This window comes from Prosthecobacter sp. (assembly GCF_020439865.1).
Classification (GTDB): domain Bacteria; phylum Verrucomicrobiota; class Verrucomicrobiia; order Verrucomicrobiales; family Verrucomicrobiaceae; genus Prosthecobacter.
Genome location: NZ_JAGRPF010000108.1, coordinates 1 through 109,968 on the forward strand (window position 1 = coordinate 1; position 109,968 = coordinate 109,968).

Consider the following 109,968-nt stretch of genomic DNA (forward strand, 5'->3'; position numbering starts at 1 on the left):
CAGGGCCGGGGAGGTCGGCGAAGGCGGCGTTGGCGACGGGTTCGGAGTCGAACTTCGAGAGATCGACGTCCTTCGGAATGTCCACGAACTTGTCCCACAGAACCTTCTGCTTTTCGATGTCGATGACGTTCACCAGCGTGATGCTGCTCTTGCCGGTGATCTTGCGTTTGGCGTCGTCGAAGTTCACCACGGCGCTGCGCAGGATGGCCGGCACGTAGGTGATGCGTTCGCCGTCTTCGTCCGTCGGTTGGAACAAGGCGGTGGCATTCTCCGGCAGGCGCGGGCGCACGGTGTTGCGTTCGGCGGCGGAACTGTTGGCACCGGGAGGAGCAAAGCCATCGTCTTCGGCGGCCGCTTCATTCTTCGGCGGGCGAATGGGATCCATGAGCTGCTTGATCTGCGAGCGCGAGAGTGGTCCGCCGAGGTAGGCGAGCACCCAGCGCACGTGGAAGGAGACGGGATGGTCCTCATGCACGTTGTTCATGAGGAAAATGCGATTGCCGAGGCCCGCGAGCGTGCGCTCCATCGCGGCACGGTCGAATTTACCACCGGCAGTGTTGGCTGCGCCTTCCAGACCTTCAAGCACGCGCATCTTGTCGCGTTCGGTTTGCAAACGGCCTAGCCACCAGGTGCCGATGTTCGCGAGCGCCTTGTAGTCGAGGTCGGCGGGGTTTTGCGTGGCCAAAAGCAGGCCGATGCCAAAAGCGCGTGCCTGCTTGAGCAGCAGCATGAGCGGCTTTTTCGACGGTGGCATGGCCGTGGGCGGCAGGTAGCCGAAGATTTCGTCCATGTAGAACATGGCGCGCAGTGAGGTGGTGCCCTGCTGCGAGCGCATCCAGCCGAGGAGTTGATTGAGCAGCAGCGAGACGAAGAACATGCGCTCCGTGTCGCTGAGGTGCGCGATGCAGAAGATGGTGACACGCGGCTTGCCCTCCTTCGTGTAATACATGCGCTGGATGTCGAGCGGTTCGCCTTCGAGCCAGGAACTGAAGCCGGGGCTGGCGATGAGGTTGTTGAGTTTCATCGCGAGGGCGGCGCGCTTCACTTCCGGCATGAAGCTTTCGACATCGACGACGCCGATCTTCCGGATCGGCGGGTTTTGGATCTGCCGCACGAGATTGGCGAGGCTGATGTTCTGGCCGTTCTTCCACGCGTGCGCGGCGATGTTACTGAGCAAGATGTGCTCCGGCGACTGCACGGGGTCGGCTTCGATGCCCAGCAGGCCGAGCAATGAGGAAACGGTGCTCTCGATGCGGTCGGCGAAGGCTTCGGCATCGTCGATGACGGCATCCGGCGGGCAGTCGAGCGAACTGAGAATCGAAACCTGCAGTCCGGCGCTGCTGCCGGGCGTGTAGATCGTCATGTCCACGGTCTCGCGCAATTTTTGAATGCGGCTGGCGTCCTGGCCCCATTCGCCGAGGCCTTTCTTCCACATCGCAGCCTGCGAGGCGGCGTAGTCGTCCATCGACTGATTTTTGCGGCGTGCTTCGTCCTCATTGATCCACGGACGAAACTCCTCCGGGCTCAGATTGGGGAAGGTGAGCAGCGCATTGCCGATGTCGCCCTTTGGGTCGATGGCGATGACGGGGATGCCATCGATCGCGGCCTCTTCGAGCAGCGCGAGGCACAGGCCCGTTTTGCCGCTGCCCGTCATCCCGAGGACCACACCGTGGGTGACGAGGTCCTTCGAATCGTAGAGCACGAGATCATCCTGGATCTGCTTTGCTTCGAGATCGTATTCGCGGCCGAGGTAAAAGGAGCCGAGCTTTTCGTATTGGTCTGGGGAGATCATGAGTGGAAAATGACGAATGTGGAATGACGAATGCCGAACGGGATGCTGGATGTGGATTCAAACGGGAGAATGAGAAAATGGAAAGTGCAAAGTGTCACGATCCGGCCAGCATGAGACATGCGCTCCGCTTTTTTGCTCATCATGACCGCCACCTCTCTTGCCGCCGACGTTTTGACCTATCCCCAGACCCGCAAGGAGGACGTGGTGGAGACGCTGCATGGCGTGAAGGTCGCGGATCCGTATCGCTGGCTGGAGGACGACAACTCTGAGGAGACGAAGGCCTGGGTGAAGGCGGAGAACGAGGTGACGTTTGGCTATCTGGAGAAGCTGCCACGGCGCAAGGAGATCAAAGCGCGCCTGAAGGAGTTGTGGAACTATGAGCGCGTGGGCATGCCATTCGAGCGCGGCGGGCGCTGGTTCTACTCGCACAATTCCGGACTGCAAAACCAGTCGGTGCTGATGACGGCGGAGTCGCTGGAGGGCCAGGCGGGCGTCTTGCTCGATCCAAACACGATGTCGAAGGACGGGACGACCTCGCTGACCGACTACGAGCCGAGCGAGGATGGCAAACTCATGGCCTACGGCACTTCCGAGGCCGGGAGCGATTGGAACACGATTCGTGTGCGCGACATCGCCAGCGGTCGCGATTTGGACGATGTGGTGCAGTGGGTGAAGTTCAGCGGAGTGTCGTGGCTGAAGGACGGCAGCGGCTTTTTTTACTCGCGCTACGACGAACCAAAACCCGGCGCGGCTTTGACGGCGAAAAATGAGTTTCACAAGCTCTGCTTTCACAAGCTCGGCAGGCCGCAGGGCGAGGACAAGATCGTCTATGAACGCAAAGACGAGCCGAAGTGGGGCTTCGGCGGTCATGTGACGGAAGATGGCGAGTATCTGATCATCCAGGTATGGCTGGGCACCGAGCCGAAGAACCGCGTGTTTTACAAGAAGATCGGCGGCGACGGCCCGGTGGTCGAACTGCTGAATGACAACGACGCGCGCTACTCCTTCATCGACAACGACGGTCCGGTTTTCTACTTCCGCACGGATCTGAACGCGCCGTGCTTCCAGGTGATCGCCATCGACGTGCGCAAGCCACAGCGCGGCTTCTGGCGCATCGTGGTGCCGGAGGTGCCGAAGGTGTTGCTGGAGCATGTGAGCACGGTGGGCGGTCAGATGTTCTGCCAGTATCTGCGCGATGCGAAGACGGAGGTGAAGTGGTTCGATATGAGCGGAAAACTGCTGCGCGATGTGAAACTGCCCGGCATCGGCTCCGCGGGTGGCTTTGGCGGTTATCGCACCGACACGAGCACGTTTTACAGCTTCACAAGCTTTACCGAGCCCGGTGCGATCTATCGCATGGACCTCAAGAGCGGCGAGAGCACGCTGTGGCGCAAACCGGAGGTGAAATTCGACGGCTCGGCCTTCGAGACGAAGCAGGTCTTCTTCCACAGCAAGGACGGCGCGAAGGTGCCAATGTTCATCGTGCACAAGAAGGGGCTTCAGCTCGACGGCACGAATCCCACGCTGCTTTACGGCTACGGCGGCTTCAACATCAGCCTCACACCCGGTTTCTCCGTCTCACGCGCCGTGTGGCTGGAGATGGGCGGTGTGTTTGCGATGCCGAACCTGCGCGGCGGTGGCGAATACGGACGCGAGTGGCATCAGGCGGGTATCAAGCTCGGCAAGCAGCGCGTGTTCGACGACTTCATCGCCGCTGCGGAGTGGCTGATCACGAATCAATACACAAACAGTCACAAGCTCGCGATTCAGGGCGGCAGCAACGGCGGTCTGCTCGTCGGCGCGTGCATGACGCAGCGTCCGGAGCTCTATGCGGCTGCCTTGCCCGCTGTGGGTGTGCTGGACATGCTGCGCTTCGAGAAGTTCACCATCGGCTGGGGCTGGAAGAGCGATTACGGCACGGTGGAGAACAAGGCGGAGTTCAATGCGCTGCTGAAGTACTCGCCGTATCACAATCTCAAACCCGGCACGCGTTACCCCGCCACGCTCGTGCTCACAAGCGATCACGACGACCGCGTCGTGCCTGCACACAGTTTCAAATTCGGCGCACGACTTCAGGAATGCCAGGCCAAGGACGGTCCGCCCGTGTTGATCCGCATCGAAACCAGCGCCGGACACGGTGCCGGCACGGCACTGAACAAGACCATCGAGAAGACCGCAGACGAGTGGGCTTTTTTGGTGAAGGTGCTAGGGTTGACTGAGTGACCGTCATGCCTGCAGCAGCCGCTTGTCATCATTGAGCGGGTCAATCGCAGGACAAGTTTTATGAATTACCCGCCAGACGGCGGGGCATGGAGTGTCGGCGTGCTATGAAAGCACAAACACACACATCGATAACGACGGTTCCCCGCATGCGTGAAGCTGTCTCCATGCGCTCTTTGCAGCGCTTTGTCATCACGCTGGGCCTCGGACTGGGGCTGGCGGCAACTGTGAATGGCGCAGGCACACTCACGCCAAAAGGATCACCGGATCAGCCGATCCAGATCCGTGACCATCACCTGGAGGTGACGCTGAACAACGGCTTCGCCCGCTCGGAGGTGACCCAGACCTTTTTCAATCCCAACGACAAGGATTTGGAGGCCGTTTATCGCTTCCCACTGCCGAAGAGCGCGAGTCTCTCCGAAGTGACGATGATGTTGGGAGAGCGCGAGATCCACGGGGAAGTGGTGGAGAAGGAAAAGGCGAAGACGATTTATGAGAACGAGAAGTATGCCGGCAACGACGCGGGTCTGGCGACCAAGAACGGCTATCAATCTTTCGACTTTCAGGTGCATCCGGTGCGTGCCAAGAGCGAGACTCAGCTGCGGATCGTTTACTACCAGCCTCTGGAAGTGGACACCGGCATCGGGCGCTTTGTGTATTCGCTGGAAGAAGGCGGAACAGACGAGGTTGCGGCCAGTTTCTGGAACCCGGTGAATTCGAAGGTGGAGGGGGCTTTCTCGGCGGCTTTCGAACTGAAGTCGGCGTGGCCGGTGGCGGATGTGCGGGTCCCGGGCTTTGAAAAGGAGATGGTGACGGACAAGCTGGCGGACGGTCACTACAAGGTGCGCGTGGAAAAGAAGGATCATTCACTCACAGGCGACTTGGTCTTCTACTATCGCCTTGCCGAGAATCTGCCAGGCCGGGTCGAACTGATCCCTTTCCGCAAGGGCGAATCTGGGCCGGGCACCTTCATGATGGTGGTGACACCAGGATTAGATCTGAAGCCGCTCACAGGCGGAGCAGACTATGTGTTTGTGCTGGACACATCGGGCAGCATGCAAACCAAGCTACGCGTGCTGACGGACGGTGTGAGCCGTGTGCTGGGCAAGATGCAGCCGCGGGATCGTTATCGCATTGTGACCTTTTCGAATTCGGCAGCGGATTTGACGATTGGATGGAAGCAGGCGGACGAGGCGAATGTGCAGGAGACGCTGAGGCAAATCGCGGGGTTGCAGTCCGGTGGCAGTACGAATCTCTATGATGGCCTGACGCTGGCGATGAAGGATCTGGATGATGATCGCGCGACGAGCGTGATTTTGGTGACGGACGGAGTGACGAACACGGGCGTGGTCGATCCGGTGGCCTTCCACAAGCTGACGAAGAGCCACGACATCCGCATCTTCGGCTTCCTGCTGGGAAACAGCGCGAACTGGCCGCTGATGCGCACGGTGTGCGATGCGAGCGGCGGGTTCTACGCAGGCGTGTCGAATGCCGACGACATCCTTGGCCAGATTTTGCAGGCAAAGAGCAAGGTTCTGCATGAGTGCCTGCACGATGCCGAATTGAGCATCAGCGGTGTGAAAACGTTCAATACCACCGGACTGCTGCCGGGCAAAATCTATCGCGGTCAGCAGTTGGTGATGTTTGGCCAGTATGAAGGCGCGGGCGAGGCGGAGCTGGTGCTCAAGGCGCGCATGACCGGAGAGGACAAGGTTTACCGCACAAAGTTCCGCTTTCCTGAGAAGGACGAAGCCAATCCTGAACTCGAACGGCTGTGGGCGATGGACCAGATCGAGCAGTTTGAACTTCGGGCCAACACGGGGGTGATGCCAGCCAGTGAGTCGGACTCTGCGATCGCCGATCTCGGAGTGAAATACCAATTGGTGACCGACCAGACCTCCATGCTGGTGCTCGGCGACGATGCCTTTGCCCGGCAGGGAGTCGAGCGGCGCAATCAGCAACGTGTGGCGATAGAACGCTCCGCGCAGGCAACGCGTGCGGCAGCTCCGCAGCCAGTTAGTTATCGCGTGGACACGGCGCAGCAGCCTTTCACTCCATCAGCCGCACCTTCGCATAGCAGTGGTGGTGGCGGCGGCGCAGGTGCCCTGTCGCCCTTGTCAGCGGTGGCGATCGCCCTATTTGCTGCGCTTGCATTTGGTTTGACGGGACGTTCCAAACAAAAGAACGCCTGATGCACACGCGGAAACAGCGCTTCGTGGTCACTGAGGGATGCCCGCTGCTGGCGGGCATCCTGCTGGCCGTGAGCTTGGGGCTGCTGACCGTGGCAGTGCAGTGCATCCACGGACTCCCCGAAGCGCTTCAATGGAGCCGAAGCGATGGAGTGGAGTGGACGTGGCTCACCTCCCACCTCTGCCATTGGTCATGGAATCATCTGGGCTGGGACTTGTTCGCCTTCGGGCTGCTTTCGATGCTTTGTTTGCGACTGATGCCATCCCGCTATGCTGCCTGCCTTCTCGTCTCGTCCGTACTCATTCCGCTGGAGGTGCAGGTCCATCAACCACTCATCGAGTCGTATCGAGGCTTGTCGGGATTGGACACGGCGCTGATGGGAATGTTGGTGGCTGCACTGTGGCGGTGCTCGAGTGACGGTCACTCATGGGGGCCTCCTCAATGGCTTGCGCTCGTTGGTGGCGGAAGTTTTCTGGCCAAGACGCTGTATGAGCTGACAACTGGAGATGCGGTGTTTGTCGCGGCCGCGAGCGAGCCGTTTGTGACAGTCATCTCCGCCCACCAGGTGGGGTTTATGTCTGGCTTTTGGGTGGGTATCGTCCGGATGCGCTATGAACATGGGCTCGAGTGTCCCAATCCAAAGCCGATGGTGATTCTTTGATGATTCGAGTGATCGCCGTCTGCAATTCTAGTCGCGCACAAAGAAATTCGCGAAGGTCACGGGTGTGCCGAAGTCGGCGATGCCGACGGGGCCTTTGGTTGAGCCTTCGAGGGTGGCTTCGATGACTTTAGGATTGGCGTCCTGGGTTTCGGTGAGGGTGGCGGTGGCTTGTTTACCGTCGAGTTTGAGACGGAGTCGATACCATTTGCCCAGCTTCACCTTGTCGGGTCCGAAGACGATGGGGGCTTTGCCGGTGCCGACGAGGACGGCGGGATGGGTTTCACCGCGAACACAGAATCCAGCGCAGGGCGTGTTGAGGTTGGCGGATTTGAGGAGCTGGAAGTCGGCGATGAATTCGCCGTTGGCGATTTCGGCTTCGCTCCAAAGCGGCGTGCCTTCCTGGCCGTCGGTGGCTTCGAGTTTGAGGTTCCAGTTGGAGGTTTTCCATCGCGCCTCGGCTCCGAAGGGAACCGTCCAGCCGCGGAAGTCGAGGCCGTTGTAGAGATGCTTCCAGCCTTGATCGAGCGGCGCGGAATCGGCAGCGGTGGCGCCGGTGCTGGGCAGTTCCTTGATGCGGACATTGCGGAATTCGACCGGAGCGCCTTCGGATTCGAGGGCGAGGTAGCCTTTGCGCCAGAAACATTTGTCGCCGCCGCTGACGACCTTGCCATTCACGGCGAGCGTGAGCGTGCCGTTGTTGCCGGTGATGCGGTAGTGGTTCCATTCGGGCGAGGGCTTGCTGCGTTCCTCGCTGGGAAAGCTGCGCTGGCCGTTGTGATCGCCGTGCGGCTCCATGGTGGCTCCGTGGATGGGGAAGACGTCGCCATGCGTGGTGAACCAGCGCGGCTTTTTCGGGTCGGCATGCTTCATGTAGCCGTGGTCGAGCACCTGGACCTCGATGCCGCGCAGAAACGGCACGCCGGGCGCGGAGATGGGGCTGCCCCAGATGAAGACGCCGGAGTTTCCGCCGCTGGTGAGGTGCCGCCACTCGCACTCCATGATGAAGTTCTCATACTGCTTCTCGGTGCGCATCGCGCCCGTGGGGATGCCGGTGCAACGAACGACACCGTCTTTGATGCTCCACGTTTCAGGCGCGCAGTTGGCATTCACCCAGCCGCTGAGGTCCTTGCCATTGAACATGAGCACGAAGCCCTCGTCATCAGCGGCGTGGATGGACGTGAGCGAAAAAGCGAAGGCGCAAAGCAGCGTGGTTGGTTTCATGCGCGTTGATTAACGCGATGAAGACGGCGCGGCTTGCTCGGGAGGGCAATGCTCCGGCATTCCCGAATAGGGCAACGCAGGAGCGTTGCCCACCATATAAAAGATCAGCCAAACAGAGCTGCGACCGGTTTGCCGCCGTCGGTGATCGGGACGGGGCGGGTGCCGTCCATGAGTTCCTTGCTTGGATCGATGCCCATCGCGGCGTGGATGGTGGCGTGGAAATCGACGAGCGGCACGGGATTCTCGACGGGCTTCTTGGAGAGCTCGTCGGTGACGCCATACGCGCCGCAGTGGTTCAAGCCGCCGCCGGCCAGCACCATGGAGAACGTGGTGCCCTGATGGCCGCGTCCACCACGACCGTCGAACTCCGGCGGACGGCCGAACTCGGTGCCGACGACGATGAGCGTCTTGTCGAGGAGCTTCTTGGATTCGAGGTCACGAATGAGCGCGGAGAGCGCGGTGTCGAGTTCCTGGATGAGCAGGTGCTGGTTCTTGTAGCCTTCGTTGTGAATGTCCCAGCCAGTGCCGTTCATGAAATTGAGGTTGTGAGACACCTCGATGAAACGCACGCCGGCCTGCACGAGGCGACGCGAGAGCAGGCAACGCTGGCCGAACTCGCCGCCGTATTCGTTGCGCAGCGAGGCGGGTTCTTCTTTGAGATTGAAATGACCCATGAACTTCGGTCCGGCGAGACGCAGGGCTTCCTGCTGGGCCATTTCGTAGTCGGCAGCGGAAGAACCTTTCGCCGCGCGTGCCATCAATGGTTTGAGGAGCTGGTGGCGGATCTCCGCACGCTGTTCATCGACGTAGTCAGGGCGTGTGAAGCCCGCAGGGCCGGTGTTGGTGTCGGTAAGATAGACGTAGCCGCTCTTGGCGCCGAGGAAGCCGGGACCGCGGCTAACATTCGGATAACCGATGAGAATGTAGGCGGGCACATTGGGATCCGCCGCGCCGCGCTGGTTGGCGATGATGGAGCCGATGCTTGGATACACGACGTTGCCGGAGATCATGCGGCCGGTGTGGACGATGTTCGTGGCGAAGGCGTGCTCGTCGATGACGTGATGATTCACCGTGCGCATCACCGTCATGCGATCCATGACTTTGGCCGACTTGCTCAGGTGCTCGGTGACCTGCACGCCGGGAACGGCGGTATCGATGGACTTGTAGAGCGAGCCCGCGGTCTTCTGTTTGTCGATGTTGTTGCCGAGTTTCTTCGGGTCAAAGGTGTCGATCTGGGCCATGCCGCCGCCGAGCCAGATGAAGATGCAGTGCTCCGCCTTGCCTTTGGGAACGTGGACGGGCGTGTTGTTCGCAAACAGCGGCGCAGCGCCGAGGGCGGCGGCTGAGGTGAGAAAGGAGCGGCGTTTCATGGTGGTGTGATGAGTAAACGTTCGGAGCGGGCAGATTTCACAGTTTGAGGCCCCTCACTTTCGTGGGGGCCGGGCAATCACGGGCTGAAGGCCCACTCGGGGGCGTTGAGCATGGCCCAGAGGATGTCTTCGAGGCGCTGGCGCCATTCGGCGTTGAGACGCTGTGTGGGCGGGTCACCGGCGCGGGCGGCCTTTTCCTGCTCCATGCGGACGGTGGTGGCCTCGCCGTCGAGATGGTTCGACCAGCTCACGTATTTCTCACGCTCGCGCGTGGTGGCGGGTGGCGGCTGGATTTGAGACGGAGGCGTGATGCGCGAGTCGAAGCCGGCTCCGAGGTGCTTCGTGTAGAGCTCCTTTTCCTCTTGGCTCGGATGACGGGTGAGGAGCTTGAGGAAGAGCGAATCGACGAACTGGTCCACGGTCTGGTCCTTGTTCAAGGCGAGCGCGGTGATGCCGTGGTCGTCGCTCAAGCGAGTGAGCCAGACACCGACGGTACCGTTGCTGAGGATGGCGGGTTGCAGAACGTTCGGATCGGCGTCGCGCTTGCTGGTCGGATCCTGACGGGCACCGCGCCAGCCGAAAGCGGCGAGAACGTCGGTGACAGACTGGATGCGCGGCAGAGCGAGGCTCGGACGATCGCGCTCGTTGCTGGTGCTGGTGAGCATCCAGCTGCGGCGCGGTTTGCCGAGATGGATGGCGTTCTTGAGATCGCGTGTGTTGTCGATGTCGAGACAGACCTCCTCGGTGTGGAAGGGCTTGCCGGTGGCGGCGAAAAGGCTGTCCACAATCTGCTCCGCCATGAGACGACGCGGGGCGGGGGAGGTGTAGAGCGGGCTGGTCTCCTTCAAGGAAGGATCGTTGGCGCGCTGGTAGGCCTGTGAATTGAGAATGACGCGCGCGAGCTTCTTCATGTCGTAACCACCGCGCACGAATTCGCGGCCGAGCCACTTCAGCAGTTCGGGATGCGTGGGCTTGCCCTTCTCCCAGTCATCGACGGGTTCGACAATGCCACGACCCATGAGACGCGACCAGATGCGGTTGGCGATGACCTGGGCAAAGCGCTCGTTCTGCGGCGCGGTGATCATCGTGGCGAGGCGGTCGCGTGTGTCCTTGGGATCGCTGGCGAGAGATCCGGCGGTTTCGTCACAGAACTCGGCGAAGGGCCACTTCGGCTGCACTTTCGTGCCGGGCTTGAGCGAGACGGTGATGAGCGGTTTGCGCGCCATCATCTTGAAGCGGTCCGGATTCACGCTGCTCGTCATTGGCAACTCGATTTCCCTCGAGCCGAGCATGGCGGCGAGCTGGAAGAGATCCTCCTGCATCGATTTGTTCGTGGGCGAGTCATGGCAGCGTGCGCATTTCATCTCCACGCCGAGGAAGGCGGCGCTGACGATGGTGCCCTTCGCGGCCATCGGTACATCGTTCTGCGAAGCGGTGCCAAAACCAGCCGGTCCGCCAAGACGCTCGCTGCCTTTCTGACGCAGCAGTTCGGTGACGAAGAGATCCATCGGCTTGTTGTCCTGCAGCGATTCGTAGAGCCACCAGCGGAACGGGCCAGTGTTGTTGAGCGTGGGGTTGAGGATGTTCGGATTCTCCGCCAGCACGTCCTGCCAGTAGCCCATCCAGTTGTCCGCCCAGCGCGGATCGTCGAGCAGACGGTCGATCACCGCCGCACGGTCCGGGTTCTTCTGGAAGGCGGCGATCTCTTCGAGTGAAGGCACCACGCCGATCGTGTCGAGCGTGACGCGGCGCAGGAAGGTGAGGTCGTCGGCGGGCTTGGTGAGCGTGAGGTGGTCGGCTTTGATCTCAGGCCACGATGCGCCTTCCTCGATCCACTTCGTGAGCAGGACGACCTGGTCTTTGGTCAGGCGGTCGCCTTTCGGCGGCATGACTTCATCTTCGTCATCGGAGAGGACGCGGGCGAGAAGCGCGCTGTCCTTCGGCTTGCCGGGCTGGATGGCCGCGCCATCGGATTCGCCGCCTTTGAGCGCGTCAGCGAGCGCGTCGAGTTTCAGACCGCCTTTGGCTTTCGCGCCGCGATGGCATTCGATGCACTTCGTTTCGAGCAGCGGCTGGATGTCTTTGAAATAATCAACCGAGCCTTGGTGCGCCGCCTGATCGGACACTTCCGCGATCTTTGCCGCGATGAAATGATCGATGGCGTTGCCTTCAGGGAATCCTTTCGGCAGTTCGGGCACTTTGACTTCCTTCGTCTTCGCAAGCCATTGCTTCGCGGCCTCACGGCGCTTGTTCCAGTAAGGATCAAACTGTGCGCGAAGTTCGGCGCGCTTCTTCATGTTCACTTCGTCGTAGTGTGCATCGCGTTCCTTTTCGTAGGCGTTCCAGCCGGCGTCGTTGTAGGCGACGATGCGTTTGCCCGGAGTGACCAGCTGCCAGGTTTCCGTGCCCTGCTTCGACCATGCGACGACCGTTTCGCCGAGCTCCGGTCGGCGCACGCTTTTGCCGGCGAAGCTTCCCACCACGGTCTCCAGCACGATGAACTGCGGCTTGCCGGTGGCTTCGAATTCGCACCACGATTCGCGATTGCCCGGAGGGACGAAGCGGAAGTCGGGTCCGAGGTCGAGATAGTCCTTCTGATCGGCCACGAGATGGTGACCGTCGCTGTCGCTCGGCGGGAAGGGCGTGTTGAGCACGTTTTTGCCGTCGATGTAAAGATTCGTAGCGCCACGAGCACGCAGCAGCAGGCGATGTTTTCCTTTTGGGAAGGTCACACTGGCTCCGGCGCGAAGGAGGAAGGGCACGTGACGTTCGCCGCGCACGCCGGTGTCCACATACTTCTGCGGCACGTCGAAGAAGCCGAAAACGTCCTCTGTGTAGGTCTCGTTGACCTTCGGCGGTTCGCTCGGCCACGCGTTCGCGTCGGGCATGCCTTCCTCGGCGAGTTGGACGAGCACACGACCGGCGGGGACGTCTTTCTTCGCGATCGGTGGCGGAGGCGGCACAAAGCGATAGCGCGATTTCAGCGCATCCACATCGATGGGACCGCGATAGATGGCCACGTCGTCGAGCCAGCCGTTGAAGGAATGCGCAGCGGCACGTGTGGAGCCAGAGCCGATGAGCAGGGCGTCGCCGTCGGTCACCGGCGCGCGATCCGTGGCGCCGCCGATGTCCCAGTCGCCGTCCGTTTCGCGACCGTCGATGTAGCCCTTGATGCTCTTGGGTTTGCCGTAGGTGTAGGTGACGGCGATGTGATGCCAGCCTGACGTGGGCAATGTCGCCTTCGACCACCAGCGATGCCAGTCGCCCTTCTTGTCCGGCACATCGGCGCTGCGGAAGAGGAAGCCGATCTGCGCGCCACCCTTGGCCGTCTGAAGACGCAGCGCATAGTTTTGATTGTTTGCACCGAACTCCTTCGTGCCGAGGCGTCCCTTGCCGATGATGTAGGGCGCGCCGGTGATGGCGGCGGGCTTCACCCAGGCTTCGAGCGTGATGGTTTCGTTGAGGCCGAAGCGAAGTTCCTCGCTGTCCTTCACCTCGATGGCGGATTTCTTGCCGTCACCGGTGAACTGCATGGCCGTATTCGTGGCTGAAAAGCCCGGGAACGTGGGGGCGCGCGGACCGGCCTCCTTGGCATCGTCAAAGCGCCATTGCATGACGGGTTTGGCGACGATCAGGTCGGAGACATCGTTGCCGCCGGTGTCGTTCTGGGCGAAAGCGGTGGGGACGAGTACAAGGAGTGGGAGGAATGCAGCACGGAGCATCATGCCGCTATCAACGCCTTTTGAGAGCAGGTTTCAGCAATTCGGGCACCCCACTTTCGTGAGGGGACAACCCGCCTCCCCAAGGGGGCTTTACGGACTGAAAGCCCACTCAGGGGCGTTCTGCAGGGCCCAGAGGACGTCTTCGAGGCGGGTGCGCCAGGCGGGGTCGAGCTGCTCGGTGGGCGGATCGCCGCGGCGGGCGGCTTTTTCCTGCTCCATGCGCACGAGGTTGGCCTCGTCGTTTACGTGATTGGACCAGCTCACGTATTTTTCGCGGACGCGGGTGGTGGGCCGAATGCTGGGTTCGGGCTGCTTGATTCTGGATTCAAAACCGGAGGCGAGATGCTTCGTGTAAAGCTCGCGTTCCTCCTTGCTTGGATGGCGTGTGAGGAGCGTGAGGAAGAGGCGGTCGATGAACTGGTCGAGGGACTGGTCGTTCAGCGCAAACTGCGTGATGCCGTGGTCATCGCTCAATCGGGTGAGCCAGACGCCGAGGGTGCCGTTGCTGAGGATGGCGGGCTGGAGCACGTTGGGCTCGGCGTCGCGTTTGCTGACGGGATCCTGACGTGCGCCGCGCCAGCCGAACGCGGCGAGTACATCGCTCACGGCCTGGATGCGCGGTAGGGCGAGGCTGGGGCGGTCGCGTTCGTTGCTCGTGCTGGTGAGCATCCAGCAGCGATGCGGCTTGCCCAGATGGATGGCGTTTTGGATCTCGCGCGTGTTGTCGATGTCGAGGCAGACTTCCTCGGTGTGGAAAGGTTTGCCGGTGGCAGCGAAGAGGCCGTCCACGATCTGCTCGGCCTGCAGACGTCGCGGTGCGGGGCTGGTGTAGAGCGGGCTCGTTTGTTTCAACCCGGCATCGGTGGCGCGCTGGTACGCGTGGCTGTTGAGGATGAGCCGGGCGAGGTGCTTGGTGTCGTATCCGCTGCGCACGAGTTCGCGTCCGAGCCATTTCAGCAACTCAGGATGCGTGGGGCTGCCTTTCTCCCAGTCCTCGACCGGTTCGACAATGCCGCGCCCCATGAAGCGCGACCACACGCGGTTGGCGATGACCTGGGCAAAGCGTTCGTTCTGCGGCGCGGTGATCATGGCGGCGAGCACATCGCGCGAATCCTTTGGATCCTCGGCGAGATTGGCCGCGGCTTCGTCGCAAAATTCGGCGAAGGGCCACTTCGGCTGCACTTTGGTGCCGGGCTGGAGCGTGACCTGGATGAGCGGCTTGCGACCGGCGGCGTGGATCTTGTCCATCGGCACGCTGCTGGTCTTTGGCACTTCGATCTCTTTTTTTCCGAGCATGGCGGCGACTTCGAAGAGGTCGCGCTGAAGCGATTTTCCCGTGGGTGAATCGTGGCAGCGCGCGCACTTCATTTCCACGCCGAGGAAGGCCGCGCCGATGATCGTGCCTTTGGCAGCCATGGGCACGTCATTCTGCGAAGCTGTGCCAAATCCCGCCGGTCCGCCGAGGCGTTCGCTGCCGCGCATGCGCAGCAATTCGGTGACGAAGAAGTCCATCGGCTTGTTGTCCTTCAACGACTCGTAGATCCACCAGCGGAAAGGGCCCGTGTTGTTGAGCGTGGGATTGAGAATATTCGGATTCTCAGCAAGCACGTCCAGCCAGTAGCCCATCCAGTTGTCCGCCCAGCGCGGGTCGTTCAAGAGTTTGTCGATGGCCGCTTTGCGGTCGGGGTTCTTCTGAAAGGCTTCAATTTCCGAGAGCGACGGCGGCACTCCGACAGTGTCGAAATAGACTCGGCGCAGGAAGGTGAGATCATCAGTCAAAGGCGTGAGCGTGAGATGATCGGCGCGGATGTCGGGCCAGTGCGCGCCTTCCTTGATCCATTGCGTGAGCAGCGTGATCTCGGACTTCGTCAAAGGCTTGCCCTTCGGCGGCATGATTTCGTCTTCGTCATCGGAGGTGATGCGTGCGATGAGTGAACTGTGGTCAGGCTTGCCCGGAGCGACGGCGGCACCGTCGGACTTGCCGCCTTTCACCGCATCCGCAAGTGAGTCGAGATGCAGGCCACCTTTCGCCTTCGCGCCGCGATGGCATTCGGTGCACTTGGCTTCAAGAATGGGTTGCACGTCCTTGAAGTAGTCGATGCTGCCATTGTGCGAATCCTGCGCCTTCACCCCGGCAATGCGTGCGGCGATGAAGCGGTCGATCTCATTACTCGCGGGAAAGTCTTTCGGCAGAGCCGGTACTTCAATCGGCGCAGCTTTCGCCAGCCACTGCTTGGCGGCCTCACGACGCCTCTTCCAGTAAGGATCGGACTTCGCGCGGAGCTCGTCGCGCTTCTTTGCATTCACCGCATCATAGTGGGCGGCGAGTTCCTTTTCATAGCCAGTCCAACCCGCGTCATTGTAAGCGACGAATCGCGTGCCGGGCGTGACAAGCGCCCACGTCTCAGTGCCCTGCTTTGACCATGCGACGACGGTTTCGCCGAGTTCGGGCCGACGGATGTTTTTGCCGATGTAGCTGCCCACCAGCGTCTCCAACACGAGGAACTGCGGTTTGCCCGTGCCTTCGAACTCGCACCACGACTCGCGATTGCCCGGCGGTGCGAACCGGAAATCGGGTCCGAGGTTCAGATAGTCATTCTGCTCGGCCACGAGGTGATGGCCGCTGCTGTCGGTCGGCGGGAAGGGCGTGCTGAGCACGGTTTTGCCGTCGATGTGCAGATTCGTGGCTCCGCGTGCTCGCAGCAGCAGGCGATGTTTTCCTTTGGGAAACGTGACGCTCGCTGCGGCGCGAAAAAGGAAAGGCACATGGCGGTCGCCGCGCACGCCGGTGTCCACATACTTCTGCGGCACATCGAAGAAGCCGAAGACGTCCTCGGTGTAGCTCTCGCCGACCTTCGGCGGTTCATACGGCCAGGCATTCGCATCAGGCATGCCTTCCTCCGCGAGTTGCACAAGCACGCGGCCTGCGGGCACATCTTTTTTCGCGATCGGCGGTGGCGGCTGAACGAACTGATACTTCGCCGTTAACGCGTCGATGTCGATGCGACCGCGGTAGATGGCGACTTCGTCGAGCCATCCTTTGAAGGAGTGCGGTCCTGTCCGGTTGTAGCCGCTGCCGATCACCAACGCGTCGCCATCCGTCACCGGCGCGCGATCTGTGGCGCCGCCCGCGTCCCAGACACCATCTGTGGGACGACCGTCGATGTAGCCCTTGATGCTCTCCGGTTTGCCAAACGTGTAGGTGAGCACGATGTGATGCCAGCCTTGCAACGGCATCGTGTGGTGCGACCACCAGCGGTGGCCATCACCTTTCTTGCCGGGCAGATCCGCGCTGTAGAACAGAAATCCAATCTGCGCGCCGCCTTTCACCGCCTGCAGTCGCAGCGCGTAGTTTTGATTGCGATCCCCGAACGTCTTCGTGCCGAGCCGTCCTTTGCCGATGAGATAGGGCACACCGACCGCCTCAGGTGCCATCACCCAGGCCTCCATCGTGATCGTGTCATTCAAACCGAAGCGCAGCGCCTCGCTGTCCGGAATCACGAGCGCCTTCTTGCCATCGCCATCGAAGCGGCGGGCCGTGTTGTCCTTCGAGAAGGCAGGAAACGAGGGCGCACGTGGTCCCGCGTCCTTCGCATCGTCAAAACGCCACTGCATGACAGGTTTGGCGACCGGTTTGTCCTCAGCATCATTGCCACCGCTGTCATTTTGAGCGGAGGCGAGCGTGCAAAGAAGAAATGTGGTCAGGATGAAGCGCGGCATCGCATTTCATAACGCAGCTCGTCGCCTTCTTTCAGCATCCGGGCATCCCACGATCGTGAGGGTCAGACCTGCACGAGCCCGCGCCGGATTGCCTCCGCGGTGGCCTGAGCGCGGTCGTTGACCTTCAGCTTCATGAGAATGCGGCTGACATGCTGCTTCACGGTGTCTTCGGAGATGCCGAGCGTGGCGGCGATTTCCTTGTTGGCGTTGCCTCGGGTCACGAGCGTGAGGATTTCGCGTTCTCGTGGGGTGATCTCAGGTTCGGCGAGGCGATCCTGAAGGTTCTTCTCAATCTCGGGCGGCAGGCTGCGTTCGCCTTGTGCGACCGTTCGGATGGCGGCCAGGAGGTCGTCGCGAGAGGAGGATTTTTGCAGATAGCCGAGTGCGCCAGCTTTCAACGCAGCCTGGATTTCGTCGTCGCGGGCAAAGGTGGAGAAGATCAGCACGCGTGCAGATGGATGTTCACGCAAGAGGGCTGCGGTGGCCTCGATGCCGCTGATACCCGGCAGTTGCAGGTCCATGAGCACGACATCGGGTTTCTTCTTGGCAAAGAGCTTCGGCGCATCCTCGCCGCGGTCGGCTTCACCCACGACCTTGAGATCGTCTTCGAGTTCCAGCGAGGCGACGAGGCCGCTGCGAACGACGAAATGGTCATCAATGAGGAGGAGTGTGAGCATGTTTAAAGAGGAAGAGTGACGACGACTGAGGTGCCTTTGCCGGGCTGGCTTTGCCATTCGGCCTCGGTGCCGATCTTGCGGCAGCGTTCGCGGATGCCGATACACCCGAAGTGGCCGGGTTTGCCGTGGGTTTCAGCGGTGGGATCGAAACCGCGACCGTTGTCGGTGATGCGAAGCGTGAGGAGTGTGGGGGTGCTGGAGAGATGGAGAGTGACTTCAGTCGCCTGGGCGTGCTTGAGGGCGTTGGTGACGGCTTCTTGGGCGATCATGCGCAGATGATGCGTCACGTTGGGTGGGATGGCGGGAATGGGATGGAGGTCGAGCTTGATCGCGAGGCTTTCAGGGGCGCGTGAAGCGAGGATTTGCAGTGCCTCGGCGAGCGTGGTGACGTGTTCGGTGTCGCGAAGATCGGAGACGAGGTTGCGGGCCTCGCTTTGAATGCGCGAGACGAGGCTGCGGCTGGTTTCGAGCAAGCTGCGTGCCTTGTCTTCAAGCGGACGTGTGGTGGCGGCGTCGAGACGAAGCGAGAGACCCGCGAGTTCCTGCTCGAGCGTGTCGTGGAACTCACGTGCGATGCGCTGGCGTTCATCGAGCGTGGCTTGATGGGAGATTTTGCGTTCAAGTCGCGTGATCTGGCGGCCTTGTAGCGTGATCCAGACAAGCGTGAGCAAAATCACACCGCCAAGAATGGCGATGGCGATGATGAGTCGTTTCGCCGTCCAAAATGGCGCGGTGCTGAGCACGCGAATGTCATCGAGGGATCGCAATAACAGTGAAGCGCGGTCGGGTTGCGAACGGAAGCCTTTGTCAGTGGAAGATTCCACAAGGCAGATGCCGGTGAGCAGGCAGGACGAGCCGATTTCAAGAGATGGCGGACTGCCTTGCAACAGGAAGGCGCGGATCGGAGTTCCTGAGGAGGTGAGCCGGAGTTCGTAGCCGTCGTTGGTGCGGAAGAAGTCGTTCAAGACGGCAGCAGCGGTCAATTGAACCAAGTCGGCGTCGTGCGAGCCGTCTTGAAACTGTTGGAGCGAAACGACTGAGGCGGTGGGCGATTTGCCCGGTTCGGTGGAGAGCACGAGCGCATCTGCGAGCGAAGCACTGAATCCGGCCATGATCGGAAAGCCGGTGATTTCAGCCTGAAGTCCCGGCTTGAGGTGGGCAGGAGTGCTGAGCTGAATCGCGATGGAAGGCGATTGCATCGGCTTCGCCGGCTCGTCCTTTGGCGCCTCACGTGGTGGCGGTGGCGGCGTTGAATCACGCAGGAAAACCCGGCCATCGTCGAAGGCGGCGAGCACGGTGCCGCGAATGCGTGCGCGATGATGCGGCTCGTCTGCGGCACCAAAGCGCAGCAAGGTGGCGACGGAGATGATGGGAAGCGATTCGGGTTTGCCGGGAGGCTGAATGATCGTGATGTCGTTCCAATCGGTCACGCGCAGATACGGGAACACGAGCTGGCGGCGGTCATTGATGCCACCGGCAGCAAGGGCAGTGATGCGCAGGCGTGCATCCACGACATCGGGTGCGGATTCAGGCGGTGAGTCGATGCGCACCTCGATCACACGGCTGCCCATGGCCAGACGCAGGAGGGAACGATCTTCATCGAGGGCCGTCAGCGTGCGCCCAAGTCCCTCGACGACGACGCGTTGGTAATGAAAACGTCCGGTGGCGAGGTCGTCGTAGTTGGCCGGAACGCCCGGTGGCGGTGCATTGTGTCCGAGGAACTGCAGTTCGATCACATCCACGCCGGGAAAGTAGAGTCCGGCGGTGGTGGTGCCTTTGATACGCACCTGGTCGCCCACATGGAGATCTGTGCGGCCGGGTTTGAAATGCAGATGCGTACCTGCGGTGTCGTCCTGCACGAATGCGGTGGTTGCGCTTTCGACAAAGCCCACCGTGGCAGTGAGATCGACGGGCAGTTTTTCCAAAGCCCGTTCATACGGCAGCGTGCGGATGTCGATGGCGCGATTGAGGTCGGCAGCTGCCAAGAATGACGAAACCAGAATTCCGAATGACGAAAGAATGACGAGGCACGAATGACGAAACCGGGGGCATGCGGTCGTCATTCGGACTTCATTCGTCATTCGCCATTTGGAGGTCATCTGTTCAATCGTCGGTGGCCGGAGCACCGCGCTGGAGCTTTCGAACGAGGTCCTTCACTTCGTGAGCTTGTCGCATGTCTTTGAACTGCACTTCGATGCCAGCATTCGCAGCCGTGGAGAAGTCGATGGTGCCGAGGCCGAGCAGGCCTTTGATGCCGGATTCGTAAACGTCGATGCTGCGGATGTCGCAGATGCGCGCCTCTTTCGAGCTGCGACCGATGATGCCCCAGATCAGTTCCACGCGTTCGCGCGTGACGATGTAGTCGTGCGAGTAACGTGAAATGCCGATAGCGATGAGCGTGGCGGACGAACAGAGCAGGGCGATGATGGCATACTCGAGTTGAATCACGAACAGCAGACCTCCCGCGACGGCGAGGAGCAGACTGAGAAAGAGCGCTTTGGTGTACCCCAGCCAGGAAGGATGCGCGTGACGCAGAATCACTTCACCGCTTGGGGTGTAGTCGAAATCATCGTCTTCGTCCTCTTCTGGTTCCTCTTCGACGAATTCCTCCTCCTCATAGCCATCGGAATCCGGGCTGATCTCGCGGTAGGCGGGGCGGTCGAGTCGTGACTGGCCGGAACTGGCGCTGGGCCGGCGCATGCCGCTGACGAGTTCGCCCACGGTGTGAGTGAGGCCGGTGTCCTCATCCACGCACATCTCACCGCGGGCGAGCGATCCCCGTGCCACGAGCGTGTACAGGTCCTCCTTGGTCAGCGGATCGCTGAATGCCGGATGCTGCTGGAGAGTGTAGCGGGCGGACATGGTGAATGGGCCGGAGTGCGGCCAGAGAAGCACAGGCTGGCGGCCTGTGTCACGTCCAATCACTCTGCATCAGGCACGGGCGGGAGCAAATCCTCGCGTTTCATCAAATCGGCGACCTTCAGCAGCAGCAGTTCACCTTTGGGGGTGTGAATGATTTCGCCCAGAAACGGCGTGAGGCGGTCCATCTCGGCCACGGCGGAATGCACGAGGCTGGCGATGATGCGCGCGTCGTGGCGGTTGGGCGGGAAGACATTCGTCACACGGAACATCACCTGACCGCCGTCCCACTCGAGTTCGAAATTGCCGAGGTTGAGATCCTTGTTCGTGCGCATGAGCAGCTCGCAAACCTGGAGGCGGTGCGAGGATGGGACCTGCAGCGTGGAACTGGAAACCACCGTGATGATGTGGGTCTCGCCGAAGACCTGCACGTGAAGCGGCACCTTGGTGTGGTGGGCTTCGAAGTCGGCCTCGATGACGGCGTGCTCAGGGACTTCGCGGTAGAGCCAGCCCATTTCCTTGAAGGTGTTCAGGGCGGTGGCGTAAAGGGCGGACATCGGAAGATTTGAACTTTCAAATGAGAGATCTCAGATCCGGGAGGGAAATGAGTGGTCGGGGCGGCCAGATTCGAACTGACGACTTCTTGCTCCCAAAGCAAGCGCTCTACCAGGCTGAGCTACGCCCCGAAACCCTATGCCGATTGGCGAGGGGCGGCGATAGTCGTCGCGAATTGGGCTGGTGCAAGGAGAAACCTTGGGGTTTCCAGGACAAGTAGGAAGCTGGCTTCGCGAAGGTCTCTGTCGTCCAAGTTTGCGATCGGCTGTTTGACCGTTCGCACTACGACATAAGCGCCTTTCGCGGATTCACATCCAGCACGTGAGTCAGATCGCGTTCGCTCATGTCGAGTTGCTCATAGGCGTTCGTTTTGATGCGCGGGACGGTGACGGTGCTGCCGACGAAGTGGGTGCCATCGGGAGAGCGGGCGACTAGGTCGTCGCCGATGAGGATGTCCCATCCGGCGAGCGTGTAGCGTCCGGGGCCGAGGCGGGCGGCGGAGATGGCGTCGGTGACGAAGATGGTGCGCTCGTAGCCGATGCTGGCGATCCAGTTTTTCAGCACGAAGAAGGGCACATGCACGCCGTCCGGGATGAAGCAGATCCAGAGGCGTTCATGAAGGCTCAGAGCGCGCTGGATGATGTTGTCATGGCGGTGCATCTGGATGGGACAGCCGTTGCCGAGGTGGGTGAACATGGTCAATCCGGCGTCACAGGCGGCGCGAAGCTGGTCGAGCGAGGGATCGCAGTGACCGGCCGAAACAGTGATGCCCTGAGAGGCGAGGAAAGCGGTGGTTTTGCTGCCGTCATCGTGCTCAGGGGCGAGGGTGACGAGCTTAGCCAGACCGCCGGCGGCATCGACGAGGCGCTTGGCGTCGTCGATGTTGGCCGGTTTCACGGCGTGGGGAGGGTGGGCCCCGACGTAACCTTTGATGGGATTGATGAACGGCCCCTCGATATGAATGCCGGTGATCATTTGGCGGGCGAGGTCGTCCTTCTCGCGCAGTTCGACGAGCTTGCCGATCCGGCGCTCCAGGGTGGGGATTTCGTCGGTGATGAAGGTAGCCAAGATGGCGTCGCAACCGTCCTCGACGAGCGCTTCGCAGGCATGGTGGAGGGCCTCGGCGGTGAGGTTGTCGCCATTGAAGTCGGTGCCTGCGTAGCCGTTGACTTGGAGATCGAAGGGTTTCATGGCGCTATTGGAGCGATTTGCGAGGCCGGAAGCAAGGCCGGGAGGTGATGGGTTTTGGTATGAATGTCACGTCTTTAGTTTTCGGTTCGCAGTTCGCCGCAGGAGACCGGTAGTGTAGTTCCGGCTTCAGTCGGTCCAGGAAAGGGGACTGAACCGCCTGAAGGCGGGGGCTACGGAACAGAACTGGACGACCGGGGGCTGCTCCCTTGACCTTCCCCGGGTTATCCCTTTTATTTCCAGTGTTTACAAGCCGTCTGTCTCGGCATAAAACATGCTTGGTATTCCACGTCTCCCGAACTGGCGTGTGGTGCCAGGCTTTACCCATCACTTTCTGATTTTCGGCTCATGATTGATCTTATCTCCAAAGGCGGACCGCTTGTGTGGCTCCTGATTGGATGTCTTTGCTTCGCCGGAGCAATTTTTGTTGAACGCCTCGCCTACTTCCATCGTGCGAGCATGAATGTGGGCGAGTTCCTGGCCGGGCTGGCCAGTTTGATCCGCCGCAAAAACTTCGCCGAGGCATTGCAGGAATGCGTGGCGACGCGGGTGCCGGCGGGTCGGGTGATTCATGCGGCGCTGCTGAGGCATCATGCTCCGCGTGAGCAGCTCAAAGAAATCGTGCAGGAGGCCGGTCAGCTCGAAGTGCCGCGACTGGAGCGCTTTCTGGGCATCCTGAATGCCATCGCGCATGCGGCCCCTTTGATCGGCCTGCTGGGCACCGTGATCGGCCTGCTGGACAGCTTTACCAATCTCTCCTCGGCGAACGGAGTGGCGACACAGGCGGATGTGGCACGTGGCGTGTATCAAAGTCTGATCACCTCGGCGCTTGGTCTGGTGGTGGCGATCCCCGCCTATCTTTCATTCGCCTTCCTCAGCGCCCGTGCCCGCTCGTTGATGCATGATCTGGAGCGTGCGGGCATTGAAATCGTCAATCTGATCGAAGACGCCAACAGCACAGACAACATTGTCGAGTTTCGTCAGGCGGAGGCCGCGCCTCCGATGACCAAGACTCGCACACGTGGGCTGAAGGGATGAATTTTTGGGGCATTACTCCGACAGTCCCAACCGTATTCAGACTGTCGGTTTTGAGCCCGTCGCCGCATCAACCATGAAGCTCGAGAGCCATCTGCCCAAGCAAAGCCCGTGGCTGTACACGGTGCCTCTGCTGAACACGATCCTGCTGCTGCTGGTGTATTTCCTTCTGACAAGCAACTTCGTGGTGCAGTCAGGCATCAAGGTGGAGACTCCGCAGTCGAGTTCGCGGCTCACGGGATTCGACCGCGCCCACATCATCACAGTGCCGGCCGGGACGGACAATGCGCTCTATTTTGACGGCGTGCGCACCACCACCACGGAACTGCGCGAGAAGCTCAAGGCCAGCCGCGAAGGTGAACGCCGTGCCATTATTCACGCCGCCAAACAGACGCCGCATGGCCGTGTGATCGAGATCGGAAACATCGCGCTCGAGCTGGGCTATGAGGTGGCGTATTCCACCGTGCCGCCCAAGGCGTAAACAGGCTTCTGTTCACGATGTCCGCCAAATCACATTCCCACGACAACTCGCTGATCTTTGCGTGGGGAGTGCGCGATCATTCGACATGGCATCTCGTGGTGGCCCTGCTGGTCCTGATGGGGGCGATGGCTGGCTTCTTTTTCGTCTTTCGCGTGGTGCATCCCGTGGCGCAGCGGCTTCCGGTCACGCCGCAGCATGTGATTTCCCTGGACCCCAATGATCCGGCGGCGCTGGCGCTCATTCACCGGGCGCAGGACCGCAGTTTTGCGCTGTTGAGTGATGATGAGTCCGCGGCAACCGCCGAGAGTCCGTTGCTGGCGTTTCATCCCACATTCGAGGGGTATGAAATCAAATTGCGTGAGCTGGAGCCGGAGCCTGCTGCCATCCGTCAGCCGCGTCTGTTTACTCCCGCATCAGACGTTTTGCCGCCAGTGCCTCGTCGTGCCACCGAGACAGTCGCCGCACCGCGGGCGGCGACGCTGCGTGCGATTGTGAGTTCGACACTAGCGAAGCGCGGGCCGGCGAGCACCGAACTTCATGGCATCAATCTCACGCAGCCGGCACGTGTGCAGTTTCGTGTGGCCGTTGGCTCCTCTGGTCAGATCATTGCGGCGCTGCCGCTGAGCGGTGTCGAAGACGTCGTAGTCATGCAGCAGCTCCATGACGCCGTGGCCGCGCTACGTTTCTCGCCCTCCCCGGTGCGTCGGATGGAGTGGGGAGAAATTTCATTCCGTTGGGAGGAGGTTTCTTCTCCATGATTCCGATTCCTTTGGGCGGACTGATCATTCTGTTCATGGCCTTCGGTGTCACGGCGGTTTGTTTGCTCTGGTTTTACAGCTTCTGGCGTGACCGCAAGCGCGAGGTCTATCGGCGGCGCATTGCCATCCAGTGCCGGATCTGTGGCACGGCCTACGCCTGTGAACCCAAGCGCAAGATCGCCGTTACGATCTGCCCCGTCTGCCGCACGCCGAACGAGCGAAACAAACTGCAGCAGATCTGAGCGCGTCCTTTTGTGAGGGATGATGAAAGCAGGCTTGCTTTCTCACCCGAAAATCGGCGACACTTGGAGCACAAATATCGTTCCTGTGTCCGCACGCTCATCCCATACTTCAGCCGACGCCATGCTGCCAGCCTCCACCGCCCAGCAAGCCGCACAGCAGATCGAAAGCATCATCGAGCGCGTGTCGCAGATCATTCTGGGCAAGGAGGAGGTCGTGCGTCTTGCGGTGACCTGCCTGCTTGCGCGCGGACATTTGCTCTTTGAGGATCAGCCGGGCGTCGGGAAGACCATGCTATCCCAGGCGCTTGCCCAAGCGCTGGGACTCGGCTTCCGGCGCGTGCAATTTACCAGCGATTTGCTGCCGGCGGACATCCTCGGCGCCTCGGTGTATGACCGGGACACGGCTGCATTCCATTTTCATCGTGGACCGGTCTTCACCCAGGTGCTGCTGGCGGATGAAATCAACCGCGCCACACCGAAGACCCAGTCCGCGCTGCTCGAGGCGATGGAGGAAGGCAAGGTGACTGCAGATGGAGCGACGTATCCGCTGCCAGAGCCGTTCTTCGTCATCGCGACGCAAAATCCTTCGTCGCAAATCGGGACCTTCATGTTGCCAGAGTCGCAGATGGATCGCTTTTTGATGCGGCTGGCGCTCGGAGTGCCGGACCGCGCAGCGGAACGGGTGCTGCTGGAAGGGCAGGAGAGGCGCGAGTTGTTGCGTGTGATGCAGCCTGCGATGTCCTGCTTGGAACTGCAGCAACTGCAAACTTGGACACGTGCGGTGTATGCATCACCGGCGTTGCTCGATTATTTGCAGGACTTGCTGGCTGCTAGCCGTGTGCAAGGACGCGGGCTTTCACCGCGCGCCGGGCTCGCGGTGCTGGCTGCGGCACGTGCGTGGGCTTTGCTCAGCGGTCGTGCCATGGTGCTGCCCGAGGACATTCAAGCCGTGGCCGTCGTCGTGATGGGGCATCGTCTCGAGCACGCGGCGGACGGCATGAGCGGTGTCGAACTGGCACGGCAGCTGATCGCTGAAACTCCCGTGCCTTGATGCGATGAACGTGCGCGTGCGCTGGAACCGACACACGCTGGCACTGCTGGCCATCGTGGCGGGGATGTGGTATGCGGCGGAGGCGCAGTCGAACGGTGCCGCGCATCTGATCGCCCTGCTGACGGCGACGATGGGTGCGCTGACCTGGCTGCATGCGCGGGCCAATCTGCGCGGGCTCAATGTCCGCCTCGTCGGAGCCCGGCCTGCGGCTCAGGATGAAACGAGGACCATCCCTGTCGAACTGCGCGCGACGGGTGCGGTGTCACCGTGTGGTCTCGAAGTCATCGTGGCTGGTGCGGCGGCACCGGTGTTTGTGGAGTGTGTGCCCTCTGGAAGCGCGGTGCTTGTTGAACTGCCTCCGCCTGTAAAGGATTCAGGCGGTGCGTTGAAGGTTCTGGTGCGCAGCGTTTATCCACTGGGTCTGTTTACCGCGGAGTGTGTCGTCGAAACCTCATGGGTGCGCCGCGTGCATCCGAAAGCGGCGGGAGATCTGCCGCTGCCAGCGGCCGATGCTTCGCGGCATGGCGATGCGATTTCTGTTTCGTCCAGTCGTGCGCATGGAAACAGTGGTGATGACTTTGCCGGTCTGCGTGAATGGCGGGCGGGAGATTCACCGCGACACATCGACTGGCGTTCGGCGGCGCGTGGCGGAGCCTTGATGGTCAAATCGTGGACCATGGGTGCTCAAGGCGTCCTGGTGTTCGATTGGAACACAATGACGCTCGACGACCCTGCACGTGCGTCACAGATCGCACGCTGGATGGAAACCTGTGAAAACGAAGGCCGGCCCTATGAGCTGCGCATGCCTGGAGTCGTTGTGCGCGCCGGTCACGGTCCCGCGCATCTGCGCCGCTGCCTCGACGCGCTCTCCACTCAAACGTCCTCCGAGACGGGCTCCGCTGTTTCGAGTGAGATGCAGGCGGGAAAGGTGGTGAGTGCTCTGAGTCTGGAGCAGACCACCATGCTTCCGAAAAAGCCGCTGCTCTTTTTGAGCCTGGCATTGCTGCTGGCGATATTGCCGCTGCATGGTTACATCGCAAACGCTGGTCTGGTGGTCTGCGGCCTGTGTCTGATCTGGCGCGGGGCGATGCGCATGGCGGTGCCGCATGTGCTCGTTCGCATCGGCGTCATCACCGCAGGAGTCGCGGGGGTGTATTTCGACTACGGAGAGCTGGGAGGGATGGAACCGGGCATCGCACTGCTGCTTGTGCTGGCAGGCGCGAAGATGCTGGAAAGCCGGACGCCGCGCGAGTTTCAGGTGCTGGCGATCATCGGTTGGTTTTTGGCTTTCTGCGCGATCCTGCTGGAAAACCATCTTTCCCGCTCCGTGTGGGCAGTGGTGGTGCTGCTGCTCATCGCCGCATGCATGGTTCGCTTCCGTCGTAGCGCACCCGGCGCACGCGAGCCAGCGCGAGTCACCGCCACGTTGTTTGCGCAGGCGCTGCCGCTGGCGGTGCTGCTGTTCTTTGTGTTTCCGCGCGGACTGCTCGACCTTGGTTCTGCGCTTGGGCGAAGCCGGTTCGGGGAAACGGGGATCGACAATGTTCTCGAACCCGGCAAGATCGCCAAGCTTGCCCTTAGTTCGGACGTGGCATTCCGAGTGCGGTTTCCTGATGGTGTGCTGCCGCCGAATGAAACGCGCTACTGGCGCTGCCTCACGCTCTGGCATTGCGATGGCATGCGCTGGACACGGGGGGACCATCTTGGCTATTTGCTGCGATTGCCCGGACCGAAACGCAGCCAGGACGTGACGCAGATCATCGACTTGGAAGCGCATGGCAAACGATGGCTTCCAGCGCTCGATCTGCCGCTCGGCGCCAAGGTGCGGGGTGAGGATTTGCAGCCGGAATTCGATCAGTCCCTGCTTTCCCCGATGCCGGTGCAAGCTTCGGAACGCTTTGTGGTCGTGTCACGGTTCGAACTGCCTCCCGTGCGTGAATTGCCTGAAAGCCACCGCGAGGCGGCGCTGCAGCTTCCTGAGAAGATTTCGCCCAAACTCAAACAGCTCACGGATTACTGGGAGTCAGTGACGCAAAATGACGAACAGGTAGTTCAGATCGCGCTCAATTATGTCAGCACTCAGGGATTTAGTTATACGCTGGAGCCGGGGGAATACACCGGACCTGAGGCGCTGGATGAATTTTTCCTGAGCCGTCGCGCCGGTTTCTGTGAACACTTCAGCGCAAGCTTTGCCACGCTCATGCGCATGGCAGGCGTGCCATCACGCATCGTTGTCGGTTACTTGGGCGGCGAATACTCCGATCACAACGGCGGCTATCTAATCGTCAAACAAAGCGACGTGCATGCCTGGACTGAGGTGTGGCTGGAGAGGTATGGCTGGTATCGTGTCGATCCCACCGCTGCGCTCGCACCTGACCGGGTCAACATCGACCTGCGGGCCTATCTCGCTGGAGGAGCCGAGGAAGCCGAACGCCAGCGTCGCAGCCTCTGGTGGCGTGCGGTGCAGCGGGCGCGGCTGCTGTGGGACAGTGTCAACTACGGCTGGCAGAATCAGGTCATCGACTACAATCAGGAAGCCCAGCGCGGACTGCTGGAGCGCGTCGGGCTCCGCAACGCCAAACTGGTGCTTCTCATTCCCAGCGGTGCTGTCGTGCTCGTCGGTGTCATGCTCGTTGCGTGGTGGCTGCAGCGTCCTGCACGCCACGCAGATCCATGGATGCGACTGTGGCAGCGTGTGTGCCGTCGCCTCGGCCAAGCGGGCATGCAGGCCAGGATGCCCAATGAAGGGCCGCTTGACTATGCCCGACGAGTGGCTGTTTCCCGGCCCGATCTGTCGGCTCAATTTGGTCCTCTGGCCGAAATGTATGTCTTGGGACGCTATGGCTCTACGGCTGACACGCTGGACAAATTCAAAACTGCGGTCGTGCGGTTTAAACCGAAACGACGAAAGACCAGATCACACTGATGGGGTGATGGTGCGCGCTGCAGGGTTCGAACCTGCGACCCTTGCCGTGTGAAGGCAATGCTCTACCACTGAGCTAAGCGCGCGAAAATCGTGGGGCGCAGTCTTTAGCCGGACTTGGTGGCGGCAGCAACCGGAAAATCTCGGCTCATGAACGGCGGACGAGCCGGAACTGGCGCAGGTATTTGAGCGGGGTCATGCCCATGTGCCGATGAAAGTGGTGGGTAAAGGCGCTTTGATCACAGAATCCCAGTTCCTGGGCCACCTCGGTGATCTGGGCGCCTTCCTTCTGCAGCGCCTCACAGGCCGCCTGGATGCGAAGTTTCATGATGAAAGCCTGCGGGCTGGCTCCGAAAGTTTCGACAAATTTGCGGTGCAACTGCCGGGGTGAGAGATGCACGATCTGGGCCAACTCGGTGATCGAGACACCGGTGCGGAAGTGCTCGCGGATGTAGGCAAGCGCACGATCGATCTGCAGGTAGGGCTGCAGCACCTGTTTCTTGCCTTCAAAACTTTGCACCGTGCCCATGATGCCGATGAGACGGCCTTTGGCGTCCAGCAGCGGCAGCTTGTTGGTGACGAACCAGTCTGGGATGCCCTGGTCGGTGAAAAACAGCTCGACTATGTTGAGCTTGGGTTTGCCTGTTTGCAACAACTCCTCGTCATCGCGGCGGAAGTTCTCGGCGAGGCGTGCTGGGAAGAGATCAAAGTCGTTCTTGCCGACGATGTCAGACTCGTCGCTGATGCCAAAGCGGTCCATGAAACGACGGCTGGCGCACATGAATCGAAATTCGCTGTCCTTGGCAAAGAAAGCCAGGTCGGGCAGGTGGTCGAAGAGCCTGTAGAAAGGAGTGTCCGCACTGACGCGACGGATGAACCGTTCGCGCAGTGCGGCAGAGTTCTCAGGACGTGAAGGGCGGCTGCTCACGCTGCAGCATTAGCATGGTGCGCTAAAAACGCAGGCGGAATCCCGCATAGGCGCCCGTGCGCATCGATGGGAACCCTAGCACTTCGGAATAGCGCTCGCCCAGCAGGTTCTCCACGCGGGCAAAGAGATCGCAGTTCTTACAGACCGTGTAGCTGGCCGTCAAACGCAGCCGCAGGTAGTCTTCGACATCGCGCTGCGCGGCACCAAAGCCGTCTTCACGGTCGATGACGTAGAGCGCACCAAGACCGAGGCGGAATTTTGGCACAGGCTTCACCCAAACGTCTCCCATGATCGTGTGCCGTGGTCGCCGCACGAGGCGTGTGCCGGCGGTGAGATCGTCGGCGTCGAGGTAGGTGTATTGGGTGCTGAAACCGAAGCGATCACAGGGCTGCCACTGGAACGCGGCCTCAAGGCCCTGCGTGCGCGCCTTGTTGATCTGCTGCAAGGGGCCGAACGGCGGCGTGAACACGATGAGGTTGTTGATGCTGTTGTGGAAATAGGTGAGGCTGACCGAGGCCTTGTTGTCTGCAAACGGTTGCTCAATGCCGAACTCCACGCCCTTGCTTTGTTCCGGTTTCAGAAAGGCTGGATTGCCGAACAATGCCGCCTCACGATTTTGCGGACTCGCGGGTGCAAACGCGGTGCCATAATTGGCGTGGAGGACTGTCTGGGTCCACGGCATGCGCCAGCTTGTGCCGGCACGCCAGGTGGTGGCGTCATTGAAATCGGAATACTCGTCGTGACGAATACCGGTGTTCAGATTCCACCCGGGCAGGATTTCAGCCTTCGACTGGAGGAACACCGCCCAGTTGGTTTCCGCCTGATCGACGTCGTAAGCAGAGAAGGGGAAGGCGTTGTCACTGCTGCGTGAGTAGCCGATGTCCTGCAGCCAGGCACCTGCGGTAAGGGTCCACCAGTCGGCGACCTTGAAGACACTTTGGTATTCAAAGAAATGATTCCGCGAGGTGATGCGGTTGTTCAGTCCGAACGTCGGAGTGAAGTTGGTGGCTGCCTGGCGGAAGTTGCCGAATTGGTAGGTCAGCGTCTGTGTCCATCGTTTGCTGGTTTCCCAGACGAGCCGAGGAGAGATGCTCCAGAATTCGGAGAGCACGTGATCATTCGGATCATTCGCGCCAAAGCCTGTGCTGGCTCCGGGACTGCCGACATCCGCGTTGTAATAACGCAGGTCGAGGTCGAAACGCAGACTCTCGGCGAGTTGAGCACCAAATTTCGTGGCGGCGTTGTTCAACTGCATCTGGCTGTTGATTCGGTACCCCTGGGTGTCCGTGCGGCTGAGTTCGAGGCTCCAGTCATAGATGCCTGCGGCTCCTCGGTTGCTCAACCCTTCGCGTGACCAGCCAAAACTGCCGCCTTCCCATGAAAGGGTGGTTTCCGATTTCTTCAGGCCGCGTCCGCTGCGGGTGATGATGTTGATCACACCGCCGAGGGTTTTGCCACCATAGAGGCTGGCGGCAGGACCGCGCAGCACCTCGATGCGTTCCACGTTGTCGAGCGTCATGGTCTCGATGTTGTAGAGACCGGCAAGGTTGGCAGGCACGGGTCGACCGTCGATGACGACGAGCGTCTGGTCGCTGTTCGTCCCGCGGAGGAAGATGCCGTTGGTGGAACCGGGAGTTCCTCGATCGGCAATCACAAGACCTGGAACCTGCCGCAGGGCGTCGGGAACCATCTTGAACTGCTGCTCCTCGATTTTTTTGCGATCGATCACCGTGACACTGCTGGCGGTGCGCCAGGATTCGGTCTCGGTTTTGGTTGCCGTGATGACGACTTCAGGAATGACCGTGGCCGGTTTCGTTTTCGGCTTGGACGGTTGGGGATCCGCTGCATCCGCGGAGCAGGCGGCAAGGAGTGCCACCGTGATCGCGGTCAATCGACTGCGACCAGAGGTTGTCTGGGTGAACATGTTTGTTTGGGGGAGGCATGCAGGCCCAGCCTTGGCTGGGCATGCACTTCATTGGTTCGATGAAGCACTCACGGCCCTCCACATGGAGGCGTGAGTGATGCGTTCGCAGCGAGATGTTCGGACTCCGGGTGTGTGCGACGTTTTGACCGCCGCTCCTCGCCTCCGCCTTCACCAAGGATTGCTCCCGATTGGCTTTGCTCCGCACTTTCGCACGAATGGAGGTCTGTGACCCGATACCGCAGCGCCACTGTGGCCGGTTCTCACGGCCTTCCCTGCATCTGCGAACGGTGCATGGCGTTCGCACGCCATGCTGATAAAGAAAACGGGAGGCATCCCGAAGGACGCCCGCCGCCATGCGCTCTCATAGGCGTCGGGGCTCTGGAGGGCAAATGAAAACGCGGCTTGCAGAGACCGTCATCAAGACCCATTCAAGGCGCACTCATGAAACGCATTCAAGACGCACGACTCTATGGCATCGTTGATCTCGGCTACGTGTCGGCAGAGAACGTCGAGCGCATGACTGGGTTGCTTTGTGACGGAGGCGTGGACGTCCTGCAACTGCGGGCGAAGAAGCTGGAGAAAAACGAGGTCGAGCGCCTCGCGCGGCTCATGCTTCCGGTTACGCGGGATCATGGCGTGCCGCTGGTGATCAATGACCACCTGGAAGTTGCGGCCGCCGTCGGCAGTGAAGGCGTTCATGTCGGCCAGGATGATGACGCTGTCGCCAGGGCGCGCGCTGTGGTCGGGGCAGGCTGTTTTGTGGGCAAGTCCACGCACAGTCTTGAACAGGCTGTGGCGGCGCAGGACGAAGGCGCGGATTACATCGGCTTCGGTCCGCTGTATGCCACCGGAACCAAGCCGGACTATGTGCCCATCGGACTGCAGGACATCGCGGAGGTGCATCGCCGTGTGGCGTTGCCGATTTTCTGCATCGGTGGCGTGAATGCTGGCAGGCTGGACGAAATCGTCGCCGCTGGGGCCAGACGCGTGGTGGTTGTGTCGGCGTTTTTGCTGGAGGCAGACGTGAGCGGTGAAGTGCGAGCTTTGAAGCAGCGTCTGACAGCTACTTCTTCTCCTCCATCGGAATGATGTCGGCGCTCACGGCGCGTTTTGCACCGAGGTATTCTTTGGCGAGTTCCTGCACCTCGTCCTTTTTGATGTTGGCGAAGTCACTGATGAAGCTGCGAGCCCAATTCAAACGTTCCGGATGCTCCTGACAGCAGCGCAGGACGTTCATGGACCAATAACGGTTGTCACGGCGCATCTGCTCGATCTGGGCAAGCATGGGTTTGATGGCCCGGTCAAACTCATCGTCGGTAATCGGGCCCGCGGCCAGTTTGTCACCGATCTCAATGACAAGTTTGGTGAGCGACTCAGCCAGCTCCGGCTTGCACTCGATCATGGTGGTCATGTAACCGTAACCCGTGAAGGTATCGCTGCCGACGTGGTAACAGGCCGGGCTGTAGGTGTCCCCGAGTTCCTCGCGCACTTTGATGCGCAGACGGTCGTCGAGAACGGAACCGAGCAGGGTCAGGCGGCGGGTGCGCTGAATGTCGCTCATGTCCGCCGTGGGCCAGTAGATGGTGGCGATAGCCTTGGGGATTTCAGTCTCAAACGGGAAGGTTTTGCTCGCGTCAGGTTTAGGGAAGGCGACCGCACGTTCCTTCTCATACGCAGGCTTCTTGTCAGCGCGTTTCGGCAGGGCGCCGAGTGTCTTGGCCACGGCCTTCAGGGCGGTCTCGGCGTCTACGTCGCCCAGCACGGTGACTTCAAGATAGTCCTTCGTGAGAGCCGGGGTGAGCCAGTCCTTGAGTTCGGTCAGGGTGCGTTGCTTGAGAATCTCCATCTTTGGAAAGCCCCAGCGAGGGTCGCCGGAATGCATGAAGGCAACGACGTCATTATTCATCACGCCTTCAGCGGTGTGTTGAAGCTGCGTGTAGAGGGGCTCGATGTTCTTCTCGAACTGACGTGCGGCTTCGTCGCGGTAACCGGGGGCCACGAGATAGGCCGTGAGCAGCTGAAGCTGCGCTTCGAGATCCGCCGGTGTGGTACGGCCGCTCAGCAGGAAGGCTTCGTCGCCGATGCTAAAGTCGCTGCCGACTGTGCGGCTGGCGAAAATGCGGCGGATGTCATCGACACCGTGTTTTTCGAGGCCGCTCAGTTGGAAGGTGCTCTGGGCAAACGGAATGATGCCGGGCTTGTCGGTTGGTGTGCTGAGTTTGCCGCCACCGAAGTTGATGAGCACGCGGATGGTTCCCTTTTCGAACTCGGTGTGCTTGAAGTTGAGGCGCACGTTGTTCTCAAAGACAGTCTGCGTGATTTCGAGATCCTTCGCTTCAGTGGAACTCGCCACTTTGCCTGCGGGGCCGAAATCGGTGTAGGCGAAGGCGGCGGTCTCTTCCTTTTCGGGGGCGGTGACGGGCTTCTCACGGCTGGTTTTGAAGGTGGTGATAATCTGCTCCTCTGCATTGCCTTCGAGCTTCAAGTTGCCGCCGAGGAAGATCTGGACGTCATCCCCTTTCCAGTCGTCGACCAGTGCGGCGTGGCTGTCCTGTTCCTTGAGTCCGGCCAGAACGGTCGTGATTCGGGCGAGGTCGGCGGACGGATGGGTAAAGACCTTCTTGCCCGCGAGAATACTGACGAGACCGCTGGCGAGGTCGCGTGACTTACGGCTGTCGGCCTGGTCGGCGCGGAGTTTGGCACTTTTGAGGACAGTGGCCTTGGCTTCTTCGAATTCGGCTTCGGTGAAACCATGCTCGATGGCACGGCGCAGTTCGGTTTCGAGCAGGGTGAGGGTGGCCTGCCAGTTCTTGGGATCGCACTGGGCCTGGATGCCGTTCACGCGGACGAATTCGAGATATTCGTAGCTGTAACTTTCGGCGCTGATGAAGGGTGCGCCTTCCGCTTTCGCGAGTTTTGACAACCGCTGGTTGATCATCATGTCGGCCAGATCACGAATCGTTTTCTCGCGGCGGGTTTCAGCGCTGTCAGGTTTGTTTCTGGCGGGGCGGGGGATTTCGACCGAGATCGTAAGAGCTTCGGCCTGCATCTCGGTGTGCAGCTTGGCGATGATTCCGTAGCCAGACGTAACCTTGCCAAGATCTGGATCTTTGGCGTCGCCATGGGCCGGCTTGGCGTCCGCGAACTGCTTTTCGATCTCCGCTTTGACGGCGGCAGTGTCCTTGAAATCGCCCACGGCGACGATAGTGGCGCGCTTCGGAGTGTAATACTTCTCGTAGAAGTCCACGAAGCGCGGCCGCTTCATCGTTTTGATCATCTCCTCGGTGCCGATGGGCATGCGATGTGGCAGGATGGATTCCGGCAGGGCAAACTTATAGCCGGCGATCATTGTGCGGTATTCGATCGAATCCCGGCTGAGTTTTTCACTGAGGATGATGCCGCGTTCCTTGTCGATCTCGGTTTCACCGAGGAGCATGCCATCTAGGTCGTCGCGGAAAAGCTGCAGGCCTTCGGTGATGAATTTGGGCTCCACCTTGGGCAGTTCGAGCATGTAAACGGTTTCCTTGAAGGAAGTGTGCGCATTGGTGTCAGCTCCGAAGCCCATGCCGAGACGCTGGAAGTACTCCACCATTTTACCACCTTGGAAGTGACGGGAGCCGTTGAAGGCCATGTGCTCGAGGTAGTGGGCCATGCCCTGCTGGTCGTTCTCTTCCATCAGCGAACCGACGTCCATGTAGAGCCGGATGCTGGCGCGGCCCGGGGGCTCGTCGTGTGGTAGAATCACATAGCGCAGACCATTTTCGAGCGTGCCAAACTCAGCCTTTGGATCGGCTTTGAGATCGCTGGTGTCCTGGGGCCACTGGGCGGAGGCGGCGGATGCGATGAAAAGGGCGGAGAGTAGGGCGCGAAGCATGGTGGTCGGGGGAAAATGACGAGTTCAGAAATGACGAAGGAATGTCTCAATGAACGAATGACGAAACGGCATGTGAGCGGAAATTCGTCATTCGGATTTTGGAATTCTCCATTCCTGCCGGCGGCGGGTCAATCCACCTTGCCGAGTCCCGCCTCAGGGTCGGGTTCGAGGAATCCGAGTTCGACGAACAACTCATCCATCGCCATGAGGGTGGCCTCGTACATTTCGAAGGAGAGATTGAAATTGAAGAATCCATGGCCCTGGCCTTCGAACTCGATCAAACGGCAGAGATTCTTCTTCTTGGTCGATTTGCGAGCGAACTCATACGAGCCGTCGAATGGAACCACACGGTCGGCCGTCCCGTGCATGATGAGCATGGGCGGCAGGCCGGGCTTGATGCCACGGATGAGGTCGGCTGCTTTGCAGGTGGCCTGATCCGGCCAGCGATCACGTCCGAAGGCGTGCTTCGAATAGGTGTCCATCACCGGATTGAACAGCACGATGGCGTTGGGGGCCGGACTGCAGTCGAGAGCGTCGGAAGGATCGTCGAAGCCGTTGAGAATCACCGAGGATGCAATGGCATGTCCGCCACCGGAACCGCCCACACCCACGATCTTGCCGGGGTTGATGCCGAGTTCGACGGCGTTCATGCGAATCCAGCGGATGGCAGAGCGAGCGTCGGCCATGGCCTCGACGGGGCCAGTGCCGTGACGCGTCGCCACGCGGTAGTCGAAGCAGATGGTCGTCATGCCTCGTGAGGCAAAATAAACGCAGTGCGGGGCGAACTGGGCCACCTGGCCGTTGTCCCAACCGCTGCTGAAGAAGAATGCAGCCACCGAACGTGGATATGGCGGCGCCTTGTCCATCTCGGGCTCCCAGATGTAAGCAGAGAGATTCACTCCGCCGACCGACTTGTAGGTTTCTTCGCGGGCGGTCTTCAGCAGCTCCCGATTCCGGTCGATCGGGGGTGTGCGTGGCTGGCCTTCGCTGGGTGACTCCATGTTTGGGGGGTAAGGGGAGCTGACGTTTACCAGAATCACCAAAACGGCAAATGGTTTTACGCAGGAATAAAACTATCACGGTGAAATTCCATGGATGCGAATCATAAAATGAGGATCCCCGGTTGTTTTCGTGAAAAACTTGGACTTGTTCGAGGATTCCCAGATCACGTCATGCGCCAGATTCTCCTGCTGTTCGTTGGCATAAGCCTGTTTCAAGTTGCCACTCTACTTTCCGGTCAGGGCGGTGATGACGGGCTGCGTGCTGATCTGGAGAGAGTTTATTCGAGATGGCGGAATGCCATGATCCGAAAGGATGCGCAGGCCTGGGCGGCGAGCATCACACAGTATCGCCAGGTCGTGATTCGCAACTCGGTGGTCAGCGAGCGTCAGTCGTTTCCAGACGCCGTGTTTGCGTCTGAGGTGCAGCCTCCGCCGCTGGTCGGGCTGCGACTGCTGGAGGTCGAGGCTGTTGGAGATACTGCGCATCTCATATACTTCGGGAAGGTCAACATGGGGCAGGACAAGGAACTCATTCGCGACAACATCTTAAAATTGAAGTTCTACCGGGAGGGCGGTGAATGGAAATACGACAGCAACCGGGTCGTGCGTCTGGACACTGCGCCGGAGGTTTTGAAGGAACTGCAAGAAGGGAAACGCCCTGACTTTCTCGATTCACCCGAATACACACCGCCGGGAACCATGCCGCCGACACCTCCGCTGTGTCGTGTCCCTGAGTTCAAGGCGGGCTATAAACTGCAGACTTTCGGCTACGAGACGACCATCAGCATGAACGGCATCGATTATGAGCCTGTGCGAGATGCCTTGGACCAGCAGATTCTCATCGGAGGCCTGGTTCGAGGCCACAACGAAATGGTCCTGAACATGAAGCCCGTGCCCAGGCCGGAGGGGGAGAAGGAGGCGCTGCAAATCCGTGTCTACATTCTCTCCAATGATCCTGACAGGCCAGGTGTGGAGGTGGCGCGCTGGGAGGCCCCCGAGAGCGGAGCCCCTGCGAAGGTCACGCTGCCCATCGAGGTGAGGCAATAAGCTGTTCGTGATTCAAGTGCTGCCTTTGCCATGCCCACGCTTGATCATGAAAAAAGCCTGCGTGCCTCTGGTTTTCGGATCGTCGCGGGTATCGACGAAGCGGGACGTGGGCCTCTGGCCGGGCCGGTTTGCGTGGCGGCGGTCATTCTTCCGGACGATTTCACGCATTCCGTGCTGAATGACTCCAAGCAGCTCAACGAAGCGAAACGCGAACGACTTTACGAGGAGATCATGGCCGATGATCGTATTCATTGGCACTGCGTGAGCATCGAGCCGGATGAAATTGACCGGATTAACATCCTGCGGGCGACGTGGGAGGGCATGCGTCGGGCGGCTCTTGGCCTGATCCCCAGACCCGATGCCGCGCTCATCGATGGCAAGCCGGTGAAGCAATTTCCGATGCATCAGGTCGCCTTGGTGAAGGGTGACAGCCTGAGTTACTCGATCGCAGCCGCCAGCATCATTGCGAAAGTGACGAGGGATCGCCTGATGGTCGCCATGGCGGAACAGCACCCCGAATATGGTTTTGAGATTCATAAAGGCTATCCCACGCCCGCTCATCTGGCCGCTTTGAAGCGGCACGGGCCCTGTGCACATCATCGCCGCAGCTTCGGTCCGGTGGCGCAGCTCGAACTCGATCTCGCATGAAGCGGCGCACCTTCCGTCCCGAGAGTCTGTGGCGCTGGCTGCGGCGGCGGGTGACGGGAGACGTACGGCTCCGCAGGGCGTTAATCTGGATGCGCGCCCGCCCGCTAGCGCTGTTTCATGGGCGACTGGCCGGCCGGCTCATGGAACGCCGGGAAATCGGCGACATGGGGGAACTTATCGCCGCGCGCTGGCTTTTGGCGCATGATCGCAAGGTGCTGTATCGAAACTACCGCGGAGTGAATCGCGGCGAGGTGGACATTGTCGCCCGTCATCGTGATGTGCTGACGTTTGTCGAGGTCAAGTCTCGCACCAGCACCGCGTTTGGGCGTCCGGCGGATGCCGTGGGGCCCGACAAGCAGAGGCTTATTCAGCGTGGTGCGATGGACTGGCTGAGGCTGTTGGGCAACCCGCGCATCAAGTTCCGCTTCGACATCGCCGAGGTCGTGCTCATTGAAGGAGAGCTGCCTCACGTGAATGTCATCGAAAATGCATTTCAGATGCCGGACAGTTCGATGGCCGGGCGTTGAATCGTGCTTTGACAGCTGGTGGCGCTCCGCTAAGACTGGCGTCTCGATTTCCAACCAAACGTTCTGACCATGAGCCAAGCCAATCCTGCCAAGAAGATCATCAACGACCCGCTGAAGTGTGCTGACGAATTGTTTGAGGGACTCGTCCTCGCTTACGATGGCAAGGCACGTCGCGTGGGCACGCGTTCGATCGTAATGAATGATCTTCGTCCTGATGCGCCCGCTCTCCTCGTGGGTGGTGGTGCTGGGCATGAGCCAATTTACCACGGTCTCATTGGTAAAGGCATGGCCGATGGCGCTGCGGTGGGCGAAATCTTTGCGGCGCCGCCGCCGGACATCGTGCTCGAAGCCACCCAGGCTGTGAATCGTGGCAAAGGCGTGCTTTATCTCTACGGCAACTACGCCGGTGATGTGATGAACTTCGACATCGGTGCCGAACTCGCCGAAGAGGAAGGCATCACTGTAAAGACGGTGATCATCAACGATGACGTCTGCTCGGCCCCGCCGACGGAGAAGGGCAAGCGCCGTGGTGTCGCCGGTCTGGTGCCGATCACCAAGATTGCCGGTGCCGCTGCGCAAACTGTCGATTCACTCGACGAACTGGCTCGCATCGCGCAGAAGGCGGTGGACATGACCCGCACCGTCGGAGTCTCGACCAAGCCGGGCAGCATTCCTGCCACCGGCAAACCCACCTTCGAACTCGCTGACGACGTGATCGGTCTCGGCATGGGCATTCACGGTGAGAAAGGTGTGGGCCTCATTCCGATGTGCACCGCTGACGAACTCGCCGCCAAGATCCTTGATTTGTTGTTCGGCGACGACCTCGCTCTCAACGCGGGTGACGAGATTGTGTTCTTCGTGAACAGCCTCGGCAGCACGCACATGATGGAGCTCCTCATTCTCCTTCGCGGTGCGAAGCCAATCCTCGAGCAACGCGGTATCAAGATCCACCACACCATCGTGGACAACATAGTCACATGCCAGGAAATGGCCGGTGTCAGCTTCAGTATCACGAAGCTCGACGCCGAACTCAAAAAACTCTGGGACATGCCCTGCGAGAGCGTGGGCTACACCAAGCTCTAACCGGTCGTCGCAATGAAACTGCCAAACGTATTCTCCAATCCTGCCAACATCCGTTCCTGCCCGGCAGGGACTGTCATTTTTCAAAAAGGTGACGAGGCATTGGAGATGTTCGTGGTCCAGAGCGGTGAAGTGGAAATTCTCATCAATGGCAAGGCGGTTGAAACCATCGGACCGGACGGTTTTTTCGGTGAGATGTCCCTGATCGACGACTCCGTTCGCAGTGCCGATGCCGTGGCAAAAACGGACTGCACGCTGCTGCCGGTGAACCGCCATCACTTTCTCTTCATGGTGGACGAAACGCCGCTGTTCGCGATCCACGTCATGAAGGGAATGGCGAACAGGCTGAGGCAGGCGGACCAACGTGCGGCGGGCTAGACACGGGCTTCGCATTTGACTTCGAGTCTCATGCACCCACAGTCGCCTTCCCATGTCCAAAGCCAGCCTCTCCAAAGACGACGTCAAAGCCATGCTCGTTCTCGCCTGCGAGCGCATCATCGCCGCAGAGCCGATGCTTTCTGAAGCCGACCGCAATCTTGGCGACGGCGACCACGGGCTTGGCATGCAGCGTGGCATGACTGCGGCGAAGGAAGGGCTTGAAGCAGGGCCGGTGGACAGCATCGAAAAGGCCTTCAACACGGTCGGGATGAAAATGATGAGCAGCATGGGCGGCGCGAGCGGGGCGATCTTTGGCACCTACTTCCGCAATGGCGGGAAGGCGCTGGCCGGCAATGAGACATTCGATGCCGCTGGGCTCGCCGCGTTTCTTAAAGCGGGGGTCGACGGCGTGAAACAGCGCGGTGGAGCCGCTGTGGGCGATAAAACGTGTGTGGATGCCATGGAACCTGCTGCTGTGAAAGCCGCGGAAGTGGCAGGTCAGTCGCTGCCTGAAGCCATTCAAGCAGTCGCTGCAGCCGCAGATGCAGGCAAGGAGGCCAGCAAAGCGATGGTGGCGAAGTTTGGCCGGGCGAAGACGCTCGGAGATGGCTGCATCGGCTTTCCTGATGCCGGGGCCTGCTCCGTGGTGGTGATCATCGAGGCGTTTCGCGATTTCATCGCGGCCTGATCACCGGGCGCTGCCAGTGTTTCCAAAAAGCCTCCGTTTCCAACGGGTCGGGACGAATCTCTATGACGATCGGCATTGGCAGCAGGTCTTCAAGGTCGTGAACGTCATCTGTCTGCAGGTATTCCATGCCCCAGAGCTGTGCCCAGGGTTCGAAGCTGAGTTCGTGGCGGTTTTCGATCACGCTGCGCGCGGCGTCCGGCAGTGAGCGGATGCCGGTCACCCGTGAAAAGATCTTTCCGCCTCCGTTGTTGATCACCACGATGCGCAGACGCGGATGATCCATCTGCGCGATGATCCATGGCGCGGCGAGATCATACAGGGCGCTCAAATCGCCGAGGATCAGCCAGCACTCGCCGTGATGCACCGCGCTGGTGCCGAGAAAGGTCGAAACGAGACCGTCGATACCGTTGGCGCCGCGATTGGCAAAAAACTCCACACCTTGCTGCGCAGCTTTGAGTGCGAGATTGAATTCACGGATGGGAAGGCTGTTGCCAAGAAACACTCGCGAGCCTGCGGGAATGATGCCGGCGATCTTGTGCATCCAGGCGGGCTCTGACAGGGGAAACTTGTCGAAGTCAGGCTCGAAGCGAAGAATGCCACAGGGAGGATCGATGGTGGCAAACTGGGTGCTGCGGATGTGGTCCCATGCCAGTGTCTCGACGTTTTCCTTCCGGGCAAGTCCGCTGAATCCTGTGTGCGTGATGTTGGTGACCCGAACCTTTGGCTGGGTCTCCAAATCCCGCCACCAACGCCATGAAGGCACCGCGCCAATACGCAGGACGTGGGCCGGACGTGCGTACTGCAGCGCCTGATCTCCGCCTGGCACAAGCAGAGGTTGCAGCGCTGGGTATCCGTGGAGGTTGGAGGTGGCTTCGGCGACGATCGGCGCACCGAGTTTCGCCAGAAGTACAGCCGCCTGTGCGGCATCCTTGGGATGCATGCCTCCGGCGAGCACAAGATCACACTGCAAGGAGGCCGGCGTCTGCGCTTCCTCACTCGAAAGCGGGGACGCGGTCGAAAAATCAATGCCACCCACGTTCGTTTCCAACGGCTCGTCCAGGCAGACATTGAGGTGCATCGGCCCGTCGGAACTGTGCCCTTCGTGCGATTCATCCGCCACATCCCAGTCTCCGACCATGGTTGCATGGACGCCAAACAATCCTGCCTGCTCGATCGCCTGCGGTGCGCCGCTGCCACGATAGCTTTTGGGCCGATCTGCCGTCACCAGCACGAGTGGAAGCCCCTGATAGCAGGCCTCGATCGTGGCCGGCAGCAGTTCGGCCGCCGCGGTGCCGGAAGTTGTGACGACGGCCACAGGATTGCGGTCGGCCATGATGCGTCCGAGCGCGAAGAAGCCGGCGCTGCGTTCTTCGAAGAAGTTCCAAATCTTGACCCCATGGCTCGCCAGCAGGGCGGTCACGAGCGGGGCGTTGCGCGCACCGGCTGCTACACAGACTTCACGCACACCAAGATAGGCGAGCGTTTGAAGCGTCTGCTGAATGAGTTGGGCCTGCGTCATGAGTGAAGTGCCAGCAGGCGCAGAACGGCCTCCCGCTTGAGCCGCAGTTCGCGCCACTCGTGATCGAAGGCGCTGCCGCCCACGATGCCACAGCCGGAGGGCAGGCTGATCTTGTCGCCTTCCCAACAAATGCCGCGTATGGCGACGACGATGTGCGTGGTGCCGTCCGCCTCGGTGAAACCAAAAGGAGCGCCGAAGAACCCCGGAACCTTCAGCTGCTGGCGATATTCACGCAGCTTTTCCAGGGCGTCTTCATCGCGCGGCAGGCAGCCGACGGCCGGGGTCGGATGCAGGAGGGCTACAAGTTGCGCAGGATCGGCGTTTCCGCTGAGTTTGACACTGAGTTTGGACTGGAAATGCACCAGGCCGGAAGTCTGGCACAGCGCGCGCGGATTGCGTGTGACAACACCGAGTGTCTGCAACCGCTCCATCAGGTAGCGCACCACGATCTCATGCTCCTCGATTTCCTTCACATCGGTGAGAAAGGCGTCCTGGTTGCCCGGCTTGGCGGTTCCTGCCAGAGCCATCGTGTCGAGCTGTCGGGCATGCACCTGAAACAGAAGCTCCGGTGTGGCTCCGAGAAATCCGCCGGATTCTTTGACATGAGCGTAGCCCCACATGTTCTCCGGAGCTTTCATGACGGATTCCAGCAGACGCCGAGGGTCGCCGGAAGTCAGGGTGCCAGATTCGGTGAGCACAGGCACCATTTTCTCGATACGCTTGGACAAAACCTCCCGGCGGATGCGTCGGAAGGCCATTTTGAACCATTCGGTGGCCGGCTTGGCCCAGTGAATCTGCGGTTTCTGGCCGCCGTTGAGGTGAATCGTCTCCCCGAGGCTGGCGGAGGTGATCTGATGCAGCCGCGCGGGCACTTTCCACGGTTTGGGATCCTTCAGGTCGAAGTCATTGATGTAGAAGGCTCCTCCCGCTGCCGGCGCGGCGGCCAGCGCGGTGAAGGGGCCTTCTCCCAGCCACGCCCGTCCATCGGGCAGCCTGAACAATGCGAATTCCATCATGCGAGTTTGAATGCATAGTGAAACGTACCGCGCTGCGTGCAAGATGGGAAAGTAGCACAAGTGAACATCCTTCCTGCCGTTTCAGTCGAATTCTTTGCATGAATGCTGCCGACGAGTTTCTCAAGGTCGCTACTGACTACCAGCTCGGTGCGCTCGACACCGAGTCGCAGCATCCTTTCACCACGTCCCTGTCCCAGATGGCGAACAAAGATCTCGGGGAGGCGGTCAAGCTCATGCATCAGGTGGACGTGCATGCACTGAGGCAGTTTGCCGCGAAATCCGCCCACCTCGTGGATCTCGCCCGCGCCGTGGGGACGACGCTCAACATGGGGCATCGGGTTTTTCTGTGCGGTTGTGGCGCCACGGGCCGCCTGTCACTGAGCATCGAAGTTTTCTGCCGCATGGGTGTCCTTCCAGCTCCGGATCCCGAGCGTGTGGTTGCTTTCATGGCGGGCGGTGATCTTGCCTTGATCAAGGCGATCGAGACTTTTGAGGATCATCCCGAATACGGTGCACGGCAGTTGGAAGAACTGGGGTTTGTGAATGGAGATCTGCTGATCGCTTCGACGGAAGGCGGCGAAACGCCGTTTGTCATTGGAGCCGTCGAACGTGCCGCCGAGCTGTCCTCGAATCAGCCCTGGTTCCTGTATTGCAATCCAGATGAGCAACTAATCCATGCCGCTGCTCGCTCAAAGCGGGTGATCGAGAATCCGATGATTCACAAGATGAACCTCGCCGTGGGTGCGATGGCAATTTCTGGAAGCACACGTCTGCAGGCGAGCACGGTTCTCATGGCGGCCATTGGCTTCGCGTTCATGCATCAGCATGATCCTGAAAATGCCCCCGGAGAGGTGTTGCAGCTTCTGCGTCATGCGGCGCATTGTGATGGGCAGTTTCTCGCGGCGTTTATTGAGCACGAGGCGGCCGCGTATGCGCGGGGCGCCTATGTGCTTTATGCGAGCACACGTTTTGGCATCACCGTTGTCACAGATACCACGGAACGGGCGCCGACATTCAGTCTTGTGCCTTTCGAGAAGCAGGATGATCCAGCCGCGCCAGCGTCTTGGAGTCATTTCATCATGCCCGAGCAGGCGGGCGCGCACTCGGCCTGGAATGCTCTGCTGCATCGTGAGCCGCGCACGTTGGAGTGGCCTGAGGTTCGCAAGGTGGCCGGAGCCGAGGTTCTGGCGTGCTATGACTTTTCCGCACAGCTCTCGATGCGACGTCAGATCAGGACGAACAAGTCCGAGCATTTGTTCTTCAACATCGGCGGCGGGGCGGGGGAGATGGTGTGGGAGTTTGATGGGCTGAAAGAGCGGATGGACCTCACCGGCGTGCATGAGTTCCACGCGCATCTTCTGCTCAAGATGCTCATCAACATTCAGTCCACGCTCGTGATGGGACGTCTTGGCCGCTACGTGGACAATCTCATGACCTACGTGAAGCCGAGCAACAACAAGCTGATCGACCGTGCGGTGCGCTATGTGCGTCTTCTGGCGCAAAGACGCACGGGGAAGATGCCTGCCTATGCCAAGGTGACGCGTCTGCTGTTTGAGGAGCGTGAGAAGCTCAAGCCCGGAGAGCCCATCGTCCTCAAGACCTTGGCGGCGCTGGGAGTCGGGGTGTGAGAGGCGGCTACTCCACCAGGTAAAGAATACGGCCGCAGCTCTCGCACTGAGTGAGTGATTCCGACTGCTTCAGCGACTGGATGACCCCGACGACCACCTTCATGTGGCAGCCGCCACACTGGGCGTTCTCCATCGGCACGATGGCAGCGTCTCCCTTCTTGTTGAAGATGCGCGTGTAGAGATCGAGAGCGTCCGGATCGATGGGGGCGGCAAGCGTGGCGCGTTCGGCGTTGAGATCGTCGAGGCGTTTTTTCACGCCCTCGGCGCGTTCATCGAGATTCTTGAGTTCCTCGTTCACCCTGCCTTGGGTTTGCGCGAGCTTGGCCTGCGCTTCTTTGAGCTTCGCCTTGGCGGCTTCGAGGGCTTCCATCTGCTCAAGTTCACCGTCTTCGAGCTTGGTGACCTCCTCTTGGTAGCGTTTGATCTCATGACCGAGAGCAGCGAATTCATCGTTCTTGCGTGTCTCGAACTGCTGGTCCTGCAGACGCTTGATGGTGGTCTGACGCGTCTGGATGTCGAGTTCGATGCTTTTGATCTTCACCTCAACTTCCTTCATGCCTTGGTTGGCGGTCTCCACGGCGGCCTGATCTCCGGCGAGCTGCATCTTGGCCCGGGCCTGCTGGTTGGGAATGTCCTTGAGATCTTTCTGGAGCCCGCGGATGCGCTGGTCGCGTTCCTGGAGTTGAATGAGTTTAGTGATGTCTGGAAGCATGTGGCACGATGTAAGCCGAAGCGGTGCCAGAGCACAAGTCTGTGTTCGCTGTCTCTTGACGCATCCTTGTGCCGCTTCAAAGGGTGTTTTTCTATTTTCTCACCATGAAACCCACACTTCTCATCCTCGCTGCCGGCATGGGCAGCCGTTACGGCGGTCTCAAGCAACTCGACGCGATGGGGCCGTCCGGGGAAGTGGTGCTGGATTACTCCGTGTATGATGCGATCCGCGCGGGCTTCGGCAAGGTAGTGTTCGTGATCCGACGCGACTTCGAGGAGCTATTTCGCACACAGATTGGTTCCAAATTCGAGGGCCGCATCGCGGTGGACTATGCGTTTCAGGATTTGAATGATCTGCCAGAAGGTTTTTCGGTGCCGGAAGGTCGCACGAAACCCTGGGGCACGGCGCATGCGCTGCTTTCCGCTGCGAACGTGGTGAACGAGCCTTTCCTCATGATCAATGCCGACGATTTCTACGGTCAGGACGCCTACAAGAAGATCGCCGCTGACCTCGTCCAGCCGCGTCCGAACGATGGCAAGAGCCACTGGTCGATGGTGGGCTTTTATTTGAAGAACACTCTGTCGGATCATGGCAGCGTTTCGCGCGGCGTATGCACCCGCGACGCGCACGGCATGCTCACCACCGTTTTGGAAATGACCAAGATTTTCAAACATGGCGATGGTGCGGAAAATCGCGAGGTCGAGGGCGCCTATGTGCCGCTTACGGGTGATGAGGTGGTGTCGATGAACTTTTTCGGTTTCACGCCGGACATCTTCCCGCAACTGCGTAAGGCCTTCATCGAGTTCCTCACGAAGCGTGGCACTGAACTCAAATCCGAGTGCTATGTGCCGGCCGAAGTCGATGCGCTTATCAACGTCGGCAAGGCCGAGGTGCGTGTACTCGAAACGACCGGCAAGTGGTTCGGTGTCACCTATCCCGAAGATAAAGCCGAGGTTGTTGCCAGCATTCGTGCACTGGTGGACGCAGGTGAGTATCCGCAGTCGCTGTGGGGTTAACCCAAGGAGCGGGGACTCTGTCCCCCGGACTGAAATGGGGGGCAGCGGCCCCTCGATCCTTGAATCAGCCTCTCCACGCTGCGCTGCGTCGCACCTTGGTGCACTAGCAGGGCTCGCTCTCCCGACTGGCCCATCTGCGCGGCTTTGGAAGCGTCCTGCAGCAAGGCCAGGCAGGCAGATTCTAATTCGTCAAAGTCGGCGACTTGCTGCGCCCCTTTTTTCTTGAGGAGGAGATCGACCAGCGGGGTGAAGTTCTCCATGTGCGGGCCAAAGAGAACGGGCTTCTGCGCCAGCGCAGCTTCCGCGGGGTTCTGACCGCCTTCGGCGAGGAAACTTTTGCCGACCACGACGAGGGTGGCGAGATGCTGCCACGCGGCGAGTTCACCTGTGGTGTCGATGACGAAGACGGGTGCACTCGAATCAACGCGTGTGGAAGCATCGCTGCGCAAGGCGGGCGCAATGCCGATGCTGTTAAGCGCGGCAGCGATTTCGGCGCGGCGTTCGACATGTCGTGGCACGATCAGCAAGGCTAGATCGCGGATCTTTTCGCGCAGCCGTTGGAAAACGCGGGCGAGTTCGACTTCCTCCCCGGCGTGCGTGCTGGCGGCGAGGAGAGCGGGCTGCGAGGGACTGATGCCGGTCTGCGTGAGCACCGTGCGCAGTTCGTCTATCTTCGTCGCGGGCACAACGGCCCCTTCGGGGTCGTATTTGATGCTTCCGGTGAGGTGAATGCGATCGCGATCGACGCCAAGGCCTTCCCAGCGGTCGATGTCGGCCTCCTCCTGCACGAGCACCTGTTTGAGCATGCGGAAAACGGGTTCGGCGAGCCAGCGGAACTTGCTATAGCGGCGCTCGGAACGGGGCGAGAGACGTGCGTTGACAAGGGAAACGGGAATGCCTAGGCGTTCGGCGGCGAAAGTCAGATTTGGCCACACCTCGGCCTCGACGAGCACGAGTTGCGTAGGCTGGATGCGTTCGAGCATCAGGCGGCCTACTCCGGGAAGATCGACGGGGCTGAAGATGGCGACCAGGCGGCCGGTGTGTTGTGCAGCAACTTCCGCAGCGATTGCATGACCCGTGGGCGTGGTGGTGCTGAGGACGATGCCGAGATCGGGTTGTGTTTTGAGCAGGCGTGCGATGAGTTTTTTCGCGACGTTGACCTCGCCCACGCTCACGGCATGCACCCAGAGACGTTCGCGCTGCGGCAGGGCGTTGATGGCGTTTTGCGTGGCCTTGTCGAAAAAACCGATGCGCTGCGCGAGATCACGCCAGCGGCCGTTGCGCCGGCGCATTTTCACGATCGCGCTCGGCAGCATCCAGACGAGGCCGAACGGCAGCAGCAGATTGTAGAGAGTGAGGCTAAGAGCTTTCGATGCCATGCGGAAGTTTGCGCAGCCAGACGATGCGGGTGGAACCGTAATTGCGGTCGGTCAGCACCTCCCAGCCGGGCCAGCTTTTAGTTTCGCGGTTGAAGTGGTGACTTTCGACAAGGAGGTGGCTCTCCGCATGAAGCAGTGCCGGCAGAGGCTCTTCGGTGAGCAGTTTCGCAACGAAATCCGTGTCCGCGTCGCAATGCGTGTAGGGCGGGTCGGCGAAGATGATGTCGAACTGTTTGCCGTCGCGATGCAGCAACGGCAACAGACGGAAAACATCGCTGTGACGCACGATGCCGCCGGTAAGCCGGGTTTTGGCGAGGTTGCGACGGATGACGTCGCAGGCGCCTTTGTTTTCATCCACCATCATGGCGGACGCTGCCCCGCGGCTCAGGCACTCAAGGCCGAAAGCGCCGGTGCCGGCGAACAAATCGAGCACATGCGTGCCAGGAACGAGTTCGCCGAGCATCGAGAACACAGCCTGCCTCACACGATCCTGCGTGGGTCGCGTGACGGTCTTTGGGACTTCGAGAGAAAGCCCTCCTGCGGTGCCAGAAATGATTCGCACGCGCTGTCTTTAGCGGTGCGGGCAGGGGATGCAAGGCATGAAGCCAGTCGTTGTTCACTTCCCATTCTTGAACACATACAGCACCCCGTCATCCGCGCCGACGATGACGTAGTCACCCGCGATGGCGGGGGAGGTTTTGATGGGGGCGCCGATCTCGTTGTGCCAGACGTCTTTGCCGGTCTTGAGGTCTAGGGCGTAGAGGTAGCCGTCGTCGCAGCCGAAGATGGCGACTTTGCCGGCGCAGACGACGGCGCTGCTGTCGATTCGGTCGCGCGCGCGGAATTCCCAGAGTTGCTTGCCAGTGACGCGGTCGATGGCGTGGAAGCGTTTGTCTCTGCCACCGACATAGACGCCTTTCTCCCAGATGGCAGGGGCGGCGTAGTATTCGAATTCGCGTTCACCGTATTCCCAGACCTGCATGCCGTCGGCAATGCTGTAAGCGCCGACGCGGTTGCCGTAGTGGCTGACGTAGATGACGCCGTCGGCGATGGCCACGTTGTTGCCGATGTAAGCACCGACTTCGATCTGCTTCTCTTCCTTGCCGGTCTTCACATCATGGACATGCAGGACGCTGTCGCAGCCGCCGAAGACGACCTTGCCATCACCGATGGCGGCGCCGCCGTTGATGTAATACCCGGTTTCGGCGGCCCACTCCTTTTTGCCGGTCTTCGCATCGAGACAATAGACGGAGTAGTCGTAGCTGCCGATTACGACCTTCTGCGCTTTCGTTTCTGGATCGGTCCAGACATTGGCGGCGGCGTGGATCTCGGCCTGCGTTTCAAATTTCCACGTCTCCTTGCCGGTGTTGGCGTTCCAGGCATAGACGAAGCCGTCCTGGCAACCAACGACAACGAGATCGCCTGCGAAGGCGGCGGCACCATCGAAAGCGCCCTTGGCCTCGGTCTTCCAGATTTCTTTGCCCGTGGTGAGTTCGAGGCAGAAAAAGTGGCCGTCCTTGTCGCCGACGTAGACTTTGCCCGCACGCACGACGGCGCTGGAGACGAGCATCTCGGCCTGCCCCTTGGGCTTGTCCATGAGCTTGAATTGCCAGGCGAGTTCGAGGGGGAACTTGAGCTCGACAGGCGAAGTGCCGGTCATGGCCTCATTCCCGCGCGAATCGATCCAGTCTCCGTTTTGTGCGTGCAGAACCGAGGACAGGAGGAAACACAGGAAAAGCGAGGTGCGCATGAGTTTGGACTGTGAAACTGGCATGGTGTGCGCTTTGTTGCAAACAAGCCGATGTCAGATCACGATCTCCAACAGCCGCCGCCGATCCCGCCTGAACTTCAGAGCGAGTACGAGGAGCGTCCGTTTCAGAACTGCACGCGCTGCGGAGAGTCGCTGCCTGATTTTCCCGGCGGCTTTCAAATCTCGAAGGCCTACAAGCGCGGTGAGTGCGTGATGGAATATGCGCTGTGCGATCACTGCCGCACTCAGATGATGGAGGAGTTCTCCCAGGAGTCGAAGAAGCGTCTGGCCCAGTTTCAGGACGAGCAGGTGATTTTGGATCGTGGACTGGATTCATGTGCGGTCTGCAACGCGCGGCGTGATGCTCCCGGCCTGGATGACTTTGTGATCACCGGTGTGTGCGAGGGCGTGGGGCTGCTGCACAGCGTGATGATCTGCGGAAAGTGCGGCGACGGCGTTCAGGGGATCATTTCCCAAAAGACGAAGGACACATGGCGACGCTTCGTGGACGAGAACTTTCCTGGGCCGCCGGTCGATTCGCTGCCGGAGCCGGAGGAGACGTTTAATACTCCAGTGCCGGTGATGTCGAAGGTATGAACCAAACCGTTCTCGGTTCTTCGTTCTTGGTTTGTAGTTGCGCGTTCGCTTCGCGGCAGTTCTTCCAGAACCACTGAAGGAGGGACTAGGAAACAGGTCAGTGTCCGCAGTTGGCGCCCTCGTCAGGCGGATCGGTGTCTTCGATCTTAGCGGTTGCTTTGAGCTCTTCGAGGAAGGCGTGGAACTTTTTGTCGCGGTATTCTTCGAGGAAGCGTTCGGCCACGGCCTCCTTCACTTCCTCAAACGGGCGTGCGACGGCTGGTTTCCGACCGGTGACAGTGCAGATGTGGAAGCCGAGCTGGGTGGTGAAAACAGGGCTGATCTCGCCCTCGCCCATGGAGAAGGCGATGGTTTCAAACTCCTCCATGAATTCGCCGCGTTTGAACCAGCCGAGGTCGATCTGCTGCTGTTCGTCGGCACGGTGTTCTTCCGCGAGCTTGGCGAAATCGGCTCCGGCGAGGAGCTGGGAACGGAGATCGCGCATGGTCTGATAGATTTCCTGGCGGCTCTTGGCTCCTTGGAGGCCTTTGGTGATGTGGGAGGCCTTGATCTCCTCCTCGGTCATGTAGTGCTTAAGGTTTGCCTCGTAGCAGGCACGCAGCTCGGTGTCAGTCGGCACAGGCTCGGGGGCGTAAATCTCCTGCAACGTTTTGTCGAGACGCACGCCACCCGCGACGTTGTCGCGGACAACGGACTCGTCTTTGACGGGCATGCCGAGGTTCATGTAGAACTGCGTTTCACCACCCGCCTCTTCGATCAGCTTTGTCAGGCGTGCAGTGACATCCGCTTCGGGCACCTCAGGATGACGGCGGCGGCTCTCCTGGCCGAGCAGGGCGCGTGAGGTGATGTTGTCCTTGGCCATGCCGCGGAACTCAGGGTCTCTTTCGCAGCAGGCGACCTGAAGGGTGCGTTCGAAATGTCCTTTGATGTGGCGGAACTCCGCCTCGATGATTTCGTCGTCGATGTGTTCGCCGTTGATGATAAGAGCCATGGCGGCGACCATGGAGCGCGGAGCGAGGGGCGCAAGGTTTGACAACGAAAGGGCGGTGGCCTAGATGCCCGAAGTCCCGGCCGCCTGATCGGCATGAAAACTGCGAGCCGGTGCAGCGTTGCTTCATGATGACAAGATTACTCCAGCTTTTAATGACGGGAGCGGCCGTGTGGTCTCTGGCCAGCTGTACCAATCAGGGGGGGGTGCGTGCCATTCCGGTGACGTCTTCCAACGCACAGCACCTTTACGCAGCCGCGGCGGCGCAGGGCGACGGCAGTGCCAGCATGGTGCCGGTGATGCTGCCCGAACAGCGGATGCTGGTGGCCACCACGGGGCCGTCGATTCGCGCTGCGTCCTACCTGCTGTTGGATGCCCGCACCGGCCAGCATCTTGCTGGAAGGAATTTTGAAACTGCCCGGGCGGTGGCGAGCACGCAGAAGCTGGTGACGGCTCTGGTGGTGCTGGACGCCGGAAATCTTGACAAAAATGTCCGTGTGCAATCCTCCGACGTGGCGGTGGAACCGACGCGGCTGGGCGTCAAGCCGGGCGAGGTGTATACCCGCCGTGAACTTCTCTACGCGTTCCTCGTCAAGAGCGCGAACGACGTGGCGAACATTCTGGCGCGTGACAATGCCGGCAGCATCAGCGCATTCGCAACCAAGATGAATGCCAAGGCGCGTTCGCTGGGCTGTTCGAACACGAATTTCAAAAACCCACACGGTCTGACCGTGAGCGGCCAATACTCCACCGCACGTGACATGGCCCGCGTGGCGATGGCTGCGTATCGCAATGGCGTGATTCGTGACGCCGTGAGACGGAAGTATTACACTTTTCATCGTGCGGATGGACGCACGGTGGTGTTGGAAAACACCAATGACCTGCTGGGTGCCATGCCCGAATGCAACGGCATGAAGACTGGTTACACGGTGGCCAGCGGGCGCTGCCTGATCTCCAGCGCGGTCAGTGGCAGCCGAGAGGTGATCTTGGTTCAGTTGGGTACCAAGACCAAGTATATTTGGGACGATGCACGCATCATGATGAGCTGGGGGCTGCAGCGACTGCGTTCACGGGGCGGCTTGGCGATGGTCTGGTCGGGAAATTGAACAACCCTGGGGTTGCGGCGAATCGTTCTTCCAGACAGAGTGTTTTACTCCCCCCAACGTTCCGTACGAATGCCGGCCACCACCCTCGTCTGTCCTCATTGCGAAAAAACTGTCGAAATCCAGGTTTCATCAGTGACCCGATCACGTCCATGTCCTGCTTGTGGTCAGATGGTGATGTTGCAGATGGCGGAAAAGACCACGAAGACCAAGCGTCGTGCCCTGCTGATGACGCAAAACGAGCCGCCAACAACGATTAGTCTGACCCGGCCGGAACCCTCGTCGGAACCGCAGCCGCTGCCGGGAGATGCTTTTGACCGCATGCGCATGGATCCTGAGATACAGCAGTTTCGGCGTCGTCTGATTCTTGGCGCGAGCGCGGTGGGAGTCATTGTTATCTTGATCGTGGTATTTGGGGTCATCTACTCGGTCGAAAACGCCACAAAGACGGGCGGGCTGGGCCAGACACCAGCCGATGCCCAGAGTTCGCCAAACGAGCAGGCGACCGCCACATCCATGATTCAGCCGGATGAAGTGCTGCCCCCGGTGAACAGTGGAAACTTGGTCTTCCGACCTCCTGGAGGTGATCTTAAAACCGCCCAAGCATTGTCGGCGGGGGAGCGGCCCGCCGAGAATCTGGCCAAATTGGCTGCCGCGGAGGATGTGTTGGACAAGTTTCTACAGACTGCCAATTGGAAGGAGCGGGTGCTTCTGGTTCGCAACAAACTGCGCGTGGCTCCTTTGATGAGCATTTACTACGCGAAAAACGCTGACGGTCCGATCCCGTATGATTCCATCGTGGAGGCGACTGAACTCTCCCCTCAGTTCAGCGAGCACGTGGTGGTTCTTGAAGGAGGCGGAAGGCGTTTGGCCACCGTCGAACACACCTCTGAAGGACCGCGGGTGGACTGGGAATCCTTCGTGGGGGCCGGAGAGATGGCATGGACGGATTTTCTCGAATCGAAGCCAACCTCCTCGAAGCTGTTTCGTGTGCTTGTTTCTCCGGCAGGCCATTATGAAAACGAATTTGGCGATCCCCAGACGCTCAAATGCTATAGCCTGCGCAATGTTTCCGAACCGGGGGCCAAGGTGGTGTACGGCTACGCGCCCAGTTCCGGCGCCTTGGCGAAAGAGATGGATTTTCTGCTGCAGCAAAGCGACGACGCCACCGTGCCCGTGATTCTCAGGCTCAAATTCCCAGTGAATGCCCCAGTGGACTTTCAGGTCTGGATACAGGAGTTCGTCCAGGCCGGTTGGGTCGTCAAATGAGGTCTTTTTTCGGCCGATGATCACGATTTGCGTAATTTTTCGCAAGATCTGCAAGAAGCCTCTGGGCGTCCCGTAACTCCTCACGATTCCAGCAACAACACCCCCGTTTCTCATGAAAATGCACCCCCTCTGCCAAGGTAATCACCTTGATCTACGCTCCGGAGCCAGCCGTCGCGATTTCCTCTACGTCGGCATGCTGGGCGGTCTCGGTCTGACCCTCCCCGAGATGCTTCGCCTCCAAGCCGCGCCGCTCATGCCGGAAGTGGAGACCTTCAAGCCGATCGCTGATTCGGTGATCCACATCTATCTCCCGGGCGGCATGGCTCAGCACGAGTCGTGGGATCCGAAGCCCTTTGCTTCCCCGGACTACCGCGGACCGTTCACGCCGATCAAGACTTCGATCCCCGGCGAATACGTCGGCGAGAAGTTCCAGAACATCTCTAAGATCATGAACAAGCTCACTGTCATCCGCTCGATGACGCACGGTGAAGCCGCTCATGAGCGTGGCACGCACAACATGTTCACCGGCTACCGTCCGAGCCCGGCGATCAAGTTCCCCAGCTTCGGTTCGGTGATCTCCCACGAACAGGGCAGCCGTAACAATCTTCCTCCCTATGTGGCGGTGCCGAACGTGTTCGCACCTGAGCAGGGCACCGGTTACATGAGCAGCGCCTATGGTCCGTTCGCTCTTGGCAGCGATCCTGCCGACAAGGGATTCAGCGTGCGCGACCTGCTCACGCCGAAAGACGTGGACGAGAAGCGTTTCGACCGCCGCCGCAACCTGCTTGGTGCCGTGGATGAACATTTCAAAGCCGTGGAGAAGTCGGATTCGATCAGCGCCATGGACAGCTTCTATCAGGCCGCCTACGGCCTAATAAGCAGCCAGAAAGCGCGTGAAGCCTTTGATCTCACCAAAGAGTCCGACAAACTGCGTGACGAATACGGCCGCAACACCGCCGGTCAGCGCTTCTTGCTGGCCCGCCGTCTTGTCGAAGCCGGTGTGCGCATGGTGTCCGTCAATTACGGCGGCTGGGACCACCACTCCAACATCAAGGGCGCTTTCGAAGGTCAGGCTCCGAACTTTGATCAGGCCTTTGCACGCCTTATCACCGATCTTGCTGATCGTGGCATGCTCAAGCGCACGCTCGTCATGGTCAGCTCTGAATTCGGCCGCACGCCGAAGATCAACGGCACCAATGGTCGTGACCACTGGCCGCGCGTCTTCTCCGTCGCTCTCGCTGGCGGTGGCGTCAAAGAAGGCTATGTGCACGGCGCTTCCGATGCCCTCGGCGGTGAGCCTGACCGCGACGCGGTGGGTCCGGAAGACCTTGCCAAGACCATGTACCGCCTGCTCGGCATCAATGCAGAGAAGCGCATCGTGGCTGATGGCGTCCGCCCGATCGACATCGTCAACGGCGGCCGCATCCTCACCGAAGCTCTCGCTTAAGCCGACGCGACAACACTCTAACAGAGAACCCGGACAGCGATGTCCGGGTTTTTTGTTCTCAGAAGGACAGATGTCCCAGCGCAAGCAGCCCGTAGTAGGTGTATTCGCAGTCGAGCATGTCGTCCGTCCAGTTGCCATGAAACCCGCCCGTCGCGTCCCAGAGGGAGTCCACGAAATCGAGGCAGGGCTCCTTAAGACGTGAGAAATCCGCCTGCACCGCATCGAGGGCATGCAACGCGACGGCCGTGGAAAGCAGGTCGGGCAGGGGAGCCGCAGGCAGGGCCAGAAACCCTCCTTGCGGCAGGCATTGTTTCATCAGCCATTCCACCGCTTCGGGGGGCGGTGGAATGTCCATGTGTCGGTGCAGGGCCACCATGGCGGCAGTCGCCGTGGTGGAACCGACCGGAATGCCGGGCTCGTTCGACCACGCGCCGTCCTTCGTCCGCAGCCCACCCATGCATTCGACGAGCCGCCAAGGCTCCGGCGGCAGTCCACCCAAGTCCTGATAGGCACCCCAGGCCAGCAGACATCCATACGCGCTTCCCTTGTTTCGGTTCGGAGCCTGATGATAACCGCCGTCGGCGCAGCGAAAGGCCTCGATTCGCGCCGCCAACGCCTCACGTGAACTCATCGGAAAGTCGTCCATGCCCGCGTTCGCCCAGCAGCGCGCCAGGCAGCAGAGGTGCACGAAGTCCAGACGTTCGCCGTCGCCAAAACCGTTCAGCCACGGACGCACGTCCGGGAGAGTTGCAGAATCGAGCTGCAACGCCTGCAGCCCTTCGATTCCAAACACGGTGTAGTAGAGATCTGGCTGATCATTGCGGTCCAGAAAGCCGCCCGTGGACGAGAGGCGCGAGCGCAAAAACGTTTCCACAAGAGTCGCCGACTCCCCGAGCAGTTTCGGAGCCAGACGCGCCACTTGAAGCATCTCAAGACGGAAGGACATGCCCACGCGACTAACCCGGACCCAGTCGGGCCGCCAGAAGAAACTCATTTTCCCGCTTGAGAAATCCCGCGCTTGGTCAAAACTCGCGTCCCGGTCAACCCGACTCCTTTGCTCACGTGGCGGAATTGGTAGACGCGCTAGATTCAGGTTCTAGTGAGTAACATCGTGGAGGTTCGAGTCCTCTCGTGAGCACCATCCGGCGGCATCATGCCGCGGGTTGCCGGTCATTCATTCAGTCACATGCAGGACGCAGGATTCGTGAGGCAGGCATTTGCGGGAATCGCATCTCGTTACGTTCTTGCGAACCATGTTCTCAGCCTCGGCATCGACTGTCTTTGGCGGCGTGCCACGGCGAAACGCATCGCCGCACTTGAGCCACAGCGCATTCTCGATCTGGCGACAGGCAGTGGTGACTTGGCCCAGGCGGTCCAGTCCGCCTGCCCTGAAGCCAAGGTGCTTGGCGCAGATTTTTCCGTACCCATGATGCGCGAGGCGCAGGCCCGCCACTTTCGTTCTCTGGTGGCGGCCGACGGCCTTGCGCTTCCGTTTCAAGACGGCGTGTTCGATGTGCTCACGGTGGCCTTTGGTTTGCGCAACATGGCCTCGTGGCCTGCGGCCCTTCAAGAAATGAGCCGTGTGCTGCGCCCCGGCGGACGTTTGTTCGTGCTCGACTTCTCGATCCCTCGCATCCCGGGCATCCGGCAGCTTTATCTGTTTTATCTGAAGCGGATCATGCCGCGTATTGCCGGCTGGATCACAGGCAAGCGCGAAGCCTACGTTTACCTCTGCGGCTCCATCGAGCGTTTTCCTTCGGGCAAGGACATGGAGTCCCTGATCTGCGCCAACGGCTTTCAATCCGCGAATGCAACACCGCTGACGTTTGGCATCGCCTCGCTTTACGAAGCGGTGAAGTGAACCTCGATGGGGTGGCGATCACGCAGCCGCAAAAGCTGAAGAAGAGAAATCAAAGTCTGAATGAAGGACTGCCGGAGAAGCCGTTTACTTGGCACCATGAAGCGCCGCCAGTTCCTCCAATCCTTGTCTGCTTTTGCCGCCGCACCTGCTTTGACCGCGGAGGCGCCGTGGAAGCTGAATTACATGCTCGCCTCGTCGATGTATGGAAGCCTGCCGCTGGCGGACATTCTGCCGGAGGTGAAGAAGACGGGGGCGACGGGCATTGAACTCTGGCCGAAGAAGCATGGCACGCAGCGTGAGGAGATGGATGCCATCGGACACGACAAGTTCGCGGAAATGCTGAAGGAGCAGGGCATTGGCTTTGGTGGCACGACGCGCTACGACCTCGGACCGTTCAAGCTGACGGAGGAGATTGGTGTCGTGAAGAAACTGGGTGGTTCGTTCATCGTTACCGGAGGTTCGGGCGAGTGGAAGAACGTCTCGCCGGAGCAGTTGAAGGCGAATGTGAAGGACTTCGTGGAGAAAATGAAGCCGCATGCCGCGCTGGCGGCGGAGAATGGTGTCGAGATCGGCATCGAGAACCACATCAACAACCTCATCGACACGCCGGATTCGCTGCTCTGGCTCGCGGATGACATTCGCAACATTTCCGGCATTGGTATCGCGCTCGCGCCTTATCATCTGCCGCAGGACACGAAGCTGCTGGCCGATCTCATCACGCACATCGACAAGAAGATGACCATGTTTTATGCTTGGGAGCACGGCATGGGCTGCATGAAGCCCATGCCAAAGGAAGAAGAACTCCAGCAGATGCCCGGTCGCGGCTCCTTGAACTGGCAGCCACTGCTTGTTGCTCTTATGCAGACCGGATTCACCGGCCCCACGGAAGTCTTCATGCACCCGACTCCTCGCGGCATTCCGATCATGCCGACCATCGCCGAAACGACGGCGGAAATCATTCGTGCGAAGAATCATCTCGACGGCCTTGTCGGCTGATCCCTTATTGAATCACAACTCATCCATCCAAAACACCATGCCTGAAGCCAAAGTCCTCCTCATCGTCGGTGACGCCACCGAGACCGTTGACACGCTCTACCCGTTCTACCGCCTCATCGAAGGCGGCTACAAGCCCGTCGTCGCCGCGCCGGAAAAACGGAAATACCAGATGGTGCTGCATGAAATCAAACCCGGCTGGACCATCACCAAGGAATGGGAAGGCTACAGCATCGATGCCGACATCGCTTTCAAGGACATCAAGCCCGAGGAATACGTGGGGATCTTCTTCAGCGGCGGGCGTGCACCGGAATACATCCGCGAAGACGCCGATCTGCTGCGAATCACAAAGTGGTTCTGGGAAAACAAAAAACCCTGCGCCAGCGTCTGCCACGGTGTGGAAATCCCCGCACGTGCCGACATCGTCAAAGGTCTGCGCATGGCCACCGTGGCCAAGTGCAAGTTCGACCTCGAAATCTGCGGCGGCATCTACGTGAACGAGCCCTGCGTGATCGACCAGCACATGTATTCGGGACGCACGTATCATGACTCGGGTCACTTTATCGGGCCTTGGATCAAGGCGCTCGATGCTGAACGTGCGAAGATGGGAATTTGAATAGCTGCTCCAAGACGCACATGGCGCAAAAACTGAATCTGATGAAGCTCGGGCTGTTTGCAGCGCCCTTTACGTTTTTTTGCGGCCAGTTGCAAGCACACCCGCTGCAGGCGGAGCCGATCAACCACGCGTTCGTTTACACCTTCGATCAGTTCAACATTCCCGAGGACCCGGATGAAGCTCTGGTGAATGGCGGACTGCTGCTGTTGGCGGAGTTGAACTGCACGGCCTGTCATGCGGCGCCGAAGTCGTGGGAGGAACGACTGAAGGCGAAGCCGGGGCCGGATTTGAGCGCGGTGGGTTCGCGTTTGGATGCGGACACGTTGTGGCTGATGATTCGCAGCCCGCAGAGCCGGAAGAAGGGCACGCAGATGCCGGGACTGTTCACTGCAGAGGAAGGCGATGAGGAGAAGGTCGAAGCGCTGGTCGAATACCTCAGCACGTTGAAGCAGGACCTGCCGAAGGTGCCGGAGGGCGATGTGGAGCGCGGCAAGGAGCTGTATCACAAGGTCGGTTGCGTGGCCTGCCATGAACCGGCCAAGGATGCGCGGCCGCCGAAGGCGCCGGCGGATGCTGAGGTGGAGAAGCCGGGCAATGCCTCGGTGCCCATCGCGCTCGCGGATGCGTATGACTTCACGGCACTGTCTTATTTTCTGAAGGATCCGCTCTCGATGCGTCCGGCAGGCCGCATGCCGGACATGCATTTGAGCGCGCTGGAGGCGTCGGACATCGCCGCGTATCTGCATGTTGGCCGTGTTCCAGAGAAGGCCGCGGCGCGTGCGGCGCTGAAGATTCCGAAGCAGGGCGTGGAGAAGGGGAAAGAAGTCTTTGAGAAGATGAACTGCGTCGCGTGCCATCAGAGCGGCCAGACGAATCCGACCCCTCAAACGAGTCTGGCCAAGCTCAATACCGTGAAGGGATGTCTGTCTGACAAGCAGCCCAGCGGCACGCCGCGCTTTGATCTGAACGATCTTGAAAAGCGCGCACTGAAGCTGGCGCTGGCGATGATTCAGAAGGAGGACGTGCCCAAGCTCACGGCGCAGGAGCGCGTGGACTGGCAGATGTCGCGGCTGAACTGCTACGCGTGTCATGATCGCGATGGGAAGGGCGGACCGGAGGATCCGCGGGCGCAATACTTTGCCGTGAATGATTCGACAGCAGAATCGCTCGGCCAGTTGGGCAACCTGCCGCCGATGCTCGACCGGGTGGGGCGCAAGCTTACGCACGGTTGGTTTGAAAAGCTGCTGTGGGGCGAAGGCGGCAGCGTACGGCCTTACATGGACACGCGGATGCCGAACTTCGGCCAGGCGCAGACGGAGATGCTCATCAGCGCGTTCAATGAGGCGGACAAGCTCGACAAGCCGATTGAGATCGATGTGAGCGGACTGGCGAAACATCATCGCGCGGAAGCGGGACGGCAGCTTCTCGGTGCGAAGGGGCTCGCGTGCGTCGCGTGTCATGGTTTGAAGGACCGCAAGTCGCTCGGGCCGCCGGTGATTCGTCTGACGCATACGGTGGAGCGATTGCAGCCGGCGTATTTCAAGGAACTGTTGCTCAATCCACAGGTCACGCAGCCGGGCACGGTGATGCCGCCGATGTTTGTGGGACGTAAGAAGGCGGATCAGGAGATCGAAAGCATCTGGACCTATCTGCGCGAGATCGACGGCCAGCCGCTGCCGGAGGGACTGATGTCGTCGGAGGATTTCGAATTGAAACCCGACAAGGAGAAGCGCGTGATCCTCTTTCGCAGCTTCATCGAAGGCGCGGGCTCGCATGCGATCGGTGTTGGTTTTCCCGGCGGGTTGAATGCCGCGTTTGATGCGAAACAGAGCCGTTGGGCGATCATCTGGAAGGGCCGTTTCCTCGATGCGATGAGCAACTGGCAGGATCGCGCGATGCCGCCGATCAAACCGCTGGGCACCGATGTGAAGGAGCTGCCAGCAGTGACAGGCGAGCGCGTGTTTGGAGGCTACAAGATCGGCAAGGATGGTGTGCCGACGTTCTTGTATCGTGAAGAAGGGAAGCAGATCGAAGACACGCTGCGCCCGACGAAGAACGGCTTTGAGCGCATCGTGAAGATCAACGGCAAGGAAACGAAGGAGGTGGTGTCATGGTAGCTTCAGTTCGCAGTTCGCGGTTCGCAGTTCTCAGTTTGGGACTTTTCACCCTCGGCTCTTCGCTCGTTGCTCAAGAGCAGTCCGACTACTACCGCATCGAGACGTATGAGCTGCCGAAGGGCGTGAATTTTGAGGCGAGCGGTCTGGCGGTGACGGGCGATGGCAAACTCGCGGTCGCATTGCGCAAGGGGGAGGTCTGGATTGAGGGCAAGGACGGCTTCCGGCTCTTTGCGAGCGGGATGCATGAGATCCTCGGCCTCGCGTGGCATGACGGCGCCTTGTATGCGACGCAGCGCGCGGAGGTGACGAAACTGCGCGATACCGACGGCGATGGTAAAGCAGACGAATACCTCACGGCTTCGACGGGCTGGGGCGTTTCGGGCGCGTATCACGAGTATGCCTATGGTCCGGTGTTTGATGCGCAGGGGAATCTCTACACCTCCCTGAACAGCAGCATGGGCAAGACCTGGAAAGGCGCGGGTGACGAAGGCGTGCATCCGCTTTGGCGCGGTTGGGTCGTGCGCATGACACCGCAGGGTAAGCTGGAGCCATGGTGCGCGGGATTTCGTTCACCGTGCGGTATCGGACAGGATGCGGACGGCGAAATCTTTGTCACCGATCAGCAGGGCAACTGGATGCCGACCACGCCGCTGTTTCACATCCGCAAAGGCGCCTACTTCTCGCATGCGGAGTCCATTCCCGATGCCATGCGTCCGGAATCGCCGGTGAAGATCGCCGCGAAGCAGCCGGATGGCACGCTCACGGTCGCCGAGGCGATGAAGACGGTGCAGGGCTACTGCCCGCCTGCGGTGTGGTTGCCTTATGTGAAGATGGGCCAGAGCGGCACGGGGATCGTGTGCGACAAGAGCGGCGGCAAGTTCGGCCCGTTTGAGAAGCAGCTCTTCCTCGGTGAGTTCGTGCTCAGCGGTGTGAACCGTGTCTTCCTCGAAAAAGTGGGCGGTGAATTTCAGGGCGCATGCTTTCCGTTTGTGGAGGGGCTGCAATGCGCGGCGCTGGCGCTGACCACGCTGCCCGATGGATCGCTCGTCGTTGGCGAATCAAACCGTGGCTGGAACAGCAAGGGCAACCGGCCCTTCGGCTTACAGCAGATCGTGTGGACGAAAAAGACACCGCTCGAGGTGCAGAAGATGGAGCTCATGAAGTCCGGCTTCCGCTTCACCTTCACCCTGCCGGTGGACAAGGCAAGCCTCGGCAAACTGACCGGCCAGAGCTACACCTATCCCTTCCAGAGCAAATACGGCGGCGAAGAACTCGATGCGAAGCCACTGCAAATCAGCGACGCGAAGCTTTCAGACGACGGCCTGGTTCTCGAAGTCACCGTCGCGAACCTGCGCGAGGGCTACGTGCACGAGTTCGAACTGCCGGGGTTGAAAGCGAAGGACGGCTCGCCGCTGTGGCATCGCATGGCGTATTACACGCTGAACCGGCTGAAGGAGTGACGGGCTGAAGCCCGAACTACGAACGCATTACCACGAAGCCACGACCTCATAGGCGTAGCCGCGGAGGTATTCGGTCTCGGGGATGGTGGCGAGGATGGGGTGGTCGGGGCGCTGGGTGTAGGTGGTGACGCGGCGGAGGGTTTTCTTGGCATCGACGGCGGCGTCGGTGATGCTGCTGTGGAACTCGGCGGCGCTGACGTGATGGGAGCAGGTGAAGGTGGCGAAGATGCCGCCGGGCTCGAGCATCTTCATGGCGCGGAGGTGGATCTCCTTGTAGCCACGCAGCGCATCGCGCACGGAGCTCTTGGTTTTGGTGAAGGAGGGCGGATCGAGGATGATCAGATCGTAGCGGGCGGCGGCGGCTTCGTTGCGCTTGAGGAAGTCGAAGCAGTTTTCGGCGATGCATTCGATCTTCGCTCCGGCGATGGCGGCGTTTTGTTTCGCGACCTCGGTGGCGGGCTCGCTGATGTCCACGGCGGTGACCTCGCTGGCTCCGGCGAGGGCGCAGGCCTGCGCGAAGCCGCCTTGATTGGAGAAGCAGTCGAGCACGCGGCGGCCTCTGGCGAGGGCGGAGACGAGTTGGTAGTTGTCGAGCTGATCGAGGTAGAGGCCGGTCTTCTGGCCTTCGAGGAGGTCGGCGTGGAAGGCGCTGCCCTGATAACGGACGACGAAAGGTGTGGGCGTCTCGCCACTGACGACGCCTTTGACCTGCTCCATGCCCTCGGCCTTGCGCACAGCGGCTTCATTGCGCTCGACGATGCCGCGCGGCTTCACGACGTCGTTGAGCGCCTGGATGATGAGGTCTTTGCGCAGATCCATCGCGAGGGTGAGCGTCTGCAGAACGAGGAAGTCGCCGTAGCGGTCGATGATGACGCCGGGAAGGCCGTCGGACTCGCTCCAGACGAGGCGGCATAGGTTTGGATCGACACCGGAGGCTTCGCGCACCTTGATCGCGCGCTGGATGCGACGCGTGAAGAAGTCGAGATCGAGATCCTGGCGGCGGTAGGAGAACAAGCGCGCGGAGATCTGCGACTGCGGATTGTAGATGGCGCTGCCGAGCGGTTTGCCGCGAACGTCTTGCAGATGGACGACGTCGCCGGGCTTGGGATCACCGAAGCGTTTTTGGATTTCGGTGGCATAGACCCAGAGGTGACCGTGGAAGAGGCGGGCGCGGGGCTGGACGGTGAGGGTGGGCATGAGGGGAAATGACGAATGCAGATTGATGAATGACGAATGGCCAGTGCTCGCAGGGGAATGCGAGGGTTGCAAGCGTGGTCGTGAGGTGTTGGCCCCTCACCCTAGCCCTCTCCCCGCAAGCGGGGCGAGGGAATCTGAGTTTGATCACACTGAAACGACCGCCTTGATCACACGGGACTCGGGCTTGAGCCATTCGTCCATCTGCGAGGGCAGTTCGTTGAACTCGCACCGATGGCTGATCCAAGGGCGGGTGTCGATCTGGCCGGACTGGATCATGGCGAGGATGCGGGGGAAGTCGGAGGCGACGGCGTTGCGGCTGGCGAGGAGTGTGAGCTCGCGACGATGGAACAAAGGATCGTCGATGAGGACGGGTTCCTTGGTGATGCCCACGTAAACAATGCGGCCGGTGAAGCGGGCAAAGCGGAATGCGCCGCTCATGGAGTTCGGATTACCAGTGGCGTCGAAGACGATTTGGAAGGCGGGCGCATCGGGCAATGACGCGACGACATTCACACCGGGGTAGTATTGCTCGACGAACTCGCGACGGGCGGCGTTGAGTTCGAGCATTGTGATGGCGGCATTCGCAGCGCGGGCGAATTCGAGGACGGTGAGTCCGATGGGACCGGCGCCGATGATGAGAACATCGTCGGAGGCGGTGACCTGCGCGCGGTTCACGGCATGGCAGCCGATGGCGAGCGTCTCGACGAGGGCGAGCTGCTCGAAGTCGAGCGCGTTGCAGGGATGCAGTTTGTGCGCGGGAAGGATCATGCGCTCGCGCATGCCGCCGTCGCAATGGACGCCGAGGACTTGCAGTGTCTCGCAGCAGTTGGTGCTGCCGCGCTGGCAGGAATGGCAGGTGCCGCAGTTGAGGTAGGGCTCGACGGAGCAGCGATCACCGACTTGGAGGTGCGTGACGCCTTCACCGACGGCGAGGACTTCGACGCCGAGTTCGTGGCCGAGGATGCGCGGGAACTCGATGAAGGGCATCTTGCCGAGGTAGCCGCTGAAGTCGGTGCCACAGATGCCGATGGCGCGGATGGCGACGAGGGCTTCGCCTTGTTGTGGTGCAGCGGCTTCGGGGAGCGTGGTCCACTCGAAGGTTTTGGCGGCGGTGAGGGTGAGGGAGCGCATGGAATTAAGAAACCAGAATGAGGAATGACGAATGAATGTCGAAGGACCACTGACGAATGCGTTAGTGTCCTTATCTGGCGTGATAGCGGCCGTTTTCGACAATGATCGTCGGGACGCGGCGTTCTTTGTCGAAGAGGTCGTGGACGGGGCGGAGGTTTTGCCAAAAGTCGAGGTGCGGGGAGGTTTGTTCTTTTTGCATGCGTTCGTCAGTCATGCGGAACGGGAAGATGTGGACGGGGACGGTGTCGGTGTCTTTGAGAGCGGCTTCAACGACGAGGTAGATTTCCTCGATGAGAGGATCGGTCATGGCGAAGCAGCCGATGCTGACGGTGCTGCCGTGGACCATGATGAGGCTGCCAGTGCGCTGGTGCGCGAGGTCATAGGCGTTGGGGTAACCGATGTTGAAGGAGAGATGGTAGCTGCTGGCGAGATTGAGCTGCCTGGCAGTGACGCGGTAAAAGCCTTCGGGGGCCTGCATGTCACCTTCCTTGGTTTTCGGGCCGAGCGTGCCTGAGAAGGTGGCGATGGGATAGTTGCGGAAGAGTTTCCAGCCGTTGCGGGTTTGCAGCCAGAGTTCGAGTTCGCGCGTCTCCTTGAAGATTCGGATGAAGGCGGACTGACCAAGTTTGAGTTGACGCGCGGCGAGTTCGTCGTGCAGTTTGGGCAGGAGGCGCGAGCGGACGTTGGAAAGTCGTTCCGCTGCAGTCATCGGCTTCCATTGATCTGGTTGCGGAGGCGGAGTGTAGGGCAGGGCCAGATGATCTTGCGTGAGCTGTTGCATGGCGATGTTCAGCCAGGAATAAATGACGATCGGGGAGCCTGCGCGAACGACGAGAAGGCAGGCTGCGACGAGCGCCACCACGAGCAGAAGGGAGCGCGCTCTCATACCGCGTGGCAAACTACGAACCCATCTTGCCGCGGACGATGTTCATTGCACCATTGAGCTCGCCACCGGGTTCGATGGAGACGGAGCGAGCAGTGACGTCGCCGTTGACGGAGCCGTTGCTGCCGATGAGCACCGGACCAGTGCAGAAGATCGTGCCGGTGACGCGGGCCTGGATCTCAACTTCGGTGGCATGCACGGCATTGAGGAAGGCGACGTCCGCGCCTTTCTCGACGACGAAGCGATTGCAGCGGATTTCCCCGATGATGCTGCCGGTGGTGCGGAAAGAGGCATCCCCAGAACAGCTGACGTTGGCCTCGATGATGCCATGGCATTCGAGATCGCGACAATGAACGCTGCTGGCGGAAAGGCGGCCGCGTTTGCGGACGAGGACGTTGCCGCGCGTCTTGACGGACTGTGTGGAGGTCATGTTGATCTCCACATCTTCGAGCGAGATGTAGGCACCGCAGGCAGGGCAGTTGGCTGATTTGGCGGAACGACCGGTTTTGAAGCTGTGCCCGCAGTCGAAGCACTCGGCGTCTTTGAAATACTGGTTCCGATACATGCCCTGCTCCTTCATTTTCTGGAAGGAGCTGGCGGTCTGTGGCGCAGGTGCCGGTGTTGGAGGCGGAGAGTTGGACTGCGGGCGCCGCATGCCGGTGGTGATGGGTTCACCGTCTTCGTTTACAGCGGCAGGGTTCTGTGGCGCTGACGGTGACTGGCTTTGGAGATAGGCGCCAAAGCCCTCCGAGGGCGACAGTTCAGATTCGTTCTCCTGTGAAGATTCTTCCACCGTTCCAGCAGGAGGCGGCGGTGTAGGAGCTGCCCCAGGAGTTGCGGCGGTGTCTCCGTGCGGATCAATGGTCGTCCATGCATCATGCATGCCGGCACCGGAGCGTGTCACGTTAGATGCGGTGACGTGGCGTTTGTGCACCGTGAGATGCACTCCGCATTTTTTGCAGAATGTGGAAACGACGAGGCGCGGCTCATACTGAGCCGCGCCACAAGACGGACACGCCACTTCGATCAGATGCTTCGGTGGCGTGGGAAGGATGCTGGACTTCGAGCCGAAGAGCCGCCCGAACACTCGATATAAGGCAGGTTAAGGTTGTGGTTTCGGGCCGCCCGCAAAGGCAGGCTTGGTTTCGGCCTTCTTGCCAACTTGAGACTGGCCCATGAACGTGGCGCCTTCTTCAATGGCGAGAGTGCCCGCAGCGATGTCGCCGACGAGGATCGCGTTGCTCTTGAGTTCGCAACGTTCCGCGACGGTGATGTTGCCTTCGACCTTGCCGAAAATGATCACCGAGCGGGTTTTGACCTCGCCTTTGATGAGAGCGTTTTCGCCGACCGTGAGGCTGCCGTCGGAGATGACTTCGCCCTCGATCTTGCCGTCGATGATCAGATCGTGGGAAAATTTGATGGAGCCTTTGATTTCGACGTCATTGGCGAGAACGTTTTTGCTGGTGGTCATGACGGGAGCTGAGTGTGAGCGTTGGGGTTGTGCAGCGGGAGCGGATGCGGTGGAGAGAATGGGTGCGCGCTCGGCTGTGGGAGCCGGTGCGGAAGCCTCGGAACGCTTGTCTTCCTTTTGCCCTTCGGGTTGTCCTATGATTTGCCTTAACATGAGGATGAAAATATAGCGGGCTGTTAAGTTGAGTGTCAATCTTTGGCTTGCTTATTTTTTGTGAGGTTGATGTAACAGGGACGTGTCCTGGCGGTTGCGTAGCGTGAGTTTTGCTGCTGTATCGAGGCATGATGGAATCTGTGCTGGTCACAGCCGTTGAGACGGCCTGTGCGCTTGGTTTACAAATGGAGGAATGCCTGTCCGCGTTGCGTGAGCGCCGCTGCGGACTCACGCCGCTGGGGGGCGCTCTGGGAGGGGAGTTTGCCCTCCTCTCTGCGGGCCGGCTGGCCTCACGAGAGCCGGTGAAAGGTCGGCGCTACGGAGCCGCGAGTAATGCGGCGGTGAAGTTGGCCTGTTCAGCAGTGACCCGCGCGGGCTGGACCCCTCAGGACGTAGCCGGTGCGTGGCTGTATGCCGCCAGCAGCAGAGGAAATGCAGGGGAGATGACGGGTACAAACACTTGGCGCAGGCCCCTGCGCAAGTTCAGTGCCAGCAACACGATGCACAGCGAGATCGCGGCGGCGGTGAGCATTGAACTTGGGATTCGTGGCCCTTGGCAGATGATTTCAAACGGCTGCTCCTCAGGGCTCGATGCGCTGGGAATGGCCTGGATGGCGGTGGCCTGCGGGCAGGCTCCTCGGGCATTGGTGGTGGCGGTGGATCTGCCTCTGGTGCCGGAACTGCTACGGGACTTCCGCGACACCGGGCTGCTTTCCGGCAACGGGGTGAATGATCCGTTTGCCTGTGGTGAAGCCATTTCTCCTGAGCGAACGACGAGCGGCTTCATGCCTGGGGAGGCCGCCGTTGCGCTCACCCTGGAGCGCGAGGGGGCGGGACGTCCGAAGCTGTGCCGCCTGGAACACTATGGTGCGAACAGTGACGCGTATGATGCTTTGATGATTCCTGAAGATGGGGGTGGCATCGAGGCTTGCGTGCGTGCGGCCCTCCATGCCGGAGATCGTAGCAAAGCGGTGCTCTTGTGTCCGCATGCGACGGGCACCTTGAACCATGCACGTGTCGAACCGCCCGCGCTGCTGCGGGCGCTGGATGGTGCACCGGTGCCTTTGCTGCCGCTGAAGCCCACCACTGGGCACGCCCTCGGGGCGAGCGGTCTTTTGGATGTGGCGCTGATCGCTGCCTGCATGGGGAATGGGTGGCTGCCTGCGGCGCTGCCCGGGCTGACACCGCCGTCATGTGGGCTGAGCTTGAACGATGAGCTGCTTAAGGTGTCCTCCGGGGATCGGGTGATCAAACTGGGCTCGGGCATGGGTGGTCACAATGCGGCAGTGTCCTTGGCCGCGGTTTGATTCGTGCTTGGCACGCGCGGTGGATTCGCGAAAGTCGTGCACCGCATGACCCGCTTGCCGCTTTCGATTTCCATCATCTCGCTCAACGAGGAGGCCAATCTTCGTCGTTGTCTGGCGAGTGTCACCGACCTGGCGCAGGAGATCGTGATCGTGGATTCCGGATCCACGGATCGCACGGCGGAAATCGCGGAGGAGTTTGGCGTGAAGTGGGTGCATCAGGACTGGCTGGGCTACACCGCGCAAAAAAACTTCTGCCTTTCCCTCTGCTCGCAGTCGTGGATTCTCGCGCTGGACTGCGATGAGGAACTGACCCCTGAACTGAGGGAGTCGATTCAGCAGTTTTTTGCCAACGGTGATGATCAAAAGTTCGACGGTGCATGGATGTCCCGGCTCGTCTGGTTCATGGGGCGTTGGATCCATCACGGCGACTGGTATCCGGACCGGAAGGTGCGTCTGTTCCGCAAAGACAAAAGCCAGTGGGCTGCCGATGGCGGCGGGCAGGTGCATGAGCGGCTGGATGTGGCCGGGCCGTGTACCACGCTTAAGGGAGATCTGCTGCATTACTCGTTCAAGAACATCCAGCATTACTTGGTGAAGCACGTGCAGTACTCCCAGGTGTTTTTACAGACGCAGCAGGGAAAGGGCAAACGCTGGTCGTTGCTACACACGTTGTTTCGGCCGTGGTGGCGATTTACCCGCGCCTATTTCTTGAAGCTGGGGTTTCTCGACGGCTTTCCCGGGTTGTGGATCGCGGTGGCGACGGCATTTTTTGCCTTCGACCGCTACAGCCGGATGTTTGAAAGCGAGGCGGAGGCGGGGGCGAAATCAAACGGATGAAGCTCGCGCTGATCCACCCGCAAATCATTCGTGCCTCCGGTGTGGAGAACTTCCTCATCGAATTCGCGAAGCGTCTGACGGCCGCCGGACACGAGCTGAGCTATGTCACTTCGCTGACCACTCCGGAGATTGGTGCCGCATTGCCGGGGCGATGGGAGCTGCTGCCGCGACTGCGCGGTTCAACGACGCTGCGAATGTGGCACTTCAATCGTCTGGCTTCGCGTGTCGCCACAGGAGCGGAAGTGAGCATCGGATTTGGCCGCACCTGCATGCAGGATATTCACCGCAACGGCACCGGCTGTCACCGGCTGTATGGAAATCTGCTTCCTCTCTGGCAGCGTTACAGCTTCAAGCATCTCTACGAACTGCATCTCGAGCGACGTCTCTACGGCGGCAATGAGACGAAGCAGTTTGTGACCAGTTCTGCGCGCGTGGCTGCGCAGCTTCAGGGCATCCATGGCACCGATGGTGAACGCTTTCACATTTTGTCGCCGCCCGTCGAGACGCAGCTTTTCAAGCCCACCGAAAATCGTGCAAGCGTACGTGAGCTCTTCTGCCGCAAGCTGCAGACGGATCCCGCCAAGCCTGTGCTGCTCTTCGTGTCGCTCAGCCACCGCCGCCGCGGCCTGGAGCCGCTGCTCGAAGCGATGGTGAATGTCGATGCAACGCTGTGGATCGTCGGAAAGGGGCTCAGCGCCGCACTGCGTGAGAGGATCCGGCGTCTCGGCATCGCGTCACGCGTGCGTGCCGTGCCGGTGACGAGTGATCTCGTGGAGCTTTATCAGTCCGCAGACTGGTTCGTGCATCCCACGCAGTATGACGCGTTCTCAAACACGGTGCTGCAGAGCATGGCCTGCGGTCTTCCTGGAATTATCTCCGTGATGGATGGTGCCGTGGACCACATCCGCAACGGCGAGAACGGCTTCATGCTCTATCACCCACAGCAGTCACAGGAGCTGGCTTCCCGTATTCAGGAGGCTCTTGCTCTGGATTCGGCCGAGTGGCAGCAGCTCTCTGCCGCGGCGCATGAAACGGTGATCGCGTTGACGTGGGAGAAGCACCTCGCGGGATGGGAAGAGATTCTCAAGTCCTGATCGGAAACAGATCAGGATGCAGTGTCACAGCGAAGGCATGAGGCCGGACGCGCCTTGGATTCAGGCTTTGAAGGGAGAAGGCGTCTTCACCCGCATGGCACTACTTCTTCTTCAAGATGACATCGCCGAGGCTGAACATCGGGCCGTAGATGGCATAGATGAGGAAGCCGACCATGATGCCGAGAATGAGCATCGTGAGAGGCTCGATCATCTTGTCGAGAGTGGCGGCGAGGTTGTCGAGTTCCTCTTCGTAGTCGTCAGCGATTTCGGAGAGCATCTCCGTGCCGGACCCGGTTTCGGAAGCGAGTTCGATGAGACCGCAGAGGTTTCGCGCGTCAGGGCCGAGCCAGTGGGATTCCATGAGGAAGGCCTCATGCAGGGTTCGCCCGACGGCGATGTGCTCTCTTAGACGGATGAACAGTTCTTTGTAGTGATAGTGCCAGCTTGCCTGGGCGGTGATGTCGAGGGCGCTTGAGAGACGAACGTTCGACTCGGTGAGCATGGCGAGCGTGCGAAAACCGGTGGCCGCGGCAGACTTGCGCACGATGACGCCGATTGCTGGAAGTTTAAGAAACAGGTCCTGAACCGGACGCAACGAGCTGATTTTTCCCCAGTTGGCGAAGAAGAAATACAGGCCGATGAACGGTGCGATGGCCATGTAGGGTTTGTGCATGAAGAGATCGGAAAGTGCGATGAGCACCTTGGTGCCCATGGGCAGCTCGGTCTTGAAAGAGGTGAAGAGCTTGGCCATGGCGGGCACAAGCGTGAAACTCATTACGATGACGACGACGACGCCCAGCACGATGACGACCGCAGGGTAGATGAGACCGCCTTTGAGCTTCTTGATGACCTTCGAAGACTTTTTCTGTGAGACGGCGATTCGTTTGCAGACCTTGGGGAGCTGACCGGCCTCTTCACCTGCGAGGATGAGGGAGAGCATGTCATCCGGGAAGAGCTTGGGGTATTTGGAAATGGCGTCGCTGAACTTGTCGCCGACGGAAATCGCGTGGACGACTTCGGCGATCATGCCCTTGTACACGGGAGATTTGACGCGGTTGGTCTGAAGCAGGAGACTTTTGGTGAGCGAGATGTTGCGCTCGAGACAGCGGCCGAGGCCGGAGAAGAAAGCCGCGCTGTCATCAGTGTTGGGCTTGGGGCTGGTCAGACGATGCAGCTTTTCGTCGATGCCGGTGATGGTCTGGATCGATGTCGTTTCATTCGGCGCAACGCCGGCACCGATGAGGGCTTTTTCATCGGTGTCCGTATCCACGAGGGCGTCCGAGGACTTTCCGGAGTGAACATTGGTGATCTTGACTTTTTTGAGCATGGCGACGGAGGAGTGAAGATTTGACAGTCAGAAGCGCAGGATCAAGGCGGGGGCGGACGAAGTGCGGTCACGAGCTGTGGACGAAAGGCCGAGAGGGTGAAGGAGGCACCGGCTGTTTCCGTTGCAGGGTCTTGCGAGCTGTTCACGATCGCGGTGCAGAGGGCGCTCTCCATGACGACACCGTTGACGGTGACGTTGCCGTTTTCGACGATAGCGGGATTTCCATAGATGGCCTGCTGAAGCACCGCGTTCTGAGTCTGGGCCGGCATGATGGCAGTGATCTGAACCGTCGAAAGGCCGAGCTGCCAGAGGCGCACCATGTTTTCCTGGTAGTTGCGCGTGACTGCGACGCGGGTGGCCAGTTCCTCCTGAAGCATGAGCGTGGAGGAAAGGCTGACCATGGCCGTGGTGCCGATGGAGATGATGGCTCCGGCGGCGAGCACCTCGATGAGCGTGTAGGCGGCGCGTCTTGCGCGCGCGATTTGCGGGCGCAGTTTCATGGAGCGGAGGGAAGGAAGTAGGACTCGAGCCAGGCATCCCGTGGCAGAAAGGTGGCGAAGGCGGGGCCGCTGTTGGTGGCGGCGGGCACACTGGGATCGCTGTCGCTGGAGAACACCAGACGGCTGGGATTGATGCCGCCCGCGGCACGGCGCTTGACGGTCCAGTTGGTCATGACACCACCGATCCAGCGGATGCTTTGAGTCATTGACTGGGGCATGTTGAACATGATGCTCTGGTACTCGTTTACTAGGACGCAGCGCCAGCGGAACTCGGTGCCGCTGATCGGATTGTTGACCCAGGAGAACTCGACGGGTCGTCCGTTGTCATCCTGGAAGGCAAGCACATGGCGGCGGTTGTTTTCACGTTCGAAGCGAACGTCACGCACCCAACGCCCCTTGGGGCCGTTCGGCATGACGGTGATGATGACCGGCTTCAAGGAGGCCGCATTGTTGAAGGCGGTGGCATTGCTCTGCCCGACAAAAATGATCTGATCGACCACGCCGTATATGCGCATGTTTTTGAGATACGAACTGTCGAGCTTTATGAAGAGCACCTTGAGCTTGTCATCGTATCCTGAAGGCCAGCCGGGGGGCGTGTAGGTCGGGGTCTTCTGCTCCGCGATCCAGTAGGCTTCGGTGCCTGAATTGAAGACGCCTGAAACGTCGATGGTGATGGTGCCAGTGCGTCCGGCGGCGGCTTCACGATCTTGAAAGTGCCAGAGCGAGTTGTCAGGGTTTTCGTCATTGCGCACGACGTTGAGGTAGCCCTGATGCTTGAGATCACCGCCGCCGCTGATGGGGCCGGTGGTGCTGGGGACCACGGGCATGTTTGAAGGCAGGAGGTTCTTGCCATTCAGATCAGTGCCATAAACAGGGTAGGGAATGGAGGGCGGCTCCACCGCGGCATGAGATTGAATATAGAGGGACTTGGTGAGAAACGGCAGTTGCAACGGACTGGGGGTGCTTTTGACAAACAGGGACGGCGGGTGTCTCAGGACGGTGCGGCCTTCGACGGTCCAGTGCGCATGATGTCCGGCACCACCGGAGCTGGCGTTGTTATAGACATCGAGCTCGGTGACGACGCCGTCGGGTTTGCGATAGACGCAGAACACGTCGCCATTGAGCACGGGTGGCATGGTCTTCAAAAACTGCCATGACTTGTAGTCGTCAATGTTGCCGGCAATGTCGGCGGACGGACGCGCAAGCTGTTCCACGGTGATGTAGGATGCGCCCGGACGCAGTCCGGTGTGGTTGTAGGGGAACACGGTGCTCATGCCGCCGGCCGTGCTAGAGGAGGTGTACACGTTGAGGTTGTCCCAGCCGTTCACGGTGTTGAAGCTGCCGATGTCAGCCCCGAGCGTGGTGTTCTGCCCGGCCGTCATATTGTCATCGCGTTCGAACGCGTTTTGGGTGACGCATTGCCATCCGAGCAGCCGCGAACTCTCCACACCGATGCGCCGTCTGCACACGTCCTCCAGATAGCTGACCTGCACGGCACGCGTGCTCATAAGAGTCACCCAAGACGACAAAAAGATGCCGCTCACGATCATAAGCATCAGCGCCGCCGCCATGAGTGCGCCGCGTGAGCTTGGAGAACGATGGTGACGAGAGATCCGCATGGCTGGGAGATCAAAGGGCAGGGAACATCGGGACGGTGAACATGAATGAGGTGCGCCCGGCCATCTGATTGTAGGCCTGGCGTGGATCGCTGGAGGGAAGCGTGTTCGCCACGGCGCCGAGATGACGCGCCGAGGGGTCAGGCCACCAGATGAAGTAGAAGGGCCGTTCCGAGGCGCGTTTGAACCGTTCGATGGTGGCGGGCGTCTCCCGAAGCGCGAGGCGTTCGGAACGCTCGAACGTGATGAACAGCGGGGCAAAGCCGTCGCTGCTCCACTGTGTCGAATTCGTGGGGTTCATCACGGATGGAGGGAAGAAGACATCGTAACCGCCTATGAAGGCCAGAGTTGATGGCGTGGTGGAGCCGGAGGCATCTGCGTAACGCTTCACCGATGCATAGATGCCGTTTGGCTCGCTCTTCGCAGTGAAACGCACCAGATCGATATCATAGATGGCGTTGACCTTGAGATACCCGGCGTACTTGCTGTAGCCCAGGATGAAGATGCTGGCATTTTGCGGCACCGTCGTGCCGTCATTGAGCGGATTGCGATAGTCGCGATAGAGCGAGCTCGAAACGCCCGCATTCGCGATGATATGCGTCCGAAACTTCTGCGGAGTGTCGAGTTCGTCGTGCAGTGTCGGATTGTAGGGAATCGTCGATGGTCTCCAGGTGTTCATGCCGTCCCGGGACAGGCAGTAAACCGCCGTGGCGCTGAGCGTGTCTGCCACAAACTGTTCACGCAGTTCCTCTGCCATAGACAAAGAACCGTATTGCGGTGCCATGGCGACGTTGGTGCTGTCGCTGAGCAGTCCATAAAAGTTCTTCATGCGAGCAAGGCCGAGCGGCACGGTGACGGTCGAGGAAACGCTCGGCTGGCTCTTCACGATCGTGCCGTATGAGACGACGGCTCCACCCAGAATCACGGCGGAAAGCGCGAGCACCAGCAGGAGTTCCACGGAGGTGAAGCCCCCTGGCTGATGGACGCGACGGTTCATTTGGGCGCAGGCGTTGGATTGCCAAAGAGCATGCGTACCACGGACTCAACCGCAGGAGAGGAGGGGGGCTGAGTCTGTGCCGTAGCCTGTGCGGGTATTTCCGCCGGCTTCTTTTGAGCGGCTGCCTGCGGTGGCTGGGATGTGGCAACCATTTCTTTCTCCACTGATCGTGGGGCAAAGGGTGATGCAGGATCGTCTGCAACAAATTCAGCTTTTGGCGTTGCTGGTGGGGTGGAGACAGTGGCTGGCGGAGTATCCTCAGGACGGTCCATGAAATTGCGACGGGGGAAGTCCATCGTGGCGTTCACTCCATTGGAGGATGATGGATCATCTTCAGTCTGACCCAGCATCTGGTAGCGCACCTTGGGTGCGATGTTGATCGGGATGATCATCAGCTTGGGCGGCAGGCCGGTTGCACGCTTTTCCTGCCAGGCGAGTTCGATGTACTCTGAGGTGATGTTTTTCACCTTCAGTTCGACCATCTGTTCAGGCAGCACCGGCGGAACGTCACCTCCTGTCTCGAGAATGATGTTTCCCAGCAGCACGCGCATGCGGCCATCCGCCATGCGCTTTGTGCCGACCACGGGCAGTTTCAGAAGTTTGTCGCGAACTCGGTTCTCCTCAGTGTCACCCGGGGCCAGGCGATTCTGCGCCTCGGACTCCGATTCGAAGGGGTTGTGTTCTTCAGGCTTTACGTTCTCGGGAGTCTTTTCTTCAGGAAGAACCAGTTGATACTGCACCCGTTGTTCGGTCTCTTCGCCTGAGACCGCTTCCTGCCCGCGCACGGCGGGTCCTGCGAAGGCGCAGATCAGGCCGGCGATCAAATACATTCTGTGTTGGGAGTTCATGGATCAGGACTTTTTGGGTTTCTCCTTTTCCTTGGCCTTCTTCTTCTCTGCATCCGCAGCGGCGAGGTCGAAGATCGGGGTTTCAAACGAGACCTCCATCTTCAACTGGCGACCGGTGCTGCCGCCGGTGATCTGCACCACTTTCATGCGTGCGGTCGGCAGGCGGCGTTCGATGTCGCCAAGCCAGTTGAGCACCTTGGCGTATTCCTCCTCAATGACCATGGTTGTGAGGACAGATTTTGGGATGAGCTTGTTGCCCGCGGTCTGTTTTAGTTCGGTCTTGCGGGAACGTACGAGATTGATGCCGCGCTCGCGCAAGCTCAGTTCGATCGTTTGCTCCGCCTCCTGCTGCGTCTGCACGCGATCAAGCGCCGGGAGCCAGCCGCGCAGGAACCTGCGCACTTCTTCGGTGTCCGTTCGGAACATGGTGGTTTCGATCTCGGCCGTGGCGCGTTCAGATTCGGCCGTCGTCGCGGCCGATTCAGCATCCTCCGCCGCCGTGCGAGTGGCGGCCACCTTGTTGTGGATCATCTGCGCGGTGTAGGTCATCGCGCCGATGATCAGCAGGAGGACAACGCAGGCGAGTTGCTTGGGGTTCATGGCAGGAGAGGAATTGAATTGGGTTAGTCTGCCTGGCGGACGAGAGTTGAGTGGTATTCGACCACATCACCGTTTTTTGTCTGTTGCGGCGAATAGGACCGGTAAAGAAGCTGGCCCAGCGCTGATTCAATGGCGGCGAGTTCGCTGGAAACCTTGGAGCCGTTCAGGTGGATCGTGAGCGCGAGGTTGGCAGGCACCTGCTCGCTGCGTTCGAGCGCCACCTGGGTGATGCGTGTTTCTGTTTGCACAGCGCGGGCGATCTTGACGGCGATGGGCTGGATGTTGCGGGCACCTTCCATCCATTGGGCGACCTTCTCCGCCTTGGTGGCTTCGGATTCGAGGTCGGACTTTTCATTCTTGAAGGAGTCGCGTTGTGCCTCGCTGGCTTTTTTACGTTCCTCGGCCTCGGTCTTCTGGGCGAGCGCCTTTTTGTAATGGAAGTAGTCCATTGTCATCACGTAGGCGCATCCGACCAGCGCCGCATAAAAGATCGCCGGGATCGCCCGAAAGGACGATGGCAGACGACGCGACGTGTCGACTCGCGGTGTCTTGAAATCGTGGCAGAGGTATTCGTTCATGGGGATATTGAATGGATCAGTGTTCGCCAATGATGGTCCAGAGGAGGTCGTCCTGGGTGAGGTCGGTGGCGCCGACTTTTTCGAGATGAAGCATCAGCTCAGTGCGGAACTTGTTGTCATGCCCTTCGCCGACAAAGTACACCGGACTGCCCTGCGGAACCTTGGCGAGCAGCGGGCTGATGATTTGCAGCGCGGTTTCCACGGCTTCAGGCCCCAGGCCGCTGCGGCAGCGGATGTCGCGCCACTGGCCCTCTTGTTGCACGAGAACCGCCAGGGAACCCTCGCAGGCGGCGACAAGGACGAAGTCCGGAGGCGTGCCGCCTGAACTCGCGCGGTAGATGCTGAGAACCGCATGTTCCAGCATGGCAAACAAGCCGCAGCACACACGACCGGGTTTCAGGTTGATCGTTCGCAGCACGTCCTCGGTCACTTTGACCAGAGACTCTTCCACCGCGAGCAGCAGGCTTGCCGTGGTCTCGGGGTGGTGGCAGATGGCGTAGCGTTTACCGCGGTCGTATTTCGGTCCGAGCACGGCACGGGGATTGGTGCGCAGCAGGCTGACGCAGTTGTCACCGCGCATGAGGTTGTTCTCGAGGCTGATGATGAAACGGTGGTTCACCGAGACCGAGCACCAGCCGTTTTCCACCATGCCGCGCCATTCTTCAGAACGTTGCGGTGCGGCATCGGCGAATTCGCCCTCCTGCACGCCTCCGTCTTCAAACTTGCCACGTTTGTTGATGGAGCGCCAGCTCACCGCGCCGCGGCTGACATTAATAAGAAGAGACTTTCGGCCTTCGTAGCGTTTGCCCCAGGGGACGGCAGAGTCGTCGGGGTCGGCTTTGAAAGCGGCGAAGCTCAGGACAGATTTGATTTCATCCAACAGCATAAATGGAGGTCAGTTGTTCTTTGGAAAGGAAGTCATACACCTCATGTTCGGTGTAGCCGGTCTTGCGGGCGGTGGAGGGCTTCCAGCCGTCGGCCATGCGCATATTCAGACAGCGTTCAAAGCTGACCATGCCCCGGGTGAATCCAGCCTCGAGCTCCTGGTCGAGGTTCTTGAACTCGCCGCGCCGGATCATCCCGCATACGGAGTCGTACGGCAGCAGCAGTTCGTGAATGGGGAAGCGCTTGCCGCGGTTTTCATCAAACAGCAGACGCTGGCAGAGAATGCCGCGGATGGAGTCGGCGAACGAGAGCATGGCGTTTTCCATGCGGTCGCTGGGGATGAGCTTGAGGTAACGTTGCACCGTCTGTGCGGCGGAGGAGGTGTGCAGCGTGGCAACGACGACATGGCCGGTTTCCGCGGCCTGAAGCGCGATTTCCGCGGTCTCGCCGTCACGAATTTCTCCCACGAGAATAACGTCCGGCGCCTGACGAAGAGCTGCACGCAGTGATTTGTTGAAGTCGAGCTCGTCGGTGCCGATCTCGCGTTGTGAAACGAGAGAAGGGATGCCGGAGGGATAGACGAATTCGATCGGATCCTCGAACGTGAGCACATGCTCCTGCCTGCGCTTGGCGCGCTCGAGGATCATGGAGGCGATGGTGGTGGACTTACCGGAACCAGTGGCACCACAGACCAGAAACAGGCCGTTCTTGGCTTCGAGGAACGCCTTGATGGCCGGAGGTGGCACCATGAGCTTGCTGATATCAGGGATGTTCTCGGGCAGCAGACGCAGCACCCAACGCGGACGTCCCCGGGTGACCATTCGGTTGACACGATAGCGCCGCGGGCCTAGCTGCAAGGCGTAGTCCACGCAACCGGGGGTGAACTCCAGAGGGCGTTCAGGCTGGTAGATGAACGAATCGTAAAAGAGCTTTCCGTTGCGCTTGTACGTCAGCGGTTCCCACGGAGTCACATAGAAGTCGCTGACTCCGTTGTCCTTCGATAGATGAAGCATCCGGTAGCCGAGCTGACTGCGTTCGTGAATGTCTTCCATGTTCGTTGGCTGTTAGTGGTTGCTGGTGAAGCGTGCGCGAAGTTCCGCCTTCGCCGTGGCGCCTTCAAAAATGAGGAACTTGCTGCCCTGCACGACGCCTGCGCCCGGATCGAGTGTGACCCATGAGAGCTCGAGGCGATATTCAACGCCGTCGATAGTGACGCGTACGTCTGTCGTAGGGTTTTCGATTGCGACGATGTCGGCGCTGGCGAGGCGGTCGCTGGTGTTTTCGGTGCTGGTAAGACCGAGATCGATGTGTGTAGTGAAGCTCAACGAAGGTTCCGTCAGCGTCAGATTCACCGACAAGGTGACGTTGGTGGCTTCACTATTGTAAAACGTGGTGCCGTTCAGCAGCAGGAGCTCGCCAAAATCAAACCAGGTGTTTGGAGTGATGGAATCAAAGGCCGCAGGAGTGAAGCTCAGCACGTTTTCGACGCCTGCGTCGAGGTACTCACCGTTTCCCAGATCAAGTTTGGTGTTGCCATGTTTGAACGTGGATGTCCCGCTGCCGTTTTGAATGTTGGTGACGAGATTGGTGCCGCCGATGGCGTTGCCCCAGTTGCCCTCTCCAGTTCCGCTGAAGCCGCTGGTAAGCCGATAAAAGGTCTTGGTGATCGTGGAACTGGAGGAATACTCAGCGGGCCGCGTGGTTTCATTGTACGCCTGAAGAGTCATCGCCGGTGTGAGCGGGATAGGGCCACCATGGTAGATGTCCCATGCGCCTGAATTGATGCGGTACATCATGTTTGAAGCTGCGGGCGGTGCTCCATTGCGATCGACGGTGACGGAAGATGGAAAATCCAGGAAGGCGAAGGTGCCGCCTGAAGGACTGATGGTCGGAGGGGGCAGTTTGGTGATTGTTGGAACCGGAGTGGGGCCGCCACCGCTTCCGGAGCCACCACCATTTCCACCGGTCTCGTCGGGAGGTGGTTCGCTTGTCGTGGGAGCCGCCTCGTCAGGATTGAAGCCATCCGACGGATTAGGCGTGCCGAGGGGCTGTGGGTTGAGGTAATTGGCCGCAGGGTCGGCAACGGAAGCTCCCCAGACCCATCCTTTGGCGTTCGTGTTAAAAGTGACCGTGGATTTGGTGCGTTTTTCAGTTCCGAAGTCTGCGCCGGCGAGAGATTCATCGAGATAAAACTCCGAGACGGCAGTGCCACGTGCATTGGTCAGTTCGAACCGCTGCTTGGAACGGTTCCACGCTGCCCTCGGGCTGTTGTTGCCGTCCGGCCCCGAGGTCATCTTTGCTTGCAGGCGCACGTCCAACAGTCTGCCCGAAGCCATCCCAACGTGACGCTGCCACTCCGTTTGGGGACGGACACGCTTCATTTTGTCAAGCACCGCCTGAGGACTGGTCAGACCTGCGACACTGCCACCATCTGCGACATACAACGCCACCATTTGGTTGAGCGTGGAGACGTCGGATTCCAGTTTGGCTGCGTGGGCGGAACTGGTGTCGTTGCCGATTAATGAGACTCCCAAAGTGACGATCACACCGATGATGGCGATCGTGATGACCAGCTCGAGCAATGAAAAGCCGACACAGCAGGAAGGCCTGTGTGAGGCAGAATCAAAGGCTCTGAAGCCGGAAGAAATCATAACGGGTAGAGTAAATAGTCAAAAGTACCTAAATTCAAGGGAAAGATATGGAAATTATGGAAAACAGTATTTAATTAAGATATTCTGTTGGGATTTGTTTCGAATGACTTAGAATCACCATAAATTAGAAGTCACAGATCTAGAGTGTTAAATGGCATTTGATTTGTTTCGCCATAAATGTTATAATTCTAATAATATGCGCTATTTCACCGCAAAGTTCCAGATCATTCTGTGCATCGCCCTGACGAGTGTGTCAGGAACTGTGCTGCGCGCTCAGTTCAATGAAAGCACGATGCATCTCATGTCGCCGGAATATGAGATCGAGGCGAGCAGGCTGCGGGCTGCCCCTCCTCAGCAGTATGACTTTTCCAAGGCGATGCTCAGTGATGTTCTCCGGTTCCTTGCGACCGATGCGGGGATTTCGTTTTTCTCCCTGCCTGATGATAGTGCGGATGGCAGTCGCCTGATTACGTTTTCCATCAGATCCAGCCCCTTTCAGGTTTTGGAGACCCTGTGCAAGGCCAATGGCTTGGCAATCATTCCTGACAACGGGATTTGGTACATCCGTCCGGCTGATGATCGGGAACTCATTGGCAAGTCCTATGAGATCAAACACAACTCGCTCGAAATGGTGGAACGCGTTAATTCTGGTTCCGGTTCGTCCTCCGTATCCTCCAGATCAGGCGGCGGTGGTGGTGGCGGTATCAGTAGTGCCGCCACAGGGATGGATCTTCAGGGATCTAGCCACACTTTCGCTGTCAAGCGCAGTGAAGTGATCAACGACATCCGCGCTCTGCTCGGCCTGCCTCCTGAGGAACTGGACGGCGGGCAGGCGACGGCCGGCATTCCGGGCATCGGCGGTGCCGGCACTGATGAGAATGCCGCCCGTGCCATGAACTCCAATGAACTAAGTTCGGTGCGCAAGCCCAAGGTGATATGGAAGTCAGATTCCAACACCTTGTATATTGTAGCCACACGTCTGCAACATCTGTGGGTGGAGGGTTACCTTGCCGCTGCGGACAAGCCTCAGACGCTCATCGCTATCGAGGTGAAGTTTATCGAGACATCCCGTGACCCGTCGCGTGAGTTCGGCATCGACTGGACGGGAACCCTTGAAACCGGAAACTTCCGGCAGGTGACCAAGACCGACACCACCACGGATGCCACCACCGGACAGCAGACGGTCAATGTCGAATACAACTCCGTTCCCACAAGTGGCGGCTTCCGAACCGACCTGGCTCCGCTGCTCAGTGCGTTCGACATGAACAATGCGGCGAAAACTCTCGGGTGGCCCGCTCTCAGTGTTCTCAGTGCGCAGGATGTGAACATCAAGCTTCGTGCGATGATGCGTGATGAGGAGACGAACACGACGTCTTATCCGCGCATGGTCACTCTCAGCAATCGCGAGGTCGCCATCCGCAGTGTGGTCAATCAGCCCGTGCTGGATGCAAGCTCAACCGCCAGTTCAGGCGCCGTGGGCGCCACCACCACCACACAGGTGGCGTATCTGCCCATTGGTACCGTTTTGAACATCCTGCCAAAGAAGATGCAGGCGGACAAAGTGCTTCTCAACATGGCGGTCACTGTTTCCAGCATCATCGGCACCCAGGTGATCTCGGGCAATCCGTATCCCATCGCCTCGTCACGCGTGTACAGTGCGCCAGTCGAAATTGACTCGGGCTACACAGTGGCCGTTGGTGGACTCGATGAAGCACGGGAACGTGAAGGTCAGGCCGGGGTGCCATTCCTCAGCAAGGTGCCGGGATTGAAATGGCTCTTTAATTACAAGAGCCGGAGCAAGAACCACAAGAACCTCATGCTCTTCATTACGCCGACCATCATCGATGCGCGTCAGGGCGGTCTGCCTCCAAATCCTCAGTCGGTGGTGCCCCAGCGTCCGAATCTTCCCGGCAAACCCAAGGTGGACTCATCCACCGGCGCGTTGATTGGCGGCAGTGCTTCGTTGCCCAATACCGTGGCCTATCTTTCACGCGAGGCCGAGACTCTCGGCAACACCATTCAGGAAAGCCGCATCACCGACGAAGTCGGCCAGAAACTCAAGGAACTGAAGATCGCTGTGGAGCGGGTGCACGCACAGTGCGAAACGCTGAAGCTCAGTGAGCCTGCGAAGTTCGCAATGATCGACCAGCATCAGTTGATGCTCAAAAACATCCTCGATCGACTTGCCTACTTCCAGCGCATGATGTTCACGAAGAAGTACCTTTGATCAACGAGCCGCAACGCGTTGAAATACGCGGGGCGTTCCGAGGTCTGCGCTCTTGGGCATCGGGGCGTTCTTTGGGTCGAGATTCTGTTTCAGATCATCGGGTGTCACCACGGATTCGACGCCGTTTGCCGGCACTTCGGCCTTGGAGACCCAAAGAAGCGCGTTCAGCACCGCCTTGCGCACATTGTCGTTGCCCCAGTTGTCATGGAAGTGCCCGCCGGTGAAACCAAAGCCGCGTCCGCCATCGGCACGCTCAATCGTCCACATCATCGTTTCCGGACTGCCTTTTTCAGCCTGGATGTGGGGATACGGCCCTTTGGGATACACGTAGGGTCCGTCGCGGGTCGCATCGCTCGGAGTGGCGATCAGAATCGGAGCAAACTTGGCACCGTTGTCATCTGCAGGGGCCACGCCATGGCCGAAGGCAGGGCGGAAGCGCATGTGGAAGTACCATTCATCCTTGGTGGTAAAGGGCTGCACACCGTTCGTGACAGGATGTTTGGGAAGCTCGGTGTAGTTGGCGTCCCAGATCGGATTGCATGAATACGCGTTTTCATAGTGACCACCCAGCCATGCTTGGAACTCCTTGCCGGCGTCTGCAGGCACAATTTCGACGCCGTAGTGCATGCAGCCAAAGCCCATACCTTTGGCGATCAGTTTGTGCAGCGTTTCCAGATGTCCATCCACCACGGCCGGATGTTTGCCGCCTCCATCCGCGTAGATGACCACAGCGTCGGCATCCTCAAAGGTCTTCTCGTCGCTCACCCAGCCCTGCTCATGGCGGTCCACCACCAGGTTGGGCACGCTTTTCAGGCATTTCTCCAACAGCATGGTTCCAGCACGGAACTCATGCATGCCGGGCGGATGGGAGGGCTTTCCGGCGATCAAGACCAGCTTCTGTTTCCCGTCGGGTGTGACGGCGTGGAGAGAAGAGGCAGCAGTAACAACAATGATTGCGGCAATGAAGGACTTCATGACCGCATCATTCGCTGTGAATGGATCAAATCAAGGCCGGGCTACGCAATCACGCCCTTCACCAGATTGCCATGAATGTCCGTGAGCCTGTAGTCGCGGCCTTGGAAACGGAAGGTGAGATGTTCGTGATTGAGGCCGAGGAGATGGAGAATCGTGGCGTTCAGGTCATGCACATGCACGGGATCACGCGTGATGTTGTAGCAGTAGTCATCCGTCTCGCCGAAGGTGGTGCCCTTTTTCACACCTGCTCCGGCCATGAAGATGGTGAAACAGCGCGGGTGATGATCGCGTCCGTAATTGGTCTCCGTCAGCGTGCCCTGCGAATAGATGGTGCGGCCAAATTCGCCGCCCCAGACGATGAGTGTGTCATCAAGCAGACCACGCTGCTTGAGATCCTTGATCAAAGCGGCGGTCGGCTGATCGGTGTCACTGCATTGGCCGCGAATTGCATTGGGCAGTCCGCCGTGATGATCCCAGCCCATGTGGAAAAGCTGAATGAAACGCACGTCACGTTCTGCCAGACGTCGGGCCAGCAGGCAGTTCGCGGCATAGGTTCCCGGCTTTTTGACGTCGGGGCCGTATTCATCAATCACGTGCTGAGGCTCCCTGGAGATGTCGATTAAGTCGGGCACGCTCGATTGCATGCGGAAGGCCATTTCATACTGCGCGATGCGGGCGGTGATCTCGGGATCACCAAACAGGGCATGATCGTGCTGATTCAACGCCGACAGCTCATCAAGCATGCCACGGCGCATGCCGCGGTTCACACCGTTCGGGTCGGAGAGATACAGCACAGGATCGCCCACGTTCCGGAACTTCACGCCTTGATGTTGCGTGGGCAGAAAGCCGGAACTCCACAGCCGGTCGTAGAGCGGCTGATCATTGGTGCGTCCGGTGCCGAAGGATGTCAGCACCACGTAAGCCGGCAGATCACGGTTTTCGCTGCCGAGGCCGTAGCTGAGCCATGATCCGATGCTCGGACGTCCTGCGAGCTGCGAACCCGTCTGGCAGAAAGTGATCGCTGGATCGTGGTTGATCGCCTCCGTGTGCATCGACCGGATGAAGCAAAGCTCGTCGGCGATCTTCGAGATGTTCGGCATCAGCTCGCTGATCCACGCGCCGCTTTTGCCATGCTGCGCGAATTTGAACATCGACGGCGCCACGGGGAAGGTCTTCTGACCTGAAGTCATGCCCGTGAGACGCTGCCCCATGCGAATCGAAGCTGGCAGATCCTCGCCGCGATGTTTTTCCATCTGCGGTTTCGGATCAAACAGGTCCATCTGCGAAGGCGCTCCGCTTTGAAACAGGTAGATGATGCGTTTCGCCTTCGGAGCAAAGTGCGTCGGTGCGGCCGCGAGCTGTGAGGCGAGGGCCGTTGATCCTAGCGCGAGCCCGCTGTGCTTGAGAAACGCGCGGCGATTCAAGCGGTCCTGGAGTTGAAGCGTGGGGGAGGTCATGTCAGTCACGGGTGATGGTTCGGTCCAGATTGAGCAGTACGCTCGCGGTCATCGTGTAAGCGGCGAGTTCGGAGGGATTGAGGGACGAATCGGGTTTTGATTCGCCGGTGGTGATCAGCTTCGTGGCGGATTCAGGGCTCGTCTTGAAATCGGCGAGGCGTTGAATCAGCCCCGCCAGCAAAATGCGTTTGGAATCAGCGTCGGGAGCACGTGCAGTGACGAGGCGGTAGGCGTAATCAATGCGTGCACCGGGTGTCGCTCCGCCTTCCTTGATGATTCGCTCAGCCAGTGCACGCGCCGCTTCGACGAAGGTGACCTCGTTCAACAGCGCGAGCGCCTGCAACGGCGTGTTCGTGCGCGAACGTTTCACCGTGCACAGTTCCCGGGAAGGGGAGTCAAACAGCAGCATCGTCGGCGGTGCGGCTGTGCGTTTCCAGATGGTGTACATCGTGCGGCGATAAAGCCCTTCTCCGCTGTCGTGCTTGTATCCTCGTAGATTCCCATACTTGCTCGTTTCGTCCCACACGCCTTCGGGCATGTAAGGACGGACGCTGTCGCCGCCGATTTTCGGCACGAGCAGGCCGCTTACGGCGAGAGCCTGATCGCGTACCAGTTCACCGGCGAGCCGGAAACGTGGTCCGCGGGCGAGCAGCCGGTTGTCTGGATCTTTGGAAACAAGTTCAGGCGTTACCTTGCTTTGCTGACGGTAGGTCTGGCTCATCACCATGAGTTTCTGCATCGCCTTCATGTCCCAGCCGCTCCGCATGAACTCAGTCGCCAGCCAGTCGAGCAATTCGGGATGCACCGGGTATTCCGCCTGCGAGCCGAGATTTTCCGTCGTCTTGCAGAGGCCATAGCCAAAGAACTTTTCCCATGCGCGATTCACCCAAACACGGGCGGTCAGCGGATTGGAGGAATCCACGAGCCACTTCGCGAGGCCGAGACGGTTCATCGGTGCGCCTTTCGGCAGCGGTGGAAAGACAGCGGGCAGGCCCATGCCGACTTTGACAGTGGGCTTGTCGTATTCGCCGCGGTTGAGGATGAAGGCATCCCGCGGTTGCGGCATTTCTTCCATCACCATCACGTTCGGCAGTTTGTTCTGCTCGGCTTCCAGCGCCTTTTGCTTCACGGCGGCGAGGTCGGTCGCGCGTTTGATCGGGCTGTCCACGTTCGCGAGGAAGAATTTCTCGAGTTCGCCTTTCTGTGCCGCGCTGCGTTTGGCTGCGGGGATTTCAAGCACGTTCTTGATGGCGGCCAGTTGTGTGTCGCCGTCGAGCTTGAGCGTTTCCGCCGGCGCGGCGGTCGCGGAAAGGCGGAAGCGGCCGATGTTGTGCCCGTTGATCGCCTCATGGCGCAGGCGCAGCAGCAGTTGGGTGCCATCGCTGGATGAAATCGGTTTTTGCAGCACGAACATCGCACGGCGCGGATCACGCTTCGTCGGTCCGTCAATGGCCCAGCCTTTGCCGCCGTCGCGTTTGAGTACTTTTTCAATCTCGTAGCCCTTTTGCGAATAGTCCGCCGTCGCGCGTGCCAGTTTCTGTTTCTCCGGTTCACCGCCGGGCTTCTGCACAAAGACATCGAAGTCAGTGAGCACGAAGTTTCCGTTCGCGTAGCGTCCCAGGCTTTGATTCGGCAGTGAGGGATCGGGCAGGCACTCGAGGAGGAAGGCGGTCACGCCGTCTTTCGGCAACGGCGCGTCGAAGACGTAGGTGTCTTTGGGGGGATTTGGTCCGCTTGCCAGATACGAGCCGTCACTTTGACGCGTGAGTTTCGCGCCTTTGTCAGCGAGTTTGGAAACAACCTGTGTCGGTTGCAGCGGCGCCCAGGTGTTTTGGGTCTGAGAGAGGTTTTTCAGCGCCTTCGGTTCCCAGGCTGCGACGAGCTTCGCCAGATCCTTGCGCGCGGCTGCGGCCTGCTGCTTTGCCTGGTCGATTTCTCGTTGAATTGATGCCAGCTTCTTCTCCGTGGCGGCATCGGTGACGGTGACGAGCGGTGGTTCGTTGCCTCCGGCGCGGTTCGAACCGCCGGTGATCGTGCCCCGATCGGTCGTGTTGTTGAAGAACGAGAACAGTTGGTAGAACTCCTTCTGTGTGATCGGATCATACTTGTGGTCATGGCAGCGGCAGCAGTTGAGACTGAGCGCGAGCCAGGTGAATCCGGTGGTTTCGACGCGGTCGATGACGTTCTCAATGCGCCACTCCTCGCCGATGATGCCGCCTTCACCATTGATGCGATGGTTGCGGTTGAAGCCTGTGGCGATCTTCTGCTCAAGCGTCGCGTTTGGCAGCAGGTCACCGGCGATCTGCTCGATGGTGAACTGGTCGAACGGCTTGTTTGCGTTGAAGGTGCGGATCACCCATTCGCGCCAGGGCCACATGCTGCGGCTGCTGTCCGTCTGAAAGCCGTGGCTGTCGGCATAGCGTGCGAAATCGAGCCACTGCATCGCCATGCGCTCGCCGTAGTGCTCGGACGCAAGCAGACGGTCCACGACCTTCTCGTAGGCGTTGGGGGATGCGTCGCTTTCGAAGGTGGCAACTTCGGCTGGTGTTGGAGGGAGTCCGACCAAATCGAGCGACGCACGACGAATCAGCGTTGCGCGATCTGCTTCGGGCGAAGGTTGGAGCCCTTCTTTGGTCAGACGAGCCGTGATGAATGCATCAATCGGCTGCTGGCCGGCCTTTAGAGCCGGGACTGCCGGACGAGTGGGAGGGATGAACGCCCAGTGCCCTTGGTATTCCGCTCCTTCGGCGACCCATTGTTGCAGCAGTTCCTTTTCGCGCGCCGTGAGCGGTTTGCCGAGCTTGGGGGGCGGCATCAGGTCGTCTTTGTCGGCCGTCAGGCAGCGGGAGATCAGTTCGCTGTGCTTGGGATCGCCGGGCTTGATGGCCGCGACCCCGGATTCTGCCGGGCGGAGCGCTTCATCGCGGACATCGAGCCGCAGTCCGCTTTTGCGCTCTTTTTCATCCGGCCCATGGCAATGGAAACACTTGTCCGAGAGGATGGGGCGGATGTCACGGTTGAAGATGATCTTTTCCGCGGCAGGAGCCAGCACGGGCAGTAGGAGAAACAGCAGGGACAAAGGGCGCATTCATGGAAGGCAACGCCGTTTTGGCGACCGATCTTGCTGCGAGGGCCGGAGCGCTGTTAGTATCAGCCTAACTCAAGTTTTCTGGACAGGATGCCTGAGACACCTGGCAGTGTCACAAGATGTCAAAACAACTCCATCTGCCCGCCGGGATCACGTGGACGGCGGAATGAGGCGGAACTGACTTCGGGGCGGCGGTGAAGCATGCCGGCACGTTGGATGGAGACGCGGAAGAGCGCTGCAGTTTGCTGGGACCAGACGCCGACGCCTTTGAGGCGCTTGCCGAACTCGCCGTGGGAGAGCGTCGAGCCCTGAGTCTCCTCGATGCGGCTGAGCACCTTGTCCCGCATGCCGGGGAAGTGCTGGTCGAGCCAGGCGATGAAGATGTCCTTCACGGCAAAGGGCAGCCGGACAACGGTGTAACCGGCGAACTGGGCACCGGCGGAACGCGCGGCGTCGATGAGCGCGGGAATCTCAGAATCGTTCAGGCCGGGAATGATGGGCGCGGTGGAGACTCCGACGGGAATTCCGGCTTCGTGCAGGAGACGAATGGCCTCCAGTCGCATCTTCGGGGAAGAGGCGCGGGGTTCGAGCTTGCGTGCGAGATCGGAATCGAGCGTGGTGAGAGAGATGTAGGCAGCGGTGGCGTGGTGACGAGCGAGTTCGGCGAGGTGATCGATATCGCGGGTGATGAGGTGGTTTTTCGTGATGAGGACGACAGGATGCCGTGCCTCGGCCAGGACTTCGAGACAACCTCGCGTGATGCACAGCTTCTTCTCGACGGGCTGGTACGGATCGGTGACCCCGCTGAGAGAAAGCGTGACGGGCTTGTAGGAAGGCTTCAGAAGTTCGGCGCGAAGGAGTGCGGGCGCGTTTTCCTTCACCATGATGCGTGACTCGAAATCCACCCCGGCGGAGAAGCCAAGGTATTCATGGGTGGGCCGGGCGTAGCAGTAGGCGCAGCCATGCTCGCAGCCGCGGTAAGGATTCAAACTGGCCTCGAAGGGGAGGTCGGGGCTGCTGTTGCGCGAGATGATGGAGGAGGAGTGATCGCGCAGGAATTTCGTGGCGATCTTCTCGGGCGATTCGCCCGGATCGTACTCGATTTCCAGTTCGGCAAAACGCCGGGCGGGGTTGAAGGCGGATCCGCGTCCGCGAATGCCGGCGGAAGGAGTCTCCATGCGGGTGAGCTCCTCTCCTGGGATCAGGCGGCGGCGGCAGCGGCCGGCTGCGGGGTGCGCCGGGCAAGGAACTCATCCGCCAGCGCCCCGTAGGCGATAGAGCCGCGGCCCGAGGGTTCGTACTCGATGATGCTCTTGCCGAAACTGGGGGCCTCTCCGAGACGGACGGTGCGCGGGATGAGAGTCTGGTAGCACGTCTCGGCGAAGTAATTGCGCACGTCGTTGACGACCTGGTTGGAGAGGTTGGCGCGGCTGTCGAACATGGTCATGACAATGCCTTCGAGCAGCAGGTTTGAATTAGCGCCGCATTCACGGATCTGCTGCACGACATTGACGATCTTCGAGAGACCTTCGAGGCCGAAGTACTCGCACTGGATCGGGACGATGAGTTCGTCCGCCGCGGCGAGGGCGGAGGTCATGAGCACGCCGAGCGATGGCGGGGTGTCGAGAATGGCGTAGTCGAAGTGGCCGGAATCGCGCAGCGGGGCCAGCACCTCACGGAGGCGGGCGAGGTGGTTGCCGGCCTGGGCGAGTTCGATTTCACAACCGGCGAGCTCTTGATGGGAGCGAATGATGGAAAGGTTGGGCAGGCGGGTGCTGCGAATGGCGAGACGGGGGTCTGTGCCTTCGACGAGGGCGGAGTAGAGACTGCCACCGTCTTCTTGCGCGAGGCCGAGTCCGCTGGTGGCGTTGGCCTGGGGGTCGAGGTCGATGAGCAGCACCCGAACACCGCGCTGGGTGAGGCACGCGGCGAGGTTGACGGCTGTGGTGGTCTTTCCGACCCCGCCTTTTTGATTGGAGATGGCAACGATCCGCATAGGCACTTGACGCTGGACTTTGCAGATAAACCATGGGACACGCCAGCACGAAATGGAAATCACAGAGAAATGGCTCGGAGAGATCGGCGGATGGGCGGTGATGAAGTCCGCTCGCTCGCTGGTGGATGCAGGACTGGCGGCCGTGACCAGCACCAGTGACGGATTGATTCGCGGCACGGCGGGATCAGGAAAAATGAAGTTCACCACCGGCCTGCGCATTCGCACGGCCTCGGATGTGGAAAACCTCTGCACCTGCCCGCATGCACGCCGCAGCGGCATGATGTGCGAGCATGCGCTGGCCGTGGCCTTGGCACATGTGCGTCAGCAAAGTGGAGCACGACCTGTGGCCAAAACGGGTGCAGCCCCAGCCTCGGGTGCAGAATCAGCCAAAACGGGTGCGACTCCACGCCGGGCGCTGCCGATGGCGCCGCTGACCATTCCCGGGCGTTACTCGCTCTATTTGCCGGAAACCCTGCTGCAAGGGCAGGTGCGGGAGCCGTTTGGTGTCTTCGTCAAATATGAGGCAGGGGGCGAATCGGAGTCGTCGTGGTTTGCCGCCTGGCTGGCCGGGCAGGGAATCCAGCAGCCACAGAGCCTGCCGATCTCGCTCAAGGGTGAGAGCTTGAATCTCTTTCTTCTCTCGCTCGCCGAGCATCCTCGGGTGTTTGTGGGCAAACCGAACGGCAGGGAGAAGGCGCTGCACGTGGCTCCTGAACAGGTGCGGCTGCCATTGGTGGTGGAATCGGTCGATCCTCAAACGGTGCGACTTCAACTCGAGGGCAAGTCGCAGCTTCATGTCCTCGGAGCCTGGTGGTTCTGCCGGGAAACCATCACGCTGTTCCGGCATCTGGCCGAGAACTCTGCATTGATCACGCTCGCAGGCGATTTGAGCCGGGGCCCGGTCACACGTCCGCTGCGCTGGCTGGCCGAACAGGGGGAATCCTTGGGCGAATGTTTTCAGATGGAACTTCGGGGCGAAGGGCTTGGGAAATTCCACGTCGCGCCGGTGCCCTGTGAATTCGAAATCCAGTTGGAGGGATCGCTTCAAGTCTTGGATGCGAAAGTCTCTGCCCGATACGGTGTGCATCACTGGCCCGTGCGACATGCCGGAGAGACTCATTGTATTTTTCCCATTCAGGACGACGCGAACAAGTTTGTCTTCTATGCGCAGAATGGGGAGGGAGAATCTCGTCTGCTGAGGCGGTTGGAGTCGCTTGGATTCAAATCGGAGGGACAAAGCTGGCGTATTCAGGGCAGTGAAAACATCCTGAGGTTCTACGCTTCTGAAATGCGCCAGTTGCGTGATTGGGCCACGATCTCCGAAGGTGAACGCTGGCGCACGGTGACACGAGGGATTCAGCGCATCGCTCCGAAGACCAAGTTCGTGCCGTCGGCCGGACAAACGGGAGGCAGCGACTGGTTGAGCATGGAGTTCGCCTACGAATCGAATGATGGCTTCCGCCTGCCGCGAGCCGAAGTGCTGCGGTTGGTACGTTCCGGTCAGCGTTCGGTTCAAGGAGCCAATGGTAAGCGCTACATCCTCGACATCGCCGCGGTGGACGATCTGGAGGAGTCGCTGCGCGACGTGCCGCTGGAACTGACGCCGGAAGGGGCGCGAGTTCACGGGGCGCATGCGGCTTACTTTGGTGACGAAGCCGCCGGAGGTCGAAACGAAATCAAGATCACCGATGCTGAAGTCCGCGATGAAATCGGCGACTTGGCCGGCATGCTTCGTCCGTATCAGATGGAGGGTGTCTGCTGGATGACCTCACGTATTCTCCAAGGCCGTGGTGGCATTCTAGCCGATGAAATGGGCTTGGGAAAAACGGTTCAGAGCATCGCGCTGGCGCTGTTTCTGAAACAGCGAAAAGGGGCGCAGAGTGGCCCGGTGCTGGTGGTCTGCCCCAAGTCGTTGCTCGGAAACTGGCAGGCCGAGTTTGAGCGCTTCGCGTCGGGTCTCAAGGTGCTTCAGGTGCAGGGATCCGGTCGCGAAAAGGCGCTCGGTTTGATCAAGGATCACGATGTGGTGCTGACCTCGTATCAGTTGGTCATTCGTGACATCAAGCACTACCAGGGCATTCGCTTTGGACTCATTCTGCTGGATGAAGCAAGCTTCATTCGCAATCCCGACACCGATGCAGCCAAAACGCTTCGAGGTCTTCAGGCGGACGGTCGGATCGCGCTGACAGGTACGCCGCTGGAAAACGGAGTGAGGGACTTGTGGTCCATTTTCCAGTTCGCGTTGCCGGGTTATCTCGGAAATCAGAGCTCCTTCCGCGAACGGTTCGAGAGCCCTATTCAGTCAGGTCTGGATCTCCCGGCAGGCAGGGCTGCGGCGCAACGATTGCAGAAACTGACACTGCCCTTCTTCCTGCGCCGCACGAAACGTCAGGTGCTCAAGGATCTGCCGGAGAAGATCGAGCAGGTGCTGTGGTGTGCTCCGAGCGCCGCTCAGAGCGAGTTCTACCGCAAGATTCTGGAGGAAGGACGAGAGGAGATCAAAGCCGCTCGTCGTCGTTCGGGTCAGAACGGGGCGAAGATGACGATGTTCACCGTGTTGCTGCGGCTGCGGCAGGTGTGCTGTGATCTTCGTCTTACCGGCGTGCAGGCGGACGCGCTCAAAGGTCTGGATCAGGAGGAGTTGTCCGGCAAGTGGCCCGCGCTCATGGGCCAGATCGAGTCCACGCTTGAGTCCGGCGGCAAGCTTCTTGTCTTCAGCCAGTTCGTGCAGTTCCTGCGGCTGATGCGTGAGCAATTGAAGGCCGAAAAACTCGATCATGCCTACCTGGACGGCAGCAGCCAGGACCGTTCGGCGCAGGTGGAACGGTTTCAAAAAGATCCGAACTGCCGCATCTTCCTAATCAGCCTCAAGGCGGGTGGCTATGGCCTGAACCTGACCGCGGCTGACAACGTCATCCTGGCCGATCCATGGTGGAATCCCGCCGTCGAATCGCAGGCCATTGACCGGGCGCACCGCATCGGTCAGCAGAAAGTCGTGAACGCCTACCGCCTCGCCATTCGTGGCACCGTGGAGGAGCGCATCCTCAAACTTCAGGCGCAGAAACGCGGTCTCGTGGAAGCCGCCTTGAACGATCAAGCTCCGATGATGGAAGGACTCACCGAAGATGATTTGGAAGAACTGATCCAGTAGCCGTTACTTCGTCAGCTTATCAAGCAGGAAGCCGAACAGGTCCGGGTACTTCATGTGCGCGTAATCGTTGTTGTAGTTGATCTCGTGCTCAATGCCCACGGCCTTGAGCTTCTCCTCCAGACCGGCGCCGAAGTTCGCGGAGTGAGGCGGGTCCTTGTAGGGCTGGCCGAGATGGGGTGGGTTGTCGTAGAACAACAGCACCGGCGGATCATCGGCGCTTGCGAGCGCGTAGGGCGAGAAGCGTTCGATCCAGGGCAGGAGGCTTTCGCGTTTGTCGAGAAACTCCTGCATGCTGCCGAGTGCGAAAGCATGGTTGCCATACTGGTTGTTCGGAATCCACGCCTGCATCTGCTGCGGGTCCAACGTGGTCTGCGGAACGAACCCGAGCGCACAGCTCAGACGTGTGGATTCACGGGCGATTGGATCATCACTCGTCGCGTCCGCCATGTCCGGATGAAAGGCAAGCCACAACACGGTGAAACCGCCGGCGGAACCACCGCAGCCGCCGATGCGCTGCTTGTCGATGTTCCACTCGGTCGCCTTGCTGCGAACAAACTGCAGGGCGCGTGCTGCGTCATCGAGGCAGGCCTTCACCGGCGGATCGATCTTCTCCGCGCTGGCGTCGCTGATGAGGCGATAGTTGATCGAGACTACGGAGATGCCGTTTTCGAGGCACTTGGCGAGGAAGTCGGGATTCGCCTTGTCACCGGTCATCCATCCGCCGCCGTGAACGAAAAACAGCAGCGGGATCGGCTGCTCCGCCTTGGCCTGGTAGAAGTCGAGCACCTGCCGTTCATGCTTGCCGTAGGACACATTGGCCTGGGTGGGAGTCTGGGCTTGAGAGATGGTTCCAATCAGCAGGCAACCAAGTGCGAGGCGAAATAAGAGCATTGGGGGTGTTGATCAAACCTCCAACTGAATGCCGAGTTCGATGACCTGGCGTGGCGGCAGATCGAAGTAACCCGTGGCAGGTCGGGAGAGGCGGGAGAGCATGACAAAGAGTTTCTTCCGCCAGTCGGCCATCTTGCCGGGGCCGTTGGTCAGCAGCACCTCGCGGCTTTGATAGAAGGTGATGGCGTTGCGCTTGATCTTGGTCTTCGAACTCAGCGCGGCGCACAGATCGTTGAACACGTCCGGAGATTCGGAGAAACCGTAGCGCAGGATGACGCGGTAAAACTCGTCGTGATATTCGCTGATCTCGTTGCGCTCCTCGTCACTCACATAAGGAACGTCTTCGAACTTCACACTCATCAGCACGACCTGCTGATGCAGCGCCTTGTTGTGCTTCAAATGATGCAGCAGGGCGAGCGGAAGACCGTCGGCGCTGGCGGACATGAACACCGCGGTGCCGGGCACGCGGATGATGCGGTCTTTCTTGATCTCATCGACGAGGTGCTGCACCGGCAGCCTGCCGCGCAGCATCGCCTGATACAGAACCGCGCGTCCATCCGTCCAGGTTTTCATGACCAGCAGCATGCCTGCTGCGACGGCGAGCGGGAACCAGGCACCGTCGAAAAACTTGGTCAGACTTCCCGCGAGATAGCCGGCCTCGATGATCATGAAGCTGACCACGGGCAGGCCGGCCTTCCACAGCGGCCAGTTCCAGATGCGGGTGGCGATGCAGAAGAACATGCCGCTCACGAGGAACATCTCCATGGACACGGACAGACCGTAGGCGGAGGCGAGATTGCTTGAGGAGCGAAATGTGAGCACCAGCGTGACACAGGCGATCATGAGCAGAAAATTCACCTGCGGCATGTAGATCTGCCCGCGGACATCGGGATTGGTGTGAATGATTTTCAACCGCGGCAGATATCCCATCTGCACGGCCTGCTGCGTGATGGAGAAGACACCGGTGATCATCGCCTGGGAGGCAATGATGGTGGCGATCGTGGCCAGGACGATGACCGGGACCAGCACGGGCGCCGGCACCAGGCGGAAGAAAGGATTGCCTGCTGCCGAGGGATCTCCCGTGATCAGCGCCGTCTGGCCGAGATAGTTCAGCGTGAGGCAGGGAAAGGCGAGGATGAACCACGCCCGCATGAGCGGCTTGCGCCCGAAGTGCCCGATGTCCGCGTAGAGAGCTTCACAACCGGTCACGGCGAGCAGCACGCTGCCCATGATCACGATACCGTGCATGCCGTGGTGGGCGAGGAAAGCCCAGCCCCAGTGGGGAGACAGGGCGAGAAGCACTTCGGGATGAGACGCCAGCCGATAGAGTCCGAGGGCGCCGAGGGTGCTAAACCACACAATCATGACGGGCCCGAAGCTGGCGCCGATCTTGGCGGTGCCGTGACGTTGCAGAAAAAACAGTCCGATCAGAATGCCCACCGCCAGCGGGACAATAAACTCGTGCAGGTTTTGACTCAGAACCTCGAGACCCTCGACGGCGGAGAGCACGGAGATCGCAGGGGTGATCATGCCGTCGCCATAGAGCAGGGACGCACCCAGCAGGGCGATGATGACAAACCCCCGGACCATGCGGGGGCTGAAGGCGTTCTTCTTGCCACGAAGAAGGGAAAGGATGGCGAACATGCCGCCTTCACCCTGATTGGTCGCATGGCTGACGATGGCGAGGTATTTCACTCCCACCATGATGCACAGGGACCAGAACATCAGCGACACCGGTCCGTAAAGCAGCGCACGGTCGGGGTTGGCAGGATCGAAGTTCGCGTGATGCAGGCACTCCTTGAGCGCATAGAGCGGACTGGTGCCGATGTCCCCGAATACCACCCCCAAAGCCACCAGGGCCAGGGTCCAGCTGTTTGAGTTTTTGTGTTCTGACATGAGGTGTCTTCGGGGTTTTTCCCGAAGCCCTGAGTGGATCAGGGTCAGATGCTGTTAGCCAGCGGGGGGCGGGATGCAAGGGACAGTTCGGCGCAACCTCCTGCGCCAACGAACAGTGCTTGTTTCCTTAGTGGACGCTCAGTTTTGCGACTTCGTCTGCACTCAAAGCACGATCAAACACGGCGATCTCATCCATGCGGCCTTCCCAGTTCGAGTCGTTGTCGCTGCGGCCGCCGAAGAAGACGGAGGGAATGCCGACGGCCGTTGCTTTTGCCTCGATCTCCAGACTGCCGTTGAGATAAACACGCGCCTGGTCACCCTCGCGAACCAGCACGACGTGCTGCCAGGTCCAGCGTGGGATCTCGGTCTTGCCGCCTGCATTTTGGAACACCAGCCGACCGGCGTTTCCGCTCGTGCCGCCGATGCCGAGATGTTCGCCGAAGGCGCTGGTGCCATGATTGTGATCGCGGGAATAGAACCAGCCGTTCACTTCTCGCGCATCGTTCGGCAGCCCGTTCCAAATCCACAGGGAGATCGTGTAGTTGTCGCCGATACCCGCGACGTCTGCACACAAACGACCACCGACGAAGTGGGGCGCGCGGTTCACCTCGCCAGCGCAGAACTGGTCCGAGTGCGGACCGTCGAGATAGTAGGTCACCCAGGCTTCATAGGCGGCATCGCGATGATTTTTCGTCGCGTCCTCCGCCAAAGGTCCGGCGAATTCGTTCAGCCGCCACCACGCGAAGGGCTTCAGCGCGGCGATCGCTTTAGCGGCAGGACCGTCGCTGAGCTTCCACGGCTTGCGAGGCTTGTTGCTGACGGTTTCGAGCAATGAAATGGCAGCCTGCGTGATCTTCGGCTCGGCGCTGACTTCGAGCCCGGCGGAACGAGCGGCCCAGGTGTTGTAGCCGCCGAAGAGATGCTGCTCGGGCGGCGGGATGTAGCCGTCGCCGCCGTTGGCGAGTTCGATGACCATGGTGCGGGGCAGGGGGCTGGCCGCTTTGATCTTCAAGCCGGTGATTGCATAGGTTTCGTTCGGCGTGGTGGCGATGCCGATGTCGCCGATGCGCAGCGCCTGGACGACAATCTCTGTCTGCTGCTTTTCATGCAGCAGGATCTGCTCACGCGCATACACCTCGGGTTGCGTTTTTGGCAAACGGTCGCCGACTTCCGCCATGACTCGCTGTGCCCATTCAAGGCGCTGTTTGTCGGGCACGCGATAATTGAGCGTCATGCGCTTCTCTGCCATCGCCACATCCACATCGGCGCGATACTCGATGCTCGCATACGCCTTCATCGCGATGTCGAGCAGGCCGTTCGTGTATTCTTCCATCGTCGGCTTCGGGCGGTCCTTTTCCGGCACCTTGTAGTCCACTCGGTAGATGTCCCCGCTGCATCCATGCGACATGATGCCCACCATCTTGCCTTCAGGATCGATGCGCTGGCGCAGGCCGTTCGAGAACAGGCCGAAGTAGTCGGCGCCGATCGCCTTGTCGCCAAAGTAGTGCATGGAGAAGTTGCCGAGCACGGCGATGGGCTTGCCATCCTTCGTCTGGATGGAGATCAAAGAGAGATCCGGATCTTCCGGGCCGGATTCGCCGGTCACATCATCCCAGTTGCGGCCTGCATGCATCGTGGCGCGCACGGTGGGATTGCCGAAGGGATCTTCGCTGATGCGATCGGGACGTTTGATCCAGCGACGCAGCGCGGTGAATTCCGCCGCATCCGCTTTGGCAAAGCCGATGCGCGCCGGTTTCAACGCCGCCTTGGCGGCAGCGATCGCCTCCACTAGTTTCTCCTTCAAAAACGGCACGTAGTTCGGGTCCGCGTCCGTTCCGAGGCAGCCCATCGACGCCGGCACCGAATGCGCATGCGTGGCGGAGATCAGCATGCGGTCGGCGGGGATGCCGGTCTTCGCCGCGGCCATCTTCTTCGCGTCATCGAGCACATCGCGGCTCATCATGCAACTGTCCACCACCACGATCGCGATCTGCGTCTTCCCATCCGTGGCAACAATCGCCCGCGCATTCACGGGCGTGAAGATCTCTTCGGCATAACGGCTGATCATCCCGCCGTTCACCAGCACGGGCAGCTTGGGCGGGCTGACGTCGATCACCGCAGCCCCAGCCTGAAATTCGGCGCGGGCGGATGACGTGACGATGAGAAGAGCGAGCGGGAGGAGTCGTCGGATCATGGTCCGAAACATACGGCCATGAAGAGCAAGCTCTTCCCTCTTAGAGCAAGAGAACGGTAGGGGCACGCTGCGTCGTGTCCGAAGATAATGGGACGCGGCGCAGCGCGACCCTCCCCGGCCGATTACTTCGTCATCTTCAAATACGTCTCGGCATAACGTTTACCGAGTTCGCGAGCACAGAAGGCTGTGCGGAGGCTGACACCATCGAAACAGACAATCGGATCATCGACATTAACGATTGTATTCACGCGCATCGACGCGGGAGAGTGTTCCTACACTCGCTTCAAATGCGCGCGACCATCTGCTAGCAGCTGACACAACTCTCTCTCACCACTCTCTTTGTCCCCTAATTTCTTTAACCCGTTCTTCCCATGAAAGGCCATTCCACTTTCAACATAGTGATCGGCTGCTTTGGGGCCTGTTTTGGGTTTTTGTGGTGCATCGTCAGCTTCGGCTTCATTGGAGACGCCGGCTTTAGCTGGTCCAACATCGGCAAAGGCATTTTGCAACTCAGCTTGGTCCTTGGTCCACTCATCCTAGCCTGCGCCCTGTATGCTTGGTCTGGTGTTCTGCTGTGGGACGATACGACCCCCAGGCTGAAAAAAGCCCTCTACCGCTTAGCTGGCACCATCCTTCTAATCTTTGTCTGGAACATGGCACTTCTCATCATGCTGTTTCGTGATCACTCACCACTTTTGCATGAACCCGTGTCCTACCTGCCGGTGCTTATCCTCATCGCGCTCTGTGTGCAGTGGTGTTTTTTGCAAGTCTGTCACCACCGTCGTCGCATAAATCCCGCAATCCCATCTTCGTGCCACGTCCAAGGCCAACACGACGCGACACCCCGAAGAGCCGTTTACTCGCTTAGAAACTGAATATGCCTCCTCCAGACACTGCAACCACTGTCACGGACTCGCCAACCGACGCCGGGGATCGCCCAAAGTCGAACAAAGGCTGTCTCGGTTGTTTGGGCGTCATCGTCGTTTGCCTCTTGATTTATGAGATTCCAAAGCAGGTCGAGCCCTACTTTCGAAAACCTCGCCCTGTGGACATCACGATCGTGGACGAAACCAGTCATCCGCTTGCTGGTGTGACACTTTCCTACGAAGATAAGACTGAAGTTCCGGTTCAAGAGGTCGTCGGCTTGGGGTATGGCTATGGACGGCCCACTTCCATCGGTCCATACATCACACATCGGAAAGTGCGCACGGTCACGACCGACGCTTCCGGCCATGCGCATTTTGAACTCAAGTGGGACGGTGCCGCCCTTTCGGCCTCTGCACAGGGCTCTGATTTGCATGTCTTTCAGGTGTACAGCGGAGGATACGGCAGCGATCTGCTGGCATACCTTGCCGGCCATATTTCAAAAGGCTCGGGCATGAATAACAACTTTAGTTCCCAACACGCCGATTGGACTCACTTCACTGTTTTTGTCACTTCATTTAAGCGAATACGCGAAAAGGCGGAGCGCGGTGATCCGAATGCTCAATACGTGCTGGCCTGGAGCTTGCGCAACGGGTATGGAGTGGCCGAGAATGGGCCTGAGGCCTTCGCTTGGTATCGCATTGCCGCAAAGCAGAACAACGACGCTAAACTCATTGTATCTGATATCAATCAGACGCACAACATGATGCACTACGAGCGGTGGCGTGAATTCCTTGGCCAGAGTGACAAATATGTGAAGGCGTTTGAGGCGAAGATAAAAAGTCTGGCGCCCTGATGTCTAGAACTTCCATGTTCTCCTGGAAATAGGCCGTCAGTGGCTCAACTTCATCTCTTAGGCTTGCAGCCCGCCTACTTCGTCATCTTCAAATACGCCTCGGCATAACGTTTGCCGAGTTCACGATACGAGGCTGAGTCGAAGTGCACCTTGTCACCTTTGTGATGCAGACCTTCGGCGCTGACGAAGGCGGCGTGCGGCACCTTGGTGGCCAGATCTTGATGCGCCTTGTCCACGATCTCCTTTTCGGGATTCCATGGCACGCCTTCGAACTTGCCCATCTGTCCGGCGATGAACGGCGCATCGGGTGATTTCACAAGTTCACGCAGGCGCTTCACCAGATCGATCAGCTTCGCTTCATACACCGGTGCGTCCTTGGCATTGCTGTCGCTCTCGCCCTGATGCCAGAGGATGCCTTTCAAAGTGCCTGCGGGCAGCGCTGCTTCGACACGCTTCACCGTGTCGTCCCACGGATGGCTTTTCGTCGGCGGATAAAACACACCCGGCTGCCAGGCGCTGATCGGCGAACCGCCAACGGCACAGGGGATGAGTCCGATTGTCACGCCCGGATTCGCCTCCGCGATGATCTGGCCAAACGTCTTGCCGAGACCGACGCCCGCGGCCGGTTTGTCGAAATGCATCGGATCACTCGCCGGCACCCACTGGCCTTCCTTGCTCAGCATGAGCACGCGCGGATGCGGGGTCTTGTCCTGCTCCTCCACGACGCCGCGTCCCGCCATGTTCGACTGGCCGACGAGCAGGAAGAGCCAGAACTTGTCCTTCGCAGGCGGTGTCTGGCCCTGGACGAGTGGGGAGGTGGAAAAGAGAACGGCGCAAAGAAGAAGCAGGGAGCGGATCATGGTGGTTGGTGGGTGAAAATGAAGTGGGGCGGCGTGTTTGCCAAGCTGTTACCGGCTACTTCAGCGTCTTCCTCAGCCACGCGATCATCTGCGCCTGATAGTCCGAGCCCAGTTTCGCCCAGCCGCCCATGCCATGCACGCCGCCGGGCACGGTGATCGTTTCGCAGGCGTTGCCCGCGGCCTTCATCTTCTTTTCAAAGGCCACGCTTTGGGAGATCGGCACCGTTTCGTCCTTGTCTCCGTGAATTTGCAGGAAGGGCGGCAGGCCCGGCTTGATGTGGTTGATCGGTGAAATGTCCGCCAGCTTCTGCCAGGCCGCGTCATTGAGTTCCTCGGTGCCGATCAGGCCGCCGAGTCCTCCCAGCGCGTTGCGGCGCTTCACCTGCACCACGAGATCCTGCGGCGGATAAAACGGCACCACCGCCGCCACCCGCGTGTCACCCTCGCCCGTCACACCCGCCCATGACACGAGATGCCCGCCTGCTGATTCGCCGATGAGCGCGATGCGCTTCGGATCCACTTTGTATTCCGCCGCATGTGCCTTCACCCATCGGATCGCGCTGGCCACGTCATCCGCACACGCCGGCCACGCATGCTGCGGCGCGAGGCGGTAGTTGATCGTGAACCACGTGAAGCCCGCCTTCGCCAGCGGTTCAAACAGCGGCTTGATGAACGAATGCTTGTCCCCCTTTGTGAATCCACCGCCGTGAACGAGGATGCACGTCAGGAATGGGCCCTCGCCCTCCGGCACGAAGGCGTCGAGCGTCAGGGAGACATCGCCCGCCTTGGCGAACTCGATGTCCTGCTTCAGTCCGGGAAAGTTGAAAGGCTTGGGATCGGCGGCATGCGAGACAATGGTGAACAGGAAGGTGAGCAGGGCGGCGCGTTTCATGATGGTCGGGCAACGAAGCACCCGTTTCCGTTCTCGCCAGACCGTGTTTGAAAACCTGTTTGAAGCAGCGAGGGACTGCGTCAGCGCAGGGAGGCGGGGTCTCTGACCCCGTTGCCTTGGGAATCGCGAGCATGGCAGACCTTGTGCGAGCGATGGAAACTTCCAGGGGAACAGAGTTCCCCGCTCCTTGGAGCACTGACCGGTATGTTTGGGGACAAAGAGACTGCGCAAGCGGCTCAACTCCAAGGAATGGGGTCACACGCTCGTCATCCCGGTTTGGTAGGGACGCGCTGCGCCGCGTCCGACTTTTTGGGTTTTGCGTTACCGCTGTGAACCGATAAAAAGGCGGCTGAGTCTCCCCAGCCGCCTTGGTGATGATTTGGATGAAGCGGACAAGAGTGTCCGTGGTCCTATTGGGTTAGCCAATCACTTCCGGCCACTCCGTATGGAAGAACTCGCCTTCGGGCTTGTCGGTGCGTTCGTAGGTGTGGGCGCCGAAAAAGTCGCGCTGGGCCTGGAGCAGGTTCGCGGGGAGGCGGGCGGCGCGGTAGCTGTCGTAGTAGCCGAGGCTCGCGGAGAACGCGGGAACCGGGATGCCGTTCAGCGTGGCGATGGACACCACTTCGCGCCAGTTCTGCTGGGTCTTGCTGAGCACGTCCTTGAAGAACGGATCGAGCATGAGATTGGCCAGCGAGGCGTTGGTGCGATAGGCATCGGTGATGCGGTTGAGGAACTTCGCGCGGATGATGCAACCACCGCGCCAGATGGCGGCGATGCGGCCGAGGTCGAGGCCCCAGCTCTTCTTCTCGCCCATGGTCTTGATGAGATCGAGACCCTGCGCGTAGCTGATGATCTTGGAGGCGTAGAGGGCGTCGTGCACTTTCTTGACGAGCTCGGCCTTGTCGGTGGTGATGTTGACCGTCGGGCCGGTGAGCTGGGTGCTGGCGGCGACACGCTGCTTCTTCTGGCTGGAGAGGATGCGGGCTTCCACAGCGGCGTTGATGGTGCTGATGACGACGGCGTTTTCGGCGGCGTTGAGCAGCGTCCACTGGCCGGTGCCTTTTTGGCCGGCCTTGTCCACGATGAGTTCGACCACGGGCTTGCCGGTTTCAGGATCTTTTTGCTCCAAAGCCTTGCCGGAGATCTGGATGAGGTAGCTGAGGAGATCGCCCTCGTTCCACTCGTTGAAGATGGCGGCCATCTCGTCGGTGGTGAAGCCGGCGTGCTTGAAGATGTTGTAGGCTTCGCAGATGAGCTGCATGTCGCCGTATTCGATGCCGTTGTGGATCATCTTCACGTAGTGACCGGCGCCGCCGGGGCCGATGTGGATGACGCAGGGCTCGCCATCGACCTTCGCGGCGATGGATTCAAAGATGGGCTTCATCACTTCCCAGGTGCTGGCAGGGCCGCCGGGCATGATGGAGGGGCCTTTGCGGGCGCCTTCTTCACCGCCGGAGACGCCGGCGCCGATGAAGCGCAGGCCTTTTTCGGCGAGGTAGGCATCGCGACGCTCAGTGGTCTGGTAGAAGCTGTTGCCGCCGTCGATGACGATGTCGTCCTTGTCGAGGAGGGGGATCAATTGCTCGATCACGGCGTCCACGGCGTCGCGGTCGGTGTCCTTCACGGCGGTGGACTTGACCATGATGTGAATCTTGCGCGGCGTGGCGAGGCTCTGGACGAACTCTTCCAGTGTGTGGGCTCCGACGAGGGCCTTGCCGGGGTGTTTGGCGATGAATTCGTCGGTGACGCTGGTGGTGCGGTTAAAGACGCTCACCTGAAAGCCGCGGCTTTCGACGTTGAGAACGAGGTTTTGGCCCATCACAGCGAGGCCGATCAATCCGAAGTCACTTTTTTTACTCATATTTGGGGGCCGAGACATACCCGTCCCCTCCGCCTTGGCAAAGGAGATTTTCCTCATGGCCGGCATGAGCCGGATTGATGGAGAAGGGCTGATTTGAGGGTTGTATCCAGGGGCTGAAGTCAGGTATTTCTAATCCCTGCCGCCTCGTCAGAAACTTCCCACCCTGTCCTCCCATGCAATACCACGTCGCCAAAAATGGAGAAAAGTCCGGTCCGTTCGAGCAAGAGGAGGTTTACCGCCGACTTACAACCGGAGAACTGACCGGAGCCGACCTCGGCTGGCACGAGGGCATGGGGGAGTGGGAGCCGCTGTCCAGACTGCTGCCTCCGCCCGTTCCGGCAGGCGGCTCGGCGGTGTTCGGGCAGGCGAGCATGCCTGTCGCTGCGCCGATGGCGTCGGCACCCAGTTCCGGTCTTGCGATAGCGAGCATGGTCTGCGGCATCCTGGGTTTTTTCACGATCGGTCTGACCTCGCTGCCTGCGATCATCATGGGCCACATTGCCCGTTCGCAGATCAAAAAGTCCGGAGGAAAACTCGGCGGCGGCGGCGTGGCTCTAGCGGGAGTCATCACCGGCTACCTGGGATTCTGCTTCATTTTCCTCGCGATTCTCGCGGCTTTGGCGGTGCCGGCTTTCAATCAAGTGGCGCGTCAGAGCGATCAAATGAAGGCCATGAACAATGCCAGACAAATCGTGATCGCCATGAAGCAGTATGCGGCGGAACACGAGGGGAAGAATCCCGCCACGCTGGATGTCCTGTTTGATGAAAAGATTCTGATGGATCGCAAAGTCCTCGAGTTTCCGCCGCAGATGAATGTTCCCGGCCAGGGCTGGGAATATCTGGGCGCGGGGCACACCGACACCGATCCCGGCAATCTCGTCATCATGACCAGCAAGAAGCCAGACCGGACCGGGAAGATCATCGTCGCACGCAACGATGGATCCGTTTCAGTTGAGCGCGAAGGCGCGGTTCACTGAGCCGTCATCACGGCACCGGCTGACCCTTGGCTCCGATGCAGTAGAGCGAGGTGGCGGTGCGGATGTAGAGGCGCTTGTCGCCGATGGCGGAAACGGAGTTCACCGGAGCGTCGAGCTTGCTGGCGGCGATTTTTTCGAACTTCGGACCGGCCTTAAGGACAATGAGATCACCCTGCTGGCTGGTGCAGAAGATCTTGCCGTCACCTGCGACGGGGCTGCTGAAGAACTTCGCGCTGCCGGCCGTACCTTCGACGCGCTCGTCATAGACGAGCTTGCCGGTCTTGAACTCGACGCAGCGCATGATGCCGCCATCACCGAGGAGATACATGTAGTCGCCGATGACGAGAGGGGAGGGCACGTAGGGCAGGCCTTTGGTTTCGGCAAACTCAACCGGCACGGGCTTGCCGCTCTTGAGATTGAGCGCCGCGATTTCCTTGCCGCCGCCGCCGCTGCCGAAGGTGCAGAAGTAGAAGTCATCACTGATCACGCCGGAGCCGAGGCTGCGCTGCTTGTAGCCGGGATTGTGCTGCCAGTTGATCTTGCCGGACTTCGGATCGATGCCCATGACGCCGCTGCCGGTGTCCGCGCAGATGATTTCGTTTTTGCCGCCGGGCAGCGCATGCACGATCGGAGTGGAGAAGGTGTTCAGGCAGTTCGGGATGTCGAGCTTCCAGGCCTGCTTGCCGGTTTTGGCGTCGAGACCGACGATGCAGCTCTTCCAGTTCTTCTGCTCCGGCGAATCGGTGAGGTCCTTGCCGTTTTTCTCGATGTCGAACTCGCTGCGCACGATCATGACACCGTCCACGACGAGGGCTGAGACGCCTGTGCCGTGTTCATGGATGTAGTCGGCCACATGGTCGTTTTTCCAGACGAGCTTGCCCGCGTGATCCAGCGCGAGCGCCTGGATGTTCGTGCCGGTGCTCCAGTTCACATAGATGCGCTCGGCATCGATGAAGGCGGAGCTGCTGGCAAAGGTGTTGTAGGTCTTGTGCAGGTTGTGCGGAACGAAGGACTCCTCATGCGCCCAGAGCTGCTTGCCGTCCTTGGCGGAGAAGGCGACGACCTCGCGCTTGCTGGGGCCGGTTTCAGCGGTCACGACGACCATGTCTCCCCACAGCACCGGTGACGACCAGCCTTTGCCCACGGGCACCTTCCACAGCGTCGTGCTGTCGTCCACCACGCTGGGCAGGCCGGTGGTTTCCGCGAGGCCCGTGCCGTTCGGTCCGCGGAAGCGGCTCCAGTCGGTGGCTGAGTAGGCAGAGACGGCAAAAAGGGTGGCAAGGGCGAGGGTGAGTTTCATGCGGGCGAGTAGAACGCGGGAGGTGGAAGAAAAATTACCGGGACAAATCTCAGGAGCTTCATGAGCTCGTGAACGCCTTACGCCGAGGGCGGCAGGAGATCCATCTGCGTGGGTTCTGCCCCGGGCGTTTCCATCTTTGGTGCATCGGCCACGATGGGCTCCGCCCGCACCTCGGGGGCTGGGGTTGGCTCGGGTGCCGGTGTTTCGACAACGGCGGCGGGTTCCGGAGGCTCAGGTTCGGCACGCGGTGGTGCTGGTTCCACTGGAGCGGGTGCCGCCTTTGCCGACGGGCCCTGCTTGTTCTCGAGGGCTTCGCTGAGGCGGTATTCGAGTTCGGCGATCTTGTAGCCGTCCTCACGTGTGCGTTTGCGCGACTCCGATTCCATCTGGGCGAGCTTCTCTTCGAGTTCGCGCACCTTCTTGTCGTTGTTGGAAGACAGGGAGGCGGCCGTGCTGGAGAGCGGCGCGGATTCGACGCCCACGGCGTTCATGAACTCCTTCTGCACCATCTCCACGCGTGCCTCGGCTGCTTTGAGAGCCCGTTGCAGATTGGCGATCTTCGCCTCGGCCTGCTGCTGGGCCTCTTTGGCCTTGTTCAGCTCTGCCTCCGCCCCGCCTGCGGCGGCGTACGCGGCCTGCTCATCACGCACTTTCTTCAATTCGACGGCGTGCTCCTGCATCTCGGCCTTCTGTTTGAGCAGCAGGTCCTGCGCATCGATCATGCGTTTTTCAAAATCAGCGGCACGTGCGTTGGAGGCCGCGATGGCCTGATCCTGCGCCTTCACGCGCCCCTGTTCGGCTGCCAAGGCTGTTTCGAGATCCTTGATGCGGGAGAGCGTGGGCGGTAGCTGGGCGGCGACCTCGCGTGTCGAGGCCAGTTCTCCCTCCAGCCTGGAAATCTGCTGGGAGGCGTCATTGGCGCGGCGTTCGGCGACCTCGCGATGCGTGGCGAAGCGCTGCTCGATGTCGGCCAGTTTGGCGGCAACGGCGTCGGCATTCTTCTTGGCCTCCGCCGCCTGTGCTGCTGCGGCCGCCTTCTCGGCCTGGAGCGTGGATTCGGCCTCGGCGCGCTGTTTGGCCAGTGCCTCCTCGGCGGCCGTGCGGTAGCGGTTCAATTTGCTCCACTGCACCAGCCAGACGATCAAGCTTGGCAGCACAACGCCCACGCAGGCGATGATGACGATCTCCTGCATTCCAAGAGGTGCCAGCCCCAGAAAAGAAGGGGAGTTCGCTGTTACAAACAAAAATCCGTCAGGCATGCGGCTATTCAAACCGGCGCCCTGTGTTCTGTCCAGCACGCATTGCTTCTTGAGCGCGGAACAAAGGTGGCTAGTCTGCGCCCCCTTTCCCCCAAAACAACCCATGTCCAAGTTCAACATTCTCATCGCCGGCAACAACGACCCCATCTCGAGCAAAGGCATCGACCTGCTCAAAGCGGAGCCGTCTTTCAACGTCACGGTCGACATGGACCTGAAGGCCGAGGACAAGATGATCGAGGCCTCCCGCAATGCGCACGCGATCATCGTCCGCAGCGGTGCCAAGGTCACCGCGAAGGTCCTCGAAGCCGCCACGAATCTGAAGGCCGTCGGCCGTGCCGGCGTGGGGGTGGACAACATCGATATCCCCGTGGCCAGCAAGCGCGGCGTGGTCGTCATGAACACCCCCGGCGGCAACACGATTTCGACCGCCGAGCAGGCCTTCACCCTCATGATGGCCCTCTCCCGCAAGACGCCGCAGGCGCATGCCACCATCGTCAGCGGCAAGTGGGACCGCAAAAAGTTCCAGGGCACCGAAGTCTATGGCAAGACCCTCGTCGTGCTCGGCATGGGTCGCATCGGCGCTGAGTTCGCCAAGCGCGCGCAGGCCTTCGGCATGACCGTCGTCGCCTACGACCCCTATCTCTCCAAGAACCGAGCGGAAAGCCTCGGCGTCACGCTTTGCGAAGACCTCGATGCTGCCATCGTGCAGGCGGATTACATCACGATGCACATGCCGCTCACGCCTGAGACGAAGCACATGATCAATGCGAAGCGCCTCGCTTCGCTGAAGCCCACCTGCCGCATCATCAACTGCGCCCGTGGCGGCCTGATCGACGACGCCGCGCTCGCCCAGGCGCTCACCGACGGCACCATCGCCGGCGCCGCGCTCGATGTCTTCGAGGTCGAGCCTCCGCCCGCCGACTACCCGCTGCTCACCGCTCCGAACACCGTTTTCACCCCGCACCTTGGTGCCTCCACCGAGGAAGCTCAGGAAAACGTCGGCATCGAGATCGCCGAAGTCATCAAAGAGCACCTGCTGCACGGAACTGTCGTCAATGCAGTGAACATGCCGAACGTCGATCCCAAGGTGCTCGCCGAGATCGGTCCCTTCCTCAAGTTTGGCGAACTTCTCGGCCGTCTCGTTTCCCAGTTTGCGCCACAGCGCTCAAACGTCGTCCGCATCAACTACAGCGGCAAGGTCGGCACCGGTGACACCACGCTCATCTCGCGTGCCGTGCTCAAAGGCTTCCTCGAGCGCCCCGTCGGTGCGGAGCAGGTGAATTACATCAACGCCAACGGCGTGGCTGAAAACCTCGGCATCCGCTTCACCGAAAGCCGTCTCACCGAGCCGAGCGAGTTCACCGACCTCATCGAAGTCGTCGCCAAGAACGACAACGGTGAAAGCGCCAGCATCGCCGGCACCTTCTTCGCCGGAGATCCGCGCATCGTGAAGGTGAACGGACACCGCATCGAGGCGCGCCCCGAAGGAACGCTGCTCTTCATCGAGAACATCGACCGTCCGGGCATGATCGCCGCCTACAGCGCCACGCTTGGCAAGAACCAGGTCAACATCGCTGACATGAGCCTCAGTCGCGACAAGGAGTCCGGCAAGGCGCTCACGCTGCTGACCTTGGACTCCACTCCGAGCGCCGAAGTCATCAGCGAGCTCGAGAAGATCCAGGGCATCAGCAAAGTGTACTGCGTGGCGGTGTAATCTCCCGACGCATTAAAACAGATCGCATCGCAAGGGGCCCGAAAAGGCCCCTTGCTTGTTTGATGAGCCGGTGGGCTACTTCATGAGCCAGTCGATCGCCGGAGGCTTGCGATCCTCGTTCTCGCCTGCGACCCAGCGCTTCTTTTGATCGTAGAGCGACAGCATGCCGGGAAGATCGCGATACTTGGCGCCACCGGGAAGGAACATCGGGTCACGATAGTCGAGCACCTTGCCGAACCGGAAGCCGTGTGTGCTCAAGGCGGCGAGATCCACCTGCTCCCCGGCCAGTGCCAGCGCTGCGACGGCAATGGGCCCGGTTTGAGCGCCGAAAGCAGCGACGCAAACGGTCTTCGGGCTCGGATGCGAACCGACCTTCGTGTTGCGCAGGAAGCTGACGAGGGTGAGCACGTCATGCGTGCGTTGGGCGAAAAGCGCGTTGTTGTAGCCATAGGTGTAACCGGCGAACTCACGCGGATTGGCGACGATGCGGTTCTGTTTCGCAGGTTCACCTCCCTGAAAGAGCAGATCGACGCCCAGCACGGCGGAACCGCCGGCGATGAGCTTTTTCACGTCATCGTTTTGAATGCCTGACTTGCCGGCGTCATCGAGCCAGATGACGACGCGGCCGTTCCACTTCTTGGGATAGAGCCAATCGACGTTCAATTCCTCGCCGTGCGTCTTGTTCGTGAGCGTGCCGGTCATTTCGAGATGGTCACCGCGATCCTGCTTGTCCTTGAGCTCCCATTCGACTTCGCCCGCTTTGTCATAGGTGCGTCCGATGGTCACTTCGATCCCTTCGCGAAGAACCTTTGGATCGGCAGCGGCGAGCTGCTTCTCCGCGTCTTCGGTGAACCACTTAAGCAGCTTGCGTTCGAATTCGGGATCGCCCGCTTTCGGTGCAGGGTGCTTGTCATCCCACACGGTCAGCTGGTCTCTCGTGAGTGGCTCGTAGTCCTTCTCAATCACAGGAGATGGAAAGCCGAGTTTGAAGTGCTTGTTGACGAAGGTGTAAAAGGCGCTGCGGGTGACGGCGTTGTAGTTGTGCGGGAAGTGCTCGCCGCGCACGAGCAGCACGTTGTCCTTTTTGCCGAAGGTCGTGTAGAGCTTTTGCAAATCGGGGAAGCCCTTGGTGGACATCTCCTTCGTCCAGTCGTTCGCTGTGTTCATGCCCTGGGGTTTCGGGGCGAAGAGCCCGGCGAATTCG

At 60.1% G+C, this 109,968-nt stretch carries 87 protein-coding genes, 3 tRNA genes, 1 pseudogene and 1 riboswitch; of the genes and pseudogenes, 37 read left to right on the plus strand and 54 right to left on the minus strand.

The window, feature by feature from the left end; genetic code table 11:
• A partial coding sequence (locus tag KDL09_RS12000) for a DUF87 domain-containing protein (RefSeq protein WP_294385162.1) occupies positions 1-1,792 on the minus strand: 1,792 nt, incomplete at its 3' end.
• Positions 1,793-1,933: 141 nt separating this feature from the next.
• On the opposite strand from KDL09_RS12000, the gene KDL09_RS12005 reads away from it, so the two are divergent.
• From KDL09_RS12005 to KDL09_RS12015, 3 genes are all read left to right on the plus strand, one after another.
• Positions 1,934-4,015: a prolyl oligopeptidase family serine peptidase gene (locus tag KDL09_RS12005; RefSeq protein ID WP_294385164.1), complete on the plus strand. Its 2,082-nt coding sequence runs from the start codon at positions 1,934-1,936 to the stop codon at positions 4,013-4,015.
• Positions 4,016-4,161: 146 nt separating this feature from the next.
• Positions 4,162-6,204, plus strand: coding sequence for a VIT and VWA domain-containing protein (locus KDL09_RS12010; protein WP_294385167.1), 2,043 nt, complete (start codon positions 4,162-4,164; stop codon positions 6,202-6,204).
• On the plus strand, positions 6,204-6,863 hold the full coding sequence (locus KDL09_RS12015) for a rhomboid family intramembrane serine protease (protein WP_294385170.1): 660 nt from the start codon (positions 6,204-6,206) through the stop codon (positions 6,861-6,863). The genes KDL09_RS12010 and KDL09_RS12015 overlap by 1 nt, the downstream gene beginning before the upstream one ends.
• Positions 6,864-6,890: 27 nt before the next feature.
• Here the strand turns inward: KDL09_RS12015 and KDL09_RS12020 are convergent, their stop codons facing one another.
• The 10 genes from KDL09_RS12020 to KDL09_RS12065 all read right to left on the minus strand — a co-directional run bounded on the left by KDL09_RS12020 (position 6,891) and on the right by KDL09_RS12065 (position 22,178).
• Positions 6,891-8,084, minus strand: coding sequence for a DUF1080 domain-containing protein (locus KDL09_RS12020; protein WP_294385172.1), 1,194 nt, complete (start codon positions 8,082-8,084; stop codon positions 6,891-6,893).
• Between the two features lie 104 nt (positions 8,085-8,188).
• A complete protein-coding gene (locus KDL09_RS12025) occupies positions 8,189-9,454 on the minus strand; it encodes a DUF1501 domain-containing protein (protein ID WP_294385175.1) in 1,266 nt (421 codons plus the stop codon).
• 77 nt (positions 9,455-9,531) lie between these two features.
• Entirely contained in the window at positions 9,532-13,179 is a 3,648-nt protein-coding gene (locus tag KDL09_RS12030; protein WP_294385179.1) for a DUF1553 domain-containing protein, read from the minus strand.
• An 87-nt stretch (positions 13,180-13,266) separates the two neighbouring features.
• Positions 13,267-16,896: a DUF1553 domain-containing protein gene (locus tag KDL09_RS12035; RefSeq protein ID WP_294385182.1), complete on the minus strand. Its 3,630-nt coding sequence runs from the start codon at positions 16,894-16,896 to the stop codon at positions 13,267-13,269.
• Between the two features lie 62 nt (positions 16,897-16,958).
• Complete coding sequence (locus tag KDL09_RS12040) at positions 16,959-17,573, minus strand: response regulator transcription factor (protein ID WP_294385184.1); 615 nt, start codon at positions 17,571-17,573, stop codon at positions 16,959-16,961.
• A gap of 2 nt (positions 17,574-17,575) precedes the next feature.
• A complete protein-coding gene (locus KDL09_RS12045; protein ID WP_294385188.1) occupies positions 17,576-19,558 on the minus strand; it encodes a sensor histidine kinase in 1,983 nt (660 codons plus the stop codon).
• 118 nt (positions 19,559-19,676) lie between these two features.
• Positions 19,677-20,435: a PH domain-containing protein gene (locus KDL09_RS12050; protein WP_294385191.1), complete on the minus strand. Its 759-nt coding sequence runs from the start codon at positions 20,433-20,435 to the stop codon at positions 19,677-19,679.
• A 59-nt stretch (positions 20,436-20,494) separates the two neighbouring features.
• Complete coding sequence (locus KDL09_RS12055) at positions 20,495-20,989, minus strand: YbjN domain-containing protein (RefSeq protein ID WP_294385193.1); 495 nt, start codon at positions 20,987-20,989, stop codon at positions 20,495-20,497.
• Positions 20,990-21,041: 52 nt separating this feature from the next.
• Positions 21,042-21,118: transfer RNA gene (locus tag KDL09_RS12060), tRNA-Pro, on the minus strand.
• Between the two features lie 151 nt (positions 21,119-21,269).
• Entirely contained in the window at positions 21,270-22,178 is a 909-nt protein-coding gene (locus KDL09_RS12065) for an N-acetylglucosamine-6-phosphate deacetylase (RefSeq protein ID WP_294385195.1), read from the minus strand.
• Positions 22,179-22,523: 345 nt separating this feature from the next.
• Between KDL09_RS12065 and KDL09_RS12070 the strand changes: the two genes are divergently transcribed.
• From KDL09_RS12070 to KDL09_RS12095, 6 genes are all read left to right on the plus strand, one after another.
• Positions 22,524-23,213 carry a MotA/TolQ/ExbB proton channel family protein gene (locus KDL09_RS12070; RefSeq protein ID WP_294385197.1) on the plus strand — a complete coding sequence of 230 codons (690 nt, stop codon included), beginning with the start codon at positions 22,524-22,526 and terminating at the stop codon, positions 23,211-23,213.
• A gap of 73 nt (positions 23,214-23,286) precedes the next feature.
• Positions 23,287-23,691 (plus strand): biopolymer transporter ExbD, encoded by a 405-nt coding sequence (locus KDL09_RS12075; protein ID WP_294385199.1) that lies wholly within the window; start codon positions 23,287-23,289, stop codon positions 23,689-23,691.
• A 17-nt stretch (positions 23,692-23,708) separates the two neighbouring features.
• Positions 23,709-24,449, plus strand: a complete 741-nt coding sequence (locus tag KDL09_RS12080; RefSeq protein ID WP_294385201.1) for a hypothetical protein — start codon at positions 23,709-23,711, stop codon at positions 24,447-24,449.
• A complete protein-coding gene (locus KDL09_RS12085) occupies positions 24,446-24,691 on the plus strand; it encodes a hypothetical protein (RefSeq protein ID WP_294385203.1) in 246 nt (81 codons plus the stop codon). Before KDL09_RS12080 ends, KDL09_RS12085 begins: the two co-directional genes overlap by 4 nt.
• A 121-nt stretch (positions 24,692-24,812) precedes the next feature.
• Positions 24,813-25,742, plus strand: coding sequence for an AAA family ATPase (locus tag KDL09_RS12090; protein WP_294385204.1), 930 nt, complete (start codon positions 24,813-24,815; stop codon positions 25,740-25,742).
• A 4-nt stretch (positions 25,743-25,746) separates the two neighbouring features.
• Positions 25,747-28,668, plus strand: coding sequence for a transglutaminaseTgpA domain-containing protein (locus tag KDL09_RS12095; RefSeq protein WP_294385206.1), 2,922 nt, complete (start codon positions 25,747-25,749; stop codon positions 28,666-28,668).
• A gap of 8 nt (positions 28,669-28,676) precedes the next feature.
• On the opposite strand, the gene KDL09_RS12100 is transcribed toward KDL09_RS12095, so the two are convergent.
• The 3 genes from KDL09_RS12100 to KDL09_RS12110 all read right to left on the minus strand — a co-directional run bounded on the left by KDL09_RS12100 (position 28,677) and on the right by KDL09_RS12110 (position 31,517).
• Positions 28,677-28,751 (minus strand) — tRNA-Val (locus KDL09_RS12100).
• A gap of 62 nt (positions 28,752-28,813) precedes the next feature.
• Positions 28,814-29,593, minus strand: a complete 780-nt coding sequence (locus KDL09_RS12105; RefSeq protein WP_294385208.1) for an AraC family transcriptional regulator — start codon at positions 29,591-29,593, stop codon at positions 28,814-28,816.
• 22 nt (positions 29,594-29,615) lie between these two features.
• Positions 29,616-31,517 carry a TonB-dependent receptor gene (locus KDL09_RS12110; protein WP_294385209.1) on the minus strand — a complete coding sequence of 634 codons (1,902 nt, stop codon included), beginning with the start codon at positions 31,515-31,517 and terminating at the stop codon, positions 29,616-29,618.
• Positions 31,518-31,607: 90 nt separating this feature from the next.
• A riboswitch (cobalamin riboswitch) is annotated at positions 31,608-31,841 on the minus strand.
• A gap of 117 nt (positions 31,842-31,958) precedes the next feature.
• Between KDL09_RS12110 and thiE the strand changes: the two genes are divergently transcribed.
• Positions 31,959-32,606: a thiamine phosphate synthase gene (thiE, locus tag KDL09_RS12115; protein ID WP_294385211.1), complete on the plus strand. Its 648-nt coding sequence runs from the start codon at positions 31,959-31,961 to the stop codon at positions 32,604-32,606.
• Here thiE and KDL09_RS12120 read toward each other — a convergent pair.
• Together KDL09_RS12120 and KDL09_RS12125 are read right to left on the minus strand one after the other, a co-directional pair.
• Entirely contained in the window at positions 32,581-35,391 is a 2,811-nt protein-coding gene (locus KDL09_RS12120) for an insulinase family protein (protein WP_294385214.1), read from the minus strand. The genes thiE and KDL09_RS12120 overlap by 26 nt on opposite strands.
• A gap of 128 nt (positions 35,392-35,519) precedes the next feature.
• The gene (locus KDL09_RS12125) at positions 35,520-36,392 is read right to left on the minus strand and encodes an alpha/beta hydrolase (RefSeq protein ID WP_294385216.1); all 873 of its coding nucleotides are present in this window, start codon (positions 36,390-36,392) and stop codon (positions 35,520-35,522) included.
• Between the two features lie 171 nt (positions 36,393-36,563).
• Here KDL09_RS12125 and KDL09_RS12130 point away from each other — a divergent pair, with 171 nt between their 5' ends.
• The 6 genes from KDL09_RS12130 to dhaL all read left to right on the plus strand — a co-directional run bounded on the left by KDL09_RS12130 (position 36,564) and on the right by dhaL (position 40,760).
• Positions 36,564-37,439: a hypothetical protein gene (locus tag KDL09_RS12130; protein ID WP_294385218.1), complete on the plus strand. Its 876-nt coding sequence runs from the start codon at positions 36,564-36,566 to the stop codon at positions 37,437-37,439.
• A gap of 30 nt (positions 37,440-37,469) precedes the next feature.
• On the plus strand, positions 37,470-38,087 hold the full coding sequence (locus tag KDL09_RS12135; RefSeq protein ID WP_294385220.1) for a ribonuclease HII: 618 nt from the start codon (positions 37,470-37,472) through the stop codon (positions 38,085-38,087).
• Positions 38,088-38,227: 140 nt separating this feature from the next.
• Positions 38,228-38,614: a YraN family protein gene (locus KDL09_RS12140; protein ID WP_294385222.1), complete on the plus strand. Its 387-nt coding sequence runs from the start codon at positions 38,228-38,230 to the stop codon at positions 38,612-38,614.
• A 69-nt stretch (positions 38,615-38,683) separates the two neighbouring features.
• Positions 38,684-39,697 carry a dihydroxyacetone kinase subunit DhaK gene (locus KDL09_RS12145; RefSeq protein ID WP_294385224.1) on the plus strand — a complete coding sequence of 338 codons (1,014 nt, stop codon included), beginning with the start codon at positions 38,684-38,686 and terminating at the stop codon, positions 39,695-39,697.
• Between the two features lie 12 nt (positions 39,698-39,709).
• Positions 39,710-40,072: a cyclic nucleotide-binding domain-containing protein gene (locus tag KDL09_RS12150; protein WP_294385226.1), complete on the plus strand. Its 363-nt coding sequence runs from the start codon at positions 39,710-39,712 to the stop codon at positions 40,070-40,072.
• Between the two features lie 52 nt (positions 40,073-40,124).
• Positions 40,125-40,760, plus strand: a complete 636-nt coding sequence (gene dhaL, locus KDL09_RS12155; RefSeq protein WP_294385228.1) for a dihydroxyacetone kinase subunit DhaL — start codon at positions 40,125-40,127, stop codon at positions 40,758-40,760.
• Here dhaL and KDL09_RS12160 read toward each other — a convergent pair.
• Together KDL09_RS12160 and KDL09_RS12165 are read right to left on the minus strand one after the other, a co-directional pair.
• Positions 40,747-42,279 carry a 2-succinyl-5-enolpyruvyl-6-hydroxy-3-cyclohexene-1-carboxylate synthase gene (locus KDL09_RS12160; RefSeq protein ID WP_294385231.1) on the minus strand — a complete coding sequence of 511 codons (1,533 nt, stop codon included), beginning with the start codon at positions 42,277-42,279 and terminating at the stop codon, positions 40,747-40,749. The genes dhaL and KDL09_RS12160 overlap by 14 nt on opposite strands.
• Positions 42,276-43,295 carry a chorismate-binding protein gene (locus KDL09_RS12165; RefSeq protein ID WP_294385233.1) on the minus strand — a complete coding sequence of 340 codons (1,020 nt, stop codon included), beginning with the start codon at positions 43,293-43,295 and terminating at the stop codon, positions 42,276-42,278. The genes KDL09_RS12160 and KDL09_RS12165 overlap by 4 nt, the downstream gene beginning before the upstream one ends.
• Positions 43,296-43,393: 98 nt before the next feature.
• Between KDL09_RS12165 and KDL09_RS12170 the strand changes: the two genes are divergently transcribed.
• Entirely contained in the window at positions 43,394-44,923 is a 1,530-nt protein-coding gene (locus KDL09_RS12170) for an SIS domain-containing protein (protein WP_294385235.1), read from the plus strand.
• 7 nt (positions 44,924-44,930) lie between these two features.
• Here the strand turns inward: KDL09_RS12170 and KDL09_RS12175 are convergent, their stop codons facing one another.
• Positions 44,931-45,635: a C4-type zinc ribbon domain-containing protein gene (locus KDL09_RS12175; RefSeq protein ID WP_294385242.1), complete on the minus strand. Its 705-nt coding sequence runs from the start codon at positions 45,633-45,635 to the stop codon at positions 44,931-44,933.
• 104 nt (positions 45,636-45,739) lie between these two features.
• Here KDL09_RS12175 and KDL09_RS12180 point away from each other — a divergent pair, with 104 nt between their 5' ends.
• A complete protein-coding gene (locus KDL09_RS12180; protein ID WP_294385245.1) occupies positions 45,740-46,651 on the plus strand; it encodes a sugar phosphate nucleotidyltransferase in 912 nt (303 codons plus the stop codon).
• Here the strand turns inward: KDL09_RS12180 and KDL09_RS12185 are convergent.
• From KDL09_RS12185 to KDL09_RS12195, 3 genes are read right to left on the minus strand one after another with little or no spacing between them, the layout of a single operon-like run.
• Positions 46,648-48,030: a glycosyltransferase N-terminal domain-containing protein gene (locus tag KDL09_RS12185; RefSeq protein WP_294385248.1), complete on the minus strand. Its 1,383-nt coding sequence runs from the start codon at positions 48,028-48,030 to the stop codon at positions 46,648-46,650. The two genes, KDL09_RS12180 and KDL09_RS12185, sit on opposite strands and share 4 nt — an antisense overlap.
• On the minus strand, positions 48,011-48,592 hold the full coding sequence (rsmD, locus tag KDL09_RS12190) for a 16S rRNA (guanine(966)-N(2))-methyltransferase RsmD (RefSeq protein WP_294385251.1): 582 nt from the start codon (positions 48,590-48,592) through the stop codon (positions 48,011-48,013). Before rsmD ends, KDL09_RS12185 begins: the two co-directional genes overlap by 20 nt.
• Before the next feature lie 54 nt (positions 48,593-48,646).
• Positions 48,647-49,780, minus strand: a complete 1,134-nt coding sequence (locus KDL09_RS12195; protein ID WP_294385254.1) for a PQQ-binding-like beta-propeller repeat protein — start codon at positions 49,778-49,780, stop codon at positions 48,647-48,649.
• Between the two features lie 51 nt (positions 49,781-49,831).
• Here KDL09_RS12195 and KDL09_RS12200 point away from each other — a divergent pair, with 51 nt between their 5' ends.
• Positions 49,832-50,377: a hypothetical protein gene (locus KDL09_RS12200; protein WP_294385257.1), complete on the plus strand. Its 546-nt coding sequence runs from the start codon at positions 49,832-49,834 to the stop codon at positions 50,375-50,377.
• Positions 50,378-50,474: 97 nt separating this feature from the next.
• On the opposite strand, the gene KDL09_RS12205 is transcribed toward KDL09_RS12200, so the two are convergent.
• On the minus strand, positions 50,475-51,368 hold the full coding sequence (locus tag KDL09_RS12205; RefSeq protein ID WP_294385260.1) for a peptidyl-prolyl cis-trans isomerase: 894 nt from the start codon (positions 51,366-51,368) through the stop codon (positions 50,475-50,477).
• A 167-nt stretch (positions 51,369-51,535) separates the two neighbouring features.
• Here KDL09_RS12205 and KDL09_RS12210 point away from each other — a divergent pair, with 167 nt between their 5' ends.
• The 3 genes from KDL09_RS12210 to KDL09_RS12220 all read left to right on the plus strand — a co-directional run bounded on the left by KDL09_RS12210 (position 51,536) and on the right by KDL09_RS12220 (position 55,184).
• Entirely contained in the window at positions 51,536-52,471 is a 936-nt protein-coding gene (locus KDL09_RS12210; RefSeq protein WP_294385264.1) for a D-alanyl-D-alanine carboxypeptidase family protein, read from the plus strand.
• 168 nt (positions 52,472-52,639) lie between these two features.
• Positions 52,640-53,737 carry a hypothetical protein gene (locus KDL09_RS12215; RefSeq protein WP_294385267.1) on the plus strand — a complete coding sequence of 366 codons (1,098 nt, stop codon included), beginning with the start codon at positions 52,640-52,642 and terminating at the stop codon, positions 53,735-53,737.
• Between the two features lie 112 nt (positions 53,738-53,849).
• On the plus strand, positions 53,850-55,184 hold the full coding sequence (locus KDL09_RS12220; RefSeq protein ID WP_294385270.1) for a DUF1501 domain-containing protein: 1,335 nt from the start codon (positions 53,850-53,852) through the stop codon (positions 55,182-55,184).
• Positions 55,185-55,242: 58 nt separating this feature from the next.
• Here the strand turns inward: KDL09_RS12220 and KDL09_RS12225 are convergent, their stop codons facing one another.
• The gene (locus tag KDL09_RS12225) at positions 55,243-56,130 is read right to left on the minus strand and encodes a prenyltransferase/squalene oxidase repeat-containing protein (RefSeq protein ID WP_294385272.1); all 888 of its coding nucleotides are present in this window, start codon (positions 56,128-56,130) and stop codon (positions 55,243-55,245) included.
• A 110-nt stretch (positions 56,131-56,240) separates the two neighbouring features.
• Between KDL09_RS12225 and KDL09_RS12230 the strand changes: the two genes are divergently transcribed.
• The 6 genes from KDL09_RS12230 (at position 56,241) to KDL09_RS12255 (ending at position 62,231) form a co-directional block, all read left to right on the plus strand.
• A tRNA-Leu gene (locus tag KDL09_RS12230) sits at positions 56,241-56,325 on the plus strand.
• Between the two features lie 12 nt (positions 56,326-56,337).
• Positions 56,338-57,045, plus strand: coding sequence for a ubiquinone/menaquinone biosynthesis methyltransferase (locus KDL09_RS12235; protein WP_294385275.1), 708 nt, complete (start codon positions 56,338-56,340; stop codon positions 57,043-57,045).
• A 96-nt stretch (positions 57,046-57,141) separates the two neighbouring features.
• Positions 57,142-58,041, plus strand: a complete 900-nt coding sequence (locus tag KDL09_RS12240; protein WP_294385278.1) for a sugar phosphate isomerase/epimerase — start codon at positions 57,142-57,144, stop codon at positions 58,039-58,041.
• Between the two features lie 37 nt (positions 58,042-58,078).
• The gene (locus KDL09_RS12245; RefSeq protein WP_294385282.1) at positions 58,079-58,654 is read left to right on the plus strand and encodes a DJ-1/PfpI family protein; all 576 of its coding nucleotides are present in this window, start codon (positions 58,079-58,081) and stop codon (positions 58,652-58,654) included.
• A 20-nt stretch (positions 58,655-58,674) separates the two neighbouring features.
• Positions 58,675-60,771, plus strand: a complete 2,097-nt coding sequence (locus tag KDL09_RS12250) for a c-type cytochrome (RefSeq protein WP_294385285.1) — start codon at positions 58,675-58,677, stop codon at positions 60,769-60,771.
• A complete protein-coding gene (locus tag KDL09_RS12255; protein WP_294385287.1) occupies positions 60,765-62,231 on the plus strand; it encodes a hypothetical protein in 1,467 nt (488 codons plus the stop codon). Before KDL09_RS12250 ends, KDL09_RS12255 begins: the two co-directional genes overlap by 7 nt.
• A 27-nt stretch (positions 62,232-62,258) precedes the next feature.
• Here KDL09_RS12255 and KDL09_RS12260 read toward each other — a convergent pair whose 3' ends face one another.
• From KDL09_RS12260 to KDL09_RS12280, 5 genes are all read right to left on the minus strand, one after another.
• Positions 62,259-63,428 (minus strand): class I SAM-dependent rRNA methyltransferase, encoded by a 1,170-nt coding sequence (locus KDL09_RS12260; RefSeq protein WP_294385290.1) that lies wholly within the window; start codon positions 63,426-63,428, stop codon positions 62,259-62,261.
• A 144-nt stretch (positions 63,429-63,572) separates the two neighbouring features.
• Positions 63,573-64,559 carry a zinc-binding alcohol dehydrogenase family protein gene (locus KDL09_RS12265; RefSeq protein WP_294385295.1) on the minus strand — a complete coding sequence of 329 codons (987 nt, stop codon included), beginning with the start codon at positions 64,557-64,559 and terminating at the stop codon, positions 63,573-63,575.
• 70 nt (positions 64,560-64,629) lie between these two features.
• A complete protein-coding gene (locus tag KDL09_RS12270; RefSeq protein WP_294385298.1) occupies positions 64,630-65,445 on the minus strand; it encodes a murein L,D-transpeptidase family protein in 816 nt (271 codons plus the stop codon).
• A 13-nt stretch (positions 65,446-65,458) separates the two neighbouring features.
• Positions 65,459-66,346 (minus strand): polymer-forming cytoskeletal protein, encoded by an 888-nt coding sequence (locus tag KDL09_RS12275; protein ID WP_294385301.1) that lies wholly within the window; start codon positions 66,344-66,346, stop codon positions 65,459-65,461.
• 198 nt (positions 66,347-66,544) lie between these two features.
• A complete protein-coding gene (locus KDL09_RS12280; protein ID WP_294385304.1) occupies positions 66,545-66,913 on the minus strand; it encodes a polymer-forming cytoskeletal protein in 369 nt (122 codons plus the stop codon).
• A 281-nt stretch (positions 66,914-67,194) separates the two neighbouring features.
• Between KDL09_RS12280 and KDL09_RS12285 the strand changes: the two genes are divergently transcribed.
• From KDL09_RS12285 to KDL09_RS12295, 3 genes are read left to right on the plus strand one after another with little or no spacing between them, the layout of a single operon-like run.
• Positions 67,195-68,373, plus strand: coding sequence for a beta-ketoacyl synthase N-terminal-like domain-containing protein (locus KDL09_RS12285; protein ID WP_294385307.1), 1,179 nt, complete (start codon positions 67,195-67,197; stop codon positions 68,371-68,373).
• A gap of 45 nt (positions 68,374-68,418) precedes the next feature.
• Complete coding sequence (locus KDL09_RS12290; protein WP_294385312.1) at positions 68,419-69,210, plus strand: glycosyltransferase family 2 protein; 792 nt, start codon at positions 68,419-68,421, stop codon at positions 69,208-69,210.
• Entirely contained in the window at positions 69,207-70,304 is a 1,098-nt protein-coding gene (locus KDL09_RS12295; protein ID WP_294385315.1) for a glycosyltransferase family 4 protein, read from the plus strand. Before KDL09_RS12290 ends, KDL09_RS12295 begins: the two co-directional genes overlap by 4 nt.
• Positions 70,305-70,404: 100 nt before the next feature.
• Here KDL09_RS12295 and KDL09_RS12300 read toward each other — a convergent pair whose 3' ends face one another.
• From KDL09_RS12300 to KDL09_RS12345, 10 genes are read right to left on the minus strand one after another with little or no spacing between them, the layout of a single operon-like run.
• Positions 70,405-71,631 (minus strand): type II secretion system F family protein, encoded by a 1,227-nt coding sequence (locus KDL09_RS12300; RefSeq protein WP_294385317.1) that lies wholly within the window; start codon positions 71,629-71,631, stop codon positions 70,405-70,407.
• 41 nt (positions 71,632-71,672) lie between these two features.
• Complete coding sequence (locus KDL09_RS12305) at positions 71,673-72,131, minus strand: prepilin-type N-terminal cleavage/methylation domain-containing protein (RefSeq protein ID WP_294385320.1); 459 nt, start codon at positions 72,129-72,131, stop codon at positions 71,673-71,675.
• Positions 72,128-73,750: a hypothetical protein gene (locus tag KDL09_RS12310; protein WP_294385323.1), complete on the minus strand. Its 1,623-nt coding sequence runs from the start codon at positions 73,748-73,750 to the stop codon at positions 72,128-72,130. Before KDL09_RS12310 ends, KDL09_RS12305 begins: the two co-directional genes overlap by 4 nt.
• Before the next feature lie 10 nt (positions 73,751-73,760).
• Complete coding sequence (locus KDL09_RS12315) at positions 73,761-74,744, minus strand: hypothetical protein (RefSeq protein WP_294385325.1); 984 nt, start codon at positions 74,742-74,744, stop codon at positions 73,761-73,763.
• Positions 74,741-75,592: a hypothetical protein gene (locus KDL09_RS12320; protein WP_294385327.1), complete on the minus strand. Its 852-nt coding sequence runs from the start codon at positions 75,590-75,592 to the stop codon at positions 74,741-74,743. The genes KDL09_RS12315 and KDL09_RS12320 overlap by 4 nt, the downstream gene beginning before the upstream one ends.
• A 3-nt stretch (positions 75,593-75,595) precedes the next feature.
• On the minus strand, positions 75,596-76,192 hold the full coding sequence (locus KDL09_RS12325; protein ID WP_294385329.1) for a hypothetical protein: 597 nt from the start codon (positions 76,190-76,192) through the stop codon (positions 75,596-75,598).
• Between the two features lie 23 nt (positions 76,193-76,215).
• Positions 76,216-76,770: a hypothetical protein gene (locus tag KDL09_RS12330; RefSeq protein ID WP_294385331.1), complete on the minus strand. Its 555-nt coding sequence runs from the start codon at positions 76,768-76,770 to the stop codon at positions 76,216-76,218.
• Between the two features lie 16 nt (positions 76,771-76,786).
• Complete coding sequence (locus KDL09_RS12335; protein ID WP_294385333.1) at positions 76,787-77,656, minus strand: hypothetical protein; 870 nt, start codon at positions 77,654-77,656, stop codon at positions 76,787-76,789.
• Positions 77,643-78,707, minus strand: a complete 1,065-nt coding sequence (locus KDL09_RS12340) for an ATPase, T2SS/T4P/T4SS family (RefSeq protein WP_294385336.1) — start codon at positions 78,705-78,707, stop codon at positions 77,643-77,645. Before KDL09_RS12340 ends, KDL09_RS12335 begins: the two co-directional genes overlap by 14 nt.
• Positions 78,708-78,719: 12 nt before the next feature.
• Entirely contained in the window at positions 78,720-80,306 is a 1,587-nt protein-coding gene (locus KDL09_RS12345; protein WP_294385337.1) for a choice-of-anchor K domain-containing protein, read from the minus strand.
• Between the two features lie 196 nt (positions 80,307-80,502).
• Here KDL09_RS12345 and KDL09_RS12350 point away from each other — a divergent pair, with 196 nt between their 5' ends.
• The gene (locus KDL09_RS12350) at positions 80,503-82,533 is read left to right on the plus strand and encodes a type II and III secretion system protein (protein ID WP_294385341.1); all 2,031 of its coding nucleotides are present in this window, start codon (positions 80,503-80,505) and stop codon (positions 82,531-82,533) included.
• Here the strand turns inward: KDL09_RS12350 and KDL09_RS12355 are convergent, their stop codons facing one another.
• From KDL09_RS12355 to KDL09_RS12375, 5 genes are all read right to left on the minus strand, one after another.
• Positions 82,534-83,508, minus strand: coding sequence for a ThuA domain-containing protein (locus tag KDL09_RS12355; protein WP_294385344.1), 975 nt, complete (start codon positions 83,506-83,508; stop codon positions 82,534-82,536).
• A 41-nt stretch (positions 83,509-83,549) separates the two neighbouring features.
• Positions 83,550-84,965, minus strand: a complete 1,416-nt coding sequence (locus KDL09_RS12360) for a DUF1501 domain-containing protein (protein ID WP_294385347.1) — start codon at positions 84,963-84,965, stop codon at positions 83,550-83,552.
• Position 84,966: 1 nt separating this feature from the next.
• A complete protein-coding gene (locus tag KDL09_RS12365; RefSeq protein ID WP_294385350.1) occupies positions 84,967-88,053 on the minus strand; it encodes a PSD1 and planctomycete cytochrome C domain-containing protein in 3,087 nt (1,028 codons plus the stop codon).
• Between the two features lie 122 nt (positions 88,054-88,175).
• Positions 88,176-89,231: a PA0069 family radical SAM protein gene (locus KDL09_RS12370; protein ID WP_294385353.1), complete on the minus strand. Its 1,056-nt coding sequence runs from the start codon at positions 89,229-89,231 to the stop codon at positions 88,176-88,178.
• Positions 89,232-89,254: 23 nt separating this feature from the next.
• On the minus strand, positions 89,255-90,049 hold the full coding sequence (locus KDL09_RS12375) for a ParA family protein (RefSeq protein ID WP_294385358.1): 795 nt from the start codon (positions 90,047-90,049) through the stop codon (positions 89,255-89,257).
• A gap of 52 nt (positions 90,050-90,101) precedes the next feature.
• On the opposite strand from KDL09_RS12375, the gene KDL09_RS12380 reads away from it, so the two are divergent.
• Positions 90,102-93,200 carry a DEAD/DEAH box helicase gene (locus KDL09_RS12380; protein ID WP_294385361.1) on the plus strand — a complete coding sequence of 1,033 codons (3,099 nt, stop codon included), beginning with the start codon at positions 90,102-90,104 and terminating at the stop codon, positions 93,198-93,200.
• A 3-nt stretch (positions 93,201-93,203) separates the two neighbouring features.
• Here the strand turns inward: KDL09_RS12380 and KDL09_RS12385 are convergent, their stop codons facing one another.
• The 4 genes from KDL09_RS12385 to KDL09_RS12400 all read right to left on the minus strand — a co-directional run bounded on the left by KDL09_RS12385 (position 93,204) and on the right by KDL09_RS12400 (position 98,429).
• On the minus strand, positions 93,204-94,091 hold the full coding sequence (locus tag KDL09_RS12385) for an alpha/beta hydrolase (RefSeq protein WP_294385366.1): 888 nt from the start codon (positions 94,089-94,091) through the stop codon (positions 93,204-93,206).
• A 12-nt stretch (positions 94,092-94,103) separates the two neighbouring features.
• Positions 94,104-95,987, minus strand: coding sequence for a KUP/HAK/KT family potassium transporter (locus KDL09_RS12390; RefSeq protein WP_294385368.1), 1,884 nt, complete (start codon positions 95,985-95,987; stop codon positions 94,104-94,106).
• A gap of 127 nt (positions 95,988-96,114) precedes the next feature.
• Complete coding sequence (locus tag KDL09_RS12395) at positions 96,115-98,181, minus strand: LamG-like jellyroll fold domain-containing protein (RefSeq protein WP_294385371.1); 2,067 nt, start codon at positions 98,179-98,181, stop codon at positions 96,115-96,117.
• Positions 98,182-98,303: 122 nt separating this feature from the next.
• A complete protein-coding gene (locus KDL09_RS12400) occupies positions 98,304-98,429 on the minus strand; it encodes a hypothetical protein (RefSeq protein ID WP_294385374.1) in 126 nt (41 codons plus the stop codon).
• A 123-nt stretch (positions 98,430-98,552) separates the two neighbouring features.
• Here KDL09_RS12400 and KDL09_RS12405 point away from each other — a divergent pair, with 123 nt between their 5' ends.
• Positions 98,553-99,056 (plus strand): hypothetical protein, encoded by a 504-nt coding sequence (locus tag KDL09_RS12405; protein WP_294385376.1) that lies wholly within the window; start codon positions 98,553-98,555, stop codon positions 99,054-99,056.
• 170 nt (positions 99,057-99,226) lie between these two features.
• Positions 99,227-99,901: a hypothetical protein gene (locus tag KDL09_RS12410; RefSeq protein WP_294385378.1), complete on the plus strand. Its 675-nt coding sequence runs from the start codon at positions 99,227-99,229 to the stop codon at positions 99,899-99,901.
• 74 nt (positions 99,902-99,975) lie between these two features.
• On the opposite strand, the gene KDL09_RS12415 is transcribed toward KDL09_RS12410, so the two are convergent.
• The 3 genes from KDL09_RS12415 to gnd all read right to left on the minus strand — a co-directional run bounded on the left by KDL09_RS12415 (position 99,976) and on the right by gnd (position 103,514).
• Positions 99,976-100,761 carry a sialate O-acetylesterase gene (locus KDL09_RS12415; RefSeq protein ID WP_294385380.1) on the minus strand — a complete coding sequence of 262 codons (786 nt, stop codon included), beginning with the start codon at positions 100,759-100,761 and terminating at the stop codon, positions 99,976-99,978.
• A 55-nt stretch (positions 100,762-100,816) separates the two neighbouring features.
• On the minus strand, positions 100,817-101,653 hold the full coding sequence (locus KDL09_RS12420; protein ID WP_294385383.1) for an alpha/beta hydrolase: 837 nt from the start codon (positions 101,651-101,653) through the stop codon (positions 100,817-100,819).
• Between the two features lie 418 nt (positions 101,654-102,071).
• The gene (gnd, locus tag KDL09_RS12425) at positions 102,072-103,514 is read right to left on the minus strand and encodes a decarboxylating NADP(+)-dependent phosphogluconate dehydrogenase (RefSeq protein ID WP_294385386.1); all 1,443 of its coding nucleotides are present in this window, start codon (positions 103,512-103,514) and stop codon (positions 102,072-102,074) included.
• Between the two features lie 173 nt (positions 103,515-103,687).
• Between gnd and KDL09_RS12430 the strand changes: the two genes are divergently transcribed.
• Positions 103,688-104,491, plus strand: a complete 804-nt coding sequence (locus KDL09_RS12430; protein WP_294385388.1) for a DUF4190 domain-containing protein — start codon at positions 103,688-103,690, stop codon at positions 104,489-104,491.
• Positions 104,492-104,498: 7 nt separating this feature from the next.
• Here KDL09_RS12430 and KDL09_RS12435 read toward each other — a convergent pair whose 3' ends face one another.
• On the minus strand, positions 104,499-105,791 hold the full coding sequence (locus KDL09_RS12435) for a PQQ-binding-like beta-propeller repeat protein (RefSeq protein ID WP_294385390.1): 1,293 nt from the start codon (positions 105,789-105,791) through the stop codon (positions 104,499-104,501).
• 77 nt (positions 105,792-105,868) lie between these two features.
• Positions 105,869-107,050 (minus strand): hypothetical protein, encoded by a 1,182-nt coding sequence (locus KDL09_RS12440; RefSeq protein WP_294385393.1) that lies wholly within the window; start codon positions 107,048-107,050, stop codon positions 105,869-105,871.
• Positions 107,051-107,153: 103 nt separating this feature from the next.
• Between KDL09_RS12440 and serA the strand changes: the two genes are divergently transcribed.
• A complete protein-coding gene (gene serA, locus KDL09_RS12445; protein WP_294385396.1) occupies positions 107,154-108,764 on the plus strand; it encodes a phosphoglycerate dehydrogenase in 1,611 nt (536 codons plus the stop codon).
• Positions 108,765-108,839: 75 nt separating this feature from the next.
• Here serA and KDL09_RS12450 read toward each other — a convergent pair.
• A pseudogene (locus KDL09_RS12450) lies at positions 108,840-109,968 on the minus strand (acetylxylan esterase); the annotation flags it as partial.

Excerpts from the sequence above, each read along its gene's own strand:
- KDL09_RS12005 (WP_294385164.1), top strand. The coding sequence starts at position 1,934 with ATGACCGCCACCTCTCTTGCCGCCGACGTTTTGACCTATCCCCAGACC.
- KDL09_RS12010 (WP_294385167.1), top strand. The coding sequence starts at position 4,162 with ATGCGTGAAGCTGTCTCCATGCGCTCTTTGCAGCGCTTTGTCATCACG.
- KDL09_RS12015 (WP_294385170.1), top strand. The coding sequence starts at position 6,204 with ATGCACACGCGGAAACAGCGCTTCGTGGTCACTGAGGGATGCCCGCTG.
- KDL09_RS12020 (WP_294385172.1), bottom strand. The coding sequence starts at position 8,084 with ATGAAACCAACCACGCTGCTTTGCGCCTTCGCTTTTTCGCTCACGTCC.
- KDL09_RS12025 (WP_294385175.1), bottom strand. The coding sequence starts at position 9,454 with ATGAAACGCCGCTCCTTTCTCACCTCAGCCGCCGCCCTCGGCGCTGCG.
- KDL09_RS12030 (WP_294385179.1), bottom strand. The coding sequence starts at position 13,179 with ATGATGCTCCGTGCTGCATTCCTCCCACTCCTTGTACTCGTCCCCACC.
- KDL09_RS12035 (WP_294385182.1), bottom strand. The coding sequence starts at position 16,896 with ATGCCGCGCTTCATCCTGACCACATTTCTTCTTTGCACGCTCGCCTCC.
- KDL09_RS12040 (WP_294385184.1), bottom strand. The coding sequence starts at position 17,573 with ATGCTCACACTCCTCCTCATTGATGACCATTTCGTCGTTCGCAGCGGC.
- KDL09_RS12050 (WP_294385191.1), bottom strand. The coding sequence starts at position 20,435 with ATGTCCGCCCGCTACACTCTCCAGCAGCATCCGGCATTCAGCGATCCG.
- KDL09_RS12055 (WP_294385193.1), bottom strand. The coding sequence starts at position 20,989 with ATGTCCGCCCTTTACGCCACCGCCCTGAACACCTTCAAGGAAATGGGC.
- KDL09_RS12065 (WP_294385195.1), bottom strand. The coding sequence starts at position 22,178 with ATGAAACCCTTCGATCTCCAAGTCAACGGCTACGCAGGCACCGACTTC.
- KDL09_RS12070 (WP_294385197.1), top strand. The coding sequence starts at position 22,524 with ATGATTGATCTTATCTCCAAAGGCGGACCGCTTGTGTGGCTCCTGATT.
- KDL09_RS12075 (WP_294385199.1), top strand. The coding sequence starts at position 23,287 with ATGAAGCTCGAGAGCCATCTGCCCAAGCAAAGCCCGTGGCTGTACACG.
- KDL09_RS12080 (WP_294385201.1), top strand. The coding sequence starts at position 23,709 with ATGTCCGCCAAATCACATTCCCACGACAACTCGCTGATCTTTGCGTGG.
- KDL09_RS12085 (WP_294385203.1), top strand. The coding sequence starts at position 24,446 with ATGATTCCGATTCCTTTGGGCGGACTGATCATTCTGTTCATGGCCTTC.
- KDL09_RS12090 (WP_294385204.1), top strand. The coding sequence starts at position 24,813 with ATGCTGCCAGCCTCCACCGCCCAGCAAGCCGCACAGCAGATCGAAAGC.
- KDL09_RS12095 (WP_294385206.1), top strand. The coding sequence starts at position 25,747 with ATGAACGTGCGCGTGCGCTGGAACCGACACACGCTGGCACTGCTGGCC.
- KDL09_RS12110 (WP_294385209.1), bottom strand. The coding sequence starts at position 31,517 with ATGTTCACCCAGACAACCTCTGGTCGCAGTCGATTGACCGCGATCACG.
- thiE (WP_294385211.1), top strand. The coding sequence starts at position 31,959 with ATGAAACGCATTCAAGACGCACGACTCTATGGCATCGTTGATCTCGGC.
- KDL09_RS12120 (WP_294385214.1), bottom strand. The coding sequence starts at position 35,391 with ATGCTTCGCGCCCTACTCTCCGCCCTTTTCATCGCATCCGCCGCCTCC.
- KDL09_RS12125 (WP_294385216.1), bottom strand. The coding sequence starts at position 36,392 with ATGGAGTCACCCAGCGAAGGCCAGCCACGCACACCCCCGATCGACCGG.
- KDL09_RS12130 (WP_294385218.1), top strand. The coding sequence starts at position 36,564 with ATGCGCCAGATTCTCCTGCTGTTCGTTGGCATAAGCCTGTTTCAAGTT.
- KDL09_RS12135 (WP_294385220.1), top strand. The coding sequence starts at position 37,470 with ATGCCCACGCTTGATCATGAAAAAAGCCTGCGTGCCTCTGGTTTTCGG.
- KDL09_RS12140 (WP_294385222.1), top strand. The coding sequence starts at position 38,228 with ATGGAACGCCGGGAAATCGGCGACATGGGGGAACTTATCGCCGCGCGC.
- KDL09_RS12145 (WP_294385224.1), top strand. The coding sequence starts at position 38,684 with ATGAGCCAAGCCAATCCTGCCAAGAAGATCATCAACGACCCGCTGAAG.
- KDL09_RS12150 (WP_294385226.1), top strand. The coding sequence starts at position 39,710 with ATGAAACTGCCAAACGTATTCTCCAATCCTGCCAACATCCGTTCCTGC.
- dhaL (WP_294385228.1), top strand. The coding sequence starts at position 40,125 with ATGTCCAAAGCCAGCCTCTCCAAAGACGACGTCAAAGCCATGCTCGTT.
- KDL09_RS12160 (WP_294385231.1), bottom strand. The coding sequence starts at position 42,279 with ATGACGCAGGCCCAACTCATTCAGCAGACGCTTCAAACGCTCGCCTAT.
- KDL09_RS12165 (WP_294385233.1), bottom strand. The coding sequence starts at position 43,295 with ATGATGGAATTCGCATTGTTCAGGCTGCCCGATGGACGGGCGTGGCTG.
- KDL09_RS12170 (WP_294385235.1), top strand. The coding sequence starts at position 43,394 with ATGAATGCTGCCGACGAGTTTCTCAAGGTCGCTACTGACTACCAGCTC.
- KDL09_RS12175 (WP_294385242.1), bottom strand. The coding sequence starts at position 45,635 with ATGCTTCCAGACATCACTAAACTCATTCAACTCCAGGAACGCGACCAG.
- KDL09_RS12180 (WP_294385245.1), top strand. The coding sequence starts at position 45,740 with ATGAAACCCACACTTCTCATCCTCGCTGCCGGCATGGGCAGCCGTTAC.
- KDL09_RS12185 (WP_294385248.1), bottom strand. The coding sequence starts at position 48,030 with ATGGCATCGAAAGCTCTTAGCCTCACTCTCTACAATCTGCTGCTGCCG.
- KDL09_RS12195 (WP_294385254.1), bottom strand. The coding sequence starts at position 49,780 with ATGCGCACCTCGCTTTTCCTGTGTTTCCTCCTGTCCTCGGTTCTGCAC.
- KDL09_RS12200 (WP_294385257.1), top strand. The coding sequence starts at position 49,832 with ATGTCAGATCACGATCTCCAACAGCCGCCGCCGATCCCGCCTGAACTT.
- KDL09_RS12205 (WP_294385260.1), bottom strand. The coding sequence starts at position 51,368 with ATGGCTCTTATCATCAACGGCGAACACATCGACGACGAAATCATCGAG.
- KDL09_RS12215 (WP_294385267.1), top strand. The coding sequence starts at position 52,640 with ATGGTGATGTTGCAGATGGCGGAAAAGACCACGAAGACCAAGCGTCGT.
- KDL09_RS12220 (WP_294385270.1), top strand. The coding sequence starts at position 53,850 with ATGAAAATGCACCCCCTCTGCCAAGGTAATCACCTTGATCTACGCTCC.
- KDL09_RS12225 (WP_294385272.1), bottom strand. The coding sequence starts at position 56,130 with ATGTCCTTCCGTCTTGAGATGCTTCAAGTGGCGCGTCTGGCTCCGAAA.
- KDL09_RS12235 (WP_294385275.1), top strand. The coding sequence starts at position 56,338 with ATGCCGCGGGTTGCCGGTCATTCATTCAGTCACATGCAGGACGCAGGA.
- KDL09_RS12240 (WP_294385278.1), top strand. The coding sequence starts at position 57,142 with ATGAAGCGCCGCCAGTTCCTCCAATCCTTGTCTGCTTTTGCCGCCGCA.
- KDL09_RS12245 (WP_294385282.1), top strand. The coding sequence starts at position 58,079 with ATGCCTGAAGCCAAAGTCCTCCTCATCGTCGGTGACGCCACCGAGACC.
- KDL09_RS12250 (WP_294385285.1), top strand. The coding sequence starts at position 58,675 with ATGGCGCAAAAACTGAATCTGATGAAGCTCGGGCTGTTTGCAGCGCCC.
- KDL09_RS12255 (WP_294385287.1), top strand. The coding sequence starts at position 60,765 with ATGGTAGCTTCAGTTCGCAGTTCGCGGTTCGCAGTTCTCAGTTTGGGA.
- KDL09_RS12260 (WP_294385290.1), bottom strand. The coding sequence starts at position 63,428 with ATGCCCACCCTCACCGTCCAGCCCCGCGCCCGCCTCTTCCACGGTCAC.
- KDL09_RS12265 (WP_294385295.1), bottom strand. The coding sequence starts at position 64,559 with ATGCGCTCCCTCACCCTCACCGCCGCCAAAACCTTCGAGTGGACCACG.
- KDL09_RS12270 (WP_294385298.1), bottom strand. The coding sequence starts at position 65,445 with ATGAGAGCGCGCTCCCTTCTGCTCGTGGTGGCGCTCGTCGCAGCCTGC.
- KDL09_RS12280 (WP_294385304.1), bottom strand. The coding sequence starts at position 66,913 with ATGACCACCAGCAAAAACGTTCTCGCCAATGACGTCGAAATCAAAGGC.
- KDL09_RS12285 (WP_294385307.1), top strand. The coding sequence starts at position 67,195 with ATGATGGAATCTGTGCTGGTCACAGCCGTTGAGACGGCCTGTGCGCTT.
- KDL09_RS12290 (WP_294385312.1), top strand. The coding sequence starts at position 68,419 with ATGACCCGCTTGCCGCTTTCGATTTCCATCATCTCGCTCAACGAGGAG.
- KDL09_RS12295 (WP_294385315.1), top strand. The coding sequence starts at position 69,207 with ATGAAGCTCGCGCTGATCCACCCGCAAATCATTCGTGCCTCCGGTGTG.
- KDL09_RS12300 (WP_294385317.1), bottom strand. The coding sequence starts at position 71,631 with ATGCTCAAAAAAGTCAAGATCACCAATGTTCACTCCGGAAAGTCCTCG.
- KDL09_RS12305 (WP_294385320.1), bottom strand. The coding sequence starts at position 72,131 with ATGAAACTGCGCCCGCAAATCGCGCGCGCAAGACGCGCCGCCTACACG.
- KDL09_RS12310 (WP_294385323.1), bottom strand. The coding sequence starts at position 73,750 with ATGCGGATCTCTCGTCACCATCGTTCTCCAAGCTCACGCGGCGCACTC.
- KDL09_RS12315 (WP_294385325.1), bottom strand. The coding sequence starts at position 74,744 with ATGAACCGTCGCGTCCATCAGCCAGGGGGCTTCACCTCCGTGGAACTC.
- KDL09_RS12320 (WP_294385327.1), bottom strand. The coding sequence starts at position 75,592 with ATGAACTCCCAACACAGAATGTATTTGATCGCCGGCCTGATCTGCGCC.
- KDL09_RS12325 (WP_294385329.1), bottom strand. The coding sequence starts at position 76,192 with ATGAACCCCAAGCAACTCGCCTGCGTTGTCCTCCTGCTGATCATCGGC.
- KDL09_RS12330 (WP_294385331.1), bottom strand. The coding sequence starts at position 76,770 with ATGAACGAATACCTCTGCCACGATTTCAAGACACCGCGAGTCGACACG.
- KDL09_RS12335 (WP_294385333.1), bottom strand. The coding sequence starts at position 77,656 with ATGCTGTTGGATGAAATCAAATCTGTCCTGAGCTTCGCCGCTTTCAAA.
- KDL09_RS12340 (WP_294385336.1), bottom strand. The coding sequence starts at position 78,707 with ATGGAAGACATTCACGAACGCAGTCAGCTCGGCTACCGGATGCTTCAT.
- KDL09_RS12345 (WP_294385337.1), bottom strand. The coding sequence starts at position 80,306 with ATGATTTCTTCCGGCTTCAGAGCCTTTGATTCTGCCTCACACAGGCCT.
- KDL09_RS12350 (WP_294385341.1), top strand. The coding sequence starts at position 80,503 with ATGCGCTATTTCACCGCAAAGTTCCAGATCATTCTGTGCATCGCCCTG.
- KDL09_RS12355 (WP_294385344.1), bottom strand. The coding sequence starts at position 83,508 with ATGAAGTCCTTCATTGCCGCAATCATTGTTGTTACTGCTGCCTCTTCT.
- KDL09_RS12360 (WP_294385347.1), bottom strand. The coding sequence starts at position 84,965 with ATGACCTCCCCCACGCTTCAACTCCAGGACCGCTTGAATCGCCGCGCG.
- KDL09_RS12365 (WP_294385350.1), bottom strand. The coding sequence starts at position 88,053 with ATGCGCCCTTTGTCCCTGCTGTTTCTCCTACTGCCCGTGCTGGCTCCT.
- KDL09_RS12370 (WP_294385353.1), bottom strand. The coding sequence starts at position 89,231 with ATGGAGACTCCTTCCGCCGGCATTCGCGGACGCGGATCCGCCTTCAAC.
- KDL09_RS12375 (WP_294385358.1), bottom strand. The coding sequence starts at position 90,049 with ATGCGGATCGTTGCCATCTCCAATCAAAAAGGCGGGGTCGGAAAGACC.
- KDL09_RS12380 (WP_294385361.1), top strand. The coding sequence starts at position 90,102 with ATGGAAATCACAGAGAAATGGCTCGGAGAGATCGGCGGATGGGCGGTG.
- KDL09_RS12385 (WP_294385366.1), bottom strand. The coding sequence starts at position 94,091 with ATGCTCTTATTTCGCCTCGCACTTGGTTGCCTGCTGATTGGAACCATC.
- KDL09_RS12390 (WP_294385368.1), bottom strand. The coding sequence starts at position 95,987 with ATGTCAGAACACAAAAACTCAAACAGCTGGACCCTGGCCCTGGTGGCT.
- KDL09_RS12395 (WP_294385371.1), bottom strand. The coding sequence starts at position 98,181 with ATGATCCGACGACTCCTCCCGCTCGCTCTTCTCATCGTCACGTCATCC.
- KDL09_RS12405 (WP_294385376.1), top strand. The coding sequence starts at position 98,553 with ATGAAAGGCCATTCCACTTTCAACATAGTGATCGGCTGCTTTGGGGCC.
- KDL09_RS12415 (WP_294385380.1), bottom strand. The coding sequence starts at position 100,761 with ATGATCCGCTCCCTGCTTCTTCTTTGCGCCGTTCTCTTTTCCACCTCC.
- KDL09_RS12420 (WP_294385383.1), bottom strand. The coding sequence starts at position 101,653 with ATGAAACGCGCCGCCCTGCTCACCTTCCTGTTCACCATTGTCTCGCAT.
- gnd (WP_294385386.1), bottom strand. The coding sequence starts at position 103,514 with ATGAGTAAAAAAAGTGACTTCGGATTGATCGGCCTCGCTGTGATGGGC.
- KDL09_RS12430 (WP_294385388.1), top strand. The coding sequence starts at position 103,688 with ATGCAATACCACGTCGCCAAAAATGGAGAAAAGTCCGGTCCGTTCGAG.
- KDL09_RS12435 (WP_294385390.1), bottom strand. The coding sequence starts at position 105,791 with ATGAAACTCACCCTCGCCCTTGCCACCCTTTTTGCCGTCTCTGCCTAC.
- KDL09_RS12440 (WP_294385393.1), bottom strand. The coding sequence starts at position 107,050 with ATGCCTGACGGATTTTTGTTTGTAACAGCGAACTCCCCTTCTTTTCTG.
- serA (WP_294385396.1), top strand. The coding sequence starts at position 107,154 with ATGTCCAAGTTCAACATTCTCATCGCCGGCAACAACGACCCCATCTCG.